This is a genomic window from Streptomyces sp. NPDC050842, assembly GCF_044456565.1.
GTDB lineage: Bacteria > Actinomycetota > Actinomycetes > Streptomycetales > Streptomycetaceae > Streptomyces.
Genome location: NZ_JBITGA010000004.1, coordinates 535258 through 648769, shown reverse-complemented (window position 1 = coordinate 648769; position 113512 = coordinate 535258). Strand labels below are relative to the sequence as shown.

Sequence of the window (113512 nt, the reverse complement as noted above, 5' to 3'; positions counted from 1 at the left end):
ACACCCTCGGAGAGCCGCTCCACCCCCCGGTCGGTCACCCGGTACACATGGATCTCGCCGGTCTCCGCCGCCGCGGCCGCCTCACCCGCCGAAGCCGATACGAGGACGTCGTCCTCCCCGAACCCGAGCACCGCCCTGACGTGCAGCGCCGCGTCCGTGAGGAGCCGCTCCCCGACGGCGAGGGCCCGGGCCCCGCTCTCGTCCGTGACACGGACGAGCCGCCCGTCCGGGGCCCACGCCGGCACCCCCGGCAGCAGCTCCAGCCACGCCGGATCCTCCTCCGCCCGCACGGTCGAGGTCGTCCCGGACTCCGTGTCCACCGCCAGATTCAGCCGGGCCCGCTGGTCCCGCGTCTGGACGAGCAGCAGCGGCGCCCCGGCCGCCGACCAGTGCACGCGCGCGAGGTACGGATACCGCTCCCGGTCCCACACCACCTCCGTACGCGCCCCGTCGAGGCCCATGAGGAAGAGCCGCACCTCCGCGTTGTCCGTTCCCGCCGCCGGGTACGCGACCTCCTGCGGCGCCCGCCCGGGATGTGCCGGATCGGCGATCCACCAGCGGCGCACGGCCCGGTCGTCCGCACGGGCGACCAGCAGCCGGTCGGAATCGGGGGACCACCAGTAACCGCGGTCCCGGCCCATCTCCTCGGAGGCGATGAATTCGGCCAATCCGTAGGAGACGTGCCCGTCCTCCGGAACGGCGAGCTCCCGATCACCGGAACCATCCGCTCCGACCACCCGCAGCGCACCCTCCGCGACGTACGCGACGAGCCGCCCGTCCGGCGAGGGACGCGGGTCGATCACCGGCCCCGGCACCGGCAGCTCCCGCGCCGTCCCCGCCCGCAGCTCCGCCGTGAACAGCCGCCCCGACAGGGCGAACGCCGCCAGCTCCACGGCCGCGTCCACCGCGTACGCCACGATCCCGCCGGAGCCCTCCCGGCTCCGCTCCCGGCGCGCCCGCTCCTCCGGCGACAGCTCCTCCGCCGCTCCCGCGAGCAGCGCCTCGGGATCGGCGGCCACCCGCTCCACCGGTGCGCCCTCCGCCGGCAGGTCGAGGACCCACAGCTGGTGCGAACGGTCGGTCCCGGACGCCGATCTGACGAACACGACGCGCTCCCCGCCGGGAGACACCGAGAAGCCGCGCGGAACGCCCAGCGTGAACCGCTGGGTCCGGGCGTGCAGCCGGGGGAAGGAGAGCGCGGCCCGGGGCGCGGCCGACGGCTGAGGGGACGGCTGCGGTGACGGCTGTCGAGACGAGGTCATGCGGCTGAAACTAGTGCCGTGCGCCCCCCTCGTGCCTCCGTCCGCCGATCGATGCGATGGCACGGATAGTTATGATCCGTAGCGCTAGGTGGGTATGTACCCGACTGGCACATGCTCCCTGCCCGATCCGTTCGAATATCCGACCGAAGAAGTGTGGAGGTGGACCGCCGTGGCACTCTCGATTTCGGTGGTGGTGCTGCTGGCGATCGTCGTTTTCCTGCTGATCCGGAAATCCGGGCTGAGGGCGGGACACGCGGCGATCTGTGCGCTCCTGGGCTTCTACCTGGCGAGCTCGTCCATCGCCCCGTCCATCAGCACCCTCACCACCAACGTGGCGAGCATGATCGGCGGCCTCAAGTTCTGACCCCTTCGTAGCGGGAAGGGTCTCCCGGGGAGGGGTCTCGTAGGGTGGGGCCATGACCGATCTCCCCGCCCGTCGTCTGCTCCTCGTGCACGCGCACCCGGACGACGAGTCGATCAACAACGGCGCCACCATGGCCAGGTACGCGGCCGAGGGCGCCCTTGTCACCCTGGTCACCTGCACGCTCGGCGAGGAGGGCGAGGTCATCCCGCCCGGGCTCGCCCACCTGGCCCCCGACCGGGAGGACCGCCTCGGCCCGCACCGCGTCGGCGAACTCGCCGCCGCGATGACCGAGCTGGGCGTCACCGACCACCGCTTCCTCGGCGGCCCCGGCCGCTTCCGCGACTCCGGAATGATGGGCGCCGAGCAGAACAAGCGCGAGAACGCGTTCTGGAACACGGACGTCGACACCGCCGCCCCCCACCTCGTCGACGTGATCCGCGAGACCCGCCCGCAGGTCCTCGTCACCTACGACCCCGACGGCGGCTACGGTCACCCCGACCACATCCAGGCCCACCGGGTCGCCATGCGCGCGGCCGAACTCGCCGCCGACCCGGCGTACCGCCCCGACCTCGGACCCGCCCACACGATCGCCAAGATCTACTGGAACCGCGTCCCCCGCCCGGTCGCCGAGGCCGGATTCGCGAAGCTGCGCGCCGAGGGCTCCGCCTTCCCCGCCGTCGCCGCCATCGACGACGTCCCCGGGGTCGTCGACGAGGACCGGATCACCACCGCGATCGACGCGGGCCCGGAGCACACGGCCCGCAAGACCGCGGCGATGGCCGCCCACGCCACCCAAGTCGCGGTCGACGGCCCGTTCTTCGCCCTCTCCAACGACCTGGGCCAGCCGATCTTCACCACCGAGTACTACGAGTTGGTCCAGGGCACCCCCGGCGCCCCCGCCGGCGCCCGCGAGACGGACCTCTTCGCGGGGGTGACCGCGTGAGCGCCGCCGCCTCCCGGGCCTCCTCGGGCGCCTCCCCCCGGACCCCCGCTCCGACCCCGGCCCCGGCCTCCCTCCCGATCTCCCGCGCCGCCCGATACGCCTGGTACGGCGCCCTGGTCGTCCTCGGAGCCCTCGTCGGGACCGCCGGAGCCCTCGTCCAAGCCGCCTGGTTCCCCGGCGGCTTGCTGATCGCACTCGTCGCCACTGCCGCCGTCTTCTACGGAGGGCTCCGCGCCACCGGCACCCAGGTCGGCGTCGTCGCCGCCGGCGCCGGCTGGCTCGTCGCCGTCATCCTGCTCAGCTTCGGACGCCCGGAGGGCGACGGGGTGTTCGGCGGAGGCGCCGGAGAGCTGCTGTTCCTCTTCGGCGGCATGGCGGTCGCTGTGATGTGCGCCACGCTGTCCCGGCTCCCGCGACCGACCCCGTGAACAGGACGACTTGACACCGGAGACGCCCTGACTTCGGCCGGATTGCCCGTCGTCCGCCACCCAGGGGTCGGGTATGGAGCGGCGCTGCCCAGTATGGTGGTGCGCGCCGCCGAACCGCCCGGGTTACACGAGCCTCAGCAAGAGCGGGCGGTGGAGCCAACCGGGAGATCCTGCTTTGAGTCGTGAAACTGGTCGAGAGACTGACAGTTCGTCCTCCGGCGCCCAGGGGCGCGGTGGAGCCGCGTACCCCTCGGGTACACCGCCGTACGGATCCCGCCAGTATCCGTCGCTCCACCCTTCGCAGGACGCGCCGGAGGAGACCCCCGCCGCGCCCGCACGGCCGGAGGAGCCCAAGACCGAGACGACGCTGACGACCCGGATCCGGATCAACATCCCGGGTTCGCGTCCGATCCCGCCGGTCGTGGTCCGCACGCCGGTCGCCGATGCGCCCGCGGCGGAGAAGGAACCGGAGCCGACGCCCCCGCCCGCACCCGCACCCGCGCCCGTCGCGGAACCGGTGCCGGTGCCCGAGCCGGTCGCGGCTCCGGAGCCGGCGAGCGCCGAGGCGGCGCCCAAGGGGAAGGAGACCAGCGACTGGTTCGCCCCGCGCAAGGCGTCGCCGGCCCCCGCCCCGACCCAGGCCCCGACCCCCGCCCCGCCGTCCGCACCGGCGACGCCCGGCCCGCTCGGCGCGGCGCCCGACGCCCCCGGCACGGGCTTCGCGGGCTCCGCGACCTCAGGCGTCCCGACGGTCGGCACGACCCCGTCGAGCCGCCAGGTGGCGACCCCCGGCGCAGGCAACCCGCTGTACGAGGTCGGCACCCCGGCGGGCGGCACGCCCCGGTACGAGGGGACTCCGGGGTACGACGCCACGCCGATGTACGACGGCACGCCCTCGGGCGGGACGCCCGCGTACGACGGAACCCCGGCGGCGGGCACACCGATGTACGACGGCACGCCGGCCGCCGGCACGCCCAGGTACGACGGCACGCCCTCGGGCGGCACCCCCGCGTACCGCGGCCCGGCCGCGGGTCCGACCGGCCCCACCACCGGCCCGGTCACCGGCACCGCCTCGCTCGGCGGCCCGGCACCGACCGCGCCGTTCCCCGGCATCCCCGGCACGCCCGGTGGACAGGGCGTCGCCCCGCGCATGTCCGACGACACCGCGATCCTGACCCCGCAGCCGCCGGCCCCGAAGCCCGCCCAGGGCCCGGGCCGGGCCCAGGGGCCGGGCCAGGGCCCCGGACCGGGACCGATGCGCCCGCAGGCGCCCGGCCAGGGGGCACCCGGCCAGGGCATGCCGCCCGCCGGCGGTGGCCACGTCTCCGGCGACACCCTCACCAGCGGCATCCCGGTCGTCCCGCCGTCGGCGGCCCGCCCGAACCTCACCCCGCGCATCGAGGAGACCCCCGCCCCGGCCCCCGCGCCCGCCGCTCCCCGCCCCGCCCCGGCGTCGAGCCGCGCCCAGGCGAAGAAGGGTCGCTCCAAGCTGGTCCTCGTCGCCGCGGGCCTCTTCGGCCTGGCGGGCGTCGCCTACGGCGCCGGACTGCTCCTCAACCACTCCGACGTCCCCAAGGGCACCACGGTGCTCGGCGTGGACATCGGCGGCGGTACGAAGGAGGAGGCCGTCAACAAGCTGGAGGCCGCCCTCGGCAAGCGCGCCGCAGCGCCGCTCCAGCTCAGCGTCGGCGGCAAGAAGGTCCAGATGCCGCCCGAGAAGGCGGGCCTGGCCCTCGACAGCCAGGAGACCGTCCGCGCGGCCGCCGGCAGCGACTACAACCCGGTCTCCGTCATCGGCTCCCTCTTCGGCGGCGAGCGGATCGCCAAGCCGGTCTTCCCGGTCGACGAGGAGAAGCTCGCCGTCGCCCTGCGGGACCTGGCGGGCGCCTCCGCCGCCGCGACCGAGGCGACGATCCGTTTCGCGCCGAACAAGGTCACCCCCATCGAGGGCAAGCCCGGCGCCGGCATGGACGTCCAGCGCTCGATGATCTCCGTCAGGGACGCCTTCCGCGCCCAGGTCGAGACGGGTCAGGGCAAGGTCGTCGAACTCCCGGTCACCACGCTCCGTCCGACGGTCACCAAGGCCGAGCTGGACCGGGCGATGAAGGAGTTCGCCGAGCCCGCCATGTCCGACCGGATCACCATCGTCGCGGGCGGCAAGGAGATCCAGTTCGGCCCGGCGCGGTCGCTGCCGCAGATCCTCTCCATGAAGGCCATCGACGGCCGCCTGGTCGAGGTCTACGACAAGAAGGCGATCGAGAGGCTCCTCGACGGCGCCTTCGACGGGATCATGATCACCAAGGGTGACGGCACCAAGCACGAGGTCTCCGCCGACGACGTGGCCTTCGTGATGCGCGACGCCCTGATGGGCAAGACGAAGGCCGAACGCACGAAGGTCATCGACCTGAGCGGCAACGGCTGACGCCCGAACCGTACGAGAAGCCCGCGTTCCCGCACCCCCGTCCGACGACCGTCGGGCGGGGGTGTCACGCGTCCGCACCGGCCGGTATCCGATCGACACCCCGAGACCGGTCGGGTTGACTGGACGGCATGCCAGAGCTGCGTACGGACCGTCTTCTGCTCCGCCACTGGCGGGAGTCCGACCTCGAACCGTGGGCGGCGATGAACGCCGATCCCGAGGTCCGCAGATACCTGGGTGAGCCGCTGACGCGGGAGCAGAGCGACGCCGTCGTGGCGGGGATGCGGGCCGCGTTCGACGAGCGTGGCTTCGGGTGGTGGGCTCTGGAGGTGCGCGAGACCGGCGAGTTCGTCGGCCGCGTCGGCTTGGACGTGGTGGGCGAGGACATGCCGTTCCCGGGGGTGGACATCGGCTGGCGGCTGGTCCGCTCGGCGTGGGGACACGGTTACGCGACCGAGGCGGCCGTGGCCTGTCTGGCTTTCGGATTCGAGACGCTCGGGCTGCGGGAAGTGCTGGCATCGACGACCGTCGACAACGTTCGTTCGCAGGCGGTGATGCGCCGGATCGGCATGACCCGCGACCCGGCCGACGACTTCGAGGACCCGAGCGTCCCCGAAGGCCCCCTCCGCCGCTGCGTGCTGTACAGAGCGAGGCCGCACCGGGGGTGAGGTTCTGGGGGTGGGCCTGCTTCGTGGGTTTCTGGTGGGACCGCCCTCTTTCCGAGAGTCGCAGCTTCCGCCACCGCGTCAAGGGCGCCTTCGGCGTCGCTTCGCGATGGGCTGCGCCCACCCTTGACCCGGCGGCGGAAGCTGCGCAAAAACTCTCGGAGGGCGGTCCGGGGGCCGGGGTCACGCCAGGGCCTCGGGCATCGGCCGAGGTCGAACGGCGGGTGGCGGGCCGGTGGGTGGGGGCTCGGTTCGTAGCGGGGGCCGGTGAGTCTCTTCGGGTGGGTTCGGGGTGCGCGGCCGTTGAATGGGGCAGCCGGGCTCGGCTTAGCGGCGGACGCCCGTCCCTTGGTGGGGATTCAGGCCCGGCTGGTCACTCCCGGTGGGTGGAGAGGTGACTAACCCGCAGCTACTCCAAGTAACAGGTCCTGAGATAACCACCAAAGGGGGCAGATCGCCCTTATCGGGCGGAGAAAGTGCACCAATGTCTCGCCGCCAGCCCGCCGAACCCCGACCGCCCACCGCCCTCCGCCGAACCCCGACCGCCCACCACTCTCCGCCGAGGACCCACCCCGTCCATGGCCCACCGCCCAGCCCCCCCTCCACCCACCGGGACAGACCAGCGGGGCCTGAATCCCCACTCACCACCGGCCGTGACCCGCTAAGCCAAGCCCGACTGCCCCATTCAACGACCGCGCACCCCGAACCCACCCCGGCGGACCCACCCGCCCCCCTGCTGACCAAGCCCCACCCCACCGGCCTGCCACCCGCCGTCCGACCCCAGCTGATGCCCGGGCCCTCGCGTGGCCACGCCCCCGGCCGCCCTCCGAGAGGTCTTGCGCGCCTGGAGCCGCCGGGTCAAGGGTGGCCGTAGGCCATCGCGCAGCGACGCCGTAGGCGCCCTTGACGCGGCGGCGGAAGGTGCGACTCTCGGAAAGAGGGCGGCCGCACCAGAAGCCCACGAAGCAGGCCCACCCCCAGAGCCCCGCCCCCCGCCCCCCGGCCCGGGATTCTCACGCGCGTGGGAGCGCTGCGAATGCCGATTGTGCGATGTTCTTCGCCTCCTGCTCGCACGTTTCCGCCGGGTGGGGCTTGCCGCCCAGGGAGACGTAGACGATCAGGTTTCCCTTGCGGGCGTAGAGCGCGCAGGTCGTCTGGTCGTTGCTCGGGGCGCTCCAGAAGGCCTCGTCGGCGAACGGGAGGCCGGTCTCGGGGCGTTCGCCCTCCGCGTCGTCCGCGAACTCGGTCTTCTGGCGTTCCGTGGCGTTCTCGTCGGTGCCCGCGCTGCGGCGCAGGTCCCATCGGACGACGGCGTGGGCGTAGTAGTTCCAGCCGTCCGCCTGCGGCTCGTCCTTGTTGCTCCAGGAGCAGCTGGTCGTCGCCGAATCCGAGTACTCGGTGTACGCGTCCTGGTCCGGCCGCCGTTCCGGGAGCGGGAGCTTCCGTGCCACCTCCGCGCAGATCGGCATCGTCAGGTACAGGTCCGGCGGGCCCGCCCCCAGTTCGCCGTCCTTCAGGGACCACCAGGCGCCCGCGCCGAGGACGCACAGGGCGACGGCGGCGGCGACGAGCGGGCCGCGCCTCCGGCGGCGGACGGGGGTGGTGGAGAGCTGGGTGACCACGGCCGTGGGGGCCGCGGGGACCTTGTGGGGTGCGACGACCATCGTGCGGTCCGGGTCGTCGGCAGGGCGGCTCAGGAGGTGGTCGATGTTTCGCTGCTGGTCGTCGATCATCGCGTGGACGGCGGGCGGCCACTGCCGGGCCACCGGGGCCGCCGGGCCCAGCGCGGCGAGGAGTTGCGGCGGGCTCGGGCGGGCCGCCGGGTCCTTGGCCAGGCACCAGGCCAGGAGGCCGGCCAGCTCCGGCGGTACGGCGGTCAGGTCAGGTGCCGTGTGGACGACGTTGTAGAGCGACTGGAGGGTCGACGGGCCCGCGAACGGGCTCGCACCGGTCGCCGCCATCGCCAGGACCGAGCCGAGCGAGAACACGTCGCTCGCCGGGGTGAGTTCCTTCCCCTCGGCCTGCTCGGGCGACATGAACGCGGGCGAGCCGACCACCAGGCCGGTCCCGGTCAGCTCGGTGACGTTCCCGGCCTCGGCGATCCGCGCGATGCCGAAGTCGATGACCCGGGCGCCGTCCCCCGAGAGCAGGACGTTCTCCGGCTTCAGGTCGCGGTGGATCAGCCCGGCGCGGTGGATCTCGTCCAGGGCCGTCGCCAGTTGTACGGCGAGGCGCCGTACCGTCTCGGCGGGCAGCGTGCCGGACCGTTCCACCGCCGCCCCGAGCGAGGGTCCCGCGACGAACACGGAGGCCAGCCAGGGCACGGGCGCGTCCGCGTCGGCGGCCATCACGGCCGCCGTGCAGGCGCCGGACACCTTCCGCGAGGCGTGGACCTCGCGCCGGAACCGGGCGCGGAAGTCCTCGTCGTGGGCGAACCGGGCGTGTACCTGCTTCACGGCGGCGAGCCGCCCGTCGGGCGCGGCGCCGAGGTAGACGCGGCCCATGCCGCCACGGCCGAGTTCGGCGAGGAGCCGGTAGGGGCCGGCCTCGCGGGGGTCGGTGGGGCTCAGGGGCCTCGTCACTGCGCCGCCGCCTTCTTCTTGATGAGCGCGACGGCCTGCCTCGCGCTCTCCTCGGTGAGGGCCTCACACGTGCCCAGGGGGTAGTTGGGGCCCTTCACCTGGACGAAGAGCTCCAGGTTGACGTTCCGGGCGTACAGCACGCAGTGGCCGTCGTGTTTGTACCAGAGGGCTTCCTCGGCGTAGTCGAGCGTCGAGACCCGCTGGGTGGCGCCGCGTATGTACATGCCCTCGTAGCGCGCCTTCGCGCCTTCGGCGCCGGTGGGGCCGCCGGGCTTGCTGCGGTAGAGGTCCCAGACCAGGACGATCTGATCGCCGGAGCGGGTGTTCCAGGTGCACTGGTTCGACGTGGCGCCGTCGTACTGGGTGTGCGGGGGCCCGCCGTCCTGGACCCGCTGCTGGGTGAACCCGGCCGGCACCTTCACCTTCGGGCGCAGTTCCTCGCAGGAGGGGATCGGCCCCGTGTACGTGTCGGCCACCTGGCTCAGCGGCACGTTCCCGGGCGTCGGGACGGGCTCGTCCACGAACGCGTAGTACACGTCGTCGGCCCAGCCGTTCACCGCGACCAGCGCCCCGGTGACCGTGAGGAGCCCCGCGACGACGGCGGCGACCGTCCAGAGCCGGCGGCCCCGGCTCCGTACCCGGGGGAGGGGAGGCGCCGCCGGTGCGGCCACGGTCGGCGCCGCGCTCACCAGCCGGGCGGTCTCCGCCGACTGGTCCGCGATCCGCCGGTGCACGGCCTCCGGCCAGGGCCGTGCCGACGGCGTCACCGGCCCGATGAGGGCGAGGACGTCCTGCGGGGAGGGGCGCGCCGCCGGGTCCTTGGCGAGGCACGCCGCGAGGAGTCCGCGCAGCCCCGGTGGTACGGCGCCGAGGTCGGGTTCCTCGTGGGCGATGCTGTACATCAGCGCGGGGGCCGAGGCGCCGTTGAACGGCGTCTTCCCCGTACAGGCCACGACCAGGGTCGCGCCGAGTGCGAAGACGTCGGCGGCGGGGGTCGGCGCCCCGCCCGTGATCTGCTCGGGCGCCATGAACGCGGGGGAGCCGATGAGCGCGCCCGTGTGCGTGAGCTTCGTCAGGTGGTCGCCCGCGCGGGCGATGCCGAAGTCGATCACGCGGACGCCGTCGTCGGTGAGCATCACGTTCGACGGCTTCAGGTCCCGGTGGACGAGACCCACGCGGTGGATGTCGGCCAGCGCCTGGGCGAGGCCGGCGGCCAGCTGCCGTACCGCCTCCTCGGGCAGGGAGCCGTCGGCGAGGACGTCGCTCAGCGGGAGCCCGGGGAGGAAGAGCGAGGCGAGCCACGGCGTCGGGGCGTCCGGGTCGGCGTCGATCACCGGTGCCGTGTAGGCGCCGGACACCCGCCGTGAGGCGTCGACCTCGCGGCGGAACCGCGACCGGAAGCCCTCGTCGTCGGCCAGCTCGGCGTGCACCTGCTTGACGGCGACCAGGCCGCCGTTCGGCGCGACGCCGAGCAGGACCCGGCCCATGCCCCCCTGCCCGAGCACCGCGACCGTACGGAACGGCCCGACCTGTGTCGGGTCGTTCGGCGTCCATGGACGCATGTGATCACCCTCCCCCGTGAATGCGGGAAGGATCCTAGTAGGGGTGGGCGCCGATCACTCCGGAAACCCCGCGTGATCCACAAGACATCCACGGGCAGGGTCAGTTCAAGGTATCCACGGGCGGCGTCAGTTCAGGCGGGCCCGCGCCGCCTGCGCCCGGCGGCGGATGGTCGTCGCCGACTCCGGGTCCACCGCGTCCATCACGCGCGCGTACGCCTCCATCTCCGCCGCGCCCGCGAGGAACTCGCCGCGCTGGACGAGCAGCTCCGCCCGCTCGTAGCGCAGCCGCGCCGGGTGGGAGGGCAGCAGCAGCGCGAGATCCACGGCCCACAGGCCCACGTCGGTGCGCTCGGGGCGGGGGGCCGCCCAGGCGCGGATGTTGTTGAGGACGCGCAGCACGATCGCGCCGGGCTCGGCCGGCCGGAGCATGGAACGGTCGAGGGCCTCGCCCGTCGCGCTCGCCACGAGCAGCTCCGCGTCCGGGCCCGTCAGGGGCCGGCCGCCGGAGAAGGGGTCGGCGAGGTTGAGGTCGGCGGGCTCGCCGAAGCCGACGACGAAGTGGCCGGGGAGCCCGAGTCCGTACACGGGGGCGCCGGCCCGGCGGGCGACCTCCATCCACACGACGGAGAGCAGGATCGGCAGGCCCCTGCGGCGGCGCAGCACCTCGTGGAGGAGGGAGGACTCCAGGCGCTGGTAGTCGGCGGGCACGCCCTCGAAGCCCTCGCGGTCGCCGAGGAGCGATGCGAGCTCGGTGGCCCAGGCGCCGGTGGTTCGGGTCGCGTACGGGATGAGGCCGGCGAGGCGGTCGAGTTCGATCTCGGCCTCGTCGATGACGTGCCGGGTGACGGTCGGGTCGGCGACCGCGCCGACGAGCAGACAGAGCCGGGCGAGATCGGGCCGCTCGGCCCGGGCCTCCTCCGCGAACTCCCGACGCCAGTCGGGCCTGTCCTCCGGCGGTTCTTCGCCCGCCCGTTCGTCCGGTCCGTCGGACCCGGCTCCGTGCTCGGTCACGCCTCCGTCACGCCTCCGCCCATCGGTAGTGGTGGTAGTGGTGGTGGACCGCGAAGCCCATCCCGTCGTACAACGCCCGGGCGCCGTCGTTGTCCGCCTCCACCTGGAGCCAGGCCGCCGACGCGCCCTCGTCGAGCGCCTGCCGGGCGAGTGCCGTCATGACGGACGTCGCCAGGCCCCGCCGCCGGAGGGCGGGGTCGACCTCGACGGCCATGAAGCCCGCCCAGCGGCCGTCGACGACGCAGCGCCCGATCGCCGCCGGTACCTCTCCCGTGCCCGCCACGGACGCGAACCACACACGCGGACCGGAGGTGAGGACCGGCCGTACCGCCGGGCTCGGCTCCCCGAAGCGCTGGTAGCGGAGCAGCCACGACGGGTCGAGCGTGCGCTCCAGGCGTACGGCGGAGACGTCGGCGTCCAGGTCGCCGATCGGGGCGAGCGCCGCGATCCGGACCTCGGCGGAGACCTCGCGCCGCCAGCCGTGCCGGTCGAGCGCCGCGCACAGCAGTTCCTGGGTGCCCTCGGCGCCGGTGGCCGTCTGGACGTACGCGGGGAGCTTCCGGGCCGCGTACCACTCGCGTACGAAGGTCAGGGCCTCCGGCACCGGGAGTCCGGGATCGCCGAGCGGCAGCGCGGAGTTGGCGCGGCGGGTGAATCCGTCGGCGGCCCGTAGCGTCCACTCGCCGAGCTGCTCGCTCTCGACCGGCTCCCAGGCGCGCGCGGTGGCCCGGGCCAGCTCCGGGAAGGTGGCGGAGGGGCCCCTTCGGCGGGCCGGTGCGGGGGGTACGACCTTCCCCGCGACCAGGGAGGTTTCCGCGATCCGGACGGTTTCACCGCTCTTTCGTGTGATCAGCAGCACACCGGAATCCCACGATGTGAGAACCCCTACCGCGTCCGTGAACTTCCCGCCCGGCGCGGCCGACTCTGTCACGTACCGAACGGAGACACGTTTTCCCACGTCAGCGCTGGTGATTCGGACCTCAAGGAGTCCTCCTCCGGTCAATTCCACAGCTTCTCCGCCCCTCCTGTTCGGATCGCCCCCAAGAACGGAGATACTAGGTGCGGGCATCGACGACGCCGCGCTCCCGCGCAGACCAGCCCTATCGAGGAGGAACGACAGCGTGACCTACGTCATCGCGCAGCCTTGTGTCGACGTCAAGGACAAGGCGTGCATCGAGGAGTGCCCCGTCGACTGCATCTACGAGGGCAAGCGGTCCTTGTACATCCACCCGGACGAATGCGTCGACTGCGGGGCCTGTGAGCCGGTCTGCCCGGTGGAGGCGATCTTCTACGAGGACGACACCCCGGAGGAGTGGAAGGACTACTACAAGGCGAACGTCGAGTTCTTCGACGAGCTCGGTTCGCCCGGTGGTGCCTCCAAGCTCGGCGAGATCGAGCGCGACCACCCCTTCATCGCCGCCCTGCCGCCGCAGAACGGCTGATCGACCGCATCCGGTCCCGTACGGCGTCGGTCGCTGTACGGGACCGAGGCGTTTCCCGTACGTACAGGAAGTGAGAGCCAACCCGTGAGCGCAGTCTCTTCGCGCCTGCCCGTCTTCCCCTGGGACAAGCTGGAGCCGTACAAGAAGACGGCCCTGGCGCACCCGGACGGAATCGTGGACCTCTCGGTCGGCACGCCCGTCGACCCGGTCCCCGCGCTGATCCAGGACGCCCTGGTCGCGGCGGCGGACTCGCCGGGCTATCCCACGGTGTGGGGGACGAAAGAGCTGCGGGACGCGCTCACCGGCTGGTGCGGACGCCGTCTCGGCGCCGTGGACTTCGCCCACGAGAACGTCCTGCCGGTGGTCGGCTCGAAGGAGCTCGTCGCCTGGCTGCCGACGCAGCTGGGTCTCGGTGCCGGCGACCGGGTCGCGTACCCGCGTCTCGCCTACCCGACGTACGAGGTCGGCGCGCGGCTCTGCGGTGCCACCCCTGTCGTCTACGACACGGAGACATTTGCGGGTGACCCCGCGGGGACGGAGCTCGACCCGGCCGGTCTGAAGCTGCTCTGGCTCAACTCCCCGTCCAACCCGACCGGCAAGGTCCTGGGCAAGGACGAGCTGACCCGGATCGTGGCCTGGGCGCGCGAGCACGGCGTCCTCGTCTTCTCCGACGAGTGCTACCTGGAGCTGGGCTGGGAGGCCGACCCGGTCTCCGTCCTGCACCCGGACGTCTGCGGCGGTTCGTACGAGGGGATCGTCGCCGTCCACTCGCTGTCCAAGCGCTCCAACCTGGCCGGCTACCGCGCCGCGTTCCTCGCGGGCGACGCGGCCGTCCTCGGTGAGCTGCTGCTGATCCGCAAGCACGGCGGCATGATGACCGCGGCGCCCGTGCAGGCGGCGACGGTCGCCGCGCTCGGCGACGACGCGCACGTGGCCGAGCAGCGGGAGCGGTACGCGGCCCGCCGGGCGGCGCTGCGGGCGGCCCTGGAGGCGCACGGCTTCCGGATCGAGCACAGCGAGGCGAGCCTGTACCTGTGGGCGACCCGGGACGAGCCGTGCTGGGAGACCGTGGCGTACCTGGCCGACAAGGGCATCCTGGTGGCGCCCGGCGACTTCTACGGCGAGGCCGGGGAGCGGTTCGTGCGGGTGGCGTTCACGGCGACGGACGAGCGCGTCGACGCGGCGGTCAAGCGGCTCGGCTAGCCCGACACACGGGGGAGGGCCCGGGGAGCAGCTGATGCTCCCCGGGCCCTCCCGTGCTTCCGTGCCGGGTTCTGTGCCGGTTTCCGTGCCGGATCAGCCGATCGGCAGGCCGCCCAGGGACGGGGCGGCCGGCAGGCCGCCGCCCAGGGCGCCGGCGGCCGGGCCGTTCGCGCTGTCGCCGGCGGCGCCGGCCGTCTTGCCGACGACCTCGCCGGTGCTGCCGGCGGCCTCGCCGGCCACCTTCTGCGCGGCCGGGGTGGCGGTCTTGCCCGCCGCGCCGGCGGTCTTGCCGACGGCGGGGACGGCCGTGCCGACGGCCTGGCCGCCGGTGGCGCCGACGACGCCGGTGGCGGCCTGCGCGCCGCTGTCGACAGCGGTGCCCGCACCGGCGGCGTCCAGGGCGGTGACGCCACCGAGGGCGTTGGCGGGCGCGAGGCTGTGGTCCAGGGCGCTCGCGGAACCGGCCGCACCGACCACGGGGGCTGCTCCGGCCGCGATGAGGAGGGCGGCGCGGGCGATCCGACGGGTCAGGGGGAGGGACATGGTGCTCCTTCGACGGGTGCGACGAGTGGTGTTCGGACGCAGTGACAACCGGCCCCGGGGTGGGAGAGGTTGCGGCGGTCGAAGGTAAAGGATTGGTAATGCGTCGTATTGTCGGGTGGGGAGGAAAACGGACGAACGTGTCATTGCGTGATCGCCTGGCGAACCGTCACTTCCCTTGCCACGTAAGGGAATTGGCGCAGCGGACCGCGACCCGGAAATGACCGCGCGAAGTGCGGGAGAATTTCCCGGGATTCCGTCCGGGCGCATGCCACGGGCGGGTGAACGACCGTACGTGCGACCGGCTACTGCGCGAGCCGGATACGGACCGATCCCGTGTCGGACACGGCGCCGGAGCCGGCACCGGACGCCGCACCGGCGGAGGCCGATGAGGACTTCTCCCAGCCGCCGGACGCGTCGCTCGCGCGCCACACCCGGCCCCCGTACGCGACCTCCGTGACGCGCAGCTCGTCCGCCCGCGCCACCGCCCACTGCGCCAGTTCCCAGCCGCGCCGCTCGTCCGACCCGGCCCCCGGGGCCGTGCCCGCGTCCGCCGCCGCCCGGACCGGCACCACGAGCACCGGCGGCTCCGAAGCCGACGACCGGCCCGCGCTCGACCCGCCCGTGACCGCCTTCGGCGCCGCCTTCTCGCCGAAGGCCCGCACCAGCTCCGTACGCACCCGCTCCGGATCGCCCGGCGTGCCCTTCACGTCACTCGCCGTACAGATCAGCGCGGCCGGCGCCCGGCCGGTCAGCGCCGCCGAGAGCAGGGTGGCGTCCGGCTCGTGCTTCGCGTACGCCTGCGGGAAACCGCTCTTCTGCACCTTCTGCGCCGCCACCGTCAGCGGCAGCCGCGAGTACCCCGGGACCTTCTCCAGGCCCTCGTAGAACTTCCCCGCCGAGTACACCGGGTCCATGATCTGCGCCGGCGTCCCCCAGCCCATCGAGGGCCGCTGCTGGAACAGGCCGAGCGAGTCCCGGTCACCGTGCTCGATGTTCCGCAGCGCCGACTCCTGGAGCGCCGTCGCGAGCGCGATCGTCACCGCACGCTCCGGCAGCCCCCGCGAGGTGCCGACCGCCGAGATCGTCGCCGCGTTCGACGCCTGGTCCGGCGTGAACTCGTACCGGTTCTCGCCGGTGCCGACACTGCACCGCGGCGTGCCTCTGCTCCCTGTCACCTGGTGGAAGGCCACGTACGAGGCCAGGCCGAGGAGCGCGGCGAGGGCGGCCGCGGAGCGGGCGAGACGGCCGCGGCGGGCGGGGCGGCCGCGACGGACGGTGCGGGTGGGCTCGGACACGGGGCCCACCGTACTGGAGGCCGGGTTAGGGTCGGCACATGGCTGACATCACTCCGTACGAGACCCGGCTGGACCTCTCCAAGGACGGGGCCGCCCTCACCGCCGCCCTCGTCGACTTCCCGTCCGTGAGCGGGACGGAGCAGCCGCTCGCGGACGCCATCGAGCAGGCCCTGCGGACCCTGCCGCACCTCACCGTCGACCGCTACGGCAACAACGTCGTGGCCCGTACGCGCCTCGGCCGCACCGAGCGGGTCGTCCTCGCCGGCCACATCGACACCGTGCCGATCGCCGACAACGTCCCCTCGCGGCTCGACGAGGACGGCATCCTGTGGGGCTGCGGCACGACGGACATGAAGTCGGGCGTCGCCGTCCAGCTCCGGATCGCCGCCACCGTGCCCGAGCCCAACCGCGACCTCACCTTCGTCTTCTACGACAACGAAGAGGTGGCCGCCGACCTCAACGGCCTCGGCAAGGTCGCCGCCGCCCACCCCGACTGGCTGGAGGGCGATTTCGCGGTCCTCCTGGAGCCCTCCGACGCACAGGTCGAGGGCGGCTGCCAGGGCACCCTGCGCGTCATCCTGCACACCGCGGGCGAGCGGGCCCACTCCGCGCGCTCCTGGATGGGCTCCAACGCCATCCACACCGCCGCCCCGATCCTCGCCCGCCTCGCCGCCTACGAGCCGCGCAAGCCGGTCATCGACGGCCTCGAGTACCACGAGGGCCTCAACGCGGTCGCGATCGCGGGCGGCGTCGCCACCAACGTCATCCCCGACGCCTGCACCGTCACGGTCAACTACCGGTACGCCCCCGACCGCTCCCCGGCCGAGGCCCTGGCGCACGTCCGCGAGGTCTTCGCCGACTGCGACATCGCCGAGTTCGTCATCGACGACGAGAGCCCCGGTGCCCTGCCCGGCCTCTCCCACCCGGCCGCCGAGGCCTTCATGAAGGCCGTCGGCGGCAGCGCGCAGCCGAAGTTCGGCTGGACCGACGTCTCCCGCTTCAGCGCCCTCGGCGTGCCGGCCGTCAACTACGGTCCCGGCGATGCCATCTACGCGCACAAGCGCGACGAGCACGTCGCCGTCGACAAGATCCACCACTGCGAGGCACGCCTCCGCGACTGGCTGACTGCCTGACTTCCGTAATTTCGCGTTTCGTCACCTCTGTCGTCCTACGCTGACCGGACCAGAAGATCAGTGGATCGGCGGAGGGAGCAGGCCATGGGCATTCCCGAGGGAATGGCGAAGCCCGAGGAGCAGCGTCTGGGGCCGGTGCTGAGGCGCAGGGACCAGGTCCAGCCGGGCACCACGGACCAGCGGCTGCTCGACACCGAGGGCGACTCGGAGTGGGTGCACACGGACCCCTGGAGGGTCATGCGCATCCAGTCCGAGTTCGTCGAGGGCTTCGGAGCCCTCGCCGAACTGCCGAGCGCGATCAGCGTCTTCGGCTCGGCCCGCACGAAGCCGGACTCGCCCGAGTACGAGGCGGGCGTACGGATCGGCCGGGCGCTCGTCGAGGCCGGTTTCGCGGTCATCACGGGCGGCGGCCCGGGCGCCATGGAGGCGGCCAACAAGGGGGCCAGGGAGGCCAAGGGCATCTCCGTGGGCCTCGGGATCGAGCTCCCCTTCGAGCAGGGGCTGAACCAGCACGTCGACATCGGCGTGAACTTCCGCTACTTCTTCGTCCGCAAGACGATGTTCGTGAAGTACGCGCAGGGCTTCGTCGTCCTGCCCGGCGGCCTCGGCACCCTCGACGAGCTGTTCGAGGCGCTGACCCTGGTCCAGACCCGCAAGGTCACCCGCTTCCCGATCGTCCTCTTCGGCACGGAGTACTGGAAGGGCCTCGTCGACTGGCTGCGCGACTCGGTCGTCGCGGGCGGCAAGGCGTCGGAGCGCGACCTGCTCCTCTTCCACGTCACGGACGACGTGGAGGAGGCGGTGGCGCTGGTGACGAAGGAGACGGGCAAGTAGGACGGTCCTCGGGGGGCGCCGGTCCGGCGCCCCCTTTCGTCCACCTACGCCAGCCCGCGCCTGGCCACCGCCGGCGGCCGGTGCCCGGCGATGGACGCGACCATGTCGAGCACCTGGCGGGTCTCGGCGACCTCGTGGACCCGGTAGACCTGCGCGCCCAGCCAGGCCGACACGGCGGTCGTCGCCAAGGTCCCGAGGACCCGCTCCTTCACCGGCCGGTCGAGCGTCTCGCCGACGAAGTCCTTGTTGGACAGGGACACCAGCACCGGCCACCCCGTCGCCGCCATCTCGCCGAGCCGCCGCGTCGCCTCCAGGCTGTGCCGGGTGTTCTTCCCGAAGTCGTGCCCCGGGTCGATCATGATCCCGTCGCGCCGCACCCCAAGGGCCACCGCGCGCTCCGCGAGCCCCACGGTCACCCGCAGGATGTCGGCCATCACGTCCGCGTACTCGACCCGGTGCGGCCGCGTCCGCGGCTCCGCGCCGCCCGCGTGCGTACAGACCAGCCCCGCGCCGTACTTGGCGGCCACCTCCGCGAGCCCGGGGTCGACCCCGCCCCACGCGTCGTTCAGGACGTCCGCCCCGGCCTCGCAGACCGCCGCGCCGACGTCCGCCCGCCAGGTGTCCACGCTGATCACCACGTCGGGGTGGCGCCTGCGGACCTCGGCGACGAAACCGACCGTCCGGCGGGCCTCCTCCTCGGCCGTGACCTCCTCGCCGGGGCCCGCCTTCACCCCGCCGATGTCGATGATCGCCGCGCCCTCGGCCACGGCCTGCTCGACGCGGTCGAGCGCCGGCTCGTCCCGGAAGGTGGCGCCCTGGTCGTAGAAAGAATCCGGGGTCCGGTTCACGATCGCCATGATCACCGGCTCGTGCGGCCCGAATTCACGCCGTCCCAAGCGCAGCATCCCTTTTGTCCTCCCTCGCGTCCGTTCGCTGCGACCCTAACCGTCAGTGGCGCATGGCACGATCGGCACGGGACGAATTCCACTCCGGGAAGAGGCGCGCAGGTGTTCTGGTTTCTGCTCATCACGATGGTCGTGGTCGTGGCCGCGGTGACTCTGGCGGTGGTCGGCGGAGGCGACAGCGAGGTGCTGCCGGAGGTGGCGCCCGAGCAGCTCGTCGACCCCCTCCCGGCCGCCCGCCCGGTCGACCGCGCCGACGTCGAGGCGCTCCGCCTTCCCGTCGCGGTCCGCGGCTACCGGATGGCGGACGTGGACGACGTCCTGGTCCGCCTCGGCGCCGAGCTCGCCGAGCGGGACTCCCGGATCGCCGAGCTGGAGGAGGCGCTCGCGGGCGCGTCCGCCGGTGACGGAGAGGACGACCGCTCATGACGGTGGGCGGGCCGGTCCCCGGCCCCGACGGGCGGCTGCGCTGCCCCTGGGGCCTGTCGACCGAGGACTACGTGGCCTACCACGACGAGGAGTGGGGCCGCCCGGTCCACGGCGACGACGAGCTCTTCGAACGGCTCTGCCTGGAGGCCTTCCAGTCGGGCCTGTCCTGGATCACGATCCTGCGCCGCCGTGAGGGCTTCCGGCGCGCCTTCGACGGCTTCCGCATCGCCTCCGTCGCCGGCTTCGGCGAGACCGACCGGGAGCGGCTCCTCGCCGACGAGGGCATCATCCGCAACCGCGCCAAGGTCGACGCGACCCTCGCCAACGCCCAACTCCTCGCCACCTGGTCCCCGGGCGAACTCGACGCCCTGATCTGGTCCTACGCCCCCGATCCGGCCAGCCGCCCCGCCCCGCGCTCGGTCTCCGACGTCCCGGCGGTCACGGACGAGTCCACGGCCCTCGCCAAGGCCCTCAAGAAGCGCGGCATCCGCTTCGTCGGCCCCACCACCGCCTACGCCCTGATGCAGGCGTGCGGCCTGGTCGACGACCACGTGGAGGGCTGCGTGGCCCGGGGCGGGAAGTAGCCCCGGGCCTGCGCTGACTAGCGGCCCAGGTACGTCGGCTTCTCCTTGGCGATGAAGGCGCGGACCGCGATCGTGTGGTCCTCCGAGGCGCCCGCGAGGGACTGCAGTTCGTCCTCCTTCTCCAGGGCCTCGGCGAGCGAGTGGTCCGCGCCGTACGCCAGGGACTCCTTCAGCGCCGCGTACGCGACCGTCGGGCCCTCCGCCAGCTCGCGGGCCACCTTCGCGGCCTCGGCGGCGAGGTCGGCGGCCGGGACCAGGCGGTTCGCGATGCCGAGCTCGTACGCCTCCTGGGCGGTGATCGAGCGGGGGAAGAGCAGCAGGTCCGACGCCCGGCTCGCGCCGATCAGCCGGGGCAGCGTCCAGGACATGCCCGAGTCCGAGGTGAGCGCGACGCCCGCGAAGGACGTGTTGAACGCTGCCGTGTCCGCGACGACCCGGTAGTCCGCCGCCAGCGCGAAGCCGAAGCCCGCCCCCGCCGCGACGCCGTTCACGGCCGCCACGACCGGCTTCCGCATGCCGGTGAGGGCCCTGACGATCGGGTTGTAGTGGTCGCGGACCGTGTTCATGGTCTCGCGCGTGCCGGACTCCTGGTCCGCCTTGAGCAGGCCCACGTGCTCCTTGAGGTCCTGGCCGACGCAGAACGCCCGGTCGCCGGCCGCCGTGAGCAGGACGGCCCGTACGGCGGTGTCCGCCGCGGCCGTTTCCGCGGCGTCCCGGAGCGCGACCTTCGCCGCCACGTTCATCGCGTTCATGGCCTCGGGCCGGTTGAGCGTGATGGTGGCGAGCCCGTCGCTCACCTCGTACAGCACCGTGTCGGCCATGGGGTTCCCTTCGCTTCTTTGCGCGGTTGACCTGCCCAGCATGGCGGAGATCACCCGCACCGCACATGTGAGCTGCGTCAAAGAAATTCCGCTGTCGGCAGGATCCAGGGTGGCGCAGTATCGCAGCCCGATCGCCGAATTGTGTGGTTTTGAGAGAGCGCGTTGCGGAAGCGATGCAGATCGATGTTGGTCATCGGGTCCTGCGATGCGGGATAATGACCTGGAAGCAATGTGTTCGAAGCCGGTGAAGCGTGCTCCGCATCGAAGAGCTGCCCGGCTGACGATGAGCTGGTTTCAGGAAGGGGAACAAGCATGGCGGCCATGAAGCCGCGGACGGGTGACGGCCCGCTCGAGGTGACCAAGGAGGGGCGGGGCATCGTCATGCGCGTTCCGCTCGAAGGCGGCGGTCGGCTTGTCGTCGAGCTGACCCCGGGTGAGGCCGAGGCGCTGGGCGACGCCCTGAAGAAGGTCGTCGGCTGACCTGATCCTCCACGATTCCTCGCCACTGCCCCGGGACGGTTTCCACCGTGCCGGGGCAGTGGTGTGTCCGGGCGGCCTCGGGCGGAGTCCAGGGCGCCGGGGAGGGGCAGGGAAGGGCGGGGAAGGGTCGGGCGAGGGGCTGCGGGGGTCCCCCGGGGTCGCGGAGGAGTCAGCCTCGGCGTACGGCGCAGAGCAGGCCGTCGCCCACCGGCAGCAGCGAGGGCAGCAGCTCCTGGCTCTCCCGCACCGTGCGCAGCAGCTCGCGGACCCGCAGGACCTCGGCCGGCTGGGCCGCCGAGTCGACCGTCCGGCCGTCCGCGAAGACTCCCTCGAAGCAGACGAGACCGCCAGGTCGGAGCAGGCGCAACGATTCAGCGAGGTAGTCCAGGTACTCCAGACGGTCGCCGTCGCAGAAGACGAGGTCGTATCCGCCGTCCGCGAGACGCGGCAGGACGTCGAGGGCGCGGCCCGGGATGAACCGGGCGCGATTGCCGGCGAAGCCCGCCGCGCGGAACGCCGTCTTCGCGAACTGCTGGCGCTCCGGCTGGAGGTCCACCGTCGTCAGGACCCCGTCGGGCCGCATCCCGAGCAGCAGGTAGATGCCCGACACGCCCGTGCCGGTACCGATCTCCGCCACCGCCTTGGCATCCGCCGTCGCCGCGAGCAGGCGCAGCGCGCCACCGGTGCCGGGCGACACCGAGGGCAGCCCTGCCTCCCGGGCCCGGTCCCGGGCCCAGCGCAGAGCTTCGTCCTCGGCGACAAAGGCGTCGGCGAACGACCAGCTCGTCTGCCGGTTGGCGGTAATGGCCCTCTCCTGTCCCCGTAGTTGACGCAACGGTGACTGTATCCGCTGTCAGCGGGAACCCGCAGATGGGACCGCACGTTCACTGGAGGCAGGACGCGACCGGCGGCAGCCGGGCGAGCCGGTTCCAAATTCGCGTAAAGATTCTTATCCGGAGCTAACGGGCGAGGTGGCTATGGTAGGGGCTCCACTGGACACCACCAGAGCCGACAGGGGAGGTGCGGCTGCGCCTGTGGATCGGGGAGGAGTGCTTCGGCGTCTTCTCAGGTCGGCGGGTGAGCCGAAATCCGTGACCGACACCGCTGACCGAATCCGCACCACCGACTCCGCTCCCACCACCGCGACCTTCGCATCGGATGCGGAATCGCAGGCGTGGACTCCGCCCACCTGGGAGGAGATCGTCAGCACGCACAGTGGCCGGGTCTACCGCCTCGCCTACCGCCTCACGGGCAATCAGCACGACGCCGAGGACCTCACCCAGGAGGTCTTCGTCCGCGTCTTCCGCTCGCTGTCGACGTACACGCCGGGCACCTTCGAGGGCTGGCTCCACCGCATCACCACCAATCTCTTCCTCGACATGGTCCGCCGCAAGCAGCGCATCCGTTTCGACGCGCTCGCCGACGACGCCGCCGAGCGGCTGCCCAGCCGTGAGCCGTCGCCGCAGCAGGTGTTCAACGACACCCACTTCGACGCCGACGTGCAGCAGGCCCTCGACACCCTCGCGCCCGAGTTCCGCGCCGCGGTCGTCCTCTGCGACATCGAAGGACTGTCGTACGAGGAGATCGCCGCGACCCTCGGCGTGAAGCTCGGCACCGTCCGCAGCCGGATCCACCGCGGGCGCTCCCACCTGCGCAAGGCGCTCAAGCACCGCTCGCCCGAGGCCCGGGCGGAGCGTGCCCTCGCCTCCGTCGGATGGGAGGCAGGGACAGCGTGAGCGGCACACGTCCCTCGTCGCCGACCCCTGCGGAACACCACCTCGGGGACCGGCTCGCGGCGCTCGTCGACGGCGAGCTCGGCCACGACGCCCGGGAGCGGGTGCTCGCGCACCTCGCGACCTGCGCGCGCTGCAAGGCCGAGGCCGACGCCCAGCGCACGGTGAAGAGCGTCTTCGCCTCCGCGGCGCCCCCGCCTCCCTCGGAGGGCTTCCTCGCCCGGCTCCAGGGGCTCCCCGGGGGACCAGGTGAGCCTTCGGGTGGCTCCGGCGGGCCCGGAGTGCCCCGAGGGCCCCTCGAGGAACTGCTCGGCGCGGCGGCGCTGAAGTCCGACGGCTTCGCCACCGCGGCGGTCGTCACCCCGCGCTCCCCGCACCACGGCACCGGCTTCCGGATCCACGAGGTCGGCGACCGCGCCTCCGGCACGTCCGGGCGCGGCCGGCGCTTCGCCTTCGCGGCGGCCAGCGCGGTCTCCTTCGCGGCCATCGCCCTCGGCGGCACGCTGCCGGTGGAGACCTCGGTGAGCGCGAGCGGACGCGGCGGGCAGGGCACGGGCAGCGCGGTCACCCCGCTGCGTGCCACGGCCACGGGCGGCGCCCCGGGCACCGGCGGCGTACGCGGTACGCGCTCCGGAGAGCGTTCGGGCGCCCAGTCCGTCGCCGAAGAGCCGCTCACCCCGCTCGCGGCCCGGACCGGCGACCCCGCCGGCAGGGCTCCCGCGGGCACCGTTCCCTCGGGCGCGGTTCCGCCGGACGCGGTGCGCTCCGGCACGGCTCCGCTGGTGGCCGTGCGCCTCCAGAGCCAGGCCATGCAGTCGTTCTTCGCGCTCTCGCCGTTCATACGACCGACGGGTCCGGCGCTCGATCTGGCCCTCGCCCCCGGTCCCAGCCCGGCGGCGAGCCCGACGAAGGCACCGCTCGGCTCCCACCGCTGACCCGCGACCTGGTTGAATCCAGGGACAGGGGCGCCCGAGCCGGGGCGCGGACGGGTCAGCGGTTGCGGGGAGAGCATGGACGACGGGAAGCCGAACTGGTGGAGCCGGCCTTCGACGGCACCGGAGGCGGCGCGGATACCCTCGCCGCCTCCGACCGACGGCGGTGACGACGGTGACGGTGATTTCCCCCTGCCCGCGCCCCAGACTCCGGCCGAGACCGAATCCGAGACCGAGACCGAGGCGCTGACCGAAGTCTCCGTCGGCGTCGCGGCCGAGGCCTACACCACGGAGCTGCCCGCCGCGCCCCGGCCGGAGCCGGAGGTCGCGTCCGAGCCCGTGCCCGCGCCCGCCGTCCTGCTGACGAAGGACGGGCCGGCCGACGCGCCCGTCGCCGAGGCCCCCGTGGCCGACGCGACCCAGGCCCCGGCGGCGGCCGCGCAGCCCGCCCCCCAGCCCCTGCACGCGCCCGACGAGTACCGGACGCCGCCGTACGGCGAGCCCGGCCCGTGGGCGCCCGCACCGCCCGTGCAGCACCCGACGCCCCCCGTACCGCCCCAGAGCCCCGTACCACCGCAGGCACAGGCCCCCGTGCCCCCCGTACCGCCGCAGCAGGGCGGGACCGCCCCGTGGATGCAGTACGACCCCTGGGGCGGGTCCCTCGGCGGCGTCGGGGTTGCACCCGCGCCCGCGAAGAAGAAGTCCCGGAAGGGCCTCGCGCTCGCCGGGGCGCTCGTCTTCGCCCTCGTCACCGGCGTCATCGGCGGCGGCATCGGCGCCTACGTCGAGCGGAACGGCGGGCTCGGCACCGTCGAGCTGCCCCAGGCCGACGGCGGGGACACCGACCGCGCCCCCGAGAGCGTGGCCGGCATCGCCGCCGGCGCGCTGCCCGGCGTCGTCACCCTGCACGTCAGCGGCGGCGGTTCCTCCGGCACCGGCACCGGCTTCGTCCTGGACACCAAGGGCCACATCCTCACCAACAATCACGTGGTCGACGCGGCCGAGTCCTCCGGGGACATCACCGTGACCTTCTCCAGCGGCGAGACCGCCCGCGCCAAGATCGTCGGCAAGGACACCGGCTACGACCTCGCCGTCGTCCAGGTCACCGGCGTCTCCGGCCTCAAGGCGCTGCCCCTCGGCAACTCCGACAATGTCCGCGTCGGCGACCCCGTCGTCGCCATCGGCGCGCCCTTCGACCTCTCCAACACCGTGACCTCCGGGATCATCAGCGCCAAGGAGCGCCCGATCACCGCCGGCGGCGAGAAGGGCGACGGCACCGACATCAGCTACGTCGACGCCCTCCAGACCGACGCCCCGATCAACCCCGGCAACTCCGGCGGCCCGCTGCTCGACTCCAAGGGCCGGGTCATCGGCATCAACAGCGCGATCCGCGCCGCCGGCGGTTCCGGTGACGGCGACGGCGGCAGCGCCGGCCAGCCCGGCTCCATCGGTCTCGGCTTCGCCATACCGATCAACCAGGGCAAGCGGGTCGCCGAGGAGCTCATCAACACGGGCAAGGCCACCCACCCCGTCATCGGTGTGAGCCTCGACATGCAGTTCAACGGCGACGGCGCCCGTGTCGGCGAGAAGGGCAAGGACGGCGCCGCCTCCGTCACCCCGGGCGGCCCGGCCGCCGCGGCGGGGCTCCGGCCCGGCGACGTCATCACCAAGGTCGACGGCCAGCGGGTGCACAACGGCGAGGAGTTGATCGTGAAGATCCGCGCCCACCGCCCCGGCGACGAGCTGCGGCTCACCCTCACCCGTGACGGCAAAGAGCTGACCAAGACGTTGACACTCGGTTCGTCGCAGGGCACGTGAGCGCCATGTGGCGGACGCCGGGAGGTACCCGTCGGACAGTTTCGGCGGGTACCGTGGACCGGGCCCTGGACCGGCGTGAAGGAGCTACTAAGTGTTCAGCGACATAGGCGCACTCGAGCTGGTGGCCCTCGTGGTCCTCGCCGTGCTCGTCTTCGGGCCTGACAAGCTCCCGAAGGTCATCCAGGACGTCTCGCGCTTCGTGAAGAAGGTCCGTGACTTCTCCGACAGCGCGAAGGAGGACATCCGCAGCGAGCTGGGACCGGAGTTCAAGGACTTCGAGTTCGAGGACCTCAACCCCAAGACGTTCCTCCGCAAGCAGCTGGAGGGGAACGAGGACCTCCAGGAGCTCAAGGAGCTGCGCGGCTCGTTCGACCTCAAGAAGGAGATGAACGACGTCGCCGACGCGGTCCACAACCGCGAGCCGCAGCCGTCCGCAGTCAACGGCGCTCCGGTCAACGGGGCCGCGGCCGGAACCCCGGACCTCCTGAAGAAGCAGGACAAGCCGGACACCGGAGAGCGTCCGCCGTACGACTCCGACGCGACCTGACGACGGGCTGTCACCGACCCGACGCGTCCTGGTGGCTATCCTCCCTCTGTTGACGGAACGAGGAGGCGGCCGAGTTGGAGACCACGAGTCGGGTGGAGGGCGTACCGACGGCCCGGCGTACCCCCGAGGGCTATCTGCGCGCACCCTTCGCCTGGTACGGCCTGGATGAGGCCTTCACCGGGCCGCGCTGGCTGATGCAGGTCGGCACGGCGGCGGACGGCAGTGTGCAGCACGGTTCGACGGGGCACGGTGACGAGCCGTCCATAAAGTCGGACGCGCGGGGCATGGAGAAGGAGCGTTTCGCCGTCGTGGTGACGGTCGCGGCGAGCCCGGTCCGGCGGACCGGGGACGGGACGGGCGTCCTCGACGCCACCACGGTCTCCTCCGCCGCCTGGCTGGCCGGATCGGGGCTCCTGGTCCACACCTGGCCCGCCTCGCTCGACCACGGGCTGCGCGACAACTGGCTGGACCAGCAGACGGAGACGGCCTTCGAGCTCGCCGACGACCTCGACGGGCCCGCCTGGTCGACGCTGTCGCTCCCCGTGGACGGGGTGCCGGTGCCCTTCCACTACCGCGAGTCGGAGTTCGGCTGGGTGCTGGCCGGGTCGGCGGCGGGGGTGCACCTGGGGGCGTACGGGCGGGGGATGAGCGCGTACGGGCTCGGGTTCTCGCAGATCAAGGACCTCGAGGCGTACGCGTAGACGCGGGTACGTGAAAGGGCGCCCCCTCACCAGGGGGCGCCCTTCTCGCGTACCGCGTCTCAGAACTTGTTGCGCGGGGTGATGCCCAGGCTCATGCCCGACAGGCCGCGCGCGCGGCCGCCCAGCTTGCCGGCGATCGCGCGCAGTGCCGCGCCCGCCGGGGAGTCCGGGTCGGACAGCACGACGGGCTTGCCCTCGTCGCCGCCCTCGCGCAGCCGGACGTCGATCGGGATCGAGCCGAGGACGGGGACGGTCGCGCCCGTGGTCCGCGTCAGACCGTCGGCGACCCGCTGGCCGCCGCCCGTGCCGAACACGTCGACCATCTCGTCGCAGTGCGGGCAGGGCAGGCCCGCCATGTTCTCGACGACGCCGACGATCTTCTGGTGCGTCTGCACGGCGATCGAGCCGGCCCGCTCGGCGACCTCGGCGGCGGCCTGCTGCGGGGTCGTGACGACCAGGATCTCCGCGTTCGGGACGAGCTGCGCGACCGAGATCGCGATGTCGCCCGTGCCCGGGGGCAGGTCGAGCAGGAGGACGTCCAGGTCGCCCCAGTACACGTCCGCGAGGAACTGCTGGAGCGCGCGGTGCAGCATCGGGCCGCGCCACACCACCGGCGCGTTGCCCGGGGTGAACATGCCGATCGAGATGACCTTCACGCCGTGCGCCGACGGCGGCATGATCATGTTCTCGACCTGGGTCGGACGGCCGTCCGCGCCCAGCATCCGCGGCACGCTGTGACCGTAGATGTCGGCGTCGACGACACCGACCTTCAGACCGTCCGCGGCCATCGCCGCGGCGAGGTTCACGGTCACGGAGGACTTGCCGACGCCGCCCTTGCCGGAGGCGACCGCGTACACCCGGGTCAGCGAGCCCGGCTTCGCGAACGGCACCTCGCGCTCCGCGCCGGTCCCGCGCAGCGCCGCCGCCAGCTCCTTGCGCTGCTCGTCGCTCATCACGTCGAGCGTGACGTCGACGGCGGTGACGCCCTCGACGCGGGAGACGGCCTCGGTCACGCGCTGCGTGATGGTGTCGCGCATCGGGCAGCCGGAGACGGTCAGGTAGACCGTGACGGCGACCCTGCCGTCCGGTTCGATCTCCACCGACTTGACCATGCCGAGCTCAGTGATCGGTTTGTTGATCTCGGGGTCGTTCACCGTCGCCAGTGCTTCACGCACCGCGTCTTCCATAGCCATACCGACGATGGTACGGCGCGGACCACCGGGCCATGAAAGGGCTGTCAACGGTCGGGTACGTCACGTCCGTGACCTTCGCCGGAGGGGAATAGATCCCGGCGCTCCTCCAGCTCCTTGATCAGGCCCTGGAGCTCCGAGCGGATCCAGTCGCGCGTGGCGACCTCGCCGAGGCCCATGCGGAGCGCCGCGATCTCCCGGGTCAGGTACTCGGTGTCCGCGATCGACCGCTCGTTCTGCTTCCGGTCCTGTTCGAGGTTGACCCGGTCCCGGTCGTCCTGCCGGTTCTGGGCGAGCAGGATCAGCGGGGCCGCGTACGAGGCCTGGAGGGACAGGGCGAGCGTCAGGAAGATGAACGGGTACTCGTCGAACTTCAGCGACGCCGGGGCGAAGATGTTCCACATGACCCAGACGATGATCGTCAGGGTCATCCAGACGAGGAAGCGCCCGGTCCCCAGGAAGCGGGCGATCCGCTCGGACATCCGCCCGAACGCCTCCGGGTCGTACTCCGGCAGGAACCTGGCCCGGCGCTCGCGCGGCAGGTCGAGCCGGATCCGGGCCACCATCGGCCGGTCCCGCTCCCGGTCCCTCTCGTGCCCCCGCTCAGCGGCCATGTCCCGTCCCCTCCTCGTGGAACTCGGTCTCCCGCCAGTCCTCCGGCAGCAGGTGGTCGAGCACGTCGTCGACGGTGACCGCGCCGAGCAGCGAACCGCTCTCGTCCACGACGGGCGCGGCGACCATGTTGTACGCGGCGAGGTAGCTGGTGACGGCGGGCAGCGGGGTGTCCGGGCCGAGCGGCGGCAGGTCGCTGTCGACGAGCGAGCTGACCAGCGTGAACGGCGGGTCCCGCAGCAGCCGCTGGAAGTGCACCGTCCCCAGGTACTTCCCGGTCGGCGTCTCGTCCGGCGGCCGGCACACGTACACCTGCGCGGCGAGCGCCGGCGACAGGTCCTGCTGGCGCACCCGGGCGAGCGCGTCCGCGACCGTGGCGTCCGGCCGCAGCACGATCGGCTCGGTCGTCATCAGACCGCCGGCCGTCCGCTCCTCGTACGACAGGAGCCGCCGCACGTCGGCGGCCTCGTCCGGCTGCATCAGGGTGAGGAGCCGCTCCTGGTCCTCCTCGGGCAGCTCGGACAGCAGGTCGGCCGCGTCGTCCGGGTCCATCGCCTCCAGGACGTCGGCCGCGCGCTCCTCCTTCAGCTTGCCGAGGATCTCGATCTGGTCGTCCTCCGGCAGCTCTTCGAGGACGTCGGCGAGCCGGTCGTCGTCGAGGGCCGCGGCGACCTCGGCGCGCCGCTTGGGGGAGAGGTGGTGCAGGACGTTGGCGAGGTCGGCCGGGCGCAGCTTCTCGAAGGTGGCGACGAGGCTCTCCGCGCCCTGCCCCTCCTCCTCCAGGGAGAAGCCGGTGACCGCCGACCACTCGACGGTCAGCGTCTCGCCCTTGCGGCTCAGCACCCCGCCCTTCCCCTTGCGGACGAAGACCTTGTCGATCTCCCAGTCGCGGCGGGCGGGCAGCTGCTGGATGGCGACGTCGAGGACGGTGACCTCCTCGCCCTCCTGCCCGTCGGTCCCCACGAGCCGGACGCGCCGGTCGAGGAGCTCGCCGAGGACGAGCCGCTCGGTGGGGCGCCGTTCGAAGCGGCGCATGTTGACGACGCCGGTGGTGATGACCTGGCCGGACTCGACGCCCGTGATGCGGGTCATCGGGACGAAGACGCGGCGGCGGCTGAGCACCTCCACGACCATGCCGAGCAGCCGGGGCGGTCTGCGGCCGACGCGGAGCATGGCCACGAGGTCGCTGACGCGGCCGACCTGGTCGCCGACGGGGTCGAAGACGGGGACCCCCGCGAGGTGCGAGACGAAGATCCGGGGGGCGCCTGCCGCCATGCCACGCGCCTCCTCGGTGCCGCACGATTCGAGTCGAGGCAAGCGCTTTGCCGGTGATTGCAGAGCTTTGCCGGGTTCAGGCTAGCCCGTGCCGTTCCGCCCCGCTCCGGCAGCGCCTCCGTACGGCTGGCTGCGGGGCCCGTCACCCGGCCCGGGTACGCTGCGGTCTGCCGTTCCCCCACGCGGCCGCGGCACCGGACCCGGCCATTCCGCCCGGCCCGGCCGACGGCCGTCCACGGCACCCCGTACGGGCCACGGCCCGGCGTACCCCCCCCACGACACGAGAGGCAGCGCAGATGGCCGTTCGTACCCCGTCATCGCGTATCCGCAGGGCCGTCGCGCCCCTGGCGCTCTGCGCCGGGCTGACGGTCGGACTCACCGCCTGCGGCGCCGATCCGGACGAGGGGACCAACGGGGTCGGGAGACTCTCCGCGCCCGAGATCGAGAAGAAGGCGCAGTCGGCCGCCGACACGGCGAAGGCGGTACGGCTCGCGGGCACGCTCGTCAGCAAGGGCGGCACCTTCAAGCTCAACATGCGGTTGAAGCAGGACGGCGCGGCCGGCTCGGTGACGACGAAGAACAGCACCTTCGAGCTGCTGCGGATCGGCGACGCGCTCTATCTGAAGGCGGACGCGGGCTTCTGGGCGCACGACGACACGTCGGACGACGAGCCCACCGAGGCGGACACCGAGGCCGCCGACAAGCTCGACGACATGTACGTGAAGGTGCCGAAGGGCGACCCCGCGTACAAGCAGTTCCGCGGCTTCACCGACATGGACGTGCTCCTCGGCGGGCTGATCGGCCTGCACGGGGAGAAGGTCAAGGGCGACCGCGACCAGATCGGCGGGGTCCGCACGATCAAGGTCAAGGGCGGCGCGGAGGGCGAGGGCGGCACGCTCGACGTGGCCCTGGAGGGCTCCCCGTACCCCCTGCAGTTCGCGCGGGGCGGGGGAGCGGGCATCGTCGTGCTCTCCGAGTGGAACAAGGACTTCCCGCTCGCGGAGCCGTCGAAGGAAGAGACCCTCGACTACGGCAAGCAGCTGCCCCGGACCTGATTACCTGCGGCGCTTCCGGAACAGCAGCTTCGGGAGCGCGGCCGGCACCGGCCGGCGGGTCGTGGCCTCCGAGGGCAGCGGTACGGCCGCCAGGGAGCCGTCCGGCAGCTCCGTCGTCGAGGAGCGGGGGTCGAGCCGCAGGACGCGGCACTCGCGCGCCCAGCGCCCCGGCATGGCCTCGCCGTCCGACGCGTTCAGCCGCTTGCCCTTCAGCTCGGCGACCGCGGCGTCCCACTCCTCCGTACCGGGGGAGAGTTCGCGCACGGCGGCCGTCCAGGCGACGAGCCGCCCGCCCTTGTCCTTGCTGCGGACCGTGACCTCGGCCGTCCCGCCGTCCACGAGGCCCGGCAGCGGCTGCTCGCCGGGGCCGTCGCCGACGACGTGCGCGGCGCCGTCGTGCCAGACGTGCCAGAGAGCGCGGGAGGGGCCGGTCCCGCGCACCCAGACGAGGCCGGACTTCTTGGTGGCCTCCTCGACGAGGGCGGACCCGGGCAGCTCTTCAGTCATGGCCCGAAGCTTAGGGCCTGTCCGGCTACAGCCAGCCGTTGCGCTTGAGCATGCGGTGGATGCTGAAACAGACCACGATGATGCCGGTGAGCACCATCGGGTAGCCGTACTTCCAGTGCAGCTCGGGCATGTGGTCGAAGTTCATGCCGTAGACGCCGCAGACCGCCGTGGGGACGGCGACGATCGCCGCCCACGAGGTGATCTTGCGCATGTCCTCGTTCTGCGCGACGGTCGCCTGCGCCAAGTTGGCCTGGAGGATCGAGTTGAGGAGCTCGTCGAAGCCGACGACCTGCTCCTGGACGCGGGCCAGGTGGTCGGCGACGTCCCGGAAGTACTTCTGGATGTCGGGGTCGACCAGCCGCATCGGGCGCTCGCTGAGCAGCGTCAGGGGGCGCAGGAGCGGGGTGACGGCCCGCTTGAACTCCAGTACCTCACGCTTGAGCTGGTAGATCCGGCCCGTGTCCGTACCGCGGGTGGAGCCTTTCGTGCTCGGCGAGAAGACGTCGATCTCCAGCTGGTCGATGTCCAGCTCGACGGCGTCGGCGACCGCGATGTAGCCGTCGACGACGTGGTCGGCGATGGCGTGCAGCACGGCCGAGGGGCCCTTGGCGAGGAGTTCGGGCTCGCCCTGGAGGCGGTGGCGGAGGTTGCGCAGGGAGCCCTGGCCGCCGTGCCGGACGGTGATGACGAAGTCGGGGCCGGTGAAGCACATGACCTCGCCGGTCTCGACGACCTCGCTGGTCGCGGTGAGTTCGGCGTGCTCGACGTAGTGGATCGTCTTGAAGACGGTGAAGAGGGTGTCGTCGTACCGCTCCAGCTTGGGCCGCTGGTGGGCGTGGACGGCGTCCTCGACGGCGAGCGGGTGCAGCCCGAACTCGGCGGCGATACCGGCGAATTCGGCCTCGGTCGGCTCGTGGAGCCCGATCCAGGCGAAGCCGCCGCTCTCCCGTACCTGGCTCATCGCGCCGCGGGGCGTGAGGCAGTCGCGGTCGTCGACCCGGCGCCCGTCGCGGTAGACGGCGCAGTCGACGACGGCGCTGGAGGCCGAGTGGTCGCGGGTGGGGTCGTACGAGGTGTAGGTGGTGGGGGTCTTGCGCAGGGTGTGCCGCAGGCTCGGCCGGACGGCGGCGCGCAGGTCACGGATCATCGACATGGGCATGCTCCTTCACGGAGAGGCCGTCGGTGCGATGCGTGGCACAGCCCGGAATGGGGACGTGGAGCTACGTCGTCCACAAAGCGGGCGGCACCGGGGGATCGCGGTGACGGCGTTCGCTACAGACAGGCAAAGGCGAAATGCTCTTCCGTCGTGCGAGATGCCGGATGCCCGATGTCGGAGAAGGCGGGTCCCGTACGGGACCTGGGATCACCGGAGGGTGAAGCGCACCGGGCTCGGGTGCGAGGCGGAAGAGCGACTGGTACTGCCCGACCGACTTCGGTCCATCGCAGCCCCACCTCCTCCGGCCGGTCCCCCGTGGGGGATGACGTGTGACGAGTAATCAGGAGTTCGTGACTCCCGACCAGCGGCCAAGACTATCAGCCGACAGAGGGTCAATCCTTGACTTTGCCCGTTCCATACGCGCTTTATGCTCAAGCCATGGGAGAAGTTCTTGCTCTGGTCGAGGCCCGGCTGCGGACGGCACTCGGAGAACCGGACGCGCGGGCCGCGGTGACGTTCCTCGGCACTGATCGGATCGAGGTGCTCCGCTTCGTCGACGGCGACCTCGTGCGGTACGCGACCCTCGGGATGTCCGCCTCGCCGATGGCCGATCCGACCGCCGCCCTCGCGGACCCCGTGAAGGGCCCGCGCGCGGAGCTCGTCCTCACCGTACGGGCCGGCCTCGCCGACACCGACAAGGTGCTGCGCCCGCTCGCCGTGCTCGCCGCCACCCCGCAGGTCGAGGGCGTGGTCGTGGCCCCCGGCGCCTCGCTCGACGTGGGCGATCCCCTCTGGCCGGGCGCCGGCTTCAGCTCGGTCCTCGTCGCCGAGTCCGGCGGCCTGGTGGAGGACCTGGAGCTGGACGAGCCGCTCGACCCGGTCCGCTTCCTGCCGCTGCTCCCGATGACGCCGAACGAGGCGGCGTGGAAGCGGGTGCACGGGGCGCAGGCCCTGGAGGAGCGCTGGCTGGCCCGGGGGACGGATCTGCGCGACCCGCTGCGCGCGTCCGTGAGCCTGGACTGAGCCCGGGCCGCGCACGGGCTCAGCCCGGACTGAGCCCGGACTGAGCCCGGACTGAGTCCGGGCCGAGCCTGGACTGAGCCCCGGCCGCGGCACTGGACCGAGGCCCTGGGTGAACGGCTCGGGCCGGACGGGTGATCGTCCGCGGGCCGTCCTTGACGCGGGGCCCGAGGGGTAGGACCGTTGAGCCCTATGAGGGGCGAACCCAGTTGTCCGAAGTGCGGTGGCAGGGTCAGAGCGCCCGGTCTCTTCGCCGACTCCTGGCAGTGTGACGTGCACGGCTCGGTGCACCCGCTCCAGCCCGTGCTCCCACCCAGCGTCGAGGCTCTCGACGTCGTGGTGCACCGGTCCCAGGTACCGGTGTGGATGCCGTGGCCCCTGCCCGTCGGCTGGCTCTACACCGGTGTCGCGTGCGCCGGTGACGACCGCAGCGGCGCACGCGCGACAGCCGTCGCGTGCTCGGGTCCCGGCCCGCTCGGCGGGCTCGGCGAGCTGCTCCTGATCGCCGAGGAGCTCGGCGTCGGCCTCGGCGCGCGGTACGCCGGCATCGACGGCCTCGATCCCGGCTCCGGCATGGCCATCGACAAGCCGCCCCAGGCGAAGGTGCTCGCCGCCGGACGCCCCACCCCGCTGTGGCACGTCACCGGCACCCCGCAGGACCGCGCGGTCTTCGCGGGCGAGGCGCGCGGCCTCTGGCTGTGGGCGATCGTCTGGCCCGAGCAGTCCGGCCTCCTGATGTACGACGAGCTGGTCCTGACGGACCTCCGGGACGCGGGCGCCGAGGTCGAGCTCCTGCCGTGCGGCGCACTCACCCCGAGGCTGCTGAAGTAACGGGCGACCGGGTGACCGGATCCGTACACGGCTGTTCGATTCGCCCGTTATGCTGAAGCGTCCCTCGTCCGTGCCGAGCCCCCGGAGTACCGCGTCGTGCGCATCGATCTGCACACCCACTCCACGGCCTCCGACGGTACGGACTCGCCGGCCGAACTCGTCAGGAACGCGGCCGCCGCCGGGCTCGACGTCGTCGCGCTGACGGACCACGACACCACCCGCGGCCACGCCGAGGCGATCGGCGCGCTGCCCGAGGGGCTGACCCTCGTCACCGGTGCCGAGCTGTCCTGCCGGCTCGACGGCATCGGCCTGCACATGCTCGCGTACCTCTTCGACCCGGAGGAGCCCGCGCTCCTCGCCGAGCGCGAGCTCGTCCGGGACGACCGCGTGCCGCGCGCACAGGCCATGGTCGGCAAGCTCCAGGAGCTCGGCGTCCCCGTCACCTGGGAGCAGGTCGCCCGGATCGCCGGCGACGGCTCCGTCGGCCGCCCGCACGTCGCCGAGGCGCTCGTCGAGCACGGGGTCGTCCCGGACGTCTCCGGGGCCTTCACCCTCGACTGGCTCGCCGACGGCGGCCGGGCGTACGTCGAGAAGCACGAGCTGGATCCCGTCGACGCGATCCGCCTGGTCAAGGCCGCCGGCGGGGTCACCGTCTTCGCGCACCCGCTCGCCGTCAAGCGCGGCGAGGTCGTGCCGGAGGCGGCGATAGCCCGGCTGGCCGACGCCGGACTCGACGGCATCGAGGTCGACCACATGGACCACGACGAAGCGACGCGCGCGCGGCTGCGCGGACTCGCGAAGGAGCTCGGGCTGCTGGCCACGGGCTCCAGCGACTACCACGGCAGTCGCAAGACCTGTCGCCTCGGCGACTACACCACCGACCCCGAGATCTACGGCGAGATCATCCGCCGTGCCACAGGGGCCTTCGCGGTCCCCGGCACGGGGGGAGCGGTCTAGCCCCAGGGGGCAGGCCCGAGGCCCACGGCCTTCGGCCTTCGGTGAGCGTCCGGAGCGGACGAGCCGCGGCGGTCGCCACGAGGCGGGCCCGTATCGCGTCCGCGCCCGCGCTCGTCCCCCGCGGTGCGGTGTCCTGCCGGTCGCACCCGGCCGCACCCGCTCTCCCGGTCCTCTCCGCGAGGATCCCGGGCCGCCCCCACCCGTACCCGTTCACGTCACCCCGCGCGGCTCCGTGCCCCGCGGTGGACGTACCCACGTCGGCCCGCTGGCGGAACTCCACATTCCGGCAGTGGGAGCCCACACCCCACCGTTCGACTCTCCCGCAAGGCACCCCACCGTGTTCGACGTCGCCGTCTTCGGCTCGCTGTTCCTGACCCTCTTCGTGATCATGGATCCCCCCGGGATCACGCCGATCTTCCTCGCCCTCACCTCCGGCCGGCCGGCCAAGGTCCAGCGCCGCATGGCCTGGCAGGCCGTCGCCGTGGCCTTCGGCGTCATCACCGTCTTCGGCCTGCTCGGGCAGCAGATCCTGGACTACCTGCACGTCTCCGTCCCCGCGCTGATGATCGCGGGCGGTCTGCTCCTGCTGCTCATCGCACTCGACCTGCTCACCGGCAAGACCGACGAGCCGAAGCAGACGAAGGACGTGAACGTCGCCCTGGTGCCGCTCGGCATGCCGCTGCTCGCCGGGCCGGGCGCGATCGTGTCGGTCATCCTCGCGGTGCAGCACGCCGACAGCGCCTCGGCGCAGGTCTCCGTCTGGGCCGCCATCGTCGCCATGCACGTCGTGCTCTGGCTGACCATGCGCTACTCGCTGCTGATCATCCGCGTCATCAAGGACGGCGGCGTGGTCCTGGTGACCCGCCTCGCCGGCATGATGCTCTCCGCCATCGCGGTGCAGCAGATCATCAACGGCGTCACCCAGGTGATCCAGGGGGCCTGAGAGCCCGCTGCGGGGCCGGCTCCGGACACCACTGCGCCCCCGTACGGATTCCGCTCTGCGAAGTCCGTGCGGGGGCGCGGTGCGTGGTGTGGACCTGGCCTGTTACGAGGCCGAGGTCTCGGCGGGGCGGATCCAGATGCGCTGGCCGATCGCGGCGGCCTGCTGCACGATCCGATTGACGGAGGCGGCGTCCACGACCGTGCGGTCGACGGGCGTGCCGTCGATGTCGTCGAGGCGCAGGATTTCGAAGCGCATGGGCTTCTCCCTTCGTCTGAGTTGATCCTCCTGAAGGAGAACTGAGTTACGTATGTGTCCAACGAAATGCACCCTGCAAACATTCCTTACGCTAAGGAAAATTTTCGGATGTCTAACTACTAGCGGGTAGGGGGGTGTGGCGGCAGCGCCGCCGGCGGCGGAGAATGAGCCCCGTATGAACGACGCAGAGACCACCGACGCACCCGCCGACGCCCCTACCGACGCGCAGCCGATCGACGCCCGCCTGAGCGCGCTCGACGCCCGCGTGGAGCGCACCAACGAGCTCCTCCAGCGGATGCTGGCCGAGGTAGCCAAAACCCCCTCCACCCACGCCATCTTCGTCGACGCAGGTTACGTCCATGCTGCGGCGGGGTTGCTGGTGACGGGCACCGAGGACCGGCGCTCCTTCGACCTCGACGCCGAGGGCCTGATCGAGGCCTTCATCGACAAGGCCCGCACGATCTTCGCGGACAGCAGACTGCTCCGCGTCTACTGGTACGACGGCGCCCGGCGCCGGATCCACACCCCCGAGCAGCAGGCCATCGCCGAGCTGCCCGACGTCAAGGTGCGCCTCGGCAACCTCAACGCCAACAACCAGCAGAAGGGCGTCGACTCCCTGATCCGCACCGATCTGGAGTCCCTCGCCCGCCACCGTGCCATCAGCGACGCCGCCCTCGTCGGCGGCGACGAGGACCTCGTCTCGGCCGTCGAGGCCGCCCAGGGCTACGGGGCCCGCGTCCACCTCTGGGGCATCGAGGCCGCCGAGGGCCGCAACCAGGCCGAGGCGCTCCTCTGGGAGGTCGACAGCCAGCGCACCTTCGAGCTCGACTTCTGCCGCCCGTACGTCACGCGCCGCCCCGTCACGACGTACGAGAACGAGGGCGAGCCGCCGCCCTCCCGAGAGGAGGTCCGTTTCGTCGGCGCCCAGATCGCCGCGACCTGGCTCGCCGAGCGCGGCCGGGACAGGCTCGGGGAGCTCCTGCCCGGCGCCCCCTACCTCCCGGGCCCCGTCGACCAGGACCTGCTCGTCGAGGCGGAGCGCCTGCTCAGCCGCTCCCTGCGCGGGCACGCCTCCCTGCGGCGAGCCCTGCGGGACGGCTTCTGGCAGCACCTCAAGACGCAGTTCTGAAAGACGCAGTACCGAGCGCTTTTACGGGGCTGCCGCACCGGCTTCCGTACGGGCGTCGACCCGCTCCCAGAAGCCGGTGAGCCGGTCCGTCAGCTCGCGCGGGTGCGACACGTTGGGGGAGTGGCCCGCGCCCTCGACCACCGTGTGGTGCGCGCCGGTACGGGCCGCCGCCGCGGCCAGTTCCGCCGGGGGCCAGACCATCTCGTCCGCCCCGTACGCGATGTGCAGCGGCATCCGCAGCTCCAGCAGCTCCGCCGTACCGTCCGGATCGCTCAGGAGCAGTCGCCCGGCGCCCGCGAGCTGGGCGATCCGGGTCCGCATCCAGCGCCGCCGCAGGAAGCCCGTGAGCTCCGGGGTGTCGCCCGTGTCCGTGTCCGGCTCCTCGCCCCGGCTGTCCAGCCAGCACATCGCCTGCCAGACCCGCTCCTTCGGCAGCAGCGCCAGCGCGCCCCGCAGGACCCGGATCCGGATCCGCTGCGGTCGCGCGACACGGCCGGGTCCCGAGGAGAGCAGGGTGAGCGAGCGGAACGCGCCGGGCGCGAGGGAGCCTGCGGCGCGGGCCACGAGGCCGCCGAAGGAGTGGCCGAGCAGATGGACGGGCCCGTCGCCGAGGGCGGCGGCCTGGGCGACCGCGTCGAGGGCGAGCGGCCTGCGCCGGTAGGCGGCCCGGCCACGGGGGCCCGGGGTCTCGTGCTGGCCGCGCCCGTCCACCGCCACCGCCCGGTATCCGGCCTCGCTCAGCGGCCCGAGCAGCGCCAGGAAGTCCTCCTTGCTGCCGGTGTACCCGGGCAGCAGCAGCACCGTCCCGCGCCGCTCGCCCTCGGGCATCGCGTCGAGGACGGCGAAGTCACCCCGTGCGGTCGCCAGTCGGCGGGCGCGGGTGCGGGGCGGGAGTGCGAGGGAACGGGGCTTGCTCATATCTGGACTGTAACGGCGCGAACGGGACAGGGCTCGGGGGCCGGGGGCGCCTGCCACACAACGGCCGTGCGGCCCGGCCCCTGGGGAGGGACCGGGCCGCACGGCCGTGACGGGGGCGGGGATCAGCTCTCGGGCTGAGCCGCCGCCTTCTTCGTGGTGCGGCGACGGGGAGCCTTGGGGGCCTCCTCGGCGACCGCGGCCTCGACTGCCGGGGCCTCGGCGGCCACGGCCTTCTTCGTCGTACGGCGACGCGTCGGCGTCTTCGGCTCCGAGGCGTCGGGCGCCTCGGCGGCGACCACCTTCTTCGTGGCGCGGCGACGCGGAGCCTTCGGGGCCTCCTCGGCCACCGGGGCCTCGACGACGGCCTCGGCGGCCGCGGCCTTCTTGGTCGTGCGGCGGGCGCGCGGAGCCTTGGCGGCCTTGGGGGCTTCCTCGACGACCGGTGCAGCGACCGGCTCGACGACCGGCGCGGCGGCCTGCTCGACGACCAACGCGGCGACGGGGGCCTCGGTCACCGGTGCTTCGGTGGTGACCGGGGATCCGGCGGGCCTGCGGGCGGTGCGGCGGGCGCGGGGAGCCTTGGGGGCCTCCTCGACGACCGGCGCCACGACCGGCTCGGCGACGGGGGCCTCGGCCACCGGCGCTTCGGTGGTCACCGGGGATCCGGCGGGCCTGCGGGCGGTGCGGCGGGCGCGGGGAGCCTTGGGGGCCTCCTCGACGACCGGCGCCACGACCGGCTCGGCGACGGGGGCCTCGGCCACCGGCGCTTCGGCGGTCACCGGGGAACCGGTGGCCTTGCGGACCGCACGGCGACGGCGCGGGGCGGGAACCTCGGCCGTGACCTCGGCGGCGACCGGCTCCGCGACGGCCTCGACGACCGGAGCGGCGACGGCCTCGACGACCGGCTCCGCGACGGCCTTCTTGGCCGTGCGGCGGCGCGGGGCCTTCTTGGGCTCCGCCGGGGCCTCCACGGGGGCCTCGACGACCGGGGCGGCGGGCGCCTCGGCGACCGGCGCGTTCCGCAGGGCGGCCGCGGCGGTCTCGACCGTCTGGAAGGAAACGGTGTCCTCGACCGGCCGCAGGATGCGGGGACGGCGACGACGGGGGGCCGGGGCGGCCTCCTGGGCCACGGGGGCCGGGGCGACGAACGCGGCCGTCACGGCCTCCGGGCGAGCGGCACGGGCACGGCGACGGGGCGCCTTCGGCTCCTCGGCGACGGGGGCCGGAGCGGCTTCGACGACCGGAGCGGCCTCGACGACCGGAGCGGCCTGAGCCACCGGAGCGGCCTGGACCGGCTGGGCGACCGGAGCGGTCTGCGCGACCTGCGCGGCGCCCGGGTTGCCCGGACGGGTACGGCGACGGCGACGCGGGGTGCGCGGACCGGACTCGGCCGAGGCGTCCTCGGTCACCGGAGCGGCCGGAGCGGCCGACACGGCGGTGGCCGGAGCCGTCGACGCCGGGGCGTCACCGAACTCGCTGCCGCCACGGGTGCGCCGGCGCTGACGCGGGGTCCGCGTACGGGCCGGGAACTCCTCGGCCTTCTCGACCTTCTCGACCTTGTCGGCCTTCGGGCCGCGCCCACGGCGTCCGCCGGGCTCGCCCAGGTCCTCCAGCTCCTCCGCGCCCAGACCCGCACGGGTCCGCTCGGTGCGGGGCAGGATGCCCTTGGTGCCCGCCGGGATGTCCAGCTCCTCGTAGAGGTGCGGGGACGACGAGTACGTCTCGGCCGGGTCGTGGAAGTCCAGCTCCAGCGCCTTGTTGATGAGCTGCCAGCGCGGGATGTCGTCCCAGTCGACCAGCGTCACGGCCGTACCCTTCGCACCCGCGCGGCCGGTGCGGCCCACGCGGTGGAGGAACGTCTTCTCGTCCTCCGGCGACTGGTAGTTGATGACGTGGGTGACACCCTCGACGTCGATGCCGCGCGCGGCGACGTCGGTGCAGACGAGGACGTCGACCTTGCCGTTACGGAAGGCGCGCAGCGCCTGCTCGCGGGCGCCCTGGCCGAGGTCGCCGTGGACCGCGCCGGACGCGAAGCCGCGCCGCTCCAGCTGCTCGGCGATGTCGGCCGCCGTGCGCTTCGTACGGCAGAAGATCATCGCGAGCCCGCGGCCGTTGGCCTGCAGGATGCGGGAGACCATCTCCGGCTTGTCCATGTTGTGCGCGCGGTAGACGTGCTGCTTGATGTTGGCGACGGTCGCGCCCTCACCGTCGGGCGAGGTGGCCCGGATGTGCGTGGGCTGCGACATGTAGCGGCGGGCCAGGCTGATGACCGCGCCCGGCATGGTCGCCGAGAACAGCATGGTCTGGCGCTTGGCCGGAAGCATGTTCATGATCTTCTCGACGTCGGGCAGGAAGCCCAGGTCGAGCATCTCGTCGGCCTCGTCCAGGACGAGGACCTTGACGTGCGAGAGGTCGAGCTTGCGCTGGCCGGCCAGGTCGAGCAGACGGCCGGGGGTGCCGACGATGACGTCGACGCCCTTCTTGAGCGCCTCGACCTGCGGCTCGTACGCACGGCCGCCGTAGATGGCGAGCACGCGGACGTTGCGCACCTTGCCGGCGGTCAGGAGGTCGTTGGTGACCTGCTGGCACAGCTCGCGGGTGGGGACGACGACGAGCGCCTGCGGGGCGTCGGTCAGCTGCTCGGGCTTCGCCCGGCCGGCCTCGACGTCCGCGGGAACGGTCACGCGCTCCAGGATCGGAAGGCCGAAACCGAGGGTCTTGCCCGTGCCGGTCTTGGCCTGGCCGATGACATCGGTGCCGGTGAGGGCGACCGGAAGGGTCATCTCCTGGATGGGAAAGGGGGTGACGATGCCGACGGCCTCAAGGGCCTCGGCCGTCTCGGGAAGGATTCCGAGCTCTCGGAAAGTCGTAGTCAGGGTGCTGCCTCTTCTGTGGACGCGGGACGAGGCGAACGAAGGGGGTCGTACCGTGCCGGGATACTTCCGGCCGGATCGTGAAGATCACAGCCAGGTGGCGCGGGACCACTGCCGTCGCTCGAGCGTCGAACCGCTGAGGTGACCCTTCCGCGGGTCCGCCGGAAGGGCTGTCGGGCCGGAGCCGATCGGGCCACCGACCGGGCATCCTCATTCATGAGTCGGCCTACCGGATACGTCCGAACGTGCGAAAGCATGTCCGCATACTCAGCAGGCGCTTTATCACTGTACCCCGGAATCGCGCATGTGTGTTGGGAGAAAACGTGATGAGGGCACGGTCACACTGACTGACCAGGGCCTTCCCGGTGGCGGGAGCGGGCTATTGTGCGCTCCATGGAGACGCCTGACAACGCCACACCGACCGGGATCGCCGCCGAGGACTGGGCCACGGCATCCGCCGAGCCGCAGTACCGCGCCGCCGTGATCGACCTCCTCGGCGCGCTGGCCTACGGAGAGCTGGCGGCCTTCGAGCGGCTCGCCGAGGACGCCAAGCTGGCGCCGACCCTCGCGGACAAGGCGGAGCTGGCGAAGATGGCCTCGGCCGAGTTCCACCACTTCGAGCAGCTGCGGGACCGGCTCGCGGCCGTGGACGCCGAGCCGACCGCCGCGATGGAGCCCTTCGCCAAGGCGCTCGACGACTTCCACCGCCAGACCGCGCCGTCGGACTGGCTGGAGGGCCTCGTCAAGGCGTACGTCGGCGACTCGATCGCCAGCGACTTCTACCGGGAGGTCGCGGCCCGGCTCGACTCCGACACGCGCGGTCTCGTCCTGTCGGTGCTCGACGACACCGGCCACGGCAACTTCGCCGTGGAGAAGGTCCGCGCGGCGATCGACGCCGACCCCCGCGTCGGCGGCCGGCTCGCGCTCTGGGCGCGCCGTCTGATGGGCGAGGCGCTCTCGCAGGCCCAGCGCGTGGTGGCCGAGCGCGACGCGCTGTCGACGATGCTGGTCGGCGGTGTCGCGGACGGCTTCGACCTCGCCGAGGTCGGCCGGATGTTCTCCCGGATCACCGAGGCCCACACGAAGCGCATGGCCGCGCTCGGCCTCGCCGCGTAAGTCCTGTCGTACGTTGTCGAGCGGCGCTGTTCACGCCGCCGCTGATCGTCGCAGCCGGCGCGATGCCGGGCGGATCAGCAGCGAGAGCAGCACCGCCGCGACCGCCACCGCGCCGATGAGCGTGGCGAGGAAGTGGCCGGGGCCCAGCGCCCCGTGCGTGACGAGCGCGCCGAAGACGCCGCCCACCGCGCCGGTCATGAGGACGGTCCCCCGGGAGGGGAGGCGGTCGGCCAGCCATTGCACGGCGGCCCAGGCCAGGGCGAAGCCGAGCAGGGCGGAACCGAGGGCTTCCAGGAACACGGCGGATCACCTCGCGGGTGCTGCGGGGCGGGTGGTGCGGTCGTAGCCCTACTACCCCAGGCGCCTCGACGGCAATCCTCCCCGTACCCCCTGACGTGGCCATTCGACACGAAAAGGCCCGGCGGACCGTGACGGTCCGCCGGGCCTTTCCCGTAGATCCGGGACTCAGAGGGCGCCGAAGCCCACCCGACGCACGGCGGGCTCGCCGAGCTCCACGTACGCGATCTTCTCGGCCGGGATGAGGACCTTGCGGCCCTTCTCGTCCGACAGGCTGAGCAGCTGCGCCTTGCCGGCCAGAGCGTCGGCCACCGCGCGCTCCACCTCCTCGGCGGACTGCCCGCTCTCCAGAACGATCTCCCGCAGTGCGTGCTGCACGCCGATCTTGACCTCCACGGCTATGTCCCTCCGAACGGTCAGCGTTGCGCGACTTCCGCGCCGTACGCTGCACACATTAGCCCGGTGAGGGGACGCGCACGGCTCAGTGGCGGCACGCCAGGAGCGAACAGCACGCGGGAATGCCGCCGAAGGCGGGTCAGTGGCCCTCGGCGCTCAGCTGGCCGTCGACCGGGTGCAGCGGGAAGCCCGCGATGCCGCGCCAGGCGAGCGAGGTCAGCAGCCCCACCGCCTTCTCGCGGGGGATCACCGACTCGCTGGACAGCCAGTAGCGGGCGACGACCTGGGAGACGCCGCCGAGCGCCACGGCGAGCAGCATCGACTCGTCCTTCGAGAGCCCGGTGTCCTCGGCGATGACGTCGGAGATCGCCTCGGCGCACTGGAGGCTGACCCGGTCCACGCGCTCGCGCACGGCCGGCTCGTTGGTCAGATCGGACTCGAAGACCAGCCGGAAGGCGCCGCCCTCGTCCTCGACGTACGCGAAGTAGGCGTCCATCGTCGCCGCGACGCGGAGCTTGTTGTCCGTGGTGGAGGCCAGGGCCGTGCGCACCGACTGCAGGAGGGACTCGCAGTGCTGGTCGAGCAGGGCCAGGTAGAGCTCGAGCTTTCCGGGGAAGTGCTGGTACAGCACCGGCTTGCTGACACCCGCCCGCTCCGCGATGTCGTCCATCGCCGCGGAGTGGTACCCCTGGGCGACGAAGACCTCCTGGGCCGCGCCGAGCAGCTGGTTCCGTCGGGCGCGCCGCGGCAGGCGCGTGCCCCGAGGGCGTGCGGCCTCTGTCTGCTCGATGGCGCTCACGCGGCCTCCCAAGAATCGATCCATGTGCGCTGTCGCGCCGCGCGGCCCATCGTACTTTTGGGTAACCCGGCTGTGCGCGGTGCGAACGCAGAATTTCACGGACCGGACGCCCTGGTCGACAGTCGATTCAAGATTAAACCGAACAAATCAGCGGTAGTCGTCCTCGTCGAGGGCGACGACACGCGTCTGATCCGTCGCGTCGGCCTCGTCCGCCGACTCGTGCTCGATATGTGTGGGGTGCTCGTCCTCGCGCTGCTGCAGTTCGGTGTGCTGTTCGGCCGCGTCGGCCTCGGGGATTTCCTGGTCGAGCACTGCGGCCTCTTCCTCGGCGAATGTGTCCGGCTCGGTCGGATCGACAGTCATGAGGTTCCTTCCGGCGCGCGGGGTCCGCGGTCCTCTCCGATGGCCCTCCCTTCGAGCGTAGGAGCACACGCGCCCCGCCGCACACGCACTTGTGACGGCACCCACACGCGCCCCCGCGTGATCGTCTCGTAATATTGCGGCCATGCCCTCGACCGAGCTGCCGGAAACCCGGACCGCCGCCGCACCGCAGGCGCCGCGGATCCGCGCCGTACGGGTCGCCGACGGCGAGGAGCTCCGCTCCGTCGCCCTGCCCGGACTCACGCTCACCGTGCGCGCCCGCCCCGGCAACCGCGCCGGTCTGCCGCCCGCGCTGTACGTCCACGGTCTGGGCGGCTCCTCGCAGAACTGGTCGGCGCTCATGCCGCTGCTCGCGGACCAGGTCGACGGCGAGGCCGTCGACCTGCCCGGCTTCGGCGACTCCCCGCCGCCCGACGACGGCAACTACTCGGTCACTGGGCACGCCCGGGCCGTCATCCGGCTCCTGGACGCCGGCGGGCGCGGACCGGTCCACCTCTTCGGCAACTCGCTGGGCGGCGCCGTCGCCACCCGCGTCGCCGCCGTGCGGCCCGACCTGGTCCGCACCCTCACCCTGATCGCCCCGGCCCTGCCCGAGCTGCGCGCCCAGCGCACCGCCTGGCCCACCGTGATGCTCGCGGTGCCCGGCGTGGCCTCGCTCTTCGCGAGGCTCTCCCGGGACTGGACGCCCGAGCAGCGGGTCCGCGGGGTTCTCTCGCTCTGTTACGGGGACCCCGGCCGGGTCAGCGACGAAGGGCTCCGGCACGCCGTCGAGGAGATGGAGCGGCGCCTGGAGCTCCCGTACTTCTGGGACGCCATGGCCCGCTCCTCGCGCGGCATCGTCGACGCGTACACGCTCGGCGGTCAGCACGGGCTGTGGCGGCAGGCCGAGCGCGTGCTCGCCCCGACACTCCTCGTCTACGGCGGGCGCGATCAGCTCGTCTCGTACCGGATGGCCCGGAAGGCGGCCGCCGCCTTCCGCGGCTCGCGCCTGCTGACCCTGCCGGAGGCGGGGCACGTGGCGATGATGGAGTATCCCGAGACGGTCGCCCAGGCCGCGCGGGAACTGATCGCCGAAGACGGCGGGAGCTGAGCCGGGGCGTGGGACGACATAGTCGCAAGGGCTCCGCGCCCTCGGTGCCCGGCACCGAGCAGCGCGCGGCGGCCGGACGGACGACGGGGGCGGCGGCGCAGGGCGCGGCCGGGCAGCCCCGGACGGCCGGGACCGCGCAGCCCGGGGGAGCACCCGGGCAGGCCGGGGGCACGGGGCGCCGCCGCAGGGCGCCGGGCGACGGCCAGGACGCCGCCGGTACGCCCGCGCACGGGACCCCTCGGTACGGAGCGCAGCAGAACGGAGCGCCTCCGTACGGAGCCCCGCAGTACGGCTCGTCTCCGTACGGGCCGCAGACGTACGGCGGCCAGGGTTCCGGCGATCAGGGTTACGGACGGCAGGGGTACGGCGGCGCGGCCTACGACACCCCGGCGCACGGGACCCCGGGCACGCCCGCGTACGGCGTCCCCGCCTACGGGACCACTCCCGCTCCCGTACGCGGCGGACATCCGCAGCACGACGAGGGCACCGGACCGGGGCCCGAGGGGTACGGCCGCCGGCGCGGCTCGCACCGGGCCGCCGCGCCCGAGCAGGACGCACCCCCGTCCGAACAGGCCGATCCCCAGGGGCCGTTCATCCCCGGGCCCCGGCGCGAGAGCCTGGCCGACGCGGAGGGCGAAGCCGGGAAGCCGGCCGACGAGCCGCCCGGCCGGACCTTCAAGGGCCGCACTCTCACCGGCATCGCGGCCGCCGCCGTCACCACCGTCCTCGCCGTGGTCGTCGCCGGACAGGTCGCCGACCGGGGGGCCGCGCCCAGCACCACGCGCGCCGCCGACGGGCCGGCCGAGCGCGCCTCGGGCGACACCTCCGCCTCCCGTTCCGACGACCGGATCACCCCCTCGCGTCCGGCGACCGCCAAGCCCGCCAAGCCCGCCGCGTCCGCGGCGGCCCCGGCACCGACGTACGAGCAGCTGATGACCCGCCAGTTCCCGATCGACCCGAAGCTGGACGGCTCCGGAGAGTTCGAGGCCGTGCCGGGCTTCCAGAAGGCGCCGGGCAAGGGGCGGCTCGTCCGCTATCGGATCGACGTCGAGAAGGGGATCGGGCTCGACCCCGAGCTCTTCGCCTCGGCCGTGCACAAGACGCTCAACGACGAACGCAGCTGGGCCGGCCAGGGGGCGATGACCTTCGAGCGGATCTCCACCGGAGAGCCCGAGTTCGTCATCACGCTCGCGAGCCCCGGCACCACCGGGGAGTGGTGCGACAAGTCCGGACTCGACACGACGGTCGACAACGTGTCCTGCGATTCCGCCAGCACCGAGCGCGTGATGATCAACGCGTACCGCTGGGCGCAGGGCTCGGAGACCTTCGGGCCCAAGGCCATGTACGCGTATCGCCAGATGCTCATCAATCACGAGGTCGGGCACCGGCTCGGGCACGGCCATGTGAGCTGCAGCACGCCCGGAGCGCTCGCGCCCGTGATGCAGCAGCAGACGAAGTCGCTGCGGGTCGGCGGAATCGCCTGCCGTCCCAACCCCTGGGTGTATCCCGGAAGTTGATGTACCGTCCGATCCGGCGATGATCACATGGTGAGACGTGCGTCTCGGGAATCCCTGAATGCGCGTTGACATCGCTCGTGCGTTCGTTCATATTTCTCGGCATGTCGCACCGTCACGTCGCCTTCGATCGCGCCGCCATTGAGCTGGCGCTCATCGGCGTGAACCGGCACGCCGTGGCCGACATTCTCTGTAGCTGACGCTCCCCCTGGGTCCAGAGGCCCGGGTGGTACCCCCAGCCCGAGCGCCCGTCGGCCCCTTTTTCTTTCGTACCGCCGACGCCTTTCCGCGCCCGGGTGTTCCCCTCCCGCAGGCGCGGCTATTCGTATGTGCCGTTCCGGCTCTCCGTATTCGTCCCGGAGAACCGACCGCTCGCCGCTGCCTGCGCGGAATTCCCTTTTCCCCGCCCGCAGTTCTCCGAGAGGTCTTCTCCGATGCGTCAATCGTCCGTCATTTCGCGCCGCGTGGCAGCGGCCGCCGTCAGTCTCGTCCTGGCCTCGGGCGCCGCCGCCTGCGCGGGACCCGAGGACACCGGCGCCAAGGGAGGCTCCGCCGGCAAGGCGGCGGCGGGCACCCCGCAGAAGGGCGGCACGCTCACCGTCCTCAACAGCGAGGCCCAGACCGACTTCGACCCCGCCCGCCTCTACACCTCCGGCGGCGGCAACGTCCCCTCCCTCGTCTTCCGTACGCTCACCACCCGCAACCGCGAGGCGGGCGCGGCGGGCAGCAAGGTCGTCCCCGACCTCGCCACCGACCTCGGCCGCCCGAACAAGGACGCCACGGAGTGGACGTACACCCTCAAGGAGGGGCTGAAGTTCGAGGACGGCACACCGATCACCAGCGCCGACGTCAAGTACGGCATCGAGCGCTCCTTCGCCGCCGAACTCTCCGGCGGCGCCCCCTACCTGCGTGACTGGCTCGTCGGCGGCGACACGTACGAGGGCCCGTACAAGGACAAGAAGGGGCTCGCGTCCGTCGTCACGCCCGACGCCCGGACCATCGTCTTCAAGCTGAGGAAGCCCGAGGGCGAGTTCCCCTTCGTCGCCACGCAGACCCAGTTCGCCCCCGTCCCCCAGGCCAAGGACACCGGCGCGACGTACGAGGAGCACCCCGTCTCCTCCGGCCCGTACAAGGTCGTGAAGAACGAGAACGACGGCGAGCGCCTCGTCCTGGAGCGCAACGAGCACTGGGACCCGAAGACCGACGAGGAGCGCAAGGCCTACCCGGACCGCGTCGACGTCCGGTCCGGGCTCGACGAGGCCGTCATCAACCAGCGCCTCGCCACCTCCTCCGGGGCCGACTCCGCCGCCGTCACCACCGACACCAACCTCGGTCCGGCCGAACTCGCCCAGATCGGCTCCGACAAGGCGCTCGCCGCCCGCGTCGGCACCGGCCACTTCGGCTTCACCAACTACCTCGCCTTCAACCCCAAGGTGAAGCCCTTCGACAACCCGAAGGTGCGCCAGGCCATCTCGTACGCGGTCAACCGCACCAGCGTCGTCAACGCCGCCGGCGGCTCCGCCCTCGCCGAGCCCGCCACCACCTTCCTGCCGGAGCAGAAGTCCTTCGGCTTCACGCCCTACGACCACTTCCCGGCCGGGAAGACGGGCGACCCGGAGAAGGCCAAGCAGCTCCTGAAGGAAGCCGGGTTCCCGGGCGGGCTCACCGTCACCCTCCTGCACTCCACCGCCCAGAACCGCGCCACCAGCCCCGAGATCGCCACCGCCGTGCAGGAGGCCCTCGGCAAGGCCGGCATCACGGTGAAGCTCGACGGCCAGGAGCCCAACTCCTTCAACGAGAAGCGCTGGAGCGTCAAGGACGCGCCCGGCCTCTTCCTCTCCCGCTGGGGCGCCGACTGGCCGGCCGGCGGCCCGTTCCTCGCGCCGATCTTCGACGGCCGCCAGATCGTCGCCGACGGCTCCAACTACAACCACGCCCAGCTGAACGACCCGGCGGTGAACAAGGAGATCGACGAGATCAACAAGCTCACCGACCTCCAGGCCGCCGCCGCCCGCTGGGGCGCCCTCGACAAGAAGATCGGCGAGAAGGCACTCGACGTGCCCCTCTTCCACCCGGTCTACAAGCGGCTCGTCGGCAAGGACATCAAGAACGTCGTCATCAGCGACTGGACCGGCGTCCTCGACATCTCGCAGGTCGCGGTCAAGTGACCGCACCGACCGGCACCCCGCTCGCCGATCCGACGGCGCCCGTGGCGGGCACCCCCGCCACGGGCGCCGCCCGGCAGGCCTGGCGGCGGATCCGCACCCGCCCCGCCGCCCTCCTCTCCGCCGGGGTCCTCCTCCTGCTCGTCCTCCTCGCCCTCGCGGCGCCGCTGCTCGCCGCCCTCGAGGGCCAGGACCCGTACGCGTACCACGACGACCTCGTCGACTCGGCCCGCGGCGGCGTCCCGTACGGCTCCTTCGGCGGAGCGAGCGCCGACCACTGGCTCGGCGTCGAACCCGGCACCGGCCGCGACCTCTTCGTCCGCCTCCTGTACGGAGCCCGGATCTCGCTCCTCGTCGCCGTCGGCGCCACCGCCGTCCAGGTCGCCCTCGGCGTCGGCATCGGCCTCGCCGCCGGGCTCGGCAGCCGCTGGGTCGACGGCCTCCTCGGCCGGATCACCGACGTGCTCGTCGCCCTGCCCATGCTGGTCCTCGCCATCGCGCTGACCGCCGTCGTCCCCCGGGACTTCCCTCGCCCGCTGCTGCTGATCCTCGTCATCGGCCTGCTCGGCTGGGCGGGCACCTCCCGGATCGTGCGCGCCCAGACGCTCACCCTCAAGAGCCTCGACCACGTCGCCGCGTCCCGGCTCGCGGGCTCCGGACGGTGGCGGACGGCCCGCCGCGAACTGCTGCCCGCGCTCGCCGCGCCCGTCATCACCTACGCGGCGATCCTCGTCCCCACCAACATGGTCGTGGAGGCCTCCCTCTCCTTCCTCGGCGTGGGCGTCACCCCGCCCACCCCGTCCTGGGGACAGATGCTGTCGACCGCGCAGACCTGGTTCCGCGCCGACCCCGCGTACGTCCTGCTGCCCGCCGGACTGCTCTTCGTCACCGTGCTCGCCTTCACCGTCCTCGGCGACGCGGTCCGCACGGCGCTCGACCCGCGCGAGGCGAGCCGCCTGCGCGTGGGCACCCGTAAGGAGAACTCCCGATGACCCGCTACGTCCTCAAGCGGCTCGCGGGTGCCGCGCTCGTCCTCCTGGCGCTCTCGGTCCTCGTGTACGCCCTCTTCTACGTGGCGCCCGGCGACCCGGCCCGGCTCGCCTGCGGGGAGCGCTGCAACCCCCAGCAGGTGGCCCAGGTGCGCGAGCGGCTCGGCCTGAACGAGAGCGTCGTCGCTCAGTACCTGCACTTCCTCCAGGGCGTCTTCGCGGGCCGCGACTACTCCACCGGCACCTCCGTCGTGCACTGCGACGCGCCCTGCCTCGGACTCTCGTACCAGAACGACCAGCAGGTCACCCGGCTCATCCTGGAGCGGCTCCCGGCCACCGCCTCGCTCGCCCTCGGCGCGCTCGTCGTCTGGCTCGTCGTCGGCGTCGGCACCGGACTGCTCTCGGCGCTGCGCCGGGGCGGCCCGACCGAGCGGATCCTCACCGTCCTCACCCTCGCCGGGACCGGCACGCCCGTCTTCATCCTCGGGCTGCTGCTCCTCATGGTCGTCTGCGCCCACCTCCAGTGGCTGCCCTTCCCGAGCTACGTCCCCCTCGGCGAGGACCCCGAGCAGTGGGGCTGGAACATGCTGCTGCCCTGGCTGACCCTCGGCTTCTTCGAATCCGCCAAATACGCGCGTCTCACCAGGAGTTCCACCCTGGAGACGCTCGCCGAGGACCACATCCGCACCTTCCGCGCCTATGGCGTGGGGGAGCGGGCCGTCGTCACCCGCCACGCCCTGCGCGGCGCCGTCCCGCCCGTCATCGCGATCAGCGCCGTCGACCTCGGCTCGATGTTCGGCGGGGCCGTGCTCACCGAGTCCCTCTTCGGCATCCCCGGACTCGGCAAGACCCTCATCGACGGCGTGCGCGAGATCGACCTGCCGGTGGTGGTGGGCGTGGTCATGGTGATGGGCGTGGCCGTCGTCCTCGCCGGCTTCGTCGCCGACCTGCTGTACGCCGCCGCCGACCGAAGGGTGGTCCTGACGTGACCCCGCACAGCGAAGGCCCTCTGGTGGAAGTCCGGGACCTCACCGTCGAGTTCGACCGCGACGGCGACCCCGTACGGGCCGTGGACGGGCTCTCCTTCACCCTCGGCGCAGGCCGCGCCCTGGCGCTCGTCGGCGAGTCCGGCAGCGGCAAGTCCACCGTCGCCTCCGCCCTCCTCGGCCTCCACCGGGGGACGGGCGCGCGGGTCACCGGCTCCGTACGGGTCGGCGGCATCGACGTCGGCACCGCCGGCCCGGGCGAGCTGCGGAGACTGCGCGGCGGGGTCGCCGCGATGGTCTTCCAGGACCCGCTGTCCGCCCTCGACCCCTACTACGCCGTCGGCGACCAGATCGCCGAGGTCCACCGGATCCACGCCGGAGGCTCCCGCCGGGACGCCCGCGCCCGCGCCGTGGAGGTCCTCGACCGGGTCGGCATCCCCGACGCGGCCCGCCGCTCCCGCTCCCGCCCGCACGAGTTCAGCGGCGGCATGCGCCAGCGCGCCCTCCTCGCGATGGCCCTCGCCTGCGCCCCCCGGATCATCGTCGCCGACGAACCGACCACCGCCCTCGACGTCACCGTGCAGGCCCAGATCCTCGACCTGCTGCACGAGCTCCGGCGCGAGACGGGCACCGCGCTGCTCCTCGTCACCCACGACGTGGGCGTGGCCGCCGAGAGCGTCGACGACGTGCTCGTCATGCGCGGCGGCCGCGAGGTCGAACGCGGGCCCGTCGCCGGGGTGTTGGGCGCCCCCTCGGAGCCGTACACGCGCAGGCTGCTCGGCGCCGTGCCCCGGCTCGACGGGCCGGTGCGGCCCGCCGCCCCCGCGCCCGCCGGCGAACCGCTCCTCGAAGCGGTCGACCTGCGGCGGGAGTTCGGGCGGGGCAAGGGCGCGGTGACCGCCGTCGACGGCGTCTCCCTCACCGTCCACGCCGGTGAAACCCTCGGCGTCGTCGGGGAGTCCGGCAGCGGAAAGACCACCCTCGGCCGGATGCTGGTGCGGCTCCTCGATCCGACAGGGGGCCGGCTCCGTTACGGGGGTACGGAGATCGGCACCCGGTCGGACCGGGAGCTGCGCCCGTACCGCCGCGAACTCCAGATGGTCTTCCAGGACCCCGTCGCCTCCCTCAACCCGCGCCGCTCCGTGGGCGAGTCGATCGCCGACCCGCTGCGCGCGGCGGGGGAGCGCGACGAGACCCGGATCCGCTCCCGGGTACGGGAGCTGCTCGACCGGGTGGGGCTCGAACCCGACCGTCACAACGCCTACCCGCACGAGTTCAGCGGCGGCCAGCGCCAGCGCGTCGGCATCGCCCGCGCGCTCGCCGCCGAGCCCCGGGTCGTCGTCTGCGACGAACCGGTCTCCGCCCTCGACGTCACCACCCAGGCCCAGGTGACCGCGCTCCTCGCCGAGCTCCAGGCCGAACTCGGCCTCGGGCTCGTCTTCATCGCCCACGACCTCGCCGTCGTCCGGCAGGTCAGCGACCGCGTCGCCGTCATGCGCGGCGGGCGGATCGTCGAGCAGGGCACGGTCGAGGAGGTGTACGGCGCACCCCAGGATCCGTACACGCGCCGGCTGCTCGCCGCCGTTCCGTCCCTCGACCCGCTCCTCGCGGCCGAGCGCCGGGGGCGGCGCCGGGAACTGGCCCCGGCCTGACAATCCGTAACCGATCCGCCGCGTACCGCGACCGAACGCGACCGGGGTGGGAAAGTTACGTGCATTCACCCCTTCCGGTGGTGCGACGGACAACCGTCCATCGCACCACCGGTATCTCCGCTTACGTTCTTCCCGCTGCGAGTCGCCGGACCAACGGTGGCCGACGTCAAGGGAGATCGGGGGTGCACTCGTGCGGATCGCACTGCTCACGGAGGGTGGCCACCCGTACGCCGCCGGTGAGGCCGGACTCTGGTGCGAACGGCTCGTACACGGGCTCGGGCAGCACCAGTTCGACGTCTACGCCCTCGGCCCCACCGGCACCACGGCCCCGCTGCCCCCGAACGCCCGGACCGTCCGCACAGGGGACGTGAGCGGCCCCCATGCCGACACCACCCCGGGGAGCCGCGTCGAGCGGGCCGCCTTCGGCGACGACCGCGCCTCCCGCCGCGCCTACGGACGCCGCGAGCGCCGCCGCTTCACCGAGGGCTTCCACGCCCTCGCCACCGGCCTCTGCGCCGAACACGACGAGACGTCCTTCGCCACCGGGCTCCACGCCCTCGCCGACCTCGCCCGCGAGCGCGGCGGACTGCCCGGCGCGCTCCGCTCCGACGACGCCGTTCGCGCCCTCGAAGCCGCCTGCCGCGCCCCCGGCGCACGCCGGACCGCGGCGGCGGCCGGCCTCCCCGACCACCTCGCCTTCGTCGACCACCTGGAGCGCGCCCTGCGCCCTCTCTCCCTCGACTGGTACGAGGAGGACGCGCTCGGCGCCGTCGACGTCTGCCACGCCACCGCCGGCGGTACGACCGCGCTCCCCGGCCTCCTGGCCAAACGCTTCTTCGGGACGCCGCTCCTCGTCACGGAGTACGGGGTCCGGCTCCGCGCCCACTACCTCTCGCCGGCCGCCGCCGACCGCTCCGTCCCCCTGCGCGGCCTCCTCGCCTCGCTCCACGGCCGGCTCGCCGCCGAGACCTACCGGCAGGCCGCGCTCCTCACCCCCGGCAACGCCCACGCCCGACGCTGGCAGGAGAAGTGCGGCGCCGACCGCGCCCGTATCCGCACCGTCCACCCCGGCCTGGCCGCCGACCGCTTCGCCGAGGTCGGCGAGGACGAGGAGAGCGGCGACCCGACCACCCTCGTCTGGGTCGGCCGCGTCGAACCCGCCAAGGACCTCGTCGCCCTGCTCCACGCCTTCGGCGAGATCCGGGCCCGGCAGCCCGACGTCCGGCTGCGGATCGTCGCCGTGCCGACCGGCGAGCCCGCCGCCGACGCGTACCTCACGCACTGCAAGGGGTTCGCGGCGCAGCTCTTCCCCGACGAGGCCCCGGGGGCGCACGCCGTCGGCGAGAACCCCGTCACCTTCGAGGAGCTCGGCGGGCCCGAGGCGCCCACCCTGGAGGACACCTACGCCTCCGCAGCGGTCGTCGTCCTCTCCAGCGTCGTCGAGGGCTTCCCGACCAGCCTCGTCGAGGCGATGTTCTGCGCCCGCGCCACCGTCTCGACCGACGTCGGCGCGGTCGTCGAGGTCATCGGCGGCACCGGCCTCGTCGTCCCGCCGCGCAACCCGCGCGCGCTCGCCGACGCGTGCCTCGCGCTGCTCCGGGAGCCCGAGCGCCGCCACCGGCTGGGTGCCGCGGCCCGCGCCCGCGCGCTCGAACTCTTCACCGTCGACCAGAACCTCGCCGCGTTCCGCGGCATCTACCTGGAACTTCTCTCCCACGCGCCGGTGCGCCACCGCCCCGGGGACGGCGTGCCCTTCGCCCACCCGGCCGAGGCCCACGTGCCCGGCAGCTGGACGCACCAGGCCGTGACCGCGGGCACAGGAGCCCCCGATGCCTGAAGGAGGCACCCCCATGCGCGGCCCCGCCGCCCCCACGAGCCCCGGAGCCTGGGACGCCCGCTCCGAAGCCCTCCTCGGCACCCCGGCCCTGACCCCGGCCGGCGCCGAGACGAGCGACCTCCCGGCGGACGCACCGGACGCGTGGGACGCCGCGGACACCGCGGACACCGCGCCGCCCGGGATAGCCCCGGCACCCGAGGCCCCACCGGCCGACACACCGCCCGCTTCCCCGGGCGCCGACCGCTGTGACGCTCCGGAGCGGGGTCTCGCCTGGATGGCCGCGGCGAAGGATCCGACCTGGACGGGTGAGCTCACCCCGGCGGAGTCACTCGCCCCGGCGCCCACCCGATCGGGGGAGCTGCCCAGGACCGAGACGTCCGCCCTGGCGGACGCGTTCGCCCCGGCGGGCCCGCTCGCCCCGGCGGAAGGGCGGAACCCGACGGAAGGGCGGAACCGGGCGGAAGCGCCGATCTCGATGGACACGCTCGCCCCGGTGGAAGGGCCGGCCCCGGCGGACGCGCTCGCCTCCGCGGACGCGCTCGCCCCGGCCGACCGGACCGGCGACGGGGGCCCCGTGTCGGCCGAGGGCGCGGGTGCGCCGGTGGCCGGGTCCTCGGTCTCGCCCCCCCGGCCGCGGCGCGGCAACGCCGATCCCGTCAAGGTGCTCATGCACCGGCACCGGGAGCTGTGCGAGCGCGCCGTCGACCCGCTGGAGATCGCCGCCGGGCTCGAAGCGCAGGGGTTCACCGACCGGACGGCCGCCCGCTTCCGGCACCGGGACGTCTTCGCGCTCGCCGAGGAGCTGTACGTGCGCGTGCCGCGCGGCACCGGCACGCCCCCGGCCCCGGCGCCGGGCGAGCGGGCCCGCGCCGACTGGGTGCTCGCCGCCCTCGCACCCGGCGCCGCCGCCGCGCTCGCCGGGCTCGGGCTCACCCTCACCCAGGGGACCGTCCGCCTCGCCGTCGGCGCCGCCGGAGCCGTCGCGCTCACCGGCGCGCTCCTCCTCGCCGTCCGGCGCGGACCGCTCCGCGCCCCCGGCGGCCGGACCGTGCCCGCCGCGCGCCTCTGGACCGTCTGGCTCCTCGCGTACGCCCTCGCCGGCGACGGACTCCTGGCGCAGGTGCTGGCGGGCGGCCCCGACGGGCCCTGGGACCTCGCCCCCGGCCCCCTCCTGCCCCTCGCCCTCGCCGTCGCCCCCGCCGCCTGGGGCGCCCACGTCTTCGCGAGCCGGTCCCGCCGCCGGATCGCCGACAGCCGGGGACTCGCGGACTTCGCCGCCGGAACCCGGCCTCTGCTCCTCGGCACCGTGACGCTCCAGCTCCTCGCCCTCACGGCCCTGCTCGCCCTCACCGGATTCAGCCCGGGCGCCTTCGCCCTCGGCGCGCTCCTGCTGCTCGCCCGGCTCCTCACCGTCCACGGCTTCCCCGAGACGGCCTCCGCCGCGCTCGCCGCCGCCTGCGCCGCCGAGGCCCTCGCCCTCGCGAGCGTCCTCGCCGCCCGTATCCCCGTCCCCGGCTTCGACGCGCTCGCCGCACCCGTGCGCGCCCTCGCCGCCGCCGCGGGAGCCGGGGCCGTACCCACCCTCGTCTGTGGCGCCGTCGCGCTCGGCCTGCTGGCCCACGCGACCGGCGCCCTCGCCCGGGCCTCGGCCCACACAGCCACCCCGTGAGAACCCGAGCGAAGGCCCGGCGACCACCGCAACCACCACCCCGCCGAGCCTCCCGCCGAGACCCCTCTTCGCACCCGCGGAGCCGACGCCGCGGGCGTGCCCCGTCACCTCTCTCATTCACCCCGCAAGGAGACCGAAGACCATGACCCCTCGATCCCAAGGACCGGCCGGTCGGCACGTAGGGGCCGCACGATGAGGGTGCTACTGCTCGGAGCCAATGGCTTCATCGGCCGCTTCGTCGCCGACCGGTTGCTCGCCGACCCGGCCGTCCACCTCACCGCCCTCGGCCGCGGCGACGACGCCGACGTACGTTTCGACCTCGCCTCCGGCAGCCCGGGCGCGCTGACCCGCTTCCTCGACGCCGTCCACCCCGGGGTCGTCGTCAACTGCGCGGGCGCCACCCGCGGCGGCGCCCGCGAACTGACCCGGCACAACACCATCGCCGTCGCCACCGTCTGCGAGGCCCTGCGCCGCAGCGGCTGTGGCGCCCGGCTCGTGCAGGTCGGCTGCGCCTCGGAGTACGGGCCGAGCCAGCCCGGCTCCTCCACGGCCGAGGACGCCGTACCCCGCCCCGGCGGCCCGTACGGCGTGTCCAAGCTGGCCGCGACCGAACTCGTCCTCGGCTCCGGCCTCGACGCCGTCGTCCTGCGGGTGTTCTCGCCCGTCGGCCCCGGCACCCCCGCCGGCTCCCCGCTCGGCCGCCTCGCCGAGGCGATGCGCCGCGCGATGCAGGCCGGGGACGGCGAGCTCAAGCTCAGCGGACTCGGCGTGCAGCGGGACTTCGTCGACGTACGGGACGTGGCCAGGGCCGTCCACGCGGCCTCGCTCTCCGCCGCCCAGGGCGTCGTCAACATCGGCACCGGCCGCGCGGTCCGGCTCCGCGACGCCGCCGCCGTGCTCGCCCGGGTCGCCGGCTACACCGGCAACCTCCACGAGCTGGACGCCCCGCACGGCATGCCGCAGCGCCCGATGATCGGCGCGCCCCGCACCGAGGGGACCATCGCCGACCAGCTGGCCGCCGCCCCCTACCCGTACCCCGACGGCTGCGGCCCCTGGCAGCAGGCCGACGTCCGCACCGCCCGCGACCGGCTCGGCTGGCGGCCCCGGATCAACCTGGAGGAGTCGCTCGCCGACATCTGGATGGAGGCGGCGTGTCGCATCTGACGACGCCCACCGCCACGGGCGCGGTCCAGGCGCTGGGGGTGGGCGTCCCCGGCTACGCCCACCCGCTGCTCGCCCCCGTCGAGTGGGCCGAGCTGACCCGCCCCGGGACCCCGCTGCACTGGGCCGTGCTCAACGTCGCGGACGGCCCGGGCAGCCGTCCCGACCCGCACTGCCTGGAGGCCGCGGGGAAGCTCCGTAACGCCGGGGTCCGGGTCCTCGGGCACCTGGACCTCGCCTACGGCTCCCGGCCCTTCGGGGAGCTGGTCTCGGACGCCCACCGCTTCCTCGACTGGTACAGGGTGGACGGCTTCTACCTGGACCGCGCCCCCTCGGACCGGGCCGACCTGTCCGGGACGCGGCGGCTCACGGCGACCCTGGAGGCCGTCCTCGGCGGCGAGGCGCACCTCGTCCTCGGGCACGGCACCCACCCCCACCCGGGGTACGCGGAGACCGCCGACCAGCTGGTCACGTTCTCCGGTGCCTGGACGGACTACCGCTGGTCACAGGTGGCGGAGTGGACCGCCGACTACGCGGAGGCGAAGTTCGTCCACCTCGTCCACGGGGTCCCGCGCACCCACCTCGACGAGGCGCTGCGGGTCGCCCGCTGGCAGGGGGCCGGGACGATCTTCTTCACCGACCGGGCAGGGGGTCGGGGACAAAGCACGCCATTCCACTCGCTGCCCGGCTACTGGGACGAAATCGTCTCGCGGATCGGACCGGGTGTCTCGGAATGAGGAGGGGCGTGGCAGTGTTACGGGGAGAACAACCGTACTGACATACCGACAACCGGAGTCCCCGTGTCGCTGCCACCCCTGGTCGAGCCGGCTGCCGAGCTCACCGTAGACGAGGTCCGCAGGTACTCCCGCCACCTGATCATCCCGGACGTCGGGATGGACGGGCAGAAGCGGCTGAAGAACGCCAAGGTGCTGTGTGTCGGCGCCGGCGGTCTCGGCTCGCCGGCGCTGATGTACCTGGCCGCCGCCGGCGTGGGCACGCTCGGCATCGTGGAGTTCGACGAGGTCGACGAGTCGAACCTCCAGCGCCAGATCATCCACAGCCAGGCCGACATCGGTCGCTCCAAGGCCGCCTCGGCGCGCGACAGCGTGCTCGGCATCAACCCGTACGTGAACGTGATCCTTCACGAGGAGCGGCTCGAGGCCGACAACGTGATGGAGATCTTCGGCCAGTACGACCTGATCGTCGACGGCACGGACAACTTCGCCACGCGCTACCTGGTGAACGACGCCTGCGTGCTGCTGAACAAGCCGTACGTCTGGGGTTCGATCTACCGCTTCGACGGCCAGGCCTCGGTCTTCTGGTCCGAGTACGGCCCGTGCTACCGCTGCCTCTACCCGGAGCCCCCGCCGCCGGGCATGGTCCCGTCCTGCGCCGAGGGCGGCGTCCTGGGCGTGCTGTGCGCGTCCATCGGCTCCATCCAGGTCACCGAGGCCATCAAGGTGCTCGCCGGCGTGGGCGACCCGCTGGTCGGCCGCCTGATGATCTACGACGCCCTGGAGATGCAGTACCGACAGGTCAAGGTCCGCAAGGACCCCGACTGCGCGGTCTGCGGCGAGAACCCCACCGTCACCGAGCTCATCGACTACGAGGCCTTCTGCGGCGTCGTGTCCGAGGAGGCCCAGGAGGCGGCGCTCGGCTCGACGATCACTCCCAAGCAGCTCAAGGAGTGGATCGACGAGGGCGAGAACATCGACATCATCGATGTCCGCGAGGTCAACGAGTACGAGATCGTCTCGATCCCCGGCGCGCGTCTGATCCCGAAGGGCGAGTTCCTGATGGGCACCGCCCTCCAGGACCTCCCGCAGGACAAGCGGATCGTCCTGCACTGCAAGACGGGTGTCCGCAGTGCGGAGGTCCTCGCGGTGCTCAAGTCCGCGGGCTTCGCCGACGCGGTGCACGTCGGCGGCGGCGTCATCGGCTGGGTCCACCAGATCGAGCCCGAGAAGCCGGTCTACTGAGCCGGTCTGCTCAGCCGGTCTGATAGTTCGTACGCGGAAGGGCCCGGACCTCGTCACGAGGTCCGGGCCCTTTCCCGTGCTCACCCGCAGGTCGTGCCGTACGCCGGGACCGTGCCCTTCAGGAAGTACGCGTCGACCTTCTTCGTCACGCACGGCGAGGTGCCGTAGGCGCCGTGGCCCTCGCCCTTGTTCGTGACCAGGACGCCGACGCCGTCCCCGAGCTCCTTCGCCATCTTCTCCGCGCCCTCGTACGGGGTCGCCGGGTCGCCGGTCGTGCCGACGACGAGGATCGGGGCCGCGCCCGGGGCGCTCGCCTCCGGGGTCGTCCGCTCGCCCTTCACCGGCCAGTTCGCGCACCAGCCGGCCGTGTCCCAGGCGAGGAACGCCCCGAAGACGGGGGAGAGCCCGCGGAACTCGGGGATCAGCGCCTTCGCCTGCGCCGCCGTCGGGCGCTCGCTGGAATCGGCGCAGGAGATCGCCCGCTGGGAGTGCGACTGGGTCGCGTAGTGGCCCTTCTCGTCACGGTCGTTGTAGGCGTCGGCGAGTGCGAGGAGAGCGTCGCCGCGGCCCTGTTCGGCCTCGGCCAGGGCCCGGGTGAGCAGCGGCCAGTTCGCCTGCCCGTACAGCGTGACCGCGATGCCCGTGAGCGCGAGGCCCTCGGTCAGCCGGCGGTCGCCGACGGTCAGCGGCGCGCGGTCCAGCTTCCGCAGCAGGCGCGCGATCCGCTCCGACCCGGCCTTCGGGTCCTCGCCGGTGCTCTTCAGGTAGTTGTCCAGGGCCCGCTGGAAGCCGATCGTCTGGTGGCGGGCGTGCCCGGTGGTGTCGGCGGTCGGGTCGACGACCGCGTCGAAGACGAGCCGTCCCACGTTCGCCGGGAAGAGATGGGCGTACGTGCCGCCGAGCTGCGTCCCGTACGACATGCCGAAGTAGTGGAGCTTGTCGTCCCCGAGGACCTGCCGGACCAGGTCAAGGTCGCGGGCGGTGGCGGTGGTCGTGGTGTGCGGGAGGACCGTGGCGGAGCGGCGGGCGCAGCCGGCGCCGAAGGCGGTGTTGTCCTCGATGTACGCGGCCTCCTCGGCGGCGGTGTCCGGGGTGAGGTCCACCGAGGCCTCGGCGGCGGCCTGTTCGGCGTCGTCCCGGCAGACCACGCCGGCGCTGCCGCCCACGCCCCGGGGGTCGAAGCCGACGAGGTCGTAGCGCTCGCCCAGCGTCGCGTACTCCTCGGCGGCCTGCGGCAGGATCTCGACGCCGGAGGCGCCGGGGCCGCCGAAGTTGAAGAGGAGCGAGCCGATCCTGCCGTCCTTGTCGCCGGCCTCCTTGCGGATCAGGGCCACGGGGGTCGTGGCGCCTTCGGGCTTCGCGTGGTCGAGCGGGACCTTGACCGTCGCGCAGCGCCACTCGGGACCGGGCGGCCGGCCGTTCTCCGGGGCCTCGCAGCGCTTCCAGTCGAGGCGCTGGCCGGTGAGGGAGGCGGGGAGCGCGGGGGCCGCGGCGGGTTCCGAGGCCTTGGCGTCGGTGGTCGGTGGCGGCGTCGGGGTGGTGGCGGACGGGGCCGCCGTCGTGGTCCCGCCGCTCCCGTCGTTCCCACCGCTCGTACAGCCCGCGACGAGCAGCCCGGTCACGGCGAGCACCGTCATGCGTACACGTATGGACATGTGTTCCCCCAGGATCCCGGCAAGGCGGCCATCCTAGAGGCGCGTCACTTGCAGACGGTCCCGGAGGCCGGCAGCTTGCCGTCCAGGAGGTACGCGTCCGTCGCCTTCTTCACGCAGGTGTTGCCGCTGTTGTAGGCACCGTGGCCCTCGCCCTCGTACGTCAGCTCGATGCCGACGCCCTTGCCGAGCGCGTTCACCATCGCGCGCGTGCCCTCGTACGGCGTGGCCGGGTCCCCGGTGGTGCCGATGACCAGGATCGGGTCCGCGCCGGACGCGGAGACGTCCGGGTGCTCCCAGGTGCCCGGCACCGGCCACTGCGAGCAGCTCGCGAGCGCCCAGCCCATGAAGTCGCCGAAGACGGGGGAGGCCTCGCGGAACTCGCCGAGCCGCTCCTTCGCCTGGCCGAGGGTGTAGCGCTCCTTGAAGTCCACGCAGTTGATGGCGGCGTTGGCGGCCTGGATGTTGCTGTAGGTGCCGTTCTGGCCGCGTCCGTTCAGCGAGTCGGAGAGCGAGAGGAGCAGGGCGCCGTCGCCGCCGTCGGCCGCGTCGAGCCCCTGCTCCAGATAGGGCCAGAACTCCTTGGAGTACAGGGACTGCGCGATGCCGTTGGTGGCCTGCGTCTGGGTCAGCTCGCGGTCGCCGATGCCCGGGATCGGCTTCGCGTCGAGCTCGGCCAGGAGGTCGGTGATGAAGGACTCGATCTCAGCGACGCTCGTGCCGGGCAGGGTGCACTCGTCGCCGCGGTCCACGCAGTCCTGGGCGAAGTTGTCGAGGGCGAGCTGGAAGCCCTTCGCCTGGGCGAGAGCGCCTTCCTCGACGCCCGCGTCGGGGTCGACGACGGCGTCCAGGACGGCCCGGCCCACGTTCTCCGGGAAGAGATGGGCGTAGACGCCGCCGAGTTCCGTGCCGTACGAGATGCCGAAGTAGTGGAGCTTGTCGTCGCCGAGGACCTGGCGCATCAGGTCCATGTCCCGGGCGGCGTTCTCGGTGCCGACGTGCGGCAGGGCCGGCCCCGCCTCCCTCTCGCACCCGGCCGCGTACGTCTTCTGCGCGTCCGACAGGGTCCGCTCCTCGGCCGCGTCGTCGGGCGTGAAGTCCAGGGCGTAGTACGCGTCGAGCTCCTTGTCGGTGGCGCACTCGACGGGTTCGCTGCGGCCCACCCCGCGCGGGTCGAAGGAGACGAGGTCGTACCGGGAGCGGAGGGACTCGTACTCGTTGGCGAAGCCCGGCAGGCCGGTGATGCCGGAGCCGCCGGGCCCGCCGAAGTTGAAGATCAGTGAGCCGATGCGGGCGTCGGCGTCGCGGGCCTTGGCCCGGATGAGGGCCAGCTCGATGGTCTCGCCCGCCGGCGCCGCCCAGTCCAGCGGTGCCTTGAGGAACGAGCACTCCCAGGGCGTGCCGCCGGGGAGCGGCGAGGGCGCGGGCCCGCCGCCCTCGGCCGCGGACGGCGGCGGGCAGGGGGCCCAGTCCAGAGTCTGTTCCGTCAGCGCCGAGAGTCCGGCCGAGCCGGTCGGCTGCGCCGTGTCGGTCCCGTCGTCCGACCCGTCCGAGCACCCGGCGGCGAGCAGCACGGTCGTGGCGGTGATCAGGGCGGCGCGCTGGGCGGCGGAGATCGGCATAGGCCCATGGTGGGCCGCCGTCCGGGCCTCCGCGCGGGGCGGAGGTCCGGACGGGTGGCCCCCGCCTCGCGGGGCCACCCGCTACAGCGCTTCGCGTTTCGTCAGCCAGTTGAAGCAGATCCAGCCGGGGAGCACCGGGAGCCACAGGGTCAGCAGGCGGTACAGGAGCACCGCGGGCGTGGCGACCTCGATGGGCAGACCGATGGCGACCAGACCGGCGATGAGCGCGCCCTCGACCGCGCCGACACCGCCCGGGGTCGGCGCCGCCGAACCGATCGCGTTGCCCGCGAGGAAGACGACGGCCACGCTCGCGTAGCTGACCGTGTGGTTGCCGTGGCCGAAGGCCCGGATCGAGGCGTCCAGGCAGAACACGAACGCGCCGGTCAGGAGCAGCATCCCGCCGATGCCGGTCAGCAGCTTCATCGGCCGCTGGAGCACGTCCAGCATGCGCGGCACGACACCGGCGAAGAGCGAGCGCAGCCGTGTCGACACGAACTTGCGCATGAACGGGATGGCGGTCACCACCAGGACGATCACCGCGACCGTCAGCAGTCCGGCGATGACCGTCCTCGACGGGCTGAACGACTGCGTCTTCTCCGTCCCCGTCAGGTAGCCGAAGAGGAGCAGGAGCAGGATGTGCGCCCCGAGCCCGAAGAGCTGCGAGGCGCCGACGCTCGCCACCGCGAGCACGGGCCGTACGCCCGAGCGCTGGAGGAAGCGGGTGTTCAGGGCGACGCCACCGACCGCCGCGGGGGCGACGATCTTCACGAACGAGCCGGCGACCTGCGCCACCACCGTCCGCCAGAACCCGACCCGCTCCGGGACGAAGCCCAGCAGGCTCATCGCCGCCGCCAGGTAGCTGACCGCGGAGAACACGACCGCCGCCGCCACCCACCGCCAGTCCGCCTCGCTGATCGTCGACAGCGGCGTACGGGCGATCTGGGACAGGAGGAAGTACGCGGCGACCGCGCCCGCGATCATGCTGATCAGCGTCCGCGGCTTGATCCGCTCGAGACGGACCGGTTCCACCGGCGCCTGCGGGCGGATCAGCAGCACCTGCTGCCGGATCTGCACGAGCAGATCCTCTTCGCGGGCCTCGTCGAGCGCCGTGTCGAGGGCCCGCTTCTCGGCCTTCCTGTCCGCCTTCTTCTCGGCCTTCGTCTCGGACCGTTCGACGGTCTTGTCCGCGGCGGCCTCCGCCTTCGCCCGCTCCCGCTCGCGCTTGGCCGCCTCGGAGTCGGCGAGCACGGCCTCGCGCTCGCGGTGCGACCGCTCCCGCGCCAGTTTCCGCAGCGTCGCGCGCGTGGAGCGGCTCAGCGCGATCGGCTGGAGCAGCGGCATGCAGTCGGCGACGCTGTCCGGGCCGAGGATCTCCACGGCGGCCGCGACCGACCGCTCCGCCCCGATCCGCAGGCCGAGGGTGGTGAGCAGCTGCGCGATGTCCATCCGCAGGATCAGGTCCCCGGCCGCGATCTCGCCGCCCCGCAGGTCGGTCAGGAACACCCTGCCGGAACGATCCACCAGAATCGCGTCGCCCGCGAGCCTGCGGTGGGCGATCCGGCGCGACTGGAGCGCCCGCACCTGCCGCCAGGCTCCCCGTACCAGCTCGTCGGTGATCTCGTGGTCGTCGAGCGAGTCCAGGCTCCGGCCGCCGATGTGCTCGTACACGAGCATCACGGCGTCCGGGCCGAGCTCCGAGGTGGCGATCAGCTTCGGTGCGTTCGCCCCGGCGGCGATGGCCGCGTAGGCGAGGAGCGCCTCCTGCTCCAGGGCCTGGCGCAGCGAGACGATCGACCGGCGGGTGGTGATCGTCCGCAGCGTGATCCGCCGCCACATCCGGTAGAAGAAGCCGTGGGCCTGCTGCTCGCGGTCGACGACGGTGACGTCGAGCGGCTCCCCCTCCTCCAGGGTCACGATGTACCGGCGGCCCCGGTCACCGATGTCCGACGCGTCCGGCACGCCCTCGGCGCGCAGCGCCGTCACGGGCCGGAAGCCGACCCGGCGCAGGCCGGCGAGGAGGGTCTGGCCGGTGGGCCGGACGTTCGGGGAGCCGACGGCGTACAGCGTGCCGTAGGCCACCGTCCAGCCGATCAGGACGGTCAGGATGATCGAGAGCGCCGTGGTGTAGCCCGCCACCAGCATCGTGAACGCGTCGAGCAGCAGCACCGCCCAGAGCGACACCCGCCAGCGAGGTCTTCGGGCCATGCCCACGGCGGTCATGTACGCGATGACCGGAGCGAGGTAGTTGTGCACCGGGTCGGTGAGCCCGCCGCCGGACTGCGGCTGGGTCAGCGCGTCCTGGATGGTGCCGGGCGCCGCCTGCGCGACCCAGAGGTCGGTGGCGAGGGTGACGCCGTGCGCGAGGACGGCGGCGAGGACGCCGTCGGCGATGCGCAGTCCGTCCCGTTTGATCAGGCGCTCGATGGCGAAGGCGACCGGGACCAGCAGGACGGCGATGGAGGAGACGAGACCGGCGATCTTGACGAAGACGTCGGGGGCGCCGCCGGCGCCCTTGTTGATGTCCTCTTCGAGGCCCGACGTCGTGGCGTGCGCGAAGGCGGCGACGGCGATGACGAGGCCGATGGCGAGGAGACCGGCGAGCAGCCGCATCAGGTCGGAGGGCCGGTGGACGCGGGCCGCGAGCAGGGGCTCGTCCCCGGAGACCCGCTCGGGCAGGTCGGCCTCGCCCTCCTCGGGAGGCTGCGTGTCCTGCCCCATCACCATGTCCGTCTCTGCATGTGCGTCGTGTCGTTCCCGCTCTTGCTCTTGTTCTCGTTCTCGTTCTTGTATTTGTCGCTCTTGATCTCGTATCACCAGTCACCGCCCGGACGATGGTGGCACGAAGAGCCGCCGCGCGGAGGCATCAGGGCCATGTCGGTGGGGTGAGGCAGGATGAGACGGATGAGCGTGGAGGAACCCGTGGGGGACACCGGAGAACTGCCCGAGTACGCGGAACGGGTGCTCGACGTCGCCGACGGAATCCCGCCCGGCCGGGTGATGACCTATGGCGACGTGGCCGAATGGCTGGGCGAGGGAGGGCCGCGTCAGGTCGGCCGGGTGATGGCCCTGTACGGCGGGACGGCGCCGTGGTGGCGCGTCGTCCGCGCGGACGGGACGCTGCTCCCCGGACACGAACTGCGGGCCCTCGGCCACTACCGCGAGGAGGGCACCCCGCTGCGCGAGGCGGGCCCGGCGGCCGACGGACACGTACCGAGGATCGACATGCGGCGGGCCCGCTGGGACGGAACTCACACCTGAGACCGGAGCCCCGGGGGGTACGGGCCGTGCGGGCCCGGTGGAGCGGACGCGGTACGGCGTACGGCGGCGGCGCCGGTACGGGGCACGGCTCGGGATCAGGGACGGAGTACGGCTCGGCGGCGGTCCGTTTCGCGTAACGTCGACGTTCGCGTCTTCCGCGGCGACGGCCGCCGCGCATCGGCGCCTCACCCGCACCACCACATCCCCCAGGACCGGCGAACCACGTGAGCTCCTCCTCCACCACCCGGCACACGCCGCACCAGGGACAGCCGTACCCGGGTCCGGGCCGGCAGCGGACCCCGGGCGCGTACCGACTGGTGCGTACCGCGCCGGCCCCGCTGGATCCCCCTCAGCTGGACGCAGCCCAGCGGGAAGTGGTTGACCACACCGGCGGACCGCTCCTCGTCCTCGCCGGACCCGGCACCGGAAAGACGACGACGCTGGTCGAGGCGGTCGCGGCCCGGATGGAGCGGGGCGCCGACCCCGAACGCCTCCTCGTCCTCACCTTCAGCCGCAAGGCCGCCGTCGAACTCCGCGACCGGATGGCCACCCGGCTCGGCGGCCGGCGCCCGCCGCAGGCGACGACCTTCCACTCGTACTGCTACGCCCTGATCCGCGCCCACCAGGACGCCGAGCTCTTCGCCGAACCGCTGCGGCTGCTCTCGGGACCCGAGCAGGACCTCGCCGTGCGCGAGCTGCTCGCCGGCCAGATCGACCTGGAGAAGGCCGGCCTCGGGCGGGTCGGCTGGCCCGACGAGCTGCGCGCCTGCCTGACCACCCGCGGCTTCGCCGACGAGGTGCGGGCCGTCCTCGCCCGCTCGCGTGAGCTGGGCCTCGGCCCGGACGCGCTCGCCCGCTTCGCCGAGCGCGTCGGGCGCCCGGACTGGAAGGCGGCGGCCGGCTTCCTCGCCGAGTACCTCGACGTCCTCGACCTCCAGGGCGTCCTCGACTACACGGAGCTCGTCCACCGGGCCGTCCTGCTCGCCGGGAGCGTCACGCTGCCCGCGTACGACGCGGTGTACGTCGACGAGTACCAGGACACCGACCCGGCCCAGGTCCGGCTCCTGCACGCCCTCACGGGCGGCGGGCGGAGCACGGTCGTCGCCTTCGGCGACCCGGACCAGTCGATCTACGCCTTCCGCGGCGCCGACGTGAACGGCATCCTCGACTTCCCGGCCGCTTTCGGCGGCAACGACGTGCGCGTCCTGCGCACCTCCCGCCGCGCGGGCCAGGAGCTCCTCGGGGCGACCCGGCTGCTCACCCAGCGGATGCCGCTCACCCGCCTCCCCGCCGCCAAGGTCCGGGAACACCGCGAGCTCGCGGCGGCGCGGGACGGGGGCAGGGCGGAGGCGTACACGTACCCCACGGCCTCGGCGGAGGCCGAGAACATCGCCGACCTGCTGCGCCGGGCGCACCTGGAGGACGGCGTCCCCTGGCAGGACATGGCCGTCCTCACCCGCGCCGCCGCCACGCTCCCGTCCCTCCGCCGAGCGCTCACCTCGGCGGGCGTCCCGGTGGAAACGGACGCCGCGGACACCCCCCTCCGCCACGAACCCGCCGTGTCCCCCCTGCTCCTCGCGCTTCGCGCGGTCGCGAGGCCGGGCGGCCCGCCCCCGCAGTCCCTGGTTGCGGACGAGCCCGCGCCTACGCAGGACCTGGTTGTGGACGAGCCGGCGCCTACGCCGGACCTGGTTGTGGACGAGCCCGCCCTCGGGCCGGACCTGGTTGTGGGCATGCGTTCCGCCGGGGCTGGGGGTACCTCCCAGGCGGAGCTCTGGGGGAGGGTGGGCACAACCACCCACGCGGCCGCACCGTCGGCGTACCGCTCTGACCCCGTGCCCGATGGCCCCGCGGCCGCGCAGGAGGCTGAAGGGCCGGCAAACACCGCCGGCTGGCTCACCGTCGAGACCGCGCTCGAACTGCTCGCCTCCCCCCTCGCAGGGGTGGACCCGGCCGACCTGAGGCGCCTGGGCCGCGCCCTCCGCGACGAGGAGCGAGCCGGCGGGAACAAGCTCCCGCCCCCCTCCGACGTCCTCCTCGCCCGCGCCCTCGCCGAGCCCGAGCGCCTCGTCGCCCACGACCCCTCGTACGCCCGCGGCGCCCGCCGCCTCGGCGAGCTCCTCCGCGAGACCCGCACCCTCCTCGGCGCCGGCGGCACCGCCGAGGAGGCCCTCTGGGTCCTCTGGAACGGCACCCCCTGGCCGGGGCGCCTGGAGCGCGCCGCCCTGCGCGGCGGGCCCGCCGGGCGCAACGCCGACCGGGACCTCGACGCCGTCTGCGCCCTCTTCGAGACCGCCGCCCGCGCCGAGGAGCGCGTCGGCGGCCGCGGTGTCCTCAACTTCCTCGAAGAGCTCGACGCCCAGGACATCGCCGCCGACACCCTCACCCGCCGCCACACCCGCCCCGACGCCGTCCGCCTCATGACCGCCCACCGTTCCAAGGGTCTCGAATGGGCATTCGTCGTCGTCGCCGGTGTCCAGGAGGGCCTCTGGCCGGACCTGCGCCGCCGCGGCTCCCTCCTCGAAGCCGACCGCATCGGCCGCGACGGCCTCGCCGAGCCCCTCACCCCGGGCGCCCTCCTGGCCGAGGAGCGCCGCCTGTTCTACGTGGCCGCCACCCGCGCCCGCGACCGTCTCGTCGTCACCGCAGTGAAGGCACCGGCGGAGGACGGCGACCAGCCCTCCCGTTTCCTCACCGAGTTCGGCGTCGCGCCGACGGAGGTGCCCGGCCGACCCCGCCGTCCCCTCGCCGTCTCCGCCCTGGTCGCCGAGCTCCGGGCGACGACCGTCGACCCGGCCGCCTCGCCCGCGCTCCGCGACGCCGCCGCCCACCGCCTCGCCTCCCTCGCCGCGCTCGCCGACGAGGACGGCCAGCCGCTGGTGCCCGCCGCGCACCCGGACCGCTGGTGGGGGCTGTTCGAGCCGACGCAGAGCACGGTGCCGCTGCGCGACCGCGACCTGCCCGTCGCCCTCTCGCCGAGCGCCCTGGAGAACCTCGCCACCACCTGCTCCCTCCAGTGGTTCCTGGGCCGCGAGGTCAAGGCCGCCGCCCCCGCCACCGCCGCCCAGGGCTTCGGCAACGTCGTGCACGTCCTCGCCGACGAGGTCGCCTCCGGCCGCACCCCGGCCGACCTCGACGTCCTCATGGCCCGCCTGGACTCCGTCTGGGACGCCCTCGCCTTCGACGCCCCCTGGAAGTCGGCCCAGGAGAAGGCCCACGCGCGCGTGGCGCTCGAACGCTTCCTCCAGTGGCACGTCATGGACCGCGGCGGCCGCACCCCCGCCGCCTCCGAGCACGGCTTCGACGTGACCCTGGAGGCGGGGGAGTACGAGGTCCGCATCCGCGGCTCCATGGACCGCGTCGAGACCGACGAGCACGGCCGCGCCTACGTCGTCGACTTCAAGACCGGCAAGGCGGCTCCCACCCGGGACGAGGTCGCCCACCACCCGCAGCTCGCCGTCTACCAGCTCGCGGTCCGGGAAGGAGCCCTCGACGAGGTCTTCGACGGGCGCCGGCCGGAGCCGGGCGGCGCCGAGCTCGTACAGCTGCGGCAGGCCGCCCCGAAGAAGGAGGGCGGGGACGCCCTGCCGAAGGTCCAGGCCCAGCAGCCCCTGGAAGGGGAGTGGGTCGGCGACCTGCTCGCCACCGCCGCCGGCCGGGTCCTCGACGAGCGCTTCACGCCCACCACCGGCCAGCACTGCGCGAACTGCGCCTTCCGTGCCTCGTGCAGCGCCCAGCCGGAGGGCCGCCAGATCGTCGAGTGACGAGTCGAGCGACACTCTGTGCGGAACGTCACGTTCCGCCACGTACACCCTTTGTTCGTCTTCGCACGTCACTCTTCACGGCGTCCCGCATAAGGACGCTGTGAAGACACGCTGTGAAAACGCTGAGGAGTACGCGGATGAAGGCCAATCGGAAGCTCTGGGTCGCGGCGACGGTCTGTGTGGCCGTGGTCGCGGGTGCCACGGGCTGTTCCCAGGGCGACGACAAGGCCGCCGACCCCTTCGCGGGACTCGCGGCCGACGCCATCGTCGACAAGGCCGTCGCGACCACGAAGGCCGCCACCTCCTTCCACATGAACGGCCAGGGCAAGACCGACGGCCAGGAGATGACGGTCGACTTCTCCGTCGACGACAAGGGCTCCTGCAAGGGCTCGATGCAGGCGGCCGGCAAGGGCGGCAAGGCCGAGCTGATCGGCACCGGCGGCGTCAGCTACATGAAGGGCGACGACGCCTTCTGGAGCTCCACCGCCGGCGAGGAGGGCGGCTCGGCGGAGGAGGCCGGCGCCATGTCCGCGCTGCTCAAGGGCCGCTGGATGAAGATGCCGGCCGGGGACGAGGGCCCCGACGCCTTCTGTGACCTCAAGACCATCGTCAAGGACATGGACGAGGACACGCCGCGCAAGGGCCTGACCCGGGGCGACGACGCCGACGTCGACGGCACGCCCGCCGCCACCCTCACGACGAAGGCCACGAAGGGCGAGACCACGACCTTCTACGTGGCCAAGGACTCCGCCAAGCCGTACATCCTCCGTGTCGTGGAGGCCGGCGGGAAGGAGCCCGGCACGGTCACCTTCACCGAGTACGACAAGCCGGTCACCGTCACCGCGCCCCCGGCCGACCAGGTCGTCGACATGGCGGAGCTCGCCGGCGCCTCCTGACTCACCCACCCCCGCCGCCCCACCCGCCCCGCCCGGTCGCGGGCGCGCGCGTGTGGGGCGACCCTGGTGGACAAGGGTGAACAAGGGTCAGGGGACTCGGGGAATCCGCGAGGAGGCTCGCATGGCGTCCCACCGAAAGCTCCGCGCCGCAGCCGTCGTCTGTGCCGCCGCCGCCCTCGCGGGTCCCGCGCCGGCGGCGGCCTGGGCGGCGCCGGCAGCGGTGGTCCAGGCCCCAGCGGTGGTCCAGGCCCAGGCCCCGGCCCCGACGCCGTCCCCCGACCCCTTCGCGGACCTCACCCCCGACGAGATCGCCGAGCGGGCGGTCACCGCCACCCAGTCCGCGACCTCGCTCCGCATGGTGGGCCGGGTCGCAGCGGACGGGCAGCCGCTCGACATCGACTTCGCCGTCAACGACCGCGACGAGTGCACCGGCGTGATGAAGATCGACGGCGGCACCGCCGAGCTGCGCCGCGTCGACGACATCACGTACATGAAGGGCGACGAGGCCTTCTGGCGCGTCTCCATGGCCTCCCAGGGGATGCCCGAGCCACAGATCGACGCCACGATCGAGCTCGTCAAGGGCCGCTGGCTGAAGATCGCCCCGGGACAGGCGGGCAGCGGCGACCTCGGCGGCGTCTGCGACCTGAAGGGGCTCCTCGCCGACCTCGACAAGGACAAGGCGGAGCGCAGCGGTCTGGTGCGCGGGCCCGACGGCGAGGTGGACGACACCCCCGTCGCGACGCTGGTGAAGAAGAAGACCGGCGGCGAGACGACCACCGTCTCCGTCTCCCAGGAGGGCAAGCCCTACATCCTCAAGATGGTCAAGACGGGCGGTGACGAACCCGGCTCCATGCTGCTCTCCGACTACGACAAGCCCGTCGACGTGGTCGTCCCGCCCGCCGACGAGACGGTGGACCTCTCGAAGCTGGACCCGGGCCAGCCCGCGTGAGCCCGGTCGCGGACCGCGCGGGAGGCCATGGTGAGCGCCTGGTGACGGCCGGGCCGGGCCGCACTGTCAGTCGGTCGCGTTAGCCTCTTTGAGGTGACCGCACACCTCACCGACCCCGAGCAGCTCAAGGAGCTCCTCGGCATCCCGTTCACCCCGGAGCAGACGGCCTGCATCACCGCGCCGCTCGCCCCGCAGGTCGTCGTGGCCGGAGCCGGCTCCGGCAAGACGACGGTGATGGCCGCCCGCGTGGTCTGGCTGGTCGGCACGGGGCAGGTCGCCCCCGAGCAGGTCCTCGGGCTCACCTTCACCAACAAGGCCGCGGGCGAACTCGCCGAGCGCGTCCGCACCGCCCTCGTCCGCGCCGGGGTCACCGACCCCGACGTCATCGACCCGGACGAGCCCCCCGGCGAGCCCCGCATCTCCACGTACCACGCCTTCGCCGGGCAGCTCCTCACCGATCACGGCCTCCGCATCGGCCTGGAGCCCACCGCCCGGCTCCTCGCCGACGCCACCCGCTACCAGCTCGCCGCGCGCGTCCTGCGCGAGGCCCCCGGCCCGTACCCGGCGCTGACCAAGTCCTTCCCGACCCTGATCACCGACCTCCTCGCCCTCGACGGCGAGCTCGCCGAGCACCTCGTACGGCCCCGGGACCTCACGGCGTACGACTCCGAGCTCCTCACCGCCCTCGCCGGCGCCAAGCTGAGCAACGCCGAGCTGCGCAAGATCCCCGAGGCCACGGCCGCCCGCCGCGAGCTCCTCGACCTCGTCGTCCGCTACCGCGCCGCGAAGCGCTCCCGCGACCTGCTCGACTTCGGCGACCAGATCGCCCTCTCCGCCGAGCTCGCCACCACCCGCCCCGAGGTCGGGGGCCTGCTGCGCGAGGAGTTCCGGGTCGTCCTCCTCGACGAGTACCAGGACACCTCCGTCGCCCAGCGGCTGCTGCTCTCCGGCCTCTTCGGCCAGGGCACCGGACACGCGGTGACCGCCGTCGGCGACCCCTGCCAGGCCATCTACGGCTGGCGCGGCGCCTCCGTCGCCAACCTGGACGACTTCCCCGAGCACTTCCCGGGCGCCGACGGCAGCCCCGCGAGCCGCTACTCCCTCTCCGAGAACCGGCGCAGCGGCGGCCGTCTCCTCGACCTCGCCAACCGACTCGCCGCCCCCCTGCGAGCCATGCACGCGGGCGTCGAGGCGCTGCGCCCCGCGCCGGGCGCGGAGCAGGACGGCAGCGTCCGCATCGCCCTGCTGCCCACCCACGCCGAGGAGATCGACTGGCTCGCCGACTCCCTCGCCCACCTCGTCCGCACCGGCCGCGAGCCCGGCGAGATCGCCGTCCTGTGCCGGACCGCCACCGACTTCCCCGCGATCCACGCCGCCCTCGTCGCCCGTGACGTGCCCGTCGAGGTCGTCGGCCTCTCCGGCCTCCTCCACCTGCCCGAGATCGCGGACCTGGTCGCCGTCTGTGAAGTCCTCCAGGACCCGGGGGCCAACGCCTCCCTCGTCCGCCTCCTCACCGGCCCCCGGTGGCGGATCGGCCCCCGCGACCTGGCCCTCCTCGGCCGCCGCGCCCGCCTCCTCGTCCACCGGGGCGGCGACGACCCCGACCCCGAGCAGCGGCTCGCCGCCGCCGTCGAGGGCGTCGACCCGGCGGAGGTGATCTCGCTCGCCGACGCGCTCGACACCTTCCTCGACTCCGGCGGCGCCGCCGACGACGGCCTGCCCTTCTCCACCGAGGCCAGGGTCCGCTTCGCGCGCCTCGCCGCCGAGCTGCGCTCCCTGCGCACCTCGCTCGCCGACCCGCTCATGGACGTGCTGCACCGGATCCTCGGCACGACCGGCCTGGAGGTCGAGCTCTCGGCCTCCCCGCACGCGCTGGCCGCCCGCCGCCGCGAGACCCTCTCGAACTTCCTGGACATCGCCGCGGGGTTCGCCTCCCTCGACGGCGAGGCGAGCCTGCTCGCCTTCCTCGGCTTCCTGCGCACGGCCGTCCAGTTCGAGAAGGGCCTCGACAACGCCCTCCCGGGCGGCGAGAACACGGTGAAGGTCCTCACCGCCCACAAGTCCAAGGGCCTGGAGTGGGACGTCGTCGCCGTCCCCGGCCTGGTCGCCGGAGCGTTCCCGAGCGCCCGCGCCCGCGAGGCGTGGACGTCCCAGCCCCAGGTGCTCCCACACGCCCTGCGCGGCGACGCGGACACGCTGCCGGGCATCCACACCTGGGACGCGAAGTCCCTCACGTCGTTCAAGAACGCCATGCGCGACCACCAGCACACGGAAGAGCTCCGCCTCGGCTACGTCACCTTCACGCGCCCCCGCTCCCTCCTCCTCGGCTCGGCCCACTGGTGGGGCCCGTCCCAGAAGAAGCCCCGAGGCCCCTCGGACTTCCTCCAGGCCCTCTACGACCACTGCGAGGCCGGCCACGGCGACATCGAGTCCTGGGCGGAAACCCCGGAGGAAGACGCGGAGAACCCGTCCCTGACGGAGAACACGAAGGACGAGGCCTGGCCCCTCCCGCTGGACGCGGAGGCGCTGACGAGGCGCCGCGCCGCGGCGGAGGCCGTGACCGCCCGGTTGCGGGCATACGTTCCGCAGGGGCTGGGGGTCCCCCCTCTGGGGGAGGGTGGGCACCACCCCCCGAGCGCAGCGCCCGACCTCCCGGACCCGCACCCCGAGGACCTCTGGCCCGACGACGAGGAACCCGTCTGGGACGAAGAGACCCTCCCGGAGGACACCCACGCGGACGCGGTGCCGGCACCGCGGGACCCGGAAGCGACGGTCCCGGAGCGCACCCTCACCCCGGAGGAGCTCCGCACCATCGCCTCCTGGGACCGCGACCTCACCGCCCTCACCACAGAACTCCGCCGCGCCCGCGCCACCACGCGCGACGTCCTCCTCCCTCCGTACCTCTCCGCCTCCCAGGTGCTCCGCCTCGCCGCCGACCCCGACGGCTTCGCCCAGGACCTGGCCCGCCCCATGCCCAAGCCGCCGCAGCCCGCGGCCCGCCGGGGCACCCGGTTCCACGCGTGGGTGGAGTCCCGCTTCGAGGAGCTGCCGCTGCCGTTCCTCGGCCCCGAGGACCTGCCCGGCGGCGAGGACTTCGCGGGGGAGCCCGAGATCCTCGACGAGCGGGACCTCGACGACCTCAAGGAGGCCTTCGCCCGCACGCCGTACGCCCACCGCTCCCCGTACCGCGTCGAGGTCCCCGTCCACCTCACCCTCGCGGGCCGGGTCGTCCGGGGCCGGATCGACGCCGTCTACCGGGACAAGGACACCGGCGCGTACGAGATCGTCGACTGGAAGACCAGCCACCACCGCACCGCCGACCCCCTCCAGCTCGCGATCTACCGGCTCGCCTGGGCCGAGCAGCACGGCCTCGCGCCCGACGACGTCACGGCCGCCTTCGTCTACGTCCGTACGGGCGAGGTCGCCCGCCCCGCGCGCCTGCCCGGCCGGGCCGAGCTGGAGGCCATCCTGCTGGGCGGGGCACCCTCCGGCGCCGGATAGGCTCGGAGGCATGAGCGAGACCCCGGACAGCGCCGTCCACGCCGTGCGTACGTACATCGAGCAGCACCGCGCCGCCTTCCTCGGCGACCTGGCCGAGTGGCTGCGCATCCCCTCCGTGTCGGCGCAGCCGGACCACGCCGGGGACGTCCGGCGCAGCGCCGAATGGCTCGCCGCGAAGCTCACGGAGACCGGCTTCGCCACGGTCGAGGTGTGGGAGACGGACGGCGCCCCGGCGGTCTTCGCCGAGTGGCCCTCCGGGGACCCGGACGCACCGACGGTCCTCGTCTACGGCCACCACGACGTGCAGCCCGCGGCCCGCGAGGACGGCTGGCACACGGAGCCCTTCGAGCCGACCGTGATCGACGGCCGGATGTACGCGCGGGGCGCCGCAGACGACAAGGGCCAGGTGTTCTTCCACACACTCGGGGTCCGCGCCCACCTCGCCGTCACCGGCCGCACCGCCCCCGCCGTCAACCTGAAGCTGATCGTGGAGGGCGAGGAGGAGTCGGGCTCGCCGCACTTCCGCGAGCTCGTCGAGACCCACGCCGAGCGGCTCGCCGCCGACGCCGTGATCGTCTCCGACACCGGCATGTGGTCCGAGACGACCCCCACCGTGTGCACCGGGATGCGCGGGGTCGCCGACTGCGAGATCGAGCTGTACGGCCCCGACCAGGACATCCACTCCGGCTCCTTCGGCGGCGCCGTGCCGAACCCGGCCACCGTCGCCGGCCGGATCGTCGCCGCCCTGCACGACGAGACCGAGCGCGTCGCGATCCCCGGGTTCTACGAGGGCGTCACCGAGCTCTCCGACGCCGAGCGCGCCCTCGTCGCCGAGCTCCCCTTCGACGAGGCGGCCTGGCTGCGTACGGCCAAGTCCCACGGCACGCTCGGCGAGGCCGGCTTCTCCACCCTGGAGCGGGTCTGGGCCCGCCCCACCGCAGAGGTCAACGGCATCGGCGGCGGCTACCAGGGCCCCGGAGGCAAGACGATCGTCCCCGCGTCCGCCCAGCTCAAGCTGTCGTTCCGGCTCGTCGCCGGCCAGGATCCGGCCAAGATCGAGCTCGCCGTGCGGGACTGGCTCGCCGGGCTCGTCCCCGCCGGCATCCGGTACGAGATCGTCTTCGGCGCCCCGACCCGCCCCTGCCTCACCCCTCTCGACCACCCCGCCCTCAAGGCGGTGGCCCGGGCCATGAGCAGGGCCTTCGACGGCGCCAAGGTCCGCTACACCCGCGAGGGCGGTTCCGGGCCGGCCGCCGACCTCCAGGACGTCCTGGAGGCGCCCGTGCTGTTCCTGGGCATCTCCGTCCCGTCCGACGGCTGGCACGCCCCGAACGAGAAGATCGAACTCGATCTCCTCATGAAGGGCGTCGAGACCACGGCTCACCTGTGGGGCGACCTGCCCGCCGCCCTCGACAGCGCCGCGCGCCCAGGGCCTGTCCGGCGGATCACGGCCGGGTCCGCGACGTCTGGCACGGCACCTCGCCGCGTTGCCGAAACGCCCCAATAGCTCCGCTATCGAGGCGCTCCGGCGCCTTGCGATGCACCGCACCAGACGCCGCGGCCTATCCGACCCTGATCCGCCGGACAGGCCCTGGCCCACACACCGATCCGGGGGAGTTGGAAGCACCTGTGAGCGACTTGAAGCACGCGTCAACGGACCGGCCGGACCGTCCGATCTCGCTGACCGCACCGAGCGGCATCGACCGGGCTGCTCACCACCGCCTCGACGAGGCGTGGCTGGCGGCCGCCTGGAGCCACCCCACGACCCGTGTCTTCGTGGTCTCCGGGGGCCAGGTGCTGATCGACGACCGGCCCGACGGCACCACCGAGCTCGTCATGACCCCGGCGTTCGAGGCGCCCGTCACCGAGACCCACCGCTACTTCCTGGGCACGGACGCCGAGGGCGTCTCCTATTTCGCGCTCCAGAAGGACTCCCTGCCCGGCCGCATGGACCAGTCCGCCCGGCCGGCGGGGCTGCGCGAGGCGGGCCTGCTGCTCTCGGACCGCGACGCGGCACTCATGGTGCACGCCGTGGCCCTGGAGAACTGGCAGCGCCTCCACCGCTTCTGCTCGCGCTGCGGCGACCGCACCGTCATCGCCGCCGCCGGGCACATCCGGCGCTGCCAGGCCTGCGGCGCCGAGCACTACCCGCGTACCGACCCGGCGGTCATCATGCTGGTCACGGACGACCAGGACCGGGCCCTGCTGGGCCGCCAGGTCCACTGGCCGGAGGGCCGCTTCTCGACCCTCGCGGGCTTCGTCGAGCCCGGCGAGTCCATCGAGCAGTCGGTGGCCCGCGAGGTCTTCGAGGAGGCCGGTGTCACGGTCGGCGAGGTCGAGTACGTCGCCAGCCAGCCCTGGCCATTCCCGTCCAGCCTCATGCTGGGCTTCTTCGCCCGCGCCACCTCCTCGGAGATAGACGTGGACGGCGAGGAGATCCACGAGGCCCGCTGGTTCTCCCGCGAGGACCTCGCGGCCGGCTTCGAGTCCGGCGAGGTGCTGCCCCCGTACGGCATCTCGATCGCCTCCCGCCTGATCGAGCGCTGGTACGGCAAGCCGCTCCCGAAGCCGGGCGACGTGGTCTGAGAAGGACGTCGTCCGAGAAACACGGAACCCCGACCGGAGGACTTCCGGTCGGGGTTCGTGAGTCGCGGGGTCGTGGGTCGCGGGCTCGTGGGCCGCGGGGTCAGGCGCCGAGCGCCTGCTTCACCTGCGCGAGGCTCGGGTTCGTCATGACGACCTCGTCGCCGCCGGCGACGGGAACGATGCGGACGGTCGGAACGGTCTGGTTGCCGCCGTTGGCCTTCTCGACGTACGCCGCCGACTCCGGGTCCTGCTCGATGTTGATCTCCGAGTACGCGATGCCCTCGCGGTCCATCTGGCTCTTCAGCCGACGGCAGTAGCCGCACCACGTGGTGCTGTACATCGTCACAGTGCCCTGCATGGCCTGGCGCTCCTCTTGTTCGCTGACGGGTGCCGAGAAGAAGAACGTACGCCCCGGCCCTCCCATTCCCGGCATTCGTATGACCGGCGCCTCCCGCCTGTGGACAAGCCGCCGCACCGAGCTCGCCGGACCTGGCAGCATGGACAGGTGACAGCAGCAACGCACTCCACTCTCTTCCCGCAGGTCCCGGAGACGGCCGACGCGGTGCTCGACGGGCTCGACCCCGAGCAGCGCGAGGTCGCACGGGCCCTGAGCGGCCCGGTGTGCGTGCTGGCGGGAGCCGGCACGGGCAAGACGCGCGCCATCACCCACCGGATCGCGTACGGAGTGCGGGCGGGGATACTCCAGCCCGCCAGTGTGCTGGCCGTCACGTTCACCAACCGCGCCGCCGGCGAGATGCGCGGCCGGCTCCGGGAGCTCGGGGCGGGCGGAGTCCAGGCCCGGACGTTCCACTCCGCGGCCCTCCGCCAGCTCCAGTTCTTCTGGCCGAAAGCCGTCGGCGGCGACATGCCCCGGCTCCTGGACCGGAAGATCCAGCTCGTCGCCGACGCCGCGGCCCGCTGCCGCATCCGGCTCGACCGGAACGAGCTGCGCGACGTCACGGGCGAGATCGAATGGGCCAAGGTCACCCAGACGGTCCCCGCCGACTATCCGGCCGCGGTCGCCAAGTCCGTCAGGGACGCCCCGCGCGACCCGGCCGAGATCAGCCAGATCTACGCGCTGTACGAGCAGCTCAAGCGCGACCGCTCGGTGATCGACTTCGAGGACGTGCTGCTGCTCACCGTCGGCATCCTCCAGGACCGGCACGACATCGCGGAGCAGATCCGCCGCCAGTACCAGCACTTCGTCGTGGACGAGTACCAGGACGTCTCCCCGCTCCAGCAGCGGCTGCTCGACCTGTGGCTCGGCGACCGCGACAACCTCTGCGTGGTCGGCGACGCCAGCCAGACCATCTACTCGTTCACCGGCGCCACCCCCGACCACCTGCTGAACTTCCGCAACCGTCACCCGAACGCCACGGTGGTCAAGCTCGTCCGCGACTACCGCTCCACCCCGCAGGTCGTCCACCTCGCCAACGGGCTGCTGAGCCAGGCCCGCGGCCGGGCAGCCGAGCACCGCCTGGAGCTGATCTCCCAGCGCGACCCGGGCCCCGAGCCCGCCTACACGGAGTACGCCGACGAACCGGCCGAGGCCGAGGGCACCGCCCGCCGCATCCGGGACCTCATCGCCGCCGGCGTCCCGGCCGGCGAGATCGCCGTCCTCTACCGGATCAACGCCCAGTCCGAGGTCTACGAGCAGGCCCTCGCCGACGCCGGAGTGCCCTACCAGCTCCGCGGCGCCGAGCGCTTCTTCGAGCGCCAGGAGGTACGGGAAGCGGGCATCGCCCTGCGCGGCGCGGCCCGCGCCGGCGGCAACGACTCCCTCCTCGACGACGCCGAGGACCTGCCCTCGCAGGTCAGGGCCGTCCTCTCCACCAAGGGCTGGACCACCAAGCCGCCGTCCGGCTCCGGCGCGGTCCGCGACCGCTGGGAGTCGCTCGCCGCCCTCGTCCGGCTCGCCGAGGACTTCGCCCGCGCCAAGTCCGGCGCCACCCTCTCCGACCTGGTCGCCGAGCTCGACGAGCGGGCCGCCGCCCAGCACGCGCCGACCGTCCAGGGCGTCACCCTCGCCTCGCTGCACGCGGCCAAGGGCCTCGAATGGGACGCGGTGTTCCTGGTCGGCCTCACCGAGGGCATGATGCCCATCACGTACGCCAAGACCGACGAGCAGGTCGAGGAGGAGCGCCGCCTGCTGTACGTCGGCGTCACCCGGGCCCGCCTCCACCTCTCGCTCTCCTGGGCGCTGTCCCGCGCCCCGGGCGGCCGCGCCTCCCGGCGCCCCACCCGCTTCCTCAAGGGGCTGCGACCCGGCTCCGGCTCCCTCGGCTCCGGCACCGTCGCCAGGGCCGGAGGCATCGAGCGGGGCCTCACCGGCGGCCGGCGCAAGCCGCGCGGCCCCGTCCTGTGCCGGGTCTGCGGGGCGACGCTCACCGAGGCGGGCGCGATGAAGCTCATGCGCTGCGAGGACTGCCCCTCGGACATGGACGAGGGGCTCTACGAGCGGCTCCGCGACTGGCGCGCCGAGCAGGCGAAGGAGCTGGCCCAGCCCGCCTACTGCGTCTTCACCGACAAGACGCTCATGGCCATCGCCGAGCGCGTCCCGACCACCGACGGCGAGCTCTCCTCGATCTCCGGCGTCGGCGTCCGCAAGCTCGACCGCTTCGGAGCCGACGTCCTGGCCATCTGCGCAGGTGGGGAGGGAAGGACGGGGGAGGACGAAGTCTCGTGAAAACTCGTCGCGAAAATAGTTTGCGCCTGCCCCGTCAAGCGCCATAGGTTCTTAACCACGGACACGGTGGCTTCTTAGAAGCCCTGTCTTCGTGCTGTACTTGTCCAAATACATATGAGGGTCAGGGCTCGCGCCCGAACCCCTCCGAGACGCCGAGAGGAGGCGATTACCCGTGATCAGCATCATCAAGCCCAGCACCGCCGGCTTCGTCAGCACCGCCAAAATGACCGATCGCGCGATCGTCTCCGCCTGCTCGCTCGGCCTCTCCGGCGCTGCGTTCCTTGGCAGCGGTCTGCCCGTCACCGGTCTGTCCGGTCTCGGCGTGGCCGCCATCGAGCGCAATGAGCGACCGACCAAGGCACTGGAAGCAGGAGCAGCGGGCAAGGCCACGGCCTATGCCTTCGCCGCGACCGGTGCCGGAATCCAGCAGCGGCAGACGACGACGCACCACCACATGATGTGGGCCTTCCGTGGGCTCGAACCCTGGAGTGATCCAGTCTGATCCATGATCAGACCGGCGCCTTCAGGGCCGCGGAACCCCACCCGGGATCCGCGGCCCTTCTGTTTGTCCCCGAACGGGGATGACGGAGCGAAGGGGCCTCGGGCAGAACCACCCGGTACCAGCCGAAACCCCGGCCCAACAGGCCGGAACGACCAGACGAGGAAAGACCACCGTGCAACTCGAAGCGCACGCCCCGTCCGTACCGCCTTCCGACTCGATCACCCTGCCCGGTTCCACGGAGGACCCCACCTTGACCCCCCTCACCGCGCTCACCGCGCTCGACGACGCCATCGAGAACCTCGGCGTCCCCGTTCCCTGTCGCGCCTACGACCCCGAGGTCTTCTTCGCGGAGTCCCCCGCCGACGTCGAGTACGCGAAGTCCCTCTGCCGGACCTGCCCGCTCATGGCTGCCTGCCTCGCCGGCGCCCAGGAGCGCCGCGAGCCCTGGGGCGTCTGGGGCGGCGAGCTCTTCGTCCAGGGCGTGGTCGTCGCCCGGAAGCGGCCCCGTGGCCGTCCGCGCAAGAACCCGGTCGCGGCATGAGCGCCACCGGAACCATCGACCATCCCTTCACGCACGATCCCCAGAAGCAGGCCCCGATGATCTCCTCCGCCATCGAGCCCATCGGCTCCGCGACCCCCGACTTCTCCACCACCGCCGCGCACACCGCGCGTCAGAACAGGATCCGCGAAATGCAACTCATCCCAGAAGCCTTGGCTCGTGCCCATATGCACGAGCGGCAGCGTGAGGCCGAGGCGGAACGCCAGGCCGTGCGCCTGGTCGCCGCCCGGCGCATGCAGCGCCGCGCCGAGCGCGTCTCGCTGCGCGCCCGCCGCGCGCTGGCCATGGCCGTCATGAACTAAGGGGTTTCCACCCCGCGCCCTCAGGGGCGCGCCCGCGGGGGCCGGTCCGAACGGACCGGCCCCCGCGGTGCGTTGCCCGGGCCGAGGCGCCTCCGCCGGGCTATCGTCACGAGGGTGAACGACGCCCGTACCCCCGAGGCACCCCTCGCCTGCGCGCGCTGCGGCAAGACCACCGACACCCTCCCGCTGACCTGGACGTGTTCGGTGGAGAACGGCCGGCGCGAGTACTTCTGCGAGGACTGCGCCCGCGCCAACATCCGCGCCATCGAAGGCCGGCTCGACTCCGCCTGGTGGTGACCGGCCCTCGCGGCGGCGGAACTCAGTCGCCGTCCGGCGCGACGAAGCCGGGCAGCCACTCCTCCAGCTCGTCCCGTAGCCGTACCGTCGCGTTGAGCTGGCACAGCACCCCGATGGTGCTCAACGTCACACGGTGTATCAACAGGTACGAGGGCGGCAGGTTGAGCTGCTTGCCCAGCTGGTGGGCGGGGGAGCGGGGGTCGGCGATCCGGGCGGCCTGCGCGCGGAGCCAGCCGCGGGTGAACAGAAACGTCTCCGCCTCGGCCGGCTCGATGATCGGGAGCAGATACTCGAGGACCGCGTCCGGATCGAGGGCGACGGAATCCTTGACGAACCCTTCCGTGCGGAGCAGTTCGTAGACGGTCTCGGCCTCACCGGCGAGCGTCATCCGCAGACACACGCCGATCGTCTCCGGCAGTCCGCCCGGGAGCCGGTCCACGGTGCCGAAGTCGAGGACGCCGAGACGCCAGCTCGCCGGATCCTCGTCCCCCTCGGCGCCCGGCAGCAGCCGGAAGTTCCCCGGGTGCGGGTCGGCGTGGAGCAGGCCGGTGCGCGCGGGACCGGAGAAGAGGAAGCGGGCCAGCAGCTGCCCCGCGCGGTCCCGCTGGGCCTCCGTGCCGTCCGCGATCACCTCCGAGAGCGGGATCCCGTCCATCCACTCGGTCACGAGGACCTGCTCCGACTGGTGCACCACCGCCGGTACGACCACGTCGGGATCGTCTGCGAACACCTCCGCGTGCTCGCGCTGGGAGGTCGCCTCCAGGGCGTAGTCCAGCTCCTCGGAGACCCGGTCCCGCATCTCGGTGATCAGCGGCTTGATGTCCATCCCCGGCACGAGCGGCCCGAGGAGCCGGGCGAAGCGGCTCAGCTGGGTCAGGTCCGAGAGCAGTGCCTCCCCGGCGCCCGGGTACTGCACCTTCACCGCGACCTCGCGGCCGTCGTGCCAGACCGCCCGGTGCACCTGCCCGATCGAGGCGGCCGCCGCCGGCTTGTCCTCGAACTCCAGGAACAGCTCACGCCAGTTCTCCCCGAGCCGCTCGTCGAGGACCGCGTGGACGGTGGACGTCGGCATCGGCGGCGCCGCGTCCTGAAGCTTCGTCAGCGCCGCCCGGTACGGTCCGGCGACCTCCTCCGGGAGGGCCGACTCGAAGACGGACAGCGCCTGACCCAGTTTCATGGCCCCGCCCTTCAGCTCGCCGAGCACCTTGAACAGCTGCTCGGCGGTGCGCTGCTGGAGCTCGCGGGCGACCAGCTCGGCGGACTTGCCGCCGATCCGTTTGCCCAGGCCCCATGTGGCCCGCCCGGCGAAGCCGAGTGGCAACGCGGCCAACTTGACGGTCCGGGTGACCGCCTTCCGGGGAAGATCAGACATGCGCCCCTCCAAATCCCAGACTGCCGTGTCGCGCAGGGCCGTTACCCCGCCATTGTGTCCTGCGCGCTTCCGGCTGCCGAGGCGCGCTCCCCTTCTAGGGCGCGCGCCGCCCCGCACGGGCAGCCAGGGTGCGGCCGCAGACGCTCCGTTCGCCACCCCAACAGCGGCAGGGACACCTCCCAGCGGGCGCCCGTACTGGCCGGCAGGTCCCCGTCCAGGAACGCGAGCGCGTGCGCGGCGGCGAGCCCCGCCACGGCCGTCGCCAGCGCCAGGTCGCAGGCGGGCAGCGGATGCGGGGCGCCCGAGCGCCACTGGGCGAGAAGCCGGGGCCGGACGGGCTCCCGGTCCGTCAGCTCCTCCTGGAGACAGCGGGCGCAGGCCGTCCCACCCGGCAGGACGAGCGGCCCGACCGTCCCCGTCGCCTCCAGCACTCCCGCGTACAGGTGGGGTGTGCCGGTCGTGACCCACGGTCCGGCCGGCAGCGGGTCGGGGACGTACGCGCCGAGACCGTCGCGCGGTGTCACCACGACGAGTGAAAGCCCGGGCGTGCCCCGGCCGTCACCCGGCGGGGACGCTCCGGCTCTGCCGGCACCGCCCCGCGCCCAGCGGCTCACCAGACGCCGGGCCGCCGTCGCCCGGCGCTCGCCGACGGCCTCGGCCGGCAGCCCGCCCGGGGCGGTCTCCCACGGCTCGACCCGGCCGGAGTCCAGCACGTCGACCGTGCCCACGCCCGCCGCTGACAGCAGGGCCGCCACCATCGACCCGACCCGCCCCGCCCCGCGGACCTGGACGCGCTGCGCCCGCCGGGCGGTCAATGTCCGCACCGCCCGGTCGGGCTCGCGGTGGACGACGGAGAGCGAGGCCAGGTCGGCGCGGAGCGGATCGAGTGCCGTGTCCACCGGGCCGGCGCCCGGACCCGCCTTCCCCGGCCGCCCGTTCGAGGCGTCCGCGAGGAGCCCGGCCGCCGCCAGCCGGCCGAGGAGCGCCTCCAGATGTCCGTCCGGCAGACCGCGTGCCCGCGCCTCGGCCCGCAGCAGCTCCGTCCCCCGGGTGCCGTCGAGCAGCGCGAGGAGCTCGCCGGTGCCCGTGTCGACCGGACTCAGCACCACCGCGTGCGCGCGGGCGATCCCGAACTGGACACACTGGAGACTCCGCCAGGCGCGACGCAGCGCCGGTTTCACCATCGGATGCATTTCCCCGCCCCCGCCCAAGACCGCATTCAAGATCGACAACGGCTCTTCCGTCGTCATGAAGCGAGAATGCCCCGCCGCCGCGAAGGCCGCCGAAAGTTGTCCACAGGCCAGGGGGATTAGTCATTCGAATGGTGCGCGGTGGGGTCGGATCCTTCCCGAAACGACTCCGGAGGGAGGACTTCCCCCACCGTCAGCGGGTAACGTCGGGGCCGTGCCCGCCGACCCACAGCGCAGCGTGACCAGCAAGCCGCCCCGCGGCTCGGGGACGAGTGCGGTCGAGGTCCGCAGAAGCGCCCGGCGCAGCAGAACCGTCTCCGCCTACCGCGAGGGCGACCGGACCATCGTGCTCATCCCCGCCCGCATGTCGGAGGCGGAGGAGCAGCGCTGGGTCACCGTCATGCTGGACAAGCTCGCCGCCCAGGAGAGCCGGAGCGTCCTCGGCGACCGCGAGCTCACCGAGCGGGCCCTGCGCCTGTCCGACCAGTACTTCGGCGGCCGGGCGCGCCCCGGCTCCGTCCGCTGGGTCACCAACCAGAACACCCGCTGGGGCTCCTGCACCCCTTCCGAGGGAAGCATCCGGCTCTCCCACCGGCTCCAGGGCATGCCCGAGTACGTCGTCGACTACGTCCTCCTGCACGAGCTGGCCCATCTGCTCGTCCCTGGCCACGGCCCCAGGTTCTGGCGGCTCCTGGAGGCGTACCCGCGCACCGAGCGGGCCCGCGGCTACCTGGAGGGCGTGGTCGCCGCCGATCGGCTCCCGCACCTCCCGGGCGCTCGCGAGGAGTGACAAGGCCGATACCGGCAGCGCGCGTGTTTCCCGATTCCGTACCGAAAACGACCTGCCCTGTCTCAATGTCGCACTCAGCGGTTAGCCTGGCGCGAGCATTCGCCATTCGGGATGGGGGACGGTCGTTACGCATGGCCAGGGAATTCCAACGCGGCCACAAGGCCAAGATCAGCGATCTGACCGCGGGAACCGATCTGTACGTGGGTGTGCAGATCGCGGCGCCCGGACTCAGCTTCGACATCAGCTGCTTCGGACTCGACGCGGACGAGCGGCTCTCGGACGACCGCTACTTCGTCTTCTTCAACCAGCCGAAGTCGCCTGAGGAGTCCATCCAGCTGCTCGGGGCCCAGTCCGGTGACACCGAGTCCTTCCGCGTCACCCTCGACCGCATCCCCGCGAACATCCACAAGCTGTCGTTCACCGCGACGATCGACGGCGCCGGCCAGATGTCCCAGGTCGGCCCCGGCCACCTGCGGATCGTGGCCGGCGGCGAGGAAGTCGCCCGGTACGCCTTCACGGGCGCGGAGTTCTCCACCGAGCGCGCGGTGATGCTCGGCGACTTCTACCTCAAGGACGTCTGGCGGTTCGCCGCCGTCGGCCAGGGCTTCGACGGAGGCCTGGACGCGCTCCTGCGGAACTTCGGCGGCGAGGTCGCCGAGGAGGAGCCCGCGGCGCCGCAGGCCCAGGCCCCGGCACCCGGCTTCGCCCCGCCGCAGCAGGCGGCGGCGCCCCCGGCCTTCGGCGCGCCCGCACCGGCCGCGCCCCAGCCGCCCGCCCCGGCGCCCGCGTTCGGCGCCCCGCCGGCCCCGCCCGCGCCCGTCGCGCCCGCGCAGCCGGTCCACACGGCGCCCACGATGGTGGCGCCGATGGCTCCCGCACAGGTCCCGCCGCCCGCGCCGGCCCCCGCCCCGTACGGACAGCCGCCGCAGCCGCCGCAGTACGGCCAGGTCCCGGGCCAGGCCCCGGGGCAGTACCCCGGCCAGATCCCGGGTCAGGCTCCCGGCCAGTACCCGGGCCAGGGCCAGCCGCCGCAGCAGCCTCCCTACGGGCAGCCGGCCCCCGGCCCGTACGGCCAGCAGCCGCAGTTCGGGCAGCAGCCCGCGGGCGTCCCGCAGGGCGTCCCGGCCACCGGCGCGGGCCTCGCCGCCGCGCTCGCGCCGTTCAAGGAGACCGCCACCGGCGTCCGGTGGACCCCGCAGAACCAGCAGCTCATGCGGGTCGACCTCGCCATGGGCGGCACGCCCGTCCTCGCCCGGCAGGGCTCCATGGTCATGTACCAGGGCAAGGTCGACTTCTCCCACAAGGGCGCGGGCTTCGCCGGCCGGATCGTCGGCAACGCCACCGGCCAGGAGATGCAGCTGATGCGGTGCTCCGGCCGCGGCCAGGTCTTCCTCGCCGAGGAAGGCGCCCATCTGCACCCGATCGAGCTCCAGGGCGACGGCATCTGCGTCTCCGCGGAGAACGTCCTCGCGTTCGACGAGTCCCTCCAGTACGAGGTCCGCCGCATCGAGGGGCACGGCATCCCCGGCGGAGCCCTGTTCACCATGCAGTTCCAGGGAACCGGCACCGTCGTCGTGAAGACCCACGGCATCCCCGTGGTCCTGCCCGTCACGCCGACCACCTTCGCCGACTGCAACGCCGTCGTGGCCTGGTCGTCCGCGTCCCAGGTCATCCTCTCCAGCCAGGTGCGGCTCCGCCGCAACGCCTACCCGGGCCACAGCGGAGAGACCGTGAACCTCCAGTTCCGGGGCGCCCCCGGCAATTTCATCGTCGTCCAGCCCTACGAGGTCTGAGGGAGCCCGAAGTCATGAACCAGCAACTCGCGGGCTACGCCCCGACCCCCGTCGCGGCCCGGATGGAGAACCACGGCCGCGCCATGCTGAAGGTCGCCATGGCCTCCGGCCAGGAGCTGTACGCGCGGACCGGCTCGATGGTCGCCTACGAGGGCTTCATCACCTACGAGCCCAACCCGCCCGCCGTCCGCCAGGTCGCCAAGGAGTGGGCCACGGGCGAGGGCGCGCCGATCATGAAGTGCTCCGGCGACGGACTGCTCTACCTCGCCGACTACGGCGCCGACGTCGTCGTGATCAACCTCCAGAACGACTCCCTGTCCGTCAACGGCACCAACCTGCTCGCCTTCGACGCGCACCTCCAGTGGGGCGTCGAGCGGGTCAAGGGACTCGCCAAGTTCGCCGGCCAGGGCCTGTTCAATGTGGAGATCGCCGGTACGGGCTGGGTCGCGCTCACCTCGCGCGGCACGCCGATCGTCGTCGACTGCGGTCGCGGCGAGGACGAGACGTACGTCGACCCCGACGCGCTCGTCGCCTGGTCGCCGACGCTCAAGGTCAAGGGCAAGCGCAGCTTCAAGGCCTCCTCCCTCATCGGGCGGGGCAGCGGCGAGGCCTTCCAGATGGCCTTCTCGGGCCAGGGCATCGTCGTCGTACAGCCGAGCGAGGACAGCACCGACCGCCTGCGGGTCCGGGGCTGAGGGGGAGCGAGAACACACCATGCAGAGCCCGCTTTTCAACCACGCCGAACAGCAGAGCCAGGAGCGGTACGTCATCCAGAACCCGCAGCTCCTGCGGGTCAGCCTGACCGGGCAGGACGACATCCTCGCTCGTAAGGGCGCCATGGTCGCGTACCAGGGGCTCGTCGACTTCGACGGCGAGTACCAGACCCCGAACCAGCGCCGGGCCCGCGCCCGCACCGGCGAGGGTCTCGACCTGATGCGCTGCTCCGGCCAGGGCACGGTCTACTTCGCCAACCTCGCCCAGAACGTCCACGTCGTGGAGGTCGACCAGGAAGGGCTGACCGTCGACAGCGCCTACGTCCTGGCGCTCGACTCGACGCTGCACACCGAGGTCATCGCCGTCGACAGCCAGTACGGCATCTCCGGCTCCGGCAAGTACCAGCTCAACATCTCCGGCCGCGGCAAGGTCGCCCTGATGACCTCGGGCCAGCCCCTGATGATGCTGGTCACGCCCGAGAAGTACGTGAGCGTCGACGCGGACGCGATCGTCGCCTGGTCGACCGGGCTGCGCGTCCAGATGCAGGCGCAGACGCACAACTCCAGCGTCCGCCGCCGCCGCGGCGACACGGGCGAGGGCTGGGAGCTCAGCTTCCTCGGCCAGGGCTTCGCGCTCGTCCAGCCCAGCGAGGTCATGCCCCCGCAGAACGCGGCCATCGGCCAGGGCATCGCCGCCCAGTTCGGCGCGGGCCAGCAGGGCGCCCACGCGCAGAACCAGAACAACGCCTGGAACTGAGCACGACACATGGGTGAGGGGCGGTCGCCCAGGCGACCGCCCCTCACCCATGTCCGTCACAGACGGGCGAGCGTGCTCTCGACCAGCCGCACCACCGACGTGTCCGCCACACCGGCCGCCTGCTCGTACGGGAACCAGCGAAGGTCCAGCGACTCCTCGCTGATCTCCGCCGCGGCCCCCGCCGGAGCGAGCGCGGCGTACTGCACGTCCAGGTGCCAGTGGCACGGCGCCGGAATCGGATGCCGGTCGAGCCGCACCGGACCGCCCGGCAGCAGCGTCAGGCCCGCGATCCCGGACTCCTCCGTCGCCTCGCGCAGCGCGGCCGCCTCCAGCGTCACGTCACCCGGCTCGCAGTGACCACCCATCTGCAGCCACATGCCCAGCTTCTTGTGCAGCGTCAGCAGCACCTGGCCCCGCGACGGGTCGATCACCAGCGCGCTCCCCGTGAGGTGACCCGCCCCGCACGGCTTGTACATGCCGTCCGGGTGGGCCGCGAGGTGCTCCAGGTAGACGTCCCGCAGCTCCGGCTGGTCCTCGTACGCCTTCAGTACGAGGACCGCGTCATCGTGCAGACTCACGCCTTGTCGTCCCCGTCCTCCGCGTCGCCCCTGCCGGAGTCTCCCTTCCCGGGGTCACCCTTCGCCGCCTCGCCGAGCATCTTGTCCAGCTCCGAGAAGTCGAGGTGCTCGCGGTGGACGAAGCCGTCCGGGTCGTCCAGGTCGGTCGCCGTCGGCAGCATGTCCGGGTGCTCCCACAGACCGTCCCGGCCGTCGACCCCGCGCGCGTCCGTGAGGGACGCCCACAGGCGCGCCGCGTCCCGCAGCCGCCGCGGACGCAGCTCCAGACCGATCAGCGTCGCGAAGGTCTGCTCGGCGGGACCGCCCGAGGCCCGGCGGCGGCGCAGTGTCTCGCGCAGCGCGTCCGCCGAGGTCAGCCGCGACTTGGCGGCCTCGTGGACCACCGCGTCCACCCAGCCCTCGACCAGCGCGAGCGCCGTCTCCAGACGGGCCAGGGCCGCCTTCTGCTCCGGGGTGTCCTCCGGCTGGAACATGCCCTGCTGGAGTGCCTCCTGAAGCTGCTCGGGGTGCGTGGGGTCGAGCTGGCCGACCGCCTCCTCCAGCTTCGAGGTGTCGACCTTGATCCCGCGCGCGTACCCCTCGACCGCGCCGAACAGATGCGCCCGCAGCCACGGCACGTGCGCGAAGAGCCGCTGGTGGGCGGCCTCGCGCAGCGCCAGGTAGAGCCGCACCTCGTCCGAGGGCACGCCCAGGTCCTTGCCGAACGCCTCCACGTTCAGCGGGAGCAGCGCCGCGCGCCCGGCCGGGCCGAGCGGCAGACCGACGTCGGTCGAGCCGACGACCTCACCGGCGAGCGCGCCCACGGCCTGCCCGATCTGCTGGCCGAACATGGCGCCGCCCATCGAGCGCATCATGCCGATCAGCGGGCCGGCCATGGCCTGCATCTCCTCCGGCAGGACGTCGCCCATCGCCGCGCCGACCCGCTCGGCGACCGGGTCCACGAGCTGCTGCCACGCCGGCAGCGTCGCCTCGACCCACTCCGCGCGGCTCCACGCCACCGCCGTGCTCGCGCCCGAGGGCAGCGAGGTCACGCCGTCCAGCCACAGATCGGCCAGGCGCACGGCCTCCTCGACCGCCGCCTTCTCGGCGGGGCCCACACTGGCATCCTTGGTGCCGTCGGCGGTGCCCTGGGCCACGACCTGGCGGGCGATCTGCTTGGCCATGTCCCAGTTCACGGGACCGCCCTCGTAGCTGAGCATCTGCCCGAGCTGCTGGAAGGCCGCGCCCAGATCGTTGGGGTTCAGCGAGCCGAACATCGCCGCGAACGGATTGTCCGCTCCGCTCTGACCGCCCAGCCCGCCCATGCCGGGCAGCCCGCCGAACCCGAACGGGTTCGCCCCGAACGGGTTGCCGCCCTGGCCGCCGGAGCCCTGGCCACCTCCGGCGGGGTCCTTCTTCTTGCCCTCGTCGCCGTTCTCCGGCTCCTCCGGCGGAAGGCCGAATCCGAATGGGGTGTCACTCACAGGTTTCCTCGGCTCGTAGGGCCGCCGGCCTCCTGCCGACGGCGACTGCCCGACCAGGGCCTGAGAACAGGCCCCGCACACCACCAGCGTAGACATCCGGGCCGGAAATGGGCTCGGTGCTCCGCCGGGCCGTGCCCTGCGGCAGGATGGACGCCACCTGGTCCGTACGCGTCATGCGTGTACGTACTGAAGACAACCGCTGGAGACGCCCGGTGAGTTCCCCAGATCCTCAGGTTCGCGGAGCGCGAAACCACTCAACCCGGTCCGCCGCGCGCGGCCCCGTCGTCGCGGTCACCGGCGCCGCCTCCGGCGTGGGTGACCTGCTGACCAGGCGCCTTGCCGCCTCCGACGAGATCAAGCAGGTCGTCGCGATCGACGAGCGTCGCGGCGACGTCGCCGAAGCGCGGTGGCACATCCTCGACGTACGAGATCCGGCCATCGCGGAGAAGCTGCGCGGCGCGGACGTCGTCGTGCACCTCGCCGTCGATCTCGACCTGGAGACCGACCCCGCCGCCCGAACGGCCTACAACGTGCGCGGCACGCAGACCGTCCTGACCGCCGCCGCGGCGGCCGGCGTGCACCGCGTGGTGCTCTGCACCTCCGCGATGGTCTACGGCGCCCTGCCCGACAACGACATCCCGCTCTCCGAGGACGCCGAGCTCAGGGCGACGGCGGAGGCCACCGGCGTCGGCGACATGCTGGAGATCGAGCGCCTCGGCCGCCGTGCTCCCCGCGCGCACCCCGGACTCAACGTCACCGTGGTCCGCCCCGCCGTCCTCGTCGGCGGTACGGACACGGCGCTGACCCGCTACTTCGAGTCGCCCCGGCTGCTCGTCGTCGCCGGCTCCCGCCCCACCTGGCAGTTCTGCCACGTCGAGGACCTGGTGAGCGCGCTGGAGTACGCGGCCCTGGAGAAGGTCGACGGCGAGTTCGCGGTCGGCTGCGAGGGCTGGCTGGAACAGGAGGAGGTCGAGGAGCTCTCCGGGATCCGACGCATGGAGCTCCCCTCGGCCGTCGCCCTCGGCGCCGCGGCCCGCCTCCACCGGATCGGGCTCACCCCGTCCCCGGCGGGCGACCTCGCCTACACCATGCACCCCTGGGTGGTGAGCGTCGGACGGCTGCACGACGCCGGCTGGCGGCCGAAGTGGACCAACGAGGAGGTCCTCACCGCGCTCCTGGAGGAGGTCGAGGGCCGTCACACGGTCGCCGGCCGCCGCCTGGGCCGCAAGGACGCGACGGCGGCGGGCGCGGCCGGCGCGACGGTGGCGCTGCTCGGCACGGCGGCGCTCGTCCGGCAGATGCGGAAGCGGCGCGGGATCTGACCCGCGCCCGGGGCGGGGCCGGACGGGCGGCCTGTAGAACCCTCCTACGGAGGGTTCCGACGACCGGTCGAAACCGCTATTCCGGGATGTCGAGGGCGTACGGCACCATGGGTGCATGGCACGCACCCACGACCACCCTGGCGAGCAGGCCGCCGCCGACCCGATCAAGCTCCTCGCGATCCGGGAGACCCCCCTCTCCGTGGACGAGGTCTTCCGGGCCGTCGGTGACGACGCCTCCGGCGGCACGACGCTCTTCGTCGGCACCGTGCGCAACCACGACGGAGGGGCGGACGTCGACGGGCTCGGCTACTCCTGCCACCCCACCGCCGAGGCGGAGCTGCGCCGCGTCGCGGAGAAGGTCGTCGCCAACTACCCGGTCCGCGCGCTGGCCGCCGTCCACCGCGTCGGCGACCTCCGGATCGGTGACATCGCGGTCGTCGTCGCCGTCTCCTGCCCCCACCGCGGCGAAGCCTTCGAGGCCTGCCGCAAGCTCATCGACGACCTCAAGCACGAGGTCCCGATCTGGAAGCACCAGACCTTCTCGGACGGCACCGAAGAGTGGGTCGGCGCCTGTTGAGGGCCTTCCGTGCACGGCTCGGGACCGCAAGGCGACGCGCCGACAGCGCGTAGCCGAACGCCCGATTTGCGTAACCGGCCCCCAGGCAGCAGCGTTGATGCCACAGATGAATAGTCTGCTGGTCAACTCACTGGGGATGGGAGGTCGGGATGGCAGCGCTGGCCTGGTTGCTGATTCCGCTTTTCGCAGTCGTCGGCGCGGCGATATGGGGAAGCTGGGCTTCGAGGAACAAGACGACAGGTGACGTGGCCGAGCTCGCCGGCTACGCCCGATTCCGGGACGCGATGGAGCGATCCCACATCACGACGGCCGACTCCGTCGTCCAGGAGCGCGAGACGGCCGGCACGGTCGCCCCCGTCTCCACGACGTCCGGCTGACGCGGCCCGCGGGCCGCCCCGTACGGACCGCCCCAGGGGTGCACCCACAGGCGAGTCCCGTACTGTCGTTCCATGCCACGCCGCACCGCGACGATGCTCGCCTCCACCCTGGTGTTGATCTGTCTGCTCATCGCAGGCGTCCTGATCCCGGTGCCCTACGCGGAGATGAGTCCCGGCCCCACGGTCAACACCCTCGGAGAGGCCAGGGGAGAGCCCGTCCTCTCGATCTCCGGACGCAAGACCTACCCGACCGACGGCCACCTCAACATGACGACGGTCCGTGTCACCAGCGCGGACTACAAGATGAACGCCGTCGAGGCGGTCTACGGCTGGCTCGCCCACGACAACGTGGTGGTGCCGCACGACACGCTCTATCCGGACGGCAAGACCGAGGAGCAGTCGAGCCAGGAGAACGCCGAGGAGTTCAGCCAGTCCCAGGAGAGCGCCAAGGTGGCCGCCCTCGGGGAGCTGGGCATCCCGGTGACCAGCCGGGTCATCGTCGCCACCGTCGTCAAGGACTCCCCGGCGGAGGGCAAGCTGCACGCCGGTGACGTCATCAGGGCCGTCGACGGCGTGACCGTCACCGAGCCGGGCGATGTCGCCGAGCAGGTCACGAAGCGCAAGCCCGGCCAGGACGTCGTGTTCACGATCGTCCCCGCCAAGGAGGCGGCCGAGGCCGAGAAGGCCGGCAAGGAGCCCACCGTCACCCGGAAGGTGGTCATCAAGACCGCCACCTCCGAAGAGGGCGACCGGGCCATCGTCGGCATCCAGGCCGGAACCGACCACGTCTTCCCGTTCACCATCGACATCAACCTCGCCGACGTCGGCGGCCCCAGCGCCGGTCTGATGTTCGCCCTCGGCATCGTCGACAAGCTCACCCCGGAGAGCCTCACCGGCGGCGCCTTCGTCGCCGGCACGGGCACCATCGACGACAAGGGGAAGGTCGGCCCGATCGGCGGCATCGACATGAAGCTCGTCGGCGCGCGCAAGGCGGGCGCGAGGTACTTCCTCACCCCCGCCGACAACTGCGCGTCCGCCGCCTCCGACACGCCCGACGGTCTGACCCTGATCAAGGTGGACACCATCGACGACGCCACGAAGTCGCTGGAGAAGCTCCGCGAGGGCGACACGGCGAACCTGCCGAGCTGCTCGAAGAGCTGACCGGCCCGGACACGCACGAGGGGCGCCCGGTCTTCCGACCGGGCGCCCCTTCTCGTACCGTCGCCGTGGACCGGCGGCGGCTGCGGGCCGTCTAGGACTCGAAGGTCGCCGCCAGCGCCTCGGCGAGGCCGGGCACCAGGTCGGGGCCGGTCAGGACCTCGGTGGTCGTGTCCTTCTCGCGCAGCCGGATCGCCGCCTCGCGGGCGCCGCCGCGCAGCACCGCCACGGTCATCCGGACCTCCTGGCGGTCCGGGTGGGCGGCCACCCACTTGGCGAGCTGCTTCTCGCTCAGCCCCTGCGGCACCTGGGACTCCGCCGACGGCGGCAGCATCAGCCGCTCCACCGTCAGGGCGCAGCCCGCCACGGAGGCGGGCCAGGCGATCGTGCCGAGGAAGTCGTCGAGCGGCTTCCCGCGCGGCAGCTTGTCCTGCTCGATGGGGGTGAAGGCGGTGGCGTCGTCGCCCAGGCCGAGCTGGGAGGCGAGGGCGGGCTCCTTGGCGCGGAGCCGTGCGGTGTCGACGAGGGCGAACAGACGGGCCGGCTGGTTCCAGCCGAGACCCGACGCGTACTCGTCGATCTCGAGTACCGCGCGGGTGAGGGGGCTCGCGGCCATCGCCGGGCCTGAGGGGGAAACGTTGGACATGACCAATATCCTGCCTCCTCTTCCCCCGAAGACGGGAACTAGGTAAAGCCTCAGTAAGTTGCACCAGTGGGCTCTACGATCGCGGGGCCTGCTTTTCAGACGCATCAACATCGAGGGGCGCACGTTGGCTTTCCAGATGCCGGACCGCGGCGGTAGCCCGTCCGGGCCGAGGATGAGAGTCGGCCGGCCGTCCCGGCGGGCCCGCACCCTGCTCATGACACTCGGGGTGCTGGCCGTCCTGGCCATGGCGTTCGTGATGTTCGCCGGGTTCTGGACGGACTGGCTCTGGTACCGCTCGGTCGAGTACTCGTCCGTGTTCACCACCACCCTGTGGACCAAGGTCGGCCTCTTCGCCGTCTTCGGTCTCCTCATGGGGCTCGCCGTCGGCCTGAACATCTGGCTGGCGTACCGGCTGCGCCCGCCGCTCAGCGCGATGTCGCTGGAGCAGCAGAGCCTCGACCGGTACCGGATGGGGGTCGCCCCCTTCAAGAAGTGGGTGCTCCTCGCGGTCACGGTCCTGGTGGGGCTGATCGCCGGAGCCTCCGCCTCGGGCCAGTGGCGTACCTGGCTCATGTGGATCAACGGCGTGAAGTTCGGCCAGAAGGACCCGCAGTTCGGGCTCGACGTGTCGTTCTACGCGTTCGACCTGCCCTGGTACCGCTTCCTCCTCGCCTTCGGCTTCGCCGCCACCGTCCTGTCGCTGATCGCCGCCGCGCTCACGCACTACCTGTACGGCGGACTGCGGATCACCAGCCCGGGCGCCCGCGCGACCGCCGCCGCGACCGGTCACCTCTCGGTGCTGCTCGGCGTCTTCGTCTCGCTCAAGGCCGTGGCGTACTGGCTCGACCGGTACGGCCTGGCCGTGAAGTCCAGCGACTTCAAGGCCACCGGCAACTGGACGGGACTGCGGTACGTCGACGCCAACGCGTACCTGCCGGCGAAGACCATCCTCTTCTGCATCGCCGCGATCTGCGCCGTGCTGTTCTTCGCGACGCTCTGGCGCCGGACCTGGCAGCTGCCGGTGATCGGCTTCGGCCTGATGGTGCTCTCCGCGATCCTGATCGGCGGCCTGTACCCGGCCATCGTGCAGAAGTTCCAGGTCCAGCCGAACGAGCAGGCCAAGGAAGCGCCGTACATCCAGAAGAACATCGACGCGACCCGCAAGGCGTACGCGATCGACTCGACGAAACCCGAGAACTACTCGGGCAAGTCGACGGTCAAGGCCAAGGACCAGCTCCGCACGGACGCCGACTCGGCGGCCAGCTACCGCGTCCTCGACCCGAACATCGTCTCGCCGACGTTCCAGCAGCTGGAGCAGAAGCGGAAGTACTACCAGTTCCCGACGACCCTGGACGTGGACCGCTACCAGGGCAAGGACACGGTCATCGGTCTGCGGGAGCTCAACATCAAGGGCATCCCGAAGCGGAACTGGATCAACGACCACTTCACCTACACCCACGGCTACGGCGCGATCATGGCCACGGGTACGACGACGGACGCCAACGGCTCCCCGGTCTTCACCGAGTCCGGCCTGCCGACCACCGGTGACGTGGGCGAGTACCAGCAGCGGATCTACTACGGCGAGAAGACCGACCAGTACTCGATCGTGGGCGGCCCGCAGAAGGAGCTGGACTACGAGGAGAACGGCGAGAAGACCACCAGCTACAAGGAGAAGAGCGGCGTCAGCCTCTCCGGCGCGTTCAACCGCGCCGCCTACGCGGTGGCCTTCAGCGAGCCGCAGATCCTCTACTCGGGGGCCATCGGCGAGGGCTCGCGGATCCTCTACAACCGCACCCCCAAGGAGCGCGTCGAGGCCGTCGCGCCCTGGCTGACCATCGACGGCGACGCCTACCCGGCGGTCGTCAACGGGCGGATCCAGTGGATCGTCGACGCCTACACGACGACCAACGGCTACCCGTACGCCTCGCGCACCACGCTCGGCGACACCACGGCCGACTCCCTGACCGTCGGCAACCAGCAGCGGACGGTCGTCGCCCAGCAGAACCAGGTCAACTACATCCGCAACTCGGTGAAGGCCACCGTCGACGCGTACGACGGCGCGGTGAACCTCTACCAGTGGGACACGCAGGACCCGGTCCTCAAGACCTGGATGAAGGCCTTCCCGGGCACGGTGAAGGCGAAGTCCGAGATCAACGGCGACCTGATGGAGCACCTGCGGTACCCGCAGGACATGTTCAAGGTCCAGCGCGAGCTGCTGACCCGCTATCACGTCACCGACCCCGCGCAGTTCTACAGCGGCTCGGACGCCTGGCAGGTGCCGGACGACCCGACCAACAAGGACGGCAACGCGGTCCCGCCGTACTACCTGAGCATGAAGATGCCCGGGGACGCGGCGCAGCGCTTCTCGCTGACGACGACGTTCACGCCGAACGGCCGGCCCAACCTGGGCGGCTTCATGGCGGTCGACGCCGACGCCACCAGCAAGGAGTACGGCCGGCTGAGACTGCTGCGGGTCACCGAGGACGTGCCGGGCCCGGCCCAGGTGCAGAGCAAGCTCAACGGTCTCCCGGACGTCGCCCAGTTCGTCCGGGACATGAAGGGCGCCGACTCCGACATCCAGTACGGCAACCTGCTGACCGTGCCGCTCGACGGCGGGTTCCTGTACGTGGAGCCGGTGTACGCCCAGGGCCGCAACGCGCTCTACCCGCTCCTGAAGAAGGTCGCCGTGTCCTACGTGGACGCGGACCAGCCGGACGGTGACACGACCAAGGACACCACCGTGTTCGAGGACAACCTCACCAACGCGCTGAACGCGGTCTTCGGGGTGGAGGCACCGACGCCGCCCACGACCCCGCCGCCGGGCACCACACCCCCGCCGCCGACGTCGAACGACGCCGCTCTGAAGGCGGCGATCGCCGACGCCCAGAAGGCGTACGACGCGGGTGAGGCGGCGCTGCAGAAGGGCGACTGGACGGCGTACGGCAAGGCGCAGGAGGAGCTGCAGGACGCTCTCCAGCGCGCGGCGGACGCCGGAGCGAAGCTCAAGAGCTCGGGATCAGGCGCCTGACCTGAGGTTTTCCATCCCCGCGTCGTGATACTGTGGTTTCACCGACGCGGGGTGGAGCAGCTCGGTAGCTCGCTGGGCTCATAACCCAGAGGTCGCAGGTTCAAATCCTGTCCCCGCTACTCAGAACGAGGGCCCGGATCCATAAGGATCCGGGCCTTCGTCGTGTGTCGAGATGACGGAGGGCACCGAAGAGCGGTACGGAGGGGGCGAGTTGGTGTGAGGCGTGTTTGACTTGTCTCTCTGTGGGCATGTCGACAAAACGCTGAGTGACCTCACTGGCTGCGGTATACCAGGTGTGCTCGGGTTGCGGGTGGTGCGACGATGGTATTTATGGGGGACAGGGCAACTCTGTTGGAGACAGGGCGGTTTGTGCAGCGGCACGCCAGAAACGCCGCGGACGAGATCATCGAGGCAGTAGGGGCCGTCGATGCGGCCGTCGACACCACCGCCGAGACCGATGCCGACACCGAGAACGAGACGGAAACCGAGAGCGAGGCGCGCCACCGGCGCGCGGCCGAGCGCGGAGACCTCGCCTCGATGAGCGCGCTCGGCGCGCTGCTGCTGCGCCGCGGTGACCTCGACGGCGCCGAGCCCTACCTGCGCGGCGCCACCGCCGAGGGGGACCGGGCCGCGGCGAACAACCTGGGCGTCCTGCTCCACCAGCGGGGATACGCCGACGAGGCCGCCGGCTGGTGGCGGGTCGCCGCCGTCGCGGGCTCCGCGCCCGCCGCCCACGCCCTGGGCCGCCACCACCGCGAGCGCGGGGACGAGCCGGCCGCCGAGTACTGGCTGCGCCAGGCCGCCGAGCAGGGCCACGCCCTCGGCGCCTACGCCCTCGCCGACCTCCTGGAGCACCGCAGCGACGTCGGCGCCGAGCGCTGGCTGCGCGCCGCCGCCGAGCAGGGCCACCGCGAGGCCGCCTACCGCCTCGCCCTGGCCCTGGAGCGCCGCGCGACCGACCCGGGCCGCGGGCCCCACGAGGCCGGCCGTGGGCCGCACGACACCGGCTCCCGGCTTCGTGTGCCCGGCGGCACGGCGAGCGCGGTCCCTCCGGCGGGCGCGGCGCCCGGCGGCGTGACGGACCCCGCCCCGCCGAAGGGCGAGGTCACCGAGGCCGAGCAGTGGTTCCGGCAGGCCGCCGCCCGCGGGCACCGGCGCGCCGCTCTGCACCTCGGCGCGATCCTGGAGAAGCGCGGCGACCTCAAGGAGGCCGGCCGCTGGTACCTGAGCTCCGCCAAGGAGGGCGAGGCCAAGGCCGCCTGCGCCCTCGGCTTCCTCCTCCGCGACGCGGGCGACCAGGAGAGCGCCGCCGTGTGGTGGCTGCGCGCCGCCCAGGACGGCGACGGCAACGCCGCCAACGCCCTCGGGGCGCTGCACGCGGCCCGGGGCGAGCAGCAGACCGCGGAGCGCTGGTATCGCGCCGCCATGGACGCGGGCGACGTGAACGGGGCGTACAACCTCGGGCTGCTCTGCGCCGCCCAGGACCGGATCCCGCAGGCCGAGCAGTGGTACCGCCGCGCCGCCTACGCGGGCCACCGTGAGGCCGCCAACGCGCTCGCCGTGCTGCTCCTCCAGGCCGGCGACGCCAACGGGGCCGAGCCGTGGTTCTCCAAGGCCGCCGAGGCCGGCAGTGTGGACGCCGCCTTCAACCTGGGCATCCTCCACGCGGGCCGCGACGACGACCGTACGGCCCTGGTGTGGTACGAGCGGGCCGCCGCCGCCGGGCACACCGAGGCCGCCCTCCAGGTCGGCATCGCCGCCCTGCGCGACGGCGACGAGCGGACCGCCGAGCGGCACCTGCGGTGTGCGGCCGGCGGCGGCAGCGCCGAGGCCGCCTTCCGGCTGGCCACGGTCCTCGACGCGCGCCGCCCCGACCCCGGCCCCGCCGTGCTCGGCGCGCCCCGGGACGAGAAGACCGAGTGCGAGGAGTGGTACGAGCGGGCCGCACAGCAGGGCCACCGGCGCGCCCAGGTGCGGGTGGGGATGCTCGCCGCGGGCCGCGGCGACCTCGCCGAGGCCGACCGCTGGTACCGCGAGGCGGCGGAGGCGGGCAGCCGCAACGGCGCCTTCAACCTCGGGCTGCTCCTCGCCCGCGAGGGCAGCGAGCGCGAGGCCGCGCTCTGGTGGACCCGGGCCGCCCGGGCCGGCCACGGCCGCGCCGCGCTCCGGCTCGCGCTGCTCGCGGCGCGCCGGGGCGAGCTCACCGAGGGGCGGCACTGGTGCGCCCGCGCGGTGGAGCTGGGCCCGGCGGAGGTCGCCGAGCGAGCGGCCCGGCTGAGCGAGGCACTGCACCAGGAGCTGACCGCGTGAGAACCGCGTGATGGCCGCGCGATAACGAATTTGCGCTGGTCGGGGGGCGTCCCGTAGAGTCGTGTTTACCGACGCGGGGTGGAGCAGCTCGGTAGCTCGCTGGGCTCATAACCCAGAGGTCGCAGGTTCAAATCCTGTCCCCGCTACTCAGTAGCAACGAAGGCCCGGATCCGGTTTCGATCGGATCCGGGCCTTCGTCGTGTTCCCCGAGGGGGAGACGGCGACAACGAGAAAGGCCCCCGCCGGAGCGGGGGCTTTTCTCGTCACGGTGTCAGGCCGTCGTCGCGCAGCTCGGGCAGATGCCGCGGTACGTGACCTCGACGTTCGAGATGGTGAAGCCGAAGCGCTCCGTGTCCGGCAGGTCCGCCATCGGGTCGCCCGCCGGGTGGACGTCGCGGATGGCGCCGCAGCGGCCGCAGACCAGGTGCTGGTGCGGGCGGTGGGCGTTGGGGTCGTACCGCTTGGCGCGGCCGTCCGTCGCGACCTCCATGACCTCGCCGAGCGTGACCATCTCGCCCAGCGTGTTGTACACGGTCGCGCGCGAGATCTCGGGCAGCCGCGACACGGCACGGGCATGGACCTCGTCGGCGGTCAGGTGCACATGATCCCCGTCGAGGACCTCGGCCACGACGCGCCGCTGCGCGGTCATCCGCCAGCCGCGTCCGCGCAGTCGTTCCAACAGGTCACTCATGGGCGCCAGCCTAACAGTCGGGGGAACCGGGTCCCGAACGGGTGTGACTTTGGAAGTCTACTTGACTTAGACAATGTCTATTGTAGGATCAAAACCGGCATTGACCAAGGTCTCGAGCAAGGGGCCGGGTCGATCGACAGGACTCGCAGGACATGACGCAGGAGGCGCACGTGACGCAGGGACCGCTCACCACGGAGGCCGGCGCGCCGGTCGCCGACAACCAGAACAGCGAGACGGCGGGCGTCGGCGGACCGGTCCTCGTGCAGGACCAGCTCCTCCTGGAGAAGCTCGCCCACTTCAACCGTGAGCGCATCCCGGAGCGCGTGGTCCACGCGCGCGGTGCGGGCGCCTACGGCACCTTCACCCTCACCCGTGACGTCTCGCAGTGGACGCGCGCCGCGTTCCTCTCCGAGGTCGGCAAGGAGACCGAGACGTTCCTGCGCTTCTCCACCGTCGCGGGCAACCTCGGTGCGGCCGACGCGGTCCGCGACCCCCGCGGCTGGGCGCTGAAGTTCTACACCGAAGAGGGCAACTACGACCTCGTCGGCAACAACACCCCGGTGTTCTTCATCAAGGACGCCATCAAGTTCCCCGACTTCATCCACACCCAGAAGCGCGACCCGTACTCGGGCTCGCAGGAGGCGGACAACGTCTGGGACTTCTGGGGCCTCTCCCCGGAGTCGACCCACCAGGTCACCTGGCTGTTCGGCGACCGCGGCATCCCCGCCTCGTACCGCCACATGAACGGCTACGGCTCGCACACGTTCCAGTGGAACAACGAGGCCGGCGAGGTCTTCTGGGTCAAGTACCACTTCAAGACCGACCAGGGCATCAAGAACCTCACCCAGGCCGAGGCCAACCGCCTCGCCGGCGAGGACCCGGACTCGCACCAGCGCGACCTGCGCGAGTCCATCGAGCGCGGCGACTTCCCGACCTGGACCGTGCAGGTCCAGATCATGCCCGCGGCCGAGGCCGCCGAGTACCGCTTCAACCCGTTCGACCTCACCAAGGTGTGGCCGCACGAGGACTACCCGCCGATCGAGATCGGCAAGCTGGAGCTCAACCGCAACCCGGAGAACGTCTTCGCCGAGGTCGAGCAGTCGATCTTCAGCCCGGCGCACTTCGTGCCCGGCATCGGTCCGTCCCCGGACAAGATGCTCCAGGGCCGTCTCTTCGCCTACGGCGACGCCCACCGCTACCGCGTCGGCATCAACGCCGACCACCTGCCGGTGAACCGCCCGCACGCCACCGAGGCGCGCACCAACTCCCGTGACGGCCACCTCTACGACGGCCGCCACAAGGGCGCGAAGAACTACGAGCCGAACAGCTTCGGCGGCCCGTTCCAGACGGACCGTCCGCTGTGGCAGCCGCTCCCCGTCACCGGCCTCACCGGTGACCACGCCGCCCCCTCGCACGCCGAGGACAGCGACTTCGTCCAGGCGGGCAACCTCTACCGCCTGATGTCGGAGGACGAGAAGGGCCGTCTCGTCGAGAACCTGGCGGGCTTCATCGCCAAGGTCTCGCGGGACGACATCGCCGAGCGGGCGATCGACAACTTCCGCCAGGCGGACGGTGACTTCGGCAAGCGGCTCGACGCCGCGGTCCAGGCCCTGCGTGGCTGAGGGCGCTTGTCGTAGGTAGGGACCCGGGCCGGACTCCGTACGGAGTCCGGCCCGGCCTCGTTCATCGGCCGGCGACGCTGTGCACCGGGATCCAGCAGCGGATGATGTCCCGTACGGAGACGATGCCGACGGGTCCCCGGTCGTCGAGGACGACGAGGTGGCGGAAGCCGCCGTGCGTCATCGCCTCGGCCGCCTCCGCCAGGGTCCAGGTGGGCGCGGCGAAGACGACGTCATGGGTGGTGTGGGAGCCCGCGGTCTCGACGTCGGGGTCCTGGTCCCGGGCGAGGGAGTTGAGGATGTCGCGCTCGGTGAGGATGCCGAGCCCGCCGGCGTCGGAGTCGAGGACGACGGCCGCGCCGACGCGGCGCGCCGACATCAGGCGGGCTGCTTGTCGGAGGGTGTGGGCGGGGCCGATGGTGAGGACCACGGTGCTCATGGCGTCACGGACGAGCATGGGCGGAGCCACCTCCTTCGTGAATCCTTCAAAGAGAAGTGATTCACAAGTTCACAAGTGGGGGGACTCTCAGAGTGGCACCGGGGGAGGGGCCCGACAAGGGGGCGCGCGAGGCGCCCCCGGGGAGTGACGACGGCGCTCGGCCCGACACGCTCGGCACGTGCGCTCGGCCCCGCGCGTCCGTCCCGCGTGCTCAGGCCTCCGGGCTCTCCTGGTTCAGGTAGCTCAGCAGCTCGCCGTGGAGCAGGCCGTTGGACGCCGCCGCGTTGCCGCCGTGCGGGCCGTGCCGGCCGTCCAGGCCCGTGTACGTGCCGCCCGCCTCCTGGACGACGATCGCCACGGCCGCCATGTCCCACAGGGACAGCTCCGGCTCGGCGCACATGTCCACGGAGCCCTCGGCGACCATCATGTACGGCCAGAAGTCGCCGTACGCGCGCGTCCGCCAGCACGCGCGCGTGAGGTCGAGGAAGCCGTCGAGCCGCCCCTGCTCCTCCCAGCCGCTGATCGAGGAGTACGCGAAGGAGGCGTCCTCCAGGGTGGCCACCTTCGACACCCCGAGCCGGGTCGCCGAGGCCAGGCTGCGGCCCGTGTACGCCCCCAGGCCCTTCGCCGCCCACCAGCGGCGGCCGAGCGCCGGGGCCGACACCACGCCCACCACCGGCTGGAAGCCGGTCTCGCCGGCCTCCATCAGCGCGATCAGGGTCGCCCAGACGGGCACCCCGCGCACGTAGTTCTTGGTGCCGTCGATCGGGTCGATCACCCAGCGGCGCGGACCCGAGCCCTCCACGCCGTACTCCTCGCCCAGGATCGCGTCACGCGGCCTGGCGCGCTGGAGCTGGCCGCGGATCAACTCCTCCGCGGCCTTGTCGGCCTCGCTCACCGGGGTCATGTCCGGCTTCGTCTCGACCTGGAGGTCGAGCGCCTGGAATCGGTCCATGGTGGCCGCGTCGGCGGCATCCGCGAGGACGTGGGCGAGACGCAGATCATCGTGGTAATCGGCCATGGTCGGCACTCTATCCCCGGGTGATCCCCGCGCGGCGAACCGTCCACAGGGGCCCTTCGGCGGCGGGCTCCCGACAGCGCGGCGACCCGGCGGCGACCCCTTGACAGCGCGGAGGCTCCTGTCGACGCTGAGCACGGAAACGTTCGGTCGGTCCGGGAGGCGAGGATGCCGACAGCCCGCGAGGCCCTGCTCGACGCCGCGCTCGCCGCGCTCGCCGACCGGTCCTGGTCCGCCGTGCGGATGGTCGACCTCGCCACCGCCGCCCGGGTCTCCCGGCAGTCCCTCTACAACGAGTTCGGCAGCAAGGAGGGGCTCGCCCGCGCCCTCGTGCGCCGGGAGGCCGACGCCTATCTCCAGGGCGTCCGGGCGCTGCTCGCCGCGTCGGACCCGGTCGAGCGGAACCTCGTCGCCGTCGCCGAGTGGACCGTCGCCCGGGCGGCCGCCCGCCCGATACTGCGGGCCCTGCTCACCGGCGCCTGGAACGAGCGCCTGCCCGTGCCCCGGCCCGTCCGGCCGGGCGCCCGCCCCGCCCCCGTACCCGCCCAACGGCGCGCCGACGAAGGACCGCCCGCGCCGGGCGAGCTGGTGGCGGCGACCGCGGCCTGTGCGGGCGAGCGGTGGGCTGCCGGCTGCGAGCTCGCCGTCCGGCTGGCCCTCAGCCACGTCGTGGCGCCGCCGATACCGACCGGCCGCGCCGTGTCGTCCGGTGGCCCGGCGGATCAGTGCGAGGAGCCGGAGAGCTGGAGTCCGATGACCCCGGCGATGACCAGCGTGATCGAGATGATCTTGAGGGTGGAGACGACGTCCCCGAGGAAGATCATTCCGTAGATCGCCGTCCCGGCGGCGCCGATCCCCGTCCACACCGCGTACGCCGGACCCACGTCCAGCTTCCGCAGCGCGAGGGTGAGCAGTCCGAAGCTGCCCAGGGCGAAGGCCGCGAAGGCGATCGTCGGCCAGAGCCGGGTGAATCCGTGCGAGAGCTTCAGGCAGACCGCGAAACCGGTCTCCAGGACACCGGCCACCACCACCAGCAGCCACGCCATCGTCAGTGCCTCCCACGCCGTCGGTGACTGCTTCGTCGCACTTGGTGCGATTATGCCCTTACCGGTGGCGGTCGACCGTAAACACCGATCGGTCAGTCGCCCTCGCGTCGCTCGCGGGTCGAGAGCAGGCGGCGCAGCGAGTAGAGCCGCGCGGGGTCCGCGTGACCCTCCGCCACGAAGGCGTCGAGCGCGCAGTCCGGCTCGTCGTGGCTGCACGCCCGCGGGCAGTTCTCCGTCCCCGGCACGAGGTCGGGGAAGGCGAGGATCACCCGGGACGGGTCGACGTGGTGCAGTCCGAAGGAGCGCACGCCGGGCGTGTCGATGACCCAGCCGCCCTCCTTGTCGTCGAGCGGCAGGGCGAGCGCCGAGGTCGTCGTGTGTCGGCCGCGGCCCGTGACCGCGTTGACCACACCCGTGGTCCGCCGCCGGTCCGCCGGGACCAGGGCGTTGACCAGCGTCGTCTTGCCGACACCCGAGTGCCCGACGAAGGCGGTCGTACGGCCCTTGAGGTGCTCGTGGACCCGATCGGCGGCGACGCCGTCGACGAACTCGTCGCGCGTGGTGACCACGTGCGGGACGCCGAGCGCCCCGTACATCTCCAGGAGCGCGTCCGGCGACGCCAGGTCCGACTTGGTCAGGACGAGGAGAGGGGAGAGCCCGCCGTCGTACGCGGCGACCAGACAGCGGTCGATCAGCCGGGGGCGCGGCTCGGGGTCGGCGAGCGCGGTGACGATCGCCAGCTGGTCGGCGTTGGCGACGACCACCCGCTCGAACGGGTCGTCGTCGTCGGCCGTGCGCCGGAGCACCGAGCTGCGCTCGCCGATCCGGACGATCCGGGCCAGGGTGTCCTTCTCGCCGGTGAGGTCGCCGACGATCTGGACCCGGTCGCCGACCACGGCGGCCTTGCGGCCCAGCTCGCGGGCCTTCATCGCCGTCACGATCCGGTCGTCGACCAGACACGTCAGCCGGCCCCGGTCGACGGTGAGGACCATGCCCTCGACGGCGTCCTCGTGCTTCGGGCGGATGGACGTACGGGGACGGGTGCCCTTGCGGTTGGGCCGCTGGCGGATGTCGTCCTCGTCGGTGTTCTTGCCGTAGCGACGCATGACTCAGACCCCGAGCATTTCGGTCCACATCGTCGGGAAGTCCGGCAAGGTCTTGGCCGTCGTCGCCACGTCCTCGATCTGCACGCCCTCGACCGCGAGGCCGATGACGGCGCCCGCCGTGGCCATGCGGTGGTCGTGGTACGTGTGGAAGACGCCGCCGTGCAGCGGGCGCGGGCGGATGTGCAGACCGTCCTCGGTCTCCGTCACATCGCCGCCCAGCTCGTTGATCTCCTTGGTCAGGGCCGCCAGCCGGTCCGTCTCGTGGAGCCGCAGATGGGCGACCCCGCGCAGGGTGGAGGGGGAGTCGGCGAGCGCCGCGACCGCCGCGATGCCGGGGGTCAGCTCCCCGACCTCGCCGAGGTCCACGTCGATGCCGTGGATCCGGCCCGTACCGGTGAAGGTCAGACCGGCCTCGGTCAGCTCGCAGGAGCCACCCATCTCGGTGAAGATCTGCCGCAGCGCGTCACCGGGCTGGGTGGTCCGCTCGGGCCAGTCCGGCACGGTCACCCGGCCGCCGGTCACCAGCGCCGCCGCCAGGAACGGCTGCGCGTTCGACAGGTCGGGCTCGACGACCAGGTCCCGGCCGCGCAGCGCGGAGGGGGCGACGCGCCACACGTTCGGCTCGCCGCCGTGCTCCGGCTCGTCGACCTGGGCGCCGACCGCGCGCAGCATGTCGACCGTCATCCGGATGTGCGGCAGCGACGGCAGCTTCGTGCCCACGTGCCGGACCTCGACGCCCTGGTTGAAGCGGGGCGCGGAGAGCAGCAGGGCGCTGACGAACTGGGAGGACGAGGAGGCGTCGATCTCGACGGTGCCGCCGTCCAGGCCCCCGGCGCCGTGCACGGTCAGGGGCAGCGCGCCCCGGCCGTCGTCGTCGACGCGGGCGCCGAGCGCGCGCAGGGCGTCGATGACGCCGTGCAGCGGACGCTCGTGGGAGCGGGGGTCGCCGTCGAAGCGGACGGCGCCGTCGGCGAGCGCCGCGACGGGCGGCAGGAAGCGCATGACCGTGCCCGCGTTGCCGACGTCGACGGTGGCCGGGCCGCGCAGCGGGGACGGGATGATCCGCCAGGCCTCGCCGGTGCCGTCGGGGCCGACCCCTTCCTCGATCTTCACGCCGAGGGTACGCAGCGCCTCGGCCATCAGGAGGGTGTCGCGGGAACGCAGCGGGCGGCGCAGCCAGCCGGGCTCGGCGGCGAGGGCGGCGAGGACCAGGCCGCGGTTGGTGACCGACTTCGATCCGGGCACGGTGACGGTCGCGTCGACGGCGCCGCGGGCATAAGGGGCGGGCCAGAGGTCGGTGGACGGGTCGGGGCGCACGGAAGCTGCTGCGGTCATGGAATCACTGTACGGGTGAGTCAGAAGCCCAGGAGCCAGCGCCCGCCGCCGATCAGGGAGCAGATCGAGACCGCGTGGAAGAAGAAGAGCCACACCCCCGGGTGCACGTGGGTGAGGCGCGAGAGCTGGTCCGCGTCCGAGTCGGGGGTGCCGCCGTGGCGCCGTTTCGCCTGGAGCTCGAAGGCCGGGCGGACACCGCCGAGGAGCAGGAACCACACCGCCGCGTAGGCGAACAGCGACTGGACGTCCGGGCCGGTCAGCCAGGAGACGAGGAGGAAGGTGGCACTCGTCAGGAGGACGGTGAGCATCCCGTACGCGTTGCGGACCATCACCAGCATCGCGAGCAGCAGGCCGGTCGCGATCCAGAGGAGCAGGGTGACCAGGCCGGCGCCGAGCAGCGCGGCGCCGCCGAGGCCGAGCAGCGGGGCGGCGGTGTATCCGGCGGCCAGGGTGAGGATCACGCCGATGCCCGTCGGGCGGCCGTGGGTCACGGTCAGCCCGCTGGTGTCCGAGTGCAGCCGGATCGCCTGGAGGCGGCGGCCGGTCGCGAGGGCGACGATCCCGTGGCCGCCCTCGTGGGCGATGGTGATCGCGTTGCGGGCCAGGAGCCAGACGCGCCGGGGCACGGTGACGGCGAGGGCGGCGACCGCGGTGGCGATCACCAGCCATTCGGCCGGGGCGGCCTGCGGGCTGAAGAGGTCCATTGTCCGGGCCGCTCCTCGGGAGGTCGGGGATCGTGGCAGTGTGGCACGTATGTGCGGACGGTATGCAGCGAGTCGGCGGCCCGAGGACCTCGTCGACACCTTCGGGATCGAGAAGTGGGAGCCGGAGGAGACCCTGGCCCCCGACTGGAACGTGGCGCCCACCAAAGAGGTCTGGGCCGTTCTGGAGCGTCCTCTGAAAGACGCGGAAACGCGCCGGCCGGTTCGCCAGCTGCGCGCGCTGAAGTGGGGCCTCGTCCCGTCCTGGGCGAAGTCGCCCGAGGGCGCCGCCCGGATGATCAACGCGCGCGCGGAGACCGTGCACGAGAAGCCCTCCTTCAAGCGCGCGTTCGCGGCGCGCCGCTGCATCCTCCCCGCCGACGGCTACTACGAATGGGTGACCGCCGCGGGGGAGCGGGACCTGGAGGTCGAGGGCAAGAAGAAGCGGCCGCGGAAGCAGCCGTACTTCGTGACCCCGGCGGACGGCTCGGTCTTCGCGATGGCCGGTCTCTACGAGTTCTGGCGCGACCGCACCCTGCCCGACGACCACCCCTCCGCGTGGTGGGTGACCTGCTCGATCGTCACCACCGAGGCCGAGAAGGGCCCGCTGGGCGTGGCCCCGGCCGAGGGGCCGCACTCGCTCGCCGACATCCACCCCCGGATGCCGCTGATGCTGACGGAGGACCGGTGGGACGCCTGGCTCGACCCGGCGCGCACCGGCGAGGACGAGCTGCGCGGGCTGCTCGCCGCGCCGCCGGAGGGACTGATGCGGGCCTTCCCGGTGTCGACGGCGGTCAGCAACGTCCGCAACAACGGCCCCGAACTCCTGACGGAGCTGGAGGGCCCGGTGGAGGGCACGCTCTTCTGACCGTTCGCGGCGAACGGACGGCAGGATGGGGGCGTGACCGACGTGACACAGTACGAGACCGTTTCCACCGACGCCGGCGAGGCCCGCGTCACCTGGTACGAGGGGACGGAGCCGTGGGCCGTCCTCGCCCTCGGCCACGGCGCCGGCGGCGGGATCGAGGCCCGTGACCTCCGGGCCCTGGCCCGCGCGCTGCCCGCCCACGGCGTGACCACGGCCCTCGTCGAGCAGCCCTGGCGGGTCGCCGGCAAGAAGGTCGCCCCCGCGCCGAAGACCCTCGACGCCGGCTGGCGCGGCCTCTGGCCGGCCCTCGCGGAGCCCGGCCTGCCCGTGATCGCGGGCGGCCGCAGCGCCGGCGCCCGGGTCGCCTGCCGCACCGGGCGGGAGCTGGGCGCCCTCGCCGTCCTCGCGCTGAGCTTCCCCCTCCACCCGCCGGGGAAGCCCGAGCGCTCCCGCGCTGACGAGCTCCTCGGCACCGGCCTGCCCACCCTCGTCGTCCAGGGCGGCAACGACCCCTTCGGGCGCCCCGAGGAGTTCCCGGCGGGCGAACACACCCTCGTCGAGGTGCCGTACGGAGACCACGGCTTCGCCGTGCCCAAGCGCGCGCCGCTCACCCAGGACGAGGCCCTCGACGTACTCGTGCACGGCGTCACCGAGTGGCTCGTCACACTGCGCTGACACCGGCCCCCGTACCGGGAATGCCGAGCCGGGGACCTCTGTTGTGGAGAGCGTCGGTGTGAGAACAAGGAAGAGGGAGTCCGTCGCATGGGTTCGACCATCTGCCCCGAGCGCGCGCAGGCCGCTGACCTCGACTGGACAGTGCTGCCCGCGCCCAAGATCGCCCCTATTCGGGCGGCGGGCGGAGTGGTTCCTCGTCTATCCTCCGAAACGAGTGGGTCCGCCTTCGGGCTCGCCACCACGCTGGAGGAGGTGGGTCCGGTCACTGGGACCGACACAGGGACCGACGACGGCCCCGAGGAGACGACCGCGGAGCGCAACGCGCGCTTCGAGCGGGACGCCCTCGGATTCCTCGACCAGATGTACTCCGCCGCCCTGCGCATGACGCGCAACCCCGCTGACGCGGAGGACCTGGTGCAGGAGACCTACGCGAAGGCGTACGGATCCTTCCACCAGTTCCGTGAGGGCACGAACCTCAAGGCGTGGCTGTACCGCATCCTCACGAACACCTTCATCAACTCGTACCGCAAGAAGCAGCGTGAGCCCCAGCGCAGTGCCGCCGAGGAGATCGAGGACTGGCAGCTCGCGCGCGCCGAGTCGCACATGTCGACCGGTCTGCGTTCCGCGGAGTCGCAGGCGCTCGACCACCTTCCCGACTCCGACGTGAAGGAAGCGCTGCAGGCGATCCCCGAGGAGTTCCGCATCGCCGTCTATCTGGCGGATGTCGAGGGCTTTGCCTACAAGGAGATCGCGGACATCATGGGGACACCCATCGGTACGGTGATGTCCCGACTGCACCGGGGCCGCCGCCAGCTGCGCGGCATGCTCGAGGACTACGCCCGCGACCGCGGGCTGGTACCCGCGGGCGCCGGAGAGTCGTCGAACGATCTGAAAGGCTCGGGCTCATGAGCTGCGGAGAGCCGCACGAGACGGATTGCTCAGAGGTCCTGGATCATCTCTACGAGTTTCTCGACAAAGAGATGCCCGACAGCGACTGCACCAAGTTCGAGGTGCACTTCGAGGAGTGCTCCCCGTGCCTGGAGAAGTACGGCCTGGAGCAGGCGGTGAAGAAGCTCGTCAAGCGCTGCTGCGGCAGTGACGACGTCCCCACCGACCTGCGGTCCAAGGTCATGGGCCGGATCGACCTGATCCGCTCGGGACAGCTGGTGCCCGAGCAGGACATCACGGCCACGCCCGCTCCGGCTCCGCAGGAGTAGGCGGAGAAGCACCCGAAAGGCCGCCGCGAAGCGATCGCGGCGGCCCCACGCATATATCAGCTTGTATCACCCGATGGTGCGAATCGGCCGCAGCACCACCTCTCGGACCGCCCAACTCGCTAGCGTGACAGCTGTGATGGGCGTGAAGGTCATTCCGCGGGCGGCAGGCGTCTACATCGGCTGCGCCCTGCTCGCCGCCGGAGCGTGCGCCCTGCCCGCGCTGCGCCCCGGAGCGGCCACCCCCTGGGGCACCGTCGCGCTCCTCGCCGCCCTGTACGCGCTCTGCGAGCTGCCCGCCCGCTGCCGGCTCCTCGGCCGCACGCTCGGCGGCTCCGTCCCCATGGGCACCGGCTCCTTCTTCCCCGTCCTGCTCGCCTCCGCGCTGCTCCTGCCGCCCGCGGCCGCCGCGCTCACCGCGCTGCCCGGCAGCCTCCTCGCCCGTGTCGAGGAGCCGCCCGCCGGACCGCGCCGCGCCTGGCGGGCCGCCGCCACGGCCCTCGCCGTCTGGGCCGCTTCCCTCGCCGCCGGCGCCCTCGGCGGCTCCACCGCCCTCGGAAGCGGCCCCGAAGCCCCCGACTTCCCGTACGCGCTGCTGCCCGCGGGCGGCGCCGCGCTCACCTTCTGCCTGGTCCTGACCGCCCTCGACGGCGGCATCCGGGCCACCGCCGACGGCCTGCCGGCCGGCGCCGCCTGGCGCGGACTCCTCGGCCGCGCCCTCGCCCCGCACGCCGTGCACGGGCTCGCCGGACTGATGATGGCGGTGCTCTGGCGCAGCTCGTACGGACCGACCGCCGCGCTCTTCGTCCTGCTGCCGATGTACATCTCCTGCTGGGTCTTCGCCCAGTACCACCGCGAGCGGGCCGCGCACCAGGCCACCATCCGCGCCCTCGTCCAGGCCGTCGACATCAAGGACCGGTACACCCGCGGCCACAGCGAACGCGTCGGCCACGCCTCCGTCCTGATCGCCCGTGAGCTCGGCATGGCGGAGGACCGGCTCGACGTCGTGCGGTTCGCCGGCATCCTCCACGACGTCGGAAAACTGGGCGTGCCCACGCGCGTGCTGCGCAAGGACGGGCCGCTGACACCGGAGGAGCGCCAGGTCATCGAACTGCACCCCGAGTACGGGCACGAGATGGTCCGGGGCATCGGCTTCCTCGGCGAGGCCCGGTCCGCGATCCTCCACCACCACGAGCGCATGGACGGCAGCGGATACCCGTACGGGCTCCACGGCGAACAGATCCCCGAGTTCGCCCGGGTGGTCGCCGTCGCCGACGCCTTCGACGCCATGACCTCCACCCGCTCCTACAGCCGGGCCCGCCCCGTCCCGACCGCCGTCGCCGAACTGGAGCGCTGCGCGGGCAGCCAGTTCGACCCCCGGATGGTCGCCGCCCTGGTCAGGGCCCTCGACCGGCACGGCTGGCAGACCGGCGTCACCGCCGACGAGACGCACCCGGCGCCGCTTCCGGCGCCCCCGCCGGAGCCGGCCGACGGGACCCTGCCCCCGCCGCGCGCGTCGGACGCCCCCCTGACCACCCGGCCTAAGGAGCGCGCATGAGGCCCGGGGCCCTCACCGTCGGGGCCGTGTACGCGGCCGCCCTGCTGCTGAGCCTCGCCGCCTTCGGCACCACCCTCTGGTACGGCGTCGCGGAACCGGGCAACGCCCTCGCCTTCGGCGCGCTCATCGTCCTCGGCGAGCTCGCCCGCTGGGGGGCGGTCCCCGGCGAGCGCGAGCCCGCACCGCTCGCCGCCGCGGGAGCCCTCGCGTACGCCCTGCTCGGGACGGACGCGGGCACCGCCACCACCCACGGCGTCCTCCAGATCGTCGCCGTCGTCGTCGCCGCCGCCCTCGCCGGGATCGTCCCCCACCTGGCCAGGGGCCGCGGCCCCGACGCCGACCACCTCGCCCGCCGCGTCCTCACCGTCGGCTTCGCCGCCCTCTGCTTCCAGCCGCTCTACAACTCCGGCGCCGTCGTCGCGTACCTCGGCGAGGGCCCGGCGTACGCCTTCTTCCTGCTGCTCCTGCTCGTCCTGACCGCCCTCTGCGACGCCGTGCTCGCCGCCCTCGTGCTCCGGGCCCGCACCGGATTCCCGTACGGCCCCCTCCTCCGCGACGAACTGCGCGCCCTCCTCGGCATCGGCTCGGCCGTCTGCGCCACCGGCGCCGTCATGGCGCTCGGCGTGGCCGCGGCCGGGCTGTGGGCGCTGCCCGTGCTCGCCGTACCGCTGCTGCTCACCCAGGTCTCCTTCCGGCGGTACGCGGCCGTGCGGACCGTCAACCGCCAGACCATCGCCTCGCTCGCCCGGGCCACCGAGATCGCCGGCTGCACCCCGCCCGGCCACGCCCGCCGGGTCGCCGCCCTCAGCGCGGCCGTCGGGCGGGAGCTGGGCCTCTCCGGGGCCGATCTGACCGTCCTGGAGTACGCGGCGCTCATGCACGACATCGGGCAGCTCTCCCTCGTCGACCCCGTCGAGGGCGGTGCCACCGCCGTCCTCCCGGCCGAGGAGCAGCGCCGGATCGCCCTCCTGGGCGGCGAGGTCGTCCGCAGGACCGGGGTCCCCGCGGCCGTCGCCGTCGTCGTCGAGCGGCAGGCCGACCCGTACCGCGAGCAGCCGCTGCCCGCCCGGATCGTCCGGGCCGTGAACGCCTACGACGACCTGGCGGGCGACGGCGCGGGCGCCGCCCTGGAAGCCCTGGAGCGGCTCCGCCTCGGCACCGCACGCGACTATCACCCGGACGTCGTCGAATGCCTGGCCAGGGTCCTGG

The 113512-nt window shown here is 72.9% G+C and carries 104 protein-coding genes and 2 tRNA genes (2 of these 106 running past the window's edge); 68 read left to right on the top strand and 38 right to left on the bottom strand.

From position 1 onward, the window contains the following. Window positions 1–1262, bottom strand: the 5' portion of a protein-coding gene (locus ACIBG6_RS16040; protein ID WP_399223185.1) for a prolyl oligopeptidase family serine peptidase. The gene continues 922 nt to the left of window position 1, outside the view; only the first 1262 of its 2184 coding nucleotides appear in the window; its start codon is at window positions 1260–1262; its stop codon lies off the left edge, out of view. 169 nt (window positions 1263–1431) lie between these two features. On the opposite strand from ACIBG6_RS16040, the gene ACIBG6_RS16035 reads away from it, so the two are divergent. From ACIBG6_RS16035 to ACIBG6_RS16015, 5 genes are all read left to right on the top strand, one after another. Continuing rightward, window positions 1432–1626, top strand: coding sequence for a hypothetical protein (locus ACIBG6_RS16035; RefSeq protein ID WP_024756440.1), 195 nt, complete (start codon window positions 1432–1434; stop codon window positions 1624–1626). Between the two features lie 52 nt (window positions 1627–1678). Beyond that, window positions 1679–2569 carry an N-acetyl-1-D-myo-inositol-2-amino-2-deoxy-alpha-D-glucopyranoside deacetylase gene (mshB, locus tag ACIBG6_RS16030; RefSeq protein ID WP_399223184.1) on the top strand — a complete coding sequence of 297 codons (891 nt, stop codon included), beginning with the start codon at window positions 1679–1681 and terminating at the stop codon, window positions 2567–2569. After that, complete coding sequence (locus tag ACIBG6_RS16025) at window positions 2566–2997, top strand: DUF6113 family protein (RefSeq protein WP_399223183.1); 432 nt, start codon at window positions 2566–2568, stop codon at window positions 2995–2997. Before mshB ends, ACIBG6_RS16025 begins: the two co-directional genes overlap by 4 nt. A gap of 73 nt (window positions 2998–3070) precedes the next feature. After that, window positions 3071–5419, top strand: a complete 2349-nt coding sequence (locus tag ACIBG6_RS16020; RefSeq protein ID WP_399223182.1) for a hypothetical protein — start codon at window positions 3071–3073, stop codon at window positions 5417–5419. 128 nt (window positions 5420–5547) lie between these two features. Then, complete coding sequence (locus ACIBG6_RS16015) at window positions 5548–6084, top strand: GNAT family N-acetyltransferase (RefSeq protein WP_399223181.1); 537 nt, start codon at window positions 5548–5550, stop codon at window positions 6082–6084. 1010 nt (window positions 6085–7094) lie between these two features. Here ACIBG6_RS16015 and ACIBG6_RS16010 read toward each other — a convergent pair. The 4 genes from ACIBG6_RS16010 to ACIBG6_RS15995 form a co-directional block, all read right to left on the bottom strand. Then, a complete protein-coding gene (locus ACIBG6_RS16010; RefSeq protein ID WP_399223180.1) occupies window positions 7095–8663 on the bottom strand; it encodes a serine/threonine-protein kinase in 1569 nt (522 codons plus the stop codon). Beyond that, entirely contained in the window at window positions 8660–10225 is a 1566-nt protein-coding gene (locus ACIBG6_RS16005) for a serine/threonine-protein kinase (protein ID WP_399223179.1), read from the bottom strand. The genes ACIBG6_RS16010 and ACIBG6_RS16005 overlap by 4 nt, the downstream gene beginning before the upstream one ends. A 126-nt stretch (window positions 10226–10351) precedes the next feature. Beyond that, window positions 10352–11236: a tetratricopeptide repeat protein gene (locus tag ACIBG6_RS16000; protein WP_399223178.1), complete on the bottom strand. Its 885-nt coding sequence runs from the start codon at window positions 11234–11236 to the stop codon at window positions 10352–10354. 7 nt (window positions 11237–11243) lie between these two features. Continuing rightward, entirely contained in the window at window positions 11244–12245 is a 1002-nt protein-coding gene (locus ACIBG6_RS15995) for a GNAT family N-acetyltransferase (protein ID WP_399223177.1), read from the bottom strand. Window positions 12246–12357: 112 nt separating this feature from the next. Here ACIBG6_RS15995 and fdxA point away from each other — a divergent pair, with 112 nt between their 5' ends. Together fdxA and dapC are read left to right on the top strand one after the other, a co-directional pair. Further along, complete coding sequence (gene fdxA / locus ACIBG6_RS15990) at window positions 12358–12678, top strand: ferredoxin (RefSeq protein ID WP_015035968.1); 321 nt, start codon at window positions 12358–12360, stop codon at window positions 12676–12678. An 84-nt stretch (window positions 12679–12762) separates the two neighbouring features. Further along, window positions 12763–13881, top strand: a complete 1119-nt coding sequence (dapC, locus tag ACIBG6_RS15985) for a succinyldiaminopimelate transaminase (protein WP_399223176.1) — start codon at window positions 12763–12765, stop codon at window positions 13879–13881. Between the two features lie 93 nt (window positions 13882–13974). Here dapC and ACIBG6_RS15980 read toward each other — a convergent pair whose 3' ends face one another. Next, a complete protein-coding gene (locus ACIBG6_RS15980) occupies window positions 13975–14424 on the bottom strand; it encodes an ATP-binding protein (RefSeq protein ID WP_399223175.1) in 450 nt (149 codons plus the stop codon). A gap of 302 nt (window positions 14425–14726) precedes the next feature. Then, a complete protein-coding gene (locus tag ACIBG6_RS15975) occupies window positions 14727–15728 on the bottom strand; it encodes a hypothetical protein (RefSeq protein ID WP_399223173.1) in 1002 nt (333 codons plus the stop codon). 29 nt (window positions 15729–15757) lie between these two features. On the opposite strand from ACIBG6_RS15975, the gene dapE reads away from it, so the two are divergent. Beyond that, window positions 15758–16852, top strand: coding sequence for a succinyl-diaminopimelate desuccinylase (dapE, locus tag ACIBG6_RS15970; protein ID WP_399223172.1), 1095 nt, complete (start codon window positions 15758–15760; stop codon window positions 16850–16852). 84 nt (window positions 16853–16936) lie between these two features. After that, complete coding sequence (locus tag ACIBG6_RS15965; RefSeq protein WP_399223171.1) at window positions 16937–17686, top strand: TIGR00730 family Rossman fold protein; 750 nt, start codon at window positions 16937–16939, stop codon at window positions 17684–17686. 44 nt (window positions 17687–17730) lie between these two features. On the opposite strand, the gene folP is transcribed toward ACIBG6_RS15965, so the two are convergent. Then, window positions 17731–18591 carry a dihydropteroate synthase gene (gene folP / locus ACIBG6_RS15960; protein WP_399223170.1) on the bottom strand — a complete coding sequence of 287 codons (861 nt, stop codon included), beginning with the start codon at window positions 18589–18591 and terminating at the stop codon, window positions 17731–17733. Between the two features lie 102 nt (window positions 18592–18693). Here folP and ACIBG6_RS15955 point away from each other — a divergent pair, with 102 nt between their 5' ends. Both ACIBG6_RS15955 and ACIBG6_RS15950 read left to right on the top strand, forming a co-directional pair. Continuing rightward, window positions 18694–19017, top strand: coding sequence for a hypothetical protein (locus ACIBG6_RS15955; RefSeq protein WP_317598843.1), 324 nt, complete (start codon window positions 18694–18696; stop codon window positions 19015–19017). Next, the gene (locus ACIBG6_RS15950) at window positions 19014–19601 is read left to right on the top strand and encodes a DNA-3-methyladenine glycosylase I (protein ID WP_399223168.1); all 588 of its coding nucleotides are present in this window, start codon (window positions 19014–19016) and stop codon (window positions 19599–19601) included. Before ACIBG6_RS15955 ends, ACIBG6_RS15950 begins: the two co-directional genes overlap by 4 nt. Window positions 19602–19618: 17 nt before the next feature. Here the strand turns inward: ACIBG6_RS15950 and ACIBG6_RS15945 are convergent, their stop codons facing one another. Then, entirely contained in the window at window positions 19619–20422 is an 804-nt protein-coding gene (locus tag ACIBG6_RS15945; RefSeq protein WP_399223167.1) for an enoyl-CoA hydratase/isomerase family protein, read from the bottom strand. A gap of 312 nt (window positions 20423–20734) precedes the next feature. Between ACIBG6_RS15945 and ACIBG6_RS15940 the strand changes: the two genes are divergently transcribed. Further along, window positions 20735–20902, top strand: coding sequence for a DUF3117 domain-containing protein (locus tag ACIBG6_RS15940; RefSeq protein ID WP_017239934.1), 168 nt, complete (start codon window positions 20735–20737; stop codon window positions 20900–20902). Window positions 20903–21071: 169 nt separating this feature from the next. On the opposite strand, the gene ACIBG6_RS15935 is transcribed toward ACIBG6_RS15940, so the two are convergent. Beyond that, window positions 21072–21737 (bottom strand): O-methyltransferase, encoded by a 666-nt coding sequence (locus ACIBG6_RS15935; RefSeq protein ID WP_024759307.1) that lies wholly within the window; start codon window positions 21735–21737, stop codon window positions 21072–21074. A gap of 142 nt (window positions 21738–21879) precedes the next feature. On the opposite strand from ACIBG6_RS15935, the gene sigE reads away from it, so the two are divergent. From sigE to ACIBG6_RS15910, 5 genes are all read left to right on the top strand, one after another. Further along, window positions 21880–22638 (top strand): RNA polymerase sigma factor SigE, encoded by a 759-nt coding sequence (sigE, locus tag ACIBG6_RS15930; RefSeq protein ID WP_125745465.1) that lies wholly within the window; start codon window positions 21880–21882, stop codon window positions 22636–22638. Beyond that, a complete protein-coding gene (locus ACIBG6_RS15925) occupies window positions 22635–23570 on the top strand; it encodes an anti-sigma factor family protein (RefSeq protein WP_399223165.1) in 936 nt (311 codons plus the stop codon). Before sigE ends, ACIBG6_RS15925 begins: the two co-directional genes overlap by 4 nt. Window positions 23571–23645: 75 nt before the next feature. After that, window positions 23646–25385, top strand: coding sequence for a trypsin-like peptidase domain-containing protein (locus ACIBG6_RS15920; RefSeq protein ID WP_399223164.1), 1740 nt, complete (start codon window positions 23646–23648; stop codon window positions 25383–25385). Between the two features lie 91 nt (window positions 25386–25476). After that, window positions 25477–25932 (top strand): sec-independent translocase, encoded by a 456-nt coding sequence (locus ACIBG6_RS15915; RefSeq protein ID WP_329621313.1) that lies wholly within the window; start codon window positions 25477–25479, stop codon window positions 25930–25932. A gap of 74 nt (window positions 25933–26006) precedes the next feature. Beyond that, complete coding sequence (locus tag ACIBG6_RS15910; protein ID WP_399223163.1) at window positions 26007–26633, top strand: hypothetical protein; 627 nt, start codon at window positions 26007–26009, stop codon at window positions 26631–26633. 59 nt (window positions 26634–26692) lie between these two features. Here ACIBG6_RS15910 and ACIBG6_RS15905 read toward each other — a convergent pair whose 3' ends face one another. The 3 genes from ACIBG6_RS15905 to ACIBG6_RS15895 are packed head-to-tail and all read right to left on the bottom strand — an operon-like array spanning window position 26693 to window position 29710. Beyond that, on the bottom strand, window positions 26693–27826 hold the full coding sequence (locus ACIBG6_RS15905) for an Mrp/NBP35 family ATP-binding protein (protein WP_267045698.1): 1134 nt from the start codon (window positions 27824–27826) through the stop codon (window positions 26693–26695). Window positions 27827–27870: 44 nt separating this feature from the next. Continuing rightward, window positions 27871–28437 (bottom strand): DUF1003 domain-containing protein, encoded by a 567-nt coding sequence (locus ACIBG6_RS15900; RefSeq protein ID WP_399223161.1) that lies wholly within the window; start codon window positions 28435–28437, stop codon window positions 27871–27873. Then, on the bottom strand, window positions 28427–29710 hold the full coding sequence (locus ACIBG6_RS15895) for a magnesium transporter MgtE N-terminal domain-containing protein (RefSeq protein WP_399223160.1): 1284 nt from the start codon (window positions 29708–29710) through the stop codon (window positions 28427–28429). The genes ACIBG6_RS15900 and ACIBG6_RS15895 overlap by 11 nt, the downstream gene beginning before the upstream one ends. 296 nt (window positions 29711–30006) lie before the next feature. Here ACIBG6_RS15895 and ACIBG6_RS15890 point away from each other — a divergent pair, with 296 nt between their 5' ends. Beyond that, window positions 30007–30765 carry a hypothetical protein gene (locus ACIBG6_RS15890; protein WP_399223159.1) on the top strand — a complete coding sequence of 253 codons (759 nt, stop codon included), beginning with the start codon at window positions 30007–30009 and terminating at the stop codon, window positions 30763–30765. Here the strand turns inward: ACIBG6_RS15890 and ACIBG6_RS15885 are convergent, their stop codons facing one another. Together ACIBG6_RS15885 and ACIBG6_RS15880 are read right to left on the bottom strand one after the other, a co-directional pair. Then, window positions 30766–31272 (bottom strand): hypothetical protein, encoded by a 507-nt coding sequence (locus ACIBG6_RS15885; RefSeq protein WP_399223158.1) that lies wholly within the window; start codon window positions 31270–31272, stop codon window positions 30766–30768. Window positions 31273–31297: 25 nt separating this feature from the next. Next, window positions 31298–32425 carry a magnesium and cobalt transport protein CorA gene (locus ACIBG6_RS15880; RefSeq protein ID WP_399223157.1) on the bottom strand — a complete coding sequence of 376 codons (1128 nt, stop codon included), beginning with the start codon at window positions 32423–32425 and terminating at the stop codon, window positions 31298–31300. A gap of 441 nt (window positions 32426–32866) precedes the next feature. Here ACIBG6_RS15880 and ACIBG6_RS15875 point away from each other — a divergent pair, with 441 nt between their 5' ends. The 4 genes from ACIBG6_RS15875 (at window position 32867) to ACIBG6_RS15860 (ending at window position 36179) form a co-directional block, all read left to right on the top strand. Then, window positions 32867–33451: a suppressor of fused domain protein gene (locus ACIBG6_RS15875; protein ID WP_399223156.1), complete on the top strand. Its 585-nt coding sequence runs from the start codon at window positions 32867–32869 to the stop codon at window positions 33449–33451. A gap of 189 nt (window positions 33452–33640) precedes the next feature. Further along, window positions 33641–34279 carry a DUF6758 family protein gene (locus ACIBG6_RS15870; RefSeq protein ID WP_329621305.1) on the top strand — a complete coding sequence of 213 codons (639 nt, stop codon included), beginning with the start codon at window positions 33641–33643 and terminating at the stop codon, window positions 34277–34279. 96 nt (window positions 34280–34375) lie between these two features. Further along, window positions 34376–35236 carry a PHP domain-containing protein gene (locus ACIBG6_RS15865; RefSeq protein WP_399223155.1) on the top strand — a complete coding sequence of 287 codons (861 nt, stop codon included), beginning with the start codon at window positions 34376–34378 and terminating at the stop codon, window positions 35234–35236. A gap of 337 nt (window positions 35237–35573) precedes the next feature. After that, on the top strand, window positions 35574–36179 hold the full coding sequence (locus tag ACIBG6_RS15860) for a MarC family protein (protein WP_399223154.1): 606 nt from the start codon (window positions 35574–35576) through the stop codon (window positions 36177–36179). 102 nt (window positions 36180–36281) lie between these two features. On the opposite strand, the gene ACIBG6_RS15855 is transcribed toward ACIBG6_RS15860, so the two are convergent. Continuing rightward, window positions 36282–36434, bottom strand: a complete 153-nt coding sequence (locus tag ACIBG6_RS15855; RefSeq protein ID WP_086823662.1) for a hypothetical protein — start codon at window positions 36432–36434, stop codon at window positions 36282–36284. A 175-nt stretch (window positions 36435–36609) separates the two neighbouring features. Between ACIBG6_RS15855 and ACIBG6_RS15850 the strand changes: the two genes are divergently transcribed. Beyond that, window positions 36610–37563, top strand: coding sequence for an NYN domain-containing protein (locus ACIBG6_RS15850; RefSeq protein WP_399223153.1), 954 nt, complete (start codon window positions 36610–36612; stop codon window positions 37561–37563). A 21-nt stretch (window positions 37564–37584) separates the two neighbouring features. On the opposite strand, the gene ACIBG6_RS15845 is transcribed toward ACIBG6_RS15850, so the two are convergent. Both ACIBG6_RS15845 and ACIBG6_RS15840 read right to left on the bottom strand, forming a co-directional pair. Then, window positions 37585–38481, bottom strand: coding sequence for an alpha/beta fold hydrolase (locus ACIBG6_RS15845; RefSeq protein ID WP_399223151.1), 897 nt, complete (start codon window positions 38479–38481; stop codon window positions 37585–37587). A gap of 122 nt (window positions 38482–38603) precedes the next feature. Continuing rightward, the gene (locus ACIBG6_RS15840) at window positions 38604–41264 is read right to left on the bottom strand and encodes a DEAD/DEAH box helicase (protein ID WP_399223150.1); all 2661 of its coding nucleotides are present in this window, start codon (window positions 41262–41264) and stop codon (window positions 38604–38606) included. Between the two features lie 483 nt (window positions 41265–41747). Here ACIBG6_RS15840 and ACIBG6_RS15835 point away from each other — a divergent pair, with 483 nt between their 5' ends. Continuing rightward, on the top strand, window positions 41748–42470 hold the full coding sequence (locus ACIBG6_RS15835) for a ferritin-like fold-containing protein (RefSeq protein WP_317598878.1): 723 nt from the start codon (window positions 41748–41750) through the stop codon (window positions 42468–42470). A 30-nt stretch (window positions 42471–42500) separates the two neighbouring features. Here the strand turns inward: ACIBG6_RS15835 and ACIBG6_RS15830 are convergent, their stop codons facing one another. From ACIBG6_RS15830 to ACIBG6_RS15815, 4 genes are all read right to left on the bottom strand, one after another. Beyond that, window positions 42501–42770 (bottom strand): hypothetical protein, encoded by a 270-nt coding sequence (locus ACIBG6_RS15830; RefSeq protein ID WP_317598880.1) that lies wholly within the window; start codon window positions 42768–42770, stop codon window positions 42501–42503. A 165-nt stretch (window positions 42771–42935) separates the two neighbouring features. Continuing rightward, entirely contained in the window at window positions 42936–43163 is a 228-nt protein-coding gene (locus tag ACIBG6_RS15825) for a DUF3107 domain-containing protein (protein ID WP_329621298.1), read from the bottom strand. A 139-nt stretch (window positions 43164–43302) separates the two neighbouring features. Further along, complete coding sequence (locus tag ACIBG6_RS15820) at window positions 43303–43962, bottom strand: TetR/AcrR family transcriptional regulator (protein ID WP_399223149.1); 660 nt, start codon at window positions 43960–43962, stop codon at window positions 43303–43305. A 147-nt stretch (window positions 43963–44109) separates the two neighbouring features. Further along, window positions 44110–44325: a hypothetical protein gene (locus tag ACIBG6_RS15815; protein ID WP_399223148.1), complete on the bottom strand. Its 216-nt coding sequence runs from the start codon at window positions 44323–44325 to the stop codon at window positions 44110–44112. A gap of 142 nt (window positions 44326–44467) precedes the next feature. Between ACIBG6_RS15815 and ACIBG6_RS15810 the strand changes: the two genes are divergently transcribed. From ACIBG6_RS15810 to moeZ, 12 genes are all read left to right on the top strand, one after another. Next, entirely contained in the window at window positions 44468–45433 is a 966-nt protein-coding gene (locus ACIBG6_RS15810; protein WP_399223147.1) for an alpha/beta fold hydrolase, read from the top strand. 8 nt (window positions 45434–45441) lie between these two features. Continuing rightward, window positions 45442–46950 carry a DUF3152 domain-containing protein gene (locus ACIBG6_RS15805; RefSeq protein ID WP_399223146.1) on the top strand — a complete coding sequence of 503 codons (1509 nt, stop codon included), beginning with the start codon at window positions 45442–45444 and terminating at the stop codon, window positions 46948–46950. Between the two features lie 101 nt (window positions 46951–47051). Further along, complete coding sequence (locus tag ACIBG6_RS15800; protein ID WP_399223145.1) at window positions 47052–47147, top strand: Ms4533A family Cys-rich leader peptide; 96 nt, start codon at window positions 47052–47054, stop codon at window positions 47145–47147. 234 nt (window positions 47148–47381) lie between these two features. Continuing rightward, a complete protein-coding gene (locus tag ACIBG6_RS15795) occupies window positions 47382–49115 on the top strand; it encodes an ABC transporter substrate-binding protein (RefSeq protein WP_399223144.1) in 1734 nt (577 codons plus the stop codon). Window positions 49116–49156: 41 nt separating this feature from the next. Then, window positions 49157–50104, top strand: coding sequence for an ABC transporter permease (locus tag ACIBG6_RS15790; RefSeq protein WP_399223372.1), 948 nt, complete (start codon window positions 49157–49159; stop codon window positions 50102–50104). Continuing rightward, window positions 50101–51090 (top strand): ABC transporter permease, encoded by a 990-nt coding sequence (locus ACIBG6_RS15785; protein ID WP_399223142.1) that lies wholly within the window; start codon window positions 50101–50103, stop codon window positions 51088–51090. Before ACIBG6_RS15790 ends, ACIBG6_RS15785 begins: the two co-directional genes overlap by 4 nt. Next, window positions 51087–52739: a dipeptide ABC transporter ATP-binding protein gene (locus ACIBG6_RS15780; protein ID WP_399223141.1), complete on the top strand. Its 1653-nt coding sequence runs from the start codon at window positions 51087–51089 to the stop codon at window positions 52737–52739. Before ACIBG6_RS15785 ends, ACIBG6_RS15780 begins: the two co-directional genes overlap by 4 nt. A gap of 190 nt (window positions 52740–52929) precedes the next feature. Next, window positions 52930–54576 carry a glycosyltransferase gene (locus ACIBG6_RS15775; RefSeq protein WP_399223140.1) on the top strand — a complete coding sequence of 549 codons (1647 nt, stop codon included), beginning with the start codon at window positions 52930–52932 and terminating at the stop codon, window positions 54574–54576. Continuing rightward, window positions 54569–56245 (top strand): hypothetical protein, encoded by a 1677-nt coding sequence (locus ACIBG6_RS15770; RefSeq protein ID WP_399223138.1) that lies wholly within the window; start codon window positions 54569–54571, stop codon window positions 56243–56245. The genes ACIBG6_RS15775 and ACIBG6_RS15770 overlap by 8 nt, the downstream gene beginning before the upstream one ends. Before the next feature lie 192 nt (window positions 56246–56437). Continuing rightward, window positions 56438–57409, top strand: a complete 972-nt coding sequence (locus tag ACIBG6_RS15765; RefSeq protein ID WP_399223137.1) for an NAD-dependent epimerase/dehydratase family protein — start codon at window positions 56438–56440, stop codon at window positions 57407–57409. Next, entirely contained in the window at window positions 57397–58143 is a 747-nt protein-coding gene (locus ACIBG6_RS15760; protein WP_399223136.1) for a spherulation-specific family 4 protein, read from the top strand. Before ACIBG6_RS15765 ends, ACIBG6_RS15760 begins: the two co-directional genes overlap by 13 nt. A 63-nt stretch (window positions 58144–58206) precedes the next feature. Further along, complete coding sequence (gene moeZ, locus ACIBG6_RS15755; RefSeq protein ID WP_399223135.1) at window positions 58207–59385, top strand: adenylyltransferase/sulfurtransferase MoeZ; 1179 nt, start codon at window positions 58207–58209, stop codon at window positions 59383–59385. 80 nt (window positions 59386–59465) lie between these two features. Here moeZ and ACIBG6_RS15750 read toward each other — a convergent pair whose 3' ends face one another. The 3 genes from ACIBG6_RS15750 to ACIBG6_RS15740 form a co-directional block, all read right to left on the bottom strand. Continuing rightward, window positions 59466–61040, bottom strand: a complete 1575-nt coding sequence (locus tag ACIBG6_RS15750; RefSeq protein ID WP_399223134.1) for an alpha/beta hydrolase — start codon at window positions 61038–61040, stop codon at window positions 59466–59468. A 44-nt stretch (window positions 61041–61084) separates the two neighbouring features. After that, window positions 61085–62659 (bottom strand): alpha/beta hydrolase, encoded by a 1575-nt coding sequence (locus ACIBG6_RS15745; protein WP_399223133.1) that lies wholly within the window; start codon window positions 62657–62659, stop codon window positions 61085–61087. A gap of 81 nt (window positions 62660–62740) precedes the next feature. Beyond that, a complete protein-coding gene (locus tag ACIBG6_RS15740) occupies window positions 62741–65383 on the bottom strand; it encodes a flippase-like domain-containing protein (protein ID WP_399223132.1) in 2643 nt (880 codons plus the stop codon). A gap of 168 nt (window positions 65384–65551) precedes the next feature. Between ACIBG6_RS15740 and ACIBG6_RS15735 the strand changes: the two genes are divergently transcribed. The 7 genes from ACIBG6_RS15735 to nudC all read left to right on the top strand — a co-directional run bounded on the left by ACIBG6_RS15735 (window position 65552) and on the right by nudC (window position 77613). Then, a complete protein-coding gene (locus ACIBG6_RS15735) occupies window positions 65552–65917 on the top strand; it encodes an MGMT family protein (protein ID WP_399223131.1) in 366 nt (121 codons plus the stop codon). Between the two features lie 224 nt (window positions 65918–66141). Next, entirely contained in the window at window positions 66142–69681 is a 3540-nt protein-coding gene (locus ACIBG6_RS15730; protein WP_399223130.1) for an ATP-dependent helicase, read from the top strand. Between the two features lie 137 nt (window positions 69682–69818). Then, window positions 69819–70577: a hypothetical protein gene (locus ACIBG6_RS15725; RefSeq protein WP_399223129.1), complete on the top strand. Its 759-nt coding sequence runs from the start codon at window positions 69819–69821 to the stop codon at window positions 70575–70577. Window positions 70578–70698: 121 nt separating this feature from the next. Further along, window positions 70699–71526, top strand: a complete 828-nt coding sequence (locus tag ACIBG6_RS15720) for a hypothetical protein (protein WP_399223128.1) — start codon at window positions 70699–70701, stop codon at window positions 71524–71526. Between the two features lie 93 nt (window positions 71527–71619). Continuing rightward, complete coding sequence (locus ACIBG6_RS15715) at window positions 71620–75027, top strand: UvrD-helicase domain-containing protein (RefSeq protein WP_399223127.1); 3408 nt, start codon at window positions 71620–71622, stop codon at window positions 75025–75027. Window positions 75028–75037: 10 nt separating this feature from the next. Then, entirely contained in the window at window positions 75038–76534 is a 1497-nt protein-coding gene (locus ACIBG6_RS15710; protein ID WP_399223126.1) for a dipeptidase, read from the top strand. Window positions 76535–76656: 122 nt separating this feature from the next. Then, window positions 76657–77613, top strand: a complete 957-nt coding sequence (nudC, locus tag ACIBG6_RS15705) for an NAD(+) diphosphatase (protein ID WP_399223125.1) — start codon at window positions 76657–76659, stop codon at window positions 77611–77613. Between the two features lie 100 nt (window positions 77614–77713). Here nudC and ACIBG6_RS15700 read toward each other — a convergent pair whose 3' ends face one another. After that, window positions 77714–77971, bottom strand: coding sequence for a mycoredoxin (locus tag ACIBG6_RS15700; protein ID WP_317598921.1), 258 nt, complete (start codon window positions 77969–77971; stop codon window positions 77714–77716). Window positions 77972–78118: 147 nt separating this feature from the next. Between ACIBG6_RS15700 and ACIBG6_RS15695 the strand changes: the two genes are divergently transcribed. The 5 genes from ACIBG6_RS15695 to ACIBG6_RS15675 all read left to right on the top strand — a co-directional run bounded on the left by ACIBG6_RS15695 (window position 78119) and on the right by ACIBG6_RS15675 (window position 81959). After that, window positions 78119–80299: an ATP-dependent DNA helicase UvrD2 gene (locus ACIBG6_RS15695; RefSeq protein WP_399223124.1), complete on the top strand. Its 2181-nt coding sequence runs from the start codon at window positions 78119–78121 to the stop codon at window positions 80297–80299. A gap of 172 nt (window positions 80300–80471) precedes the next feature. Continuing rightward, window positions 80472–80801 carry a hypothetical protein gene (locus tag ACIBG6_RS15690; RefSeq protein ID WP_399223123.1) on the top strand — a complete coding sequence of 110 codons (330 nt, stop codon included), beginning with the start codon at window positions 80472–80474 and terminating at the stop codon, window positions 80799–80801. A 172-nt stretch (window positions 80802–80973) separates the two neighbouring features. Beyond that, window positions 80974–81342, top strand: a complete 369-nt coding sequence (locus tag ACIBG6_RS15685; protein ID WP_399223122.1) for a WhiB family transcriptional regulator — start codon at window positions 80974–80976, stop codon at window positions 81340–81342. Next, window positions 81339–81662 (top strand): hypothetical protein, encoded by a 324-nt coding sequence (locus ACIBG6_RS15680; protein WP_399223121.1) that lies wholly within the window; start codon window positions 81339–81341, stop codon window positions 81660–81662. The genes ACIBG6_RS15685 and ACIBG6_RS15680 overlap by 4 nt, the downstream gene beginning before the upstream one ends. Window positions 81663–81776: 114 nt before the next feature. Further along, window positions 81777–81959: a hypothetical protein gene (locus ACIBG6_RS15675; protein ID WP_024758716.1), complete on the top strand. Its 183-nt coding sequence runs from the start codon at window positions 81777–81779 to the stop codon at window positions 81957–81959. A gap of 22 nt (window positions 81960–81981) precedes the next feature. Here the strand turns inward: ACIBG6_RS15675 and ACIBG6_RS15670 are convergent, their stop codons facing one another. Beyond that, on the bottom strand, window positions 81982–83331 hold the full coding sequence (locus tag ACIBG6_RS15670) for an ABC1 kinase family protein (protein WP_399223120.1): 1350 nt from the start codon (window positions 83329–83331) through the stop codon (window positions 81982–81984). A gap of 41 nt (window positions 83332–83372) precedes the next feature. Beyond that, on the bottom strand, window positions 83373–84524 hold the full coding sequence (locus ACIBG6_RS15665) for a TOMM precursor leader peptide-binding protein (protein ID WP_399223119.1): 1152 nt from the start codon (window positions 84522–84524) through the stop codon (window positions 83373–83375). A gap of 211 nt (window positions 84525–84735) precedes the next feature. Between ACIBG6_RS15665 and ACIBG6_RS15660 the strand changes: the two genes are divergently transcribed. From ACIBG6_RS15660 to ACIBG6_RS15645, 4 genes are all read left to right on the top strand, one after another. Further along, window positions 84736–85311 (top strand): M48 family metallopeptidase, encoded by a 576-nt coding sequence (locus tag ACIBG6_RS15660; protein ID WP_399223118.1) that lies wholly within the window; start codon window positions 84736–84738, stop codon window positions 85309–85311. Window positions 85312–85442: 131 nt separating this feature from the next. After that, entirely contained in the window at window positions 85443–87104 is a 1662-nt protein-coding gene (locus tag ACIBG6_RS15655; RefSeq protein WP_399223117.1) for a TerD family protein, read from the top strand. Between the two features lie 14 nt (window positions 87105–87118). After that, window positions 87119–87799 (top strand): AIM24 family protein, encoded by a 681-nt coding sequence (locus ACIBG6_RS15650; protein ID WP_399223116.1) that lies wholly within the window; start codon window positions 87119–87121, stop codon window positions 87797–87799. 19 nt (window positions 87800–87818) lie between these two features. Then, window positions 87819–88574: an AIM24 family protein gene (locus ACIBG6_RS15645; RefSeq protein ID WP_399223115.1), complete on the top strand. Its 756-nt coding sequence runs from the start codon at window positions 87819–87821 to the stop codon at window positions 88572–88574. Window positions 88575–88630: 56 nt separating this feature from the next. On the opposite strand, the gene ACIBG6_RS15640 is transcribed toward ACIBG6_RS15645, so the two are convergent. Together ACIBG6_RS15640 and ACIBG6_RS15635 are read right to left on the bottom strand one after the other, a co-directional pair. Next, the gene (locus ACIBG6_RS15640) at window positions 88631–89152 is read right to left on the bottom strand and encodes an NUDIX hydrolase (protein ID WP_399223114.1); all 522 of its coding nucleotides are present in this window, start codon (window positions 89150–89152) and stop codon (window positions 88631–88633) included. After that, window positions 89149–90615: a zinc-dependent metalloprotease gene (locus tag ACIBG6_RS15635; RefSeq protein ID WP_399223113.1), complete on the bottom strand. Its 1467-nt coding sequence runs from the start codon at window positions 90613–90615 to the stop codon at window positions 89149–89151. Before ACIBG6_RS15635 ends, ACIBG6_RS15640 begins: the two co-directional genes overlap by 4 nt. Window positions 90616–90827: 212 nt before the next feature. Here ACIBG6_RS15635 and ACIBG6_RS15630 point away from each other — a divergent pair, with 212 nt between their 5' ends. The 4 genes from ACIBG6_RS15630 to ACIBG6_RS15615 all read left to right on the top strand — a co-directional run bounded on the left by ACIBG6_RS15630 (window position 90828) and on the right by ACIBG6_RS15615 (window position 94052). Then, complete coding sequence (locus tag ACIBG6_RS15630; protein WP_399223112.1) at window positions 90828–91937, top strand: SDR family oxidoreductase; 1110 nt, start codon at window positions 90828–90830, stop codon at window positions 91935–91937. A gap of 115 nt (window positions 91938–92052) precedes the next feature. Continuing rightward, a complete protein-coding gene (locus tag ACIBG6_RS15625; RefSeq protein WP_317598947.1) occupies window positions 92053–92514 on the top strand; it encodes a molybdenum cofactor biosynthesis protein MoaE in 462 nt (153 codons plus the stop codon). A gap of 149 nt (window positions 92515–92663) precedes the next feature. Next, on the top strand, window positions 92664–92891 hold the full coding sequence (locus tag ACIBG6_RS15620; RefSeq protein WP_399223111.1) for a hypothetical protein: 228 nt from the start codon (window positions 92664–92666) through the stop codon (window positions 92889–92891). A gap of 72 nt (window positions 92892–92963) precedes the next feature. Beyond that, the gene (locus tag ACIBG6_RS15615; protein ID WP_399223110.1) at window positions 92964–94052 is read left to right on the top strand and encodes a PDZ domain-containing protein; all 1089 of its coding nucleotides are present in this window, start codon (window positions 92964–92966) and stop codon (window positions 94050–94052) included. A 91-nt stretch (window positions 94053–94143) separates the two neighbouring features. On the opposite strand, the gene ACIBG6_RS15610 is transcribed toward ACIBG6_RS15615, so the two are convergent. Further along, complete coding sequence (locus tag ACIBG6_RS15610) at window positions 94144–94695, bottom strand: PPA1309 family protein (protein WP_329621264.1); 552 nt, start codon at window positions 94693–94695, stop codon at window positions 94144–94146. A gap of 136 nt (window positions 94696–94831) precedes the next feature. Here ACIBG6_RS15610 and ACIBG6_RS15605 point away from each other — a divergent pair, with 136 nt between their 5' ends. From ACIBG6_RS15605 to ACIBG6_RS15590, 4 genes are all read left to right on the top strand, one after another. Beyond that, on the top strand, window positions 94832–97723 hold the full coding sequence (locus tag ACIBG6_RS15605) for a UPF0182 family protein (RefSeq protein ID WP_399223371.1): 2892 nt from the start codon (window positions 94832–94834) through the stop codon (window positions 97721–97723). Between the two features lie 45 nt (window positions 97724–97768). Next, window positions 97769–97842, top strand: a tRNA-Met gene (locus tag ACIBG6_RS15600). A gap of 202 nt (window positions 97843–98044) precedes the next feature. Further along, window positions 98045–100033, top strand: a complete 1989-nt coding sequence (locus ACIBG6_RS15595) for a tetratricopeptide repeat protein (RefSeq protein ID WP_399223109.1) — start codon at window positions 98045–98047, stop codon at window positions 100031–100033. Between the two features lie 72 nt (window positions 100034–100105). Continuing rightward, window positions 100106–100179: transfer RNA gene (locus ACIBG6_RS15590), tRNA-Met, on the top strand. 125 nt (window positions 100180–100304) lie between these two features. Here ACIBG6_RS15590 and ACIBG6_RS15585 read toward each other — a convergent pair. After that, on the bottom strand, window positions 100305–100724 hold the full coding sequence (locus tag ACIBG6_RS15585) for a Fur family transcriptional regulator (RefSeq protein WP_056643907.1): 420 nt from the start codon (window positions 100722–100724) through the stop codon (window positions 100305–100307). 152 nt (window positions 100725–100876) lie between these two features. Between ACIBG6_RS15585 and ACIBG6_RS15580 the strand changes: the two genes are divergently transcribed. After that, window positions 100877–102346, top strand: coding sequence for a catalase (locus tag ACIBG6_RS15580; RefSeq protein WP_399223108.1), 1470 nt, complete (start codon window positions 100877–100879; stop codon window positions 102344–102346). A gap of 61 nt (window positions 102347–102407) precedes the next feature. On the opposite strand, the gene ACIBG6_RS15575 is transcribed toward ACIBG6_RS15580, so the two are convergent. Both ACIBG6_RS15575 and hisN read right to left on the bottom strand, forming a co-directional pair. Next, window positions 102408–102800: a cyclic nucleotide-binding/CBS domain-containing protein gene (locus ACIBG6_RS15575; RefSeq protein ID WP_055641419.1), complete on the bottom strand. Its 393-nt coding sequence runs from the start codon at window positions 102798–102800 to the stop codon at window positions 102408–102410. Between the two features lie 193 nt (window positions 102801–102993). After that, window positions 102994–103803 carry a histidinol-phosphatase gene (gene hisN / locus ACIBG6_RS15570; RefSeq protein ID WP_399223107.1) on the bottom strand — a complete coding sequence of 270 codons (810 nt, stop codon included), beginning with the start codon at window positions 103801–103803 and terminating at the stop codon, window positions 102994–102996. 165 nt (window positions 103804–103968) lie between these two features. On the opposite strand from hisN, the gene ACIBG6_RS15565 reads away from it, so the two are divergent. Continuing rightward, window positions 103969–104631, top strand: coding sequence for a TetR/AcrR family transcriptional regulator (locus ACIBG6_RS15565; RefSeq protein ID WP_399223106.1), 663 nt, complete (start codon window positions 103969–103971; stop codon window positions 104629–104631). Here the strand turns inward: ACIBG6_RS15565 and ACIBG6_RS15560 are convergent. The 4 genes from ACIBG6_RS15560 to ACIBG6_RS15545 form a co-directional block, all read right to left on the bottom strand. Then, window positions 104523–104846, bottom strand: coding sequence for a DMT family transporter (locus ACIBG6_RS15560; RefSeq protein ID WP_399223105.1), 324 nt, complete (start codon window positions 104844–104846; stop codon window positions 104523–104525). The two genes, ACIBG6_RS15565 and ACIBG6_RS15560, sit on opposite strands and share 109 nt — an antisense overlap. Window positions 104847–104938: 92 nt before the next feature. Next, on the bottom strand, window positions 104939–105952 hold the full coding sequence (gene rsgA / locus ACIBG6_RS15555; protein WP_399223104.1) for a ribosome small subunit-dependent GTPase A: 1014 nt from the start codon (window positions 105950–105952) through the stop codon (window positions 104939–104941). Between the two features lie 3 nt (window positions 105953–105955). Next, on the bottom strand, window positions 105956–107287 hold the full coding sequence (gene aroA / locus ACIBG6_RS15550) for a 3-phosphoshikimate 1-carboxyvinyltransferase (RefSeq protein ID WP_399223103.1): 1332 nt from the start codon (window positions 107285–107287) through the stop codon (window positions 105956–105958). A gap of 20 nt (window positions 107288–107307) precedes the next feature. Then, on the bottom strand, window positions 107308–107991 hold the full coding sequence (locus ACIBG6_RS15545) for a M50 family metallopeptidase (protein ID WP_399223102.1): 684 nt from the start codon (window positions 107989–107991) through the stop codon (window positions 107308–107310). 49 nt (window positions 107992–108040) lie between these two features. On the opposite strand from ACIBG6_RS15545, the gene ACIBG6_RS15540 reads away from it, so the two are divergent. The 6 genes from ACIBG6_RS15540 to ACIBG6_RS15515 form a co-directional block, all read left to right on the top strand. Next, window positions 108041–108856 (top strand): SOS response-associated peptidase, encoded by an 816-nt coding sequence (locus ACIBG6_RS15540; protein WP_399223101.1) that lies wholly within the window; start codon window positions 108041–108043, stop codon window positions 108854–108856. A 42-nt stretch (window positions 108857–108898) separates the two neighbouring features. Then, complete coding sequence (locus ACIBG6_RS15535) at window positions 108899–109531, top strand: alpha/beta family hydrolase (RefSeq protein WP_399223369.1); 633 nt, start codon at window positions 108899–108901, stop codon at window positions 109529–109531. Between the two features lie 252 nt (window positions 109532–109783). After that, the gene (locus tag ACIBG6_RS15530; RefSeq protein ID WP_055641410.1) at window positions 109784–110440 is read left to right on the top strand and encodes a sigma-70 family RNA polymerase sigma factor; all 657 of its coding nucleotides are present in this window, start codon (window positions 109784–109786) and stop codon (window positions 110438–110440) included. Then, window positions 110437–110748 (top strand): mycothiol system anti-sigma-R factor, encoded by a 312-nt coding sequence (rsrA, locus tag ACIBG6_RS15525; RefSeq protein WP_317598973.1) that lies wholly within the window; start codon window positions 110437–110439, stop codon window positions 110746–110748. The genes ACIBG6_RS15530 and rsrA overlap by 4 nt, the downstream gene beginning before the upstream one ends. 142 nt (window positions 110749–110890) lie before the next feature. After that, entirely contained in the window at window positions 110891–112303 is a 1413-nt protein-coding gene (locus ACIBG6_RS15520) for an HD-GYP domain-containing protein (protein WP_399223368.1), read from the top strand. Then, a protein-coding gene (locus tag ACIBG6_RS15515) for an HD-GYP domain-containing protein (protein ID WP_399223100.1) crosses the window boundary here: on the top strand, window positions 112300–113512 show its 5' portion. The gene runs 44 nt beyond the window's last position; the window shows 1213 of its 1257 coding nt (coding positions 1–1213); its start codon is at window positions 112300–112302; its stop codon lies beyond the right edge, outside the window. The genes ACIBG6_RS15520 and ACIBG6_RS15515 overlap by 4 nt, the downstream gene beginning before the upstream one ends.

Coding starts and splice junctions, on each gene's coding strand:
- ACIBG6_RS15885 (WP_399223158.1), bottom strand. CDS start 31,272: ATGACTGAAGAGCTGCCCGGGTCCGCCCTCGTCGAGGAGGCCACCAAG.
- mshB (WP_399223184.1), top strand. CDS start 1,679: ATGACCGATCTCCCCGCCCGTCGTCTGCTCCTCGTGCACGCGCACCCG.
- ACIBG6_RS15835 (WP_317598878.1), top strand. CDS start 41,748: ATGGAGACGCCTGACAACGCCACACCGACCGGGATCGCCGCCGAGGAC.
- ACIBG6_RS15980 (WP_399223175.1), bottom strand. CDS start 14,424: ATGTCCCTCCCCCTGACCCGTCGGATCGCCCGCGCCGCCCTCCTCATC.
- ACIBG6_RS16015 (WP_399223181.1), top strand. CDS start 5,548: ATGCCAGAGCTGCGTACGGACCGTCTTCTGCTCCGCCACTGGCGGGAG.
- ACIBG6_RS15670 (WP_399223120.1), bottom strand. CDS start 83,331: ATGTCTGATCTTCCCCGGAAGGCGGTCACCCGGACCGTCAAGTTGGCC.
- ACIBG6_RS15620 (WP_399223111.1), top strand. CDS start 92,664: ATGGCAGCGCTGGCCTGGTTGCTGATTCCGCTTTTCGCAGTCGTCGGC.
- ACIBG6_RS15750 (WP_399223134.1), bottom strand. CDS start 61,040: ATGTCCATACGTGTACGCATGACGGTGCTCGCCGTGACCGGGCTGCTC.
- ACIBG6_RS15785 (WP_399223142.1), top strand. CDS start 50,101: ATGACCCGCTACGTCCTCAAGCGGCTCGCGGGTGCCGCGCTCGTCCTC.
- ACIBG6_RS16020 (WP_399223182.1), top strand. CDS start 3,071: ATGGAGCGGCGCTGCCCAGTATGGTGGTGCGCGCCGCCGAACCGCCCG.
- ACIBG6_RS15720 (WP_399223128.1), top strand. CDS start 70,699: ATGGCGTCCCACCGAAAGCTCCGCGCCGCAGCCGTCGTCTGTGCCGCC.
- ACIBG6_RS15665 (WP_399223119.1), bottom strand. CDS start 84,524: ATGCATCCGATGGTGAAACCGGCGCTGCGTCGCGCCTGGCGGAGTCTC.
- ACIBG6_RS15645 (WP_399223115.1), top strand. CDS start 87,819: ATGCAGAGCCCGCTTTTCAACCACGCCGAACAGCAGAGCCAGGAGCGG.
- ACIBG6_RS15615 (WP_399223110.1), top strand. CDS start 92,964: ATGCCACGCCGCACCGCGACGATGCTCGCCTCCACCCTGGTGTTGATC.
- folP (WP_399223170.1), bottom strand. CDS start 18,591: ATGCTGCGCTTGGGACGGCGTGAATTCGGGCCGCACGAGCCGGTGATC.
- ACIBG6_RS15595 (WP_399223109.1), top strand. CDS start 98,045: ATGGTATTTATGGGGGACAGGGCAACTCTGTTGGAGACAGGGCGGTTT.
- sigE (WP_125745465.1), top strand. CDS start 21,880: ATGGTAGGGGCTCCACTGGACACCACCAGAGCCGACAGGGGAGGTGCG.
- ACIBG6_RS15965 (WP_399223171.1), top strand. CDS start 16,937: ATGGGCATTCCCGAGGGAATGGCGAAGCCCGAGGAGCAGCGTCTGGGG.
- ACIBG6_RS16005 (WP_399223179.1), bottom strand. CDS start 10,225: ATGCGTCCATGGACGCCGAACGACCCGACACAGGTCGGGCCGTTCCGT.
- ACIBG6_RS15650 (WP_399223116.1), top strand. CDS start 87,119: ATGAACCAGCAACTCGCGGGCTACGCCCCGACCCCCGTCGCGGCCCGG.
- ACIBG6_RS15765 (WP_399223137.1), top strand. CDS start 56,438: ATGAGGGTGCTACTGCTCGGAGCCAATGGCTTCATCGGCCGCTTCGTC.
- ACIBG6_RS15565 (WP_399223106.1), top strand. CDS start 103,969: ATGCCGACAGCCCGCGAGGCCCTGCTCGACGCCGCGCTCGCCGCGCTC.
- ACIBG6_RS15735 (WP_399223131.1), top strand. CDS start 65,552: ATGAGACGGATGAGCGTGGAGGAACCCGTGGGGGACACCGGAGAACTG.
- ACIBG6_RS15745 (WP_399223133.1), bottom strand. CDS start 62,659: ATGCCGATCTCCGCCGCCCAGCGCGCCGCCCTGATCACCGCCACGACC.
- dapE (WP_399223172.1), top strand. CDS start 15,758: ATGGCTGACATCACTCCGTACGAGACCCGGCTGGACCTCTCCAAGGAC.
- hisN (WP_399223107.1), bottom strand. CDS start 103,803: ATGGCCGATTACCACGATGATCTGCGTCTCGCCCACGTCCTCGCGGAT.
- ACIBG6_RS15950 (WP_399223168.1), top strand. CDS start 19,014: ATGACGGTGGGCGGGCCGGTCCCCGGCCCCGACGGGCGGCTGCGCTGC.
- ACIBG6_RS15740 (WP_399223132.1), bottom strand. CDS start 65,383: ATGGTGATGGGGCAGGACACGCAGCCTCCCGAGGAGGGCGAGGCCGAC.
- aroA (WP_399223103.1), bottom strand. CDS start 107,287: ATGACCGCAGCAGCTTCCGTGCGCCCCGACCCGTCCACCGACCTCTGG.
- ACIBG6_RS15895 (WP_399223160.1), bottom strand. CDS start 29,710: ATGGCGGCAGGCGCCCCCCGGATCTTCGTCTCGCACCTCGCGGGGGTC.
- ACIBG6_RS15945 (WP_399223167.1), bottom strand. CDS start 20,422: ATGGCCGACACGGTGCTGTACGAGGTGAGCGACGGGCTCGCCACCATC.
- ACIBG6_RS15575 (WP_055641419.1), bottom strand. CDS start 102,800: ATGCTCGTCCGTGACGCCATGAGCACCGTGGTCCTCACCATCGGCCCC.
- ACIBG6_RS15580 (WP_399223108.1), top strand. CDS start 100,877: ATGACGCAGGAGGCGCACGTGACGCAGGGACCGCTCACCACGGAGGCC.
- ACIBG6_RS15920 (WP_399223164.1), top strand. CDS start 23,646: ATGGACGACGGGAAGCCGAACTGGTGGAGCCGGCCTTCGACGGCACCG.
- ACIBG6_RS15880 (WP_399223157.1), bottom strand. CDS start 32,425: ATGTCGATGATCCGTGACCTGCGCGCCGCCGTCCGGCCGAGCCTGCGG.
- ACIBG6_RS15890 (WP_399223159.1), top strand. CDS start 30,007: ATGGCCGTTCGTACCCCGTCATCGCGTATCCGCAGGGCCGTCGCGCCC.
- ACIBG6_RS15870 (WP_329621305.1), top strand. CDS start 33,641: ATGAGGGGCGAACCCAGTTGTCCGAAGTGCGGTGGCAGGGTCAGAGCG.
- rsgA (WP_399223104.1), bottom strand. CDS start 105,952: ATGCGTCGCTACGGCAAGAACACCGACGAGGACGACATCCGCCAGCGG.
- ACIBG6_RS15840 (WP_399223150.1), bottom strand. CDS start 41,264: ATGACCCTTCCGGTCGCCCTCACCGGCACCGATGTCATCGGCCAGGCC.
- ACIBG6_RS15560 (WP_399223105.1), bottom strand. CDS start 104,846: ATGGCGTGGCTGCTGGTGGTGGTGGCCGGTGTCCTGGAGACCGGTTTC.
- ACIBG6_RS15810 (WP_399223147.1), top strand. CDS start 44,468: ATGCCCTCGACCGAGCTGCCGGAAACCCGGACCGCCGCCGCACCGCAG.
- ACIBG6_RS15850 (WP_399223153.1), top strand. CDS start 36,610: ATGAACGACGCAGAGACCACCGACGCACCCGCCGACGCCCCTACCGAC.
- ACIBG6_RS15940 (WP_017239934.1), top strand. CDS start 20,735: ATGGCGGCCATGAAGCCGCGGACGGGTGACGGCCCGCTCGAGGTGACC.
- ACIBG6_RS15725 (WP_399223129.1), top strand. CDS start 69,819: ATGAAGGCCAATCGGAAGCTCTGGGTCGCGGCGACGGTCTGTGTGGCC.
- ACIBG6_RS15545 (WP_399223102.1), bottom strand. CDS start 107,991: ATGGACCTCTTCAGCCCGCAGGCCGCCCCGGCCGAATGGCTGGTGATC.
- ACIBG6_RS15710 (WP_399223126.1), top strand. CDS start 75,038: ATGAGCGAGACCCCGGACAGCGCCGTCCACGCCGTGCGTACGTACATC.
- ACIBG6_RS15605 (WP_399223371.1), top strand. CDS start 94,832: ATGCCGGACCGCGGCGGTAGCCCGTCCGGGCCGAGGATGAGAGTCGGC.
- ACIBG6_RS15800 (WP_399223145.1), top strand. CDS start 47,052: ATGTCGCACCGTCACGTCGCCTTCGATCGCGCCGCCATTGAGCTGGCG.
- ACIBG6_RS15700 (WP_317598921.1), bottom strand. CDS start 77,971: ATGCAGGGCACTGTGACGATGTACAGCACCACGTGGTGCGGCTACTGC.
- ACIBG6_RS15815 (WP_399223148.1), bottom strand. CDS start 44,325: ATGACTGTCGATCCGACCGAGCCGGACACATTCGCCGAGGAAGAGGCC.
- ACIBG6_RS15845 (WP_399223151.1), bottom strand. CDS start 38,481: ATGAGCAAGCCCCGTTCCCTCGCACTCCCGCCCCGCACCCGCGCCCGC.
- ACIBG6_RS15680 (WP_399223121.1), top strand. CDS start 81,339: ATGAGCGCCACCGGAACCATCGACCATCCCTTCACGCACGATCCCCAG.
- ACIBG6_RS15770 (WP_399223138.1), top strand. CDS start 54,569: ATGCCTGAAGGAGGCACCCCCATGCGCGGCCCCGCCGCCCCCACGAGC.
- ACIBG6_RS15585 (WP_056643907.1), bottom strand. CDS start 100,724: ATGAGTGACCTGTTGGAACGACTGCGCGGACGCGGCTGGCGGATGACC.
- ACIBG6_RS15900 (WP_399223161.1), bottom strand. CDS start 28,437: ATGGCCGCTGAGCGGGGGCACGAGAGGGACCGGGAGCGGGACCGGCCG.
- ACIBG6_RS15625 (WP_317598947.1), top strand. CDS start 92,053: ATGGCACGCACCCACGACCACCCTGGCGAGCAGGCCGCCGCCGACCCG.
- ACIBG6_RS15540 (WP_399223101.1), top strand. CDS start 108,041: ATGTGCGGACGGTATGCAGCGAGTCGGCGGCCCGAGGACCTCGTCGAC.
- ACIBG6_RS15795 (WP_399223144.1), top strand. CDS start 47,382: ATGCGTCAATCGTCCGTCATTTCGCGCCGCGTGGCAGCGGCCGCCGTC.
- ACIBG6_RS15855 (WP_086823662.1), bottom strand. CDS start 36,434: ATGCGCTTCGAAATCCTGCGCCTCGACGACATCGACGGCACGCCCGTC.
- ACIBG6_RS15655 (WP_399223117.1), top strand. CDS start 85,443: ATGGCCAGGGAATTCCAACGCGGCCACAAGGCCAAGATCAGCGATCTG.
- ACIBG6_RS15610 (WP_329621264.1), bottom strand. CDS start 94,695: ATGTCCAACGTTTCCCCCTCAGGCCCGGCGATGGCCGCGAGCCCCCTC.
- ACIBG6_RS15905 (WP_267045698.1), bottom strand. CDS start 27,826: ATGGCTATGGAAGACGCGGTGCGTGAAGCACTGGCGACGGTGAACGAC.
- ACIBG6_RS15875 (WP_399223156.1), top strand. CDS start 32,867: ATGGGAGAAGTTCTTGCTCTGGTCGAGGCCCGGCTGCGGACGGCACTC.
- rsrA (WP_317598973.1), top strand. CDS start 110,437: ATGAGCTGCGGAGAGCCGCACGAGACGGATTGCTCAGAGGTCCTGGAT.